The following is a 115343-nucleotide window of genomic DNA, read 5'->3' on the forward strand; positions in this document are numbered from 1 at the left end:
GCCACTGCATCAAAGTCAGACCCGATTATCCCTGCGCTGTGGGTACCCTCGGTCACCACTACGCCGGGATTGATTGAGTTCACACGAATTTTTCTCGGCCCGAGTTCGCGCGCGAGCACGCCGGTGATCGCGTCGACCGCGCCTTTCGTGCCGCTATAGACGGCACTTGCCGGCGGCGTAATGCGGCTCGCGACCGAACTGACATTGATGATGCTCGCTCCCTCGCCGAGATGACGCACGGCGGCCTGCGTGGTGAGCAGCACGCCTAATACGTTGGTATTGAACTGTTTATGAAAGTGCTCTTCGGTAATCTCTTCGATAGGCGAGAACTCGTAGACTCCCGAATTGTTGACGAGGACGTCGAGGCGCCCAAACGTTTCGATGGCCGCGTTGACGATGCCTTGCGCGTCCGCTGCCTTCGAAACATCGCCGCCGACGGCGACCGCCTTGCCGTTGGCCGCCGTAATCGCCGCAACAACGGCATCGGCGCCCGCCTTGCTGCTTGCATAGTTGACGACCACCGAAGCGCCCTCTGCTGCGAGCGCCTTGGCGATAGCGGCTCCGATACCCTTGGACGCGCCCGTGACGACCGCCACCTTACCTGCGAGCTTGCTCATGATCATTTCCTTGAAGAGATTGGGCAATGTGCAAAACGGCTGGCTTGTTCTGGGGCCAGTCGGCTTGCGCTGGTGCAAATATAGGCATCTCTTCAGCCGCGATAAAGCGGTGTAAAACGAATTGTTTGGCGGGATTGGTGCGAACAATTGAACGAAGCGCCGCTACTGTCGTGTGCTGTACCGCACGCGCAACATCGTCGAACGCTTCTTCAGCCGCATTAAACCTACTCGCTCACTTTTAGCAGCACCGCATCGTTGCGATACAGATCGGGAAACATTCGCTTCAGTTCGCTCACCTTCGGCAAATCGTTTATCACGATGTACGGGTAGTCGGGATGGCGCACGAGGAAATTCTGGTGGTAGGCTTCCGCCGGATAGAACCCTTTGAAGTTCTCCACCCGCGTGACGATCGGCCCTGAAAACACATGCGCCCTGTCCAGTTGCGCGATGTAGGACTGTGCGACGCTACGCTGCTCGGGATTGACCGGGAAAATTGCCGAGCGATATTGCGTACCGTGATCGGGTCCCTGGTAGTCCAGCTCGGTGGGATCATGCGCAACCGAGAAGAAAATCTGCAACAACCGTCCGTAGGTGATCTGAGTCGGGTCGTAAGTGATCTGCACCGACTCCGCGTGTCCCGTATCGCCTTCGCTGACGGTTTCGTATTGTGCAGTGGCGGCCGCACCGCCCGTGTAGCCCGCGGCGACCTGCTTCACACCCCGCACGTGTTCGAATACACCCTGAACACCCCAGAAGCAGCCCCCCGCGAACACGGCGGTTTCGCTATGCGTCGCGCCGACTTTTTCGTCCTGGGCAGGCGGTGGAATCCTGATCGCTGCTTCAGCCGAATTCGCAATGCGCTGCGCGGCGAAGACGCTCGCCGCAATGGCGACGCAACCGGCGAGCCTGGCAAAGGCCGAACGCTTGCTCGGGGGCGCCTGGCGAGTCGAGGTCGTGAGCATGATGTCAGTCCTGCAAAGAGTGGTTGATTTGCGCCGCCCGGCCCAGACTAGCCGAACGTAAATGCGTACGCTTGCACGCCGGGATCCAGAAACTCGATCGAGAACGTGTGATCCGCGACATCGCCGGTTTGTCGAACGAGCTGGTAAAGACGCTGTTCGGTCACGGTGCCGCTGCCGTCGGCGGCGACGTCGGTACCGTGCGCGGCGCCGGGCGCAGCGCCATCCACGCTCACACGGAAGCGAACCGGCTTACCGTCCTTACCCGGACCCAGCACGAGGTGTAGATCGCGTGCATGAAAACGATAGACGATGCGCCCGGACGCGGCCGCGAGCGTTGCGTGTTCGGCGCCCACCTTCCATGCGCCGGCCAGCCCCCAGTCGTTGACGGCGGGCCGCGACGGCGCCGCATAGGTGTGCACCTTGTCCTGCGCCTCACCGCCGGGCGACGCAAAATTCTCCGCGCGTTCGTAGCCGATATAGGTTTCCGGCGACTGCACATCGGCGTTGTCGGCCGCTGCCTCCACGCCTTGCGCGCTCGTGCCGGCGATGCCGAGTGCGACCTTCAACGCGCTTGCCTGGCCCGCTTCGGCCAACAACTGCTGAATCACCTTTTCCGATTCCGCATAGTCCCCTTCGCCAAAATGGTGATGGCGAATCCGCCCTTTCGCGTCGACGAAATAGTGCGCCGGCCAGTACTGATTGTTCAGCGCGCGCCAGATCGCGTAGTTGTTGTCAATGGCGACGGGATAGTCGACGCCGAGATCGCGGGTGGCCTTTTTCACGTTGTCGATATTGCGCTCGAAGGCGAATTCCGGCGCGTGCACGCCAATCACGACGAGTCCCTGATCCTTGTATTTCTGCGCCCACGCCTTGACGTACGGCAGCGAACGCAGGCAGTTGATGCACGAGTACGTCCAGAAGTCGATCAGAACGACCTTGCCGCGCAGGTCCTGAACCGTCAGCGGCGGCGAATTCAGCCATTGGACGGCGCCGTTCAGCGGCGGCAACACGCCTTCGACGGGCAACCGGGCCGCGCCGGCTGGCGTGCCCTGCGCGGCGCGCATCATCGCGCCGGAGTCGACGGAGGCGCTTGCATTGGCGGCGGGGTTGGCGGCCATCACGGCATCATTGCCCGCTGCGTTGGCTGGCGCGTTGGCTGGCGCGTTGGCCGGCGCATGGGTCTTGTTACCTGCCGCCACCGGATTGGCCGGCGTCGCACCGGGCGAAAGCTTATCCACCAGTTTCTGTTCGATGCCGCCGGTAGCGACCGTCGATACACTCGCCAGCACGCCCGTGTCGAGGCCGAACGCAATCGCCACCACGCCGCCCAGCATCGCCGCACCGATCCCGCGGCGGATCCATTCGCCTGCACCGAGAGAGCGCTTCATCGCCGTGAACAACCGCCCGCCGATCAGCAGCGCGAGCGCGAGCGACGTCGCGGCACCGGCCGCATAGGCCAGCAGCAGCAGCGTCGTGCCGACGCTCGCGCCCCGCAACGCCGCGCCGGTCAGCACCAGGCCGAGAATCGGACCGGCGCACGGTGCCCACAGCAGGCCGGTCGCAATGCCCAATAGAAATGACGAACCTGCGCGAACCTGCTGGCCGTCGCCCTGGGCGAAGTTCGACAGGCGATTGCCGGCGCTCACCAGCGGACGCATCAGATGATCCGCGAAGCGTGGCAGCAACAGCGTCAATCCGAAGACGGCGAGCAACGCGATCGCGAGCCAGCGGCCATATTGGTTAGCCTGGGTGACCCAGCCGCCGCCCACCGCGGCCAAGGTCGCGACGAGGGCGAACGTCAGCGCCATGCCCGCGAGCAACGGCAGCCCGCTGCGCACAAATGGCTGATCGGCGCGCGCGAAAACAAACGGCAGCACCGGCAGGATGCACGGACTGAGAATCGTGAGGGCGCCGCCGAGATAGGCGAGAACGATGAGCAGCATGTCGGTTCCGGGCGTGGATGCCGGTCGTTGGGTTGTGGATGAAAGAAAGGCGGGTTGAGGGCGCGAGCTCAGGCGGCCGCGGGCGTGAAAATCATCGCCACGCCGTTCATGCAATAGCGCAGCCCCGTCGGTGCCGGACCGTCGTCGAACACGTGACCGAGATGGCCGCCACAGCGCCGGCAGTGGACCTCGGTGCGCGACATGCCGAACGAACTGTCCTCACGCGTCGCCACGGCATGCTCGAGCGGCGCCCAGAAGCTCGGCCAGCCGGTGTGGCTGTCAAACTTCGTGCGCGACGCGAAAAGATCGAGCCGGCAGCCCGCGCAGCCGAACACGCCGGCGCGATGCTCGTCGTTCAGCGGGCTGCTGTAAGGCCGCTCCGTGCCTTCCTGACGCAGCACCGCATACTGTGACGGCGTCAGCAACTGGCGCCATTGCGCGTCCGTGTGCACGACTTCGAAACTGCCGGCCGGCTTGCCAGCCTCCGCCGGTGCGGCAGCCCGCGGGCGCCAATGGCTGACTGCCGCCAGCGCCGCCACGGCCGCCCCGCCTGAAAACAGGAAGCGCCTTCTGCTTTGCATGATCGGCTCCTTGATGCGAATCTGCGGAAAGTGGCCACATCCTAGAGCGCCTGGGATGTCGAAGTCCTCACGAAAAGTTAAATTAAATGTGATAACTCGCCGTCCGGAAATTTTGCACAATGGCGCAATGGGCCGCTTTTGCCGGCGCCCATTCTTTCCAATGCTCCGAACCACGCCCTCGCCCGCGTCTAAAGCCCTCCATGGACCACCCCAAGCGCATCCTGATCGTCGAAGACGACTTCGACATCGCCAACGTGCTGAGTCTTCATCTGCGCGACGAGCGCTACGAAGTCGTGCACAGCGCCGACGGCAACGAAGGGCTGCGCCTGCTGGAGCAAGGCGGCTGGGACGCGCTGATCCTCGATTTGATGCTGCCCGGCGTCGATGGTCTGGAAATCTGCCGGCGCGCCCGCGCGATGACGCGCTATACGCCGATCATCATCACCAGCGCGCGTTCGAGCGAAGTGCACCGGATTCTCGGCCTCGAACTCGGCGCTGACGACTACCTTGCCAAGCCGTTCTCGGTCCTCGAACTGGTTGCACGCGTCAAGGCGTTGCTGCGGCGCGTCGAAGCCGTGGCGAAAGACTCGCGAATCGACGCGGGCAGTCTGCACGTCGCCGGCCTGACGATCGATCCGCTGACCCGCGAGGCGACCGTCGACGGCAAGCCCATCGAACTGACGCCGCGTGAATTCGACCTGCTCTATCACTTCGCGCAGCATCCCGGCAAAGTGTTCTCGCGAATGGACCTGCTCAACGCCGTGTGGGGCTATCAGCACGAGGGCTATGAACACACCGTCAACACCCATATCAACCGGCTGCGCGCGAAGATCGAGGCCGATCCAGCCGAGCCCGAGCGCATCCTGACGGTCTGGGGGCGCGGCTATAAGCTGGCCGTGCCGGGCGACTCGCCGGCGCCCGGCGGCATACCTCTGGACGCGCCGTGAATCTGACCCTGACCCAGCGGCTCTCGCTCGTTTTTTCCGCCCTGTTGCTGGCGTGCTGCGGCGCGTCGGCATGGCTGCAGATCCGTTCAAGCGACCTGCACGATAAGGAAGTCGTGCAAAGCCTGTCGCGGAGCCTCGCCGACCATATCGCGCACCGCACCACCCTGATGGACGCGAACGGCCTGCGGCCCGACGCGGTGCGCCAACTGTTCGGCCAGTTGATGAGGGTGAATCCGAGCGTCGAGGTGTACCTGCTGGACAATCAAGGGCGTATCAAGGGCGACGACGCCCCCGCGGGCCACGTCAAGCGCGCGCAGGTGGATCTCGCGCCGATCCGGCAATTCATCGCTGGCGATGCGTTGCCGATCCTCGGCGACGACCCGCGCAGCCTCGACGGGAAAAAGGTGTTCAGTGCCGCACCGCTGCAGCTGAACGGCCAGCCACCATCGGGCTATGTCTATGTCGTCCTGCTCGGCGAGGCGCACGATGCGCTCGCCGCGCGCGTGGCCGCCAGCTCCGTTCTGCGCACCACGCTGTGGTCGATGGCGCTGGTCGCGCTGCTCGGTCTGCTTGCGGGCTTGACGGCATTTGGTCTGATCACGCGGCCTCTACGCCGCCTCACCGAAGCCATGCGCCGCTTCGACGCCGACGGCGCGCCGGACACTCAGCCGGCCGTGCCGCGCTCGGCGCCGCCCGGACAGCGCGACGAAATCGCCGTGCTCGAAGCCACGTTCGCACAGATGGCGAACCGCATCGGCGACCAGTGGCGTGCGCTGACGAGACAGGACCAGCAACGGCGCGAGCTGATCGCCAATATTTCGCACGATCTGCGCACGCCGCTCACCTCTTTGCACGGCTACCTCGAGACACTGTCGCTCAAGGCCGACACGCTCAGCGAAACGGAGCGCAAACGCTATCTGGCGATCGCGCTGGCACAAAGCGTCAAAGTGGGGCGGCTCGCGCAGGTGCTATTCGAACTGGCCCGGCTCGAACACGGCAACGTGCAACCCGCGCTCGAGCCATTCTCGCTGGCCGATCTGGTTCAGGACGTTTTCCAGAAATTCGAACTGCCGGCCGAGGCACGGCACATCCGGCTGCGGGCGGGCATTCCCCCTCGCCTGCCGACCGTCCGCGCCGATCTGGGGATGATCGAGCGCGTGCTGACGAACCTGCTCGACAACGCGATTCGCCACGTCCCCGCCGACGGCGAGATCAACGTCGATCTCGCGCACCAGGACGGCAAGGTGTCGGTCACGGTCAGCGACACCGGTCCCGGCATTCCGGCGGAGCAGCGCGAAGGCCTGTTCGAACGCCCGTTCAGCTCAGGCGGCACGCATCGCGGCGGCGGACTCGGACTGCTGATCGTGCAGCGTATGCTGCAATTGCATCACAGCCAGATACGCCTGCTCGAGGGTGCGGGCCCCGGCACGACTTTCTGCTTCGATCTGCCGACAACCGAGAAGTCGACGGCCTCCAGCATCCCGCTCTGACTGAACGGTGCGCGGTCCGGCGACAACCGCGGCGACACGCCACCTTCAGCTTTGCCGTTGCGCGACATCCGGCGTGAAGCGGCAACCCAGTCGATAGCGCGAACCCGGATGCACGAAGCGCGCGTACGTCACGGCGACGCCATTCGTCCAGGTGCGGCGCACGAGGGTCAGGCAGGGTTCGCTGGCGAGCACTTGCAGCAGGTCCGCTTCGGGGTGAGTCGGCAGTGCTGCGTCGACAACGTGTTCGATGTCGTGCACCGGCACAGCCGCGTACAGGTACTCGGACGGCCGGATCGTCGAAAAGTCCTGCGTGATGAAGTCGGGCGCCACGGCCGGGTTCACGTATCGGTCTTCGAGTTGCACCGGCAAGCCGTTTTCCCGATGCACGCAGATCACATGAAACACCGACGCGCCCGGCGGCAGGCCGAGCGCATTCGACACGACGAGCGGCGCCGTCTCGCGCTGCGCGAGCAACGTCTCGTACGTGTACTCGTGACCGCGGGCGCGGATTTCGTCGCCGATGTGCGCGATCATCAGGAGCGTCGATTGCGGCTTGGCCGCGGCGACGAACGTGCCGACGCCCGACGTCCGTGTCAGCCAGCCTTCGCGGGTGAGCTCACGCAGCGCGCGGTTGATGGTCATGCGCGACATGCCGAGCGACGTGACCAGATCGAGCTCCGACGGAATGCGGTCGCCGGGCTGCCACGTGCCCGCTTCGATCGTCTCGCGGATGTACGCTTTCACCTGCTCGTAACGGGCAAGCGGTGCCTCGGCTGGGGTGCTTGCGCGCCCCAGCCTGCGCTTGTGAGGCGCCGCCAGCGTCGAGAGGAACGATCGGGTGCCGGTCATGCCGGTTCTCCGTCGGCGCCGCGGCTCCAGAACGCGTTGCGGTCCAAATAGTTCTGCAGGAACTGGCGCAGCCGCGGATGCTGCGCGTCGTGAAAGACTGCGTGCGGCTTGCCTTGCACCGCAATGCGACCTTGATCGATAAACACGACTTTGTCTGCGACCTGCGCGGCGAACCCCATTTCGTGCGTGACGACGGCCATCGTCATCCCGTCGCGGGCTAGCTGCTTCATCACCTGCAGCACTTCGCCGACGAGTTCCGGGTCGAGGGCCGAGGTCGGCTCGTCGAACAGCATGATGTGCGGTTCCATCGCGAGCGCGCGTGCGATGGCCACGCGTTGTTGCTGGCCGCCCGAAAGCCTCGCCGGGCGCGCATCGCCCTTGTCGGAGAGCCCGACCGTGTCCAGCATCGCGTTCGCACGCCGGCGCGCTTCGTCGCGCGGCAGTCGACGCACGCGCAGGAGCGCTTCCATCACGTTTTCGAGCGCGCTCAAATGCGGCCACAGATTGAACTGCTGGAACACCATTCCGATGTTGCGCCGCACGCGATTGATCTCGCGCTGAGAAGCGCGCACGCGCTGCCCGTTGCGCTGCGCGTAGCCGAGCAGTTGGCCCTCGATCAGGACTTCGCCTTCGTCATACGTTTCGAGCGCGGCGAGACAGCGCAGCAGCGTGCTCTTGCCCGAGCCCGACGGGCCGATGATGCAGACCACCTCGGATTTCCCGATCTCCAGATCGACGCCGCGCAGCACCTCGACATCACCGAAGCGTTTGCGCAGCTCGCGCACCTCGACCAACGCGCTTGGGCGTGGTGACGCGCTCGCAGCGCCGGAAGGAGAAGAAGAAACGAGGTCGGTCATCGCGTTCATCGCGGCTCCCTTGGGGATCACGCCATCATGCGCGCCAGCCGCGCTTCCGCCCAAAGTCCCGCGCGCGACGCCAGTTCGACGAGCGCGAGATAGCAAAGGCAGAGCGCCAGCAGCGTTTCGACGAAGGCGAACGTCGCCGAGCCGATGCCGGTCAGCACGAAGGTCAGTTCGGGCACCGTGACAATCGACAGCACCGCGGTTTCCTTGCTGAGCACGATCGCGAGATTCGCGAGCGCGGGTACGATCAGCACCAGCATCTGCGGCAACTGGATGCGCAACACCGCCTGCCAGCGCGTGAGGCCCAGGCACGCCGCCGCTTCGAGATGGCCGGGCGGCACCGAGTTGAAGCCGGAACGGAACGCTTCGGCGAAATACGCGCTGCCGTACAGGCCCAGTCCGAGCACGCCGGCGGTCAGCGGTTCGAGCGTGATGCCGAACGACGGCCCCCCGTAGTACAGCAAGAAGAGTTGCACAAGGAATGGCGTGCCGCGCAGCACTTCGATATACACCCGCAACGTGCCGCGCACCCAGCGTCCGCCGAACAGTTGCAGCAGCGCGATCGCAAAGCCGAGCAGCATGCCGATCGCGACGCCGGCGACCCACGTGCCAAGCGTCGTCGCGAGTCCGGCGCCGATTGCCGGCAGGTTGTGCGTGATGACAGTCGGATCGAACTGTTGCATCTCGATGTCCTCAGGCGTGCCGCAAACGGAACTCGAACGCGTGCGCGACGAGCGCGAGCGAACCGCAGATGACGAAATAGATGAGGCCCGCAGCCAGATACGCTTCGAGCGGATGGAACGTGCTCGCCGCGATATTTTGCGCAGTGCGCGTCAATTCGGCCACGCCCACGACCGAAATCAGCGACGACGCCTTGATCAGCAACACCATCTCGTTGACGAGCGAAGGCAGCGTGAGCCTGAACGCCTGCGGCACCTGAATGCGCCGCAGGGTATCGAGCGGGCCCAATCCGAGCATGCGCGCGGCTTCGAGCTGTCCTGGCGGAATCGCGAGGAACCCGCCGCGCAGGATCTCCGCGATATACGACGCCGAACACAGCGATACGGCGCTGAGCGCGGCAACGAGCGGCGGCACGTTGATGCCGGCGAACGGCAGCAAGTAATACACGAGCAACAACTGCACGAGCATCGGCACGCCGCGGAAGAAGAACACATAGGCGCCGCCGAAAAGCCGCGCGAACCGATGCGCGGACAAGCGCGCGGCGCACACGCCGACCGCGACGAAGAAGCCGATGAACAGACCGGCGAGCGAAATCGACACGGTCGCGATCGACGCGCCCAGCAGCAGCGGCAGGCCCTGAACGAAGACGGTCATGCTGAACATGTCGATGGTATCCGCGGTGCCGGGCGAGCAAGACGGTTGAGCGAGCCGGATGCGCGAAGCGGCGCGCCGGCGAGGCGCGCCGCTCGGACATCAGTAGTTCGGCGTAGGCAGCGTCGCCGGAACCTCCATCGCGACGCCGAACCATTTTTTCTGCAGCGCCGCCAACCGGCCGTCCTTGTTCAACTTCACGAGCGCGGCATTGAACGCATCGGCGAGCGGCTGGCTGTCTGCGTCCTTGCGCATGCAGTACGCGAAGTACACCTTCGCGCCGAAAGGCGGCTGGACGACCGCGAAGGTTTCGGGCCGCTGCTTCGCGACATAGGCGATGTTCGTCATCGAATTTGCAACCGCGACGATGCGGCCAGCGGCAAGGTCGGCGTATGCCTGATTGTTGTCTACGTACTCGCGGATTTCTGGTGGCTTCGGCAGCGTGGCCGCGTAGGACTTCAGCTGGTCGAGTTGCGCGGAGCCCTTGCCCGCACCGACTGCCTTCCCGGCGATGTCGGACGACTGCTTGATGCTGCCGTCGTTCGCGCGCTTGAGCAGCGCGTCGGTCGCATCGGCGACGGGCAGCGTATACGTGTAGCGTTCCATGCGCGCCTTCGTCACGGTAAGCGGGCCGCCGACCATGTCGAACTTGCCCGCTTCGAGGCCCGGCAACACGCTCGGCCACGGCAGATCGATGAAGCGCACTTTCACGCCCAGTTCCTTGCCGACTTCGGCGAACAGGTCCTTGTTGAAACCGGCCTGCTGGCCGTTCTCAAGAAAATCGAACGGCGCAAACTGCATCTCGGTGCCGACCACCAGCTCGCCTGCTTTTTTCACTTTCGCGAGTTGGTCTTCCGCATGCGCGCCCACGCTCGCCGCGCACAACGTCAACATCATCACACAACTTTTCCAGCCTGCAGGGAAGTTCATAAGTCTCTCCGGGTGGCAAAGCGGATGTCGCGCGGGTTCGGTCGAACAAGCCGGCGCAATGCATGCGACGCAGTATATACCGCAGTTTTCAGGTCAAAAACATATTCGGATTCACTTAGGGAAAGCTCCTGTATCTAGCTGTCAAACGCCGCTGCGGCCGCTGCGATGCAACTTGCGAAGCGGGTTTTGGCGGTATATACCGCTACGGAAGCACAGCACGTGCAGCGCGTTTCGCGCAATTTGTCAGTTCAACGCAGCGCTTCTTTGAGGAGCGGTTCGATGGGATTTGATGACGCTTCGGCCTCCCGTGCGGACGCCGTTATTCCGGTGATCGATTTCGCCGGCGTGAGGTCCGGCGATGCTGCCGCGCTCGCACGCACCGGCCGCGAGATTTACGCCGCGTGTACGACGATCGGCTTCTTCTACATCGTGAATCATGGTGTGCCACAGGGCGTCATCGACGCAGCCGCGGCGGCGGCACGCGGCTTCTTTGCCTTCCCCGTGGAGACCAAACGGCGCGCGGCGGTGAACGCGCGGCATCGCGGTTTCAATTCGCTCGGCGACGCGACGATGTATCAGGCGAAACGGCCGGATTACAAGGAGTTCTTCAGCATCGGGCTCGAGTTGCCCGAAGACGATCCGGACGTGGTCGCAAGGCAGGCGCTACGCGGGCCGAACAACTGGCCGGACTTCATGCCGTCGCTGCGCCCCGCGCTGTACACGTATTACGAAGCGATCGGCGCATGCGGTGCCGACCTGCTGCGCGCGGTTGCATCGGGTCTCGGCATCGACGAGCACTTCTTCGCGTCGCGCTACACGAAGCGCATGCAACGTACGCAGATGGTGTATTACCCGCCGCAACCGCCGCAGTCGGACGAAGATCAGTTTGGCGTTGCACCGCATACCGACTACGGTTGCATCACGCTGTTGTGGCAGGACGACGTCGGTGGCCTGCAGGTGCGCGAGATCGCGCATGGTACGTGGATCGATGCGCCGCCGATCCCGGGCAGCTTTGTCGTCAACGTCGGCGATCTCTTGTCGCGCTGGACCAACGAGCGCTTTCGCTCGACGCTGCATCGCGTGATCAATGCGTCCGGACGCGAGCGCTATTCAATCGCGTCATTCTACGATCCGACCTACGGCGCAATCGTCGATCCGCGCGAACTCGGTACGCCGCAAGCCGAGGTTCGCTACGAGCCCGTTGCGGCGGGCGACTATATCCTCGGGCGCATCAATGATTCGATGGGGTATCGGAAGAAGCACGCGGCGCAACAGAAGGAACGCGCATGAGCGACACTGACGAAACGCCGGCAGCGACAGTGGCGACTCTCTCCGCGCTGCGTGAAACGCTGGGCGACGACGCGGTACGCGTCGGGGAGCAGATCGGCGAACGATCGATGACCGACTACACGCGTCACGATCCGGCGCGTCCCGCTGCGCTGCTGTTGCCGCGCACGACCGAGCAGGTGTCGCGTGCGCTCGCAATCTGCGATGCGGCACGCCAGCCGGTGGTGCCGCAGGGCGGCATGACCGGACTCGCCGGCGGCGCCATCGCACGCGCGACCGAGATCGCGCTATCGCTCGACCGGCTCGCCGGCATCGAGGAAATCGACCCCGCCGCCGCCACCATGACCGTGTGCGCCGGCACGACCTTGCAAAGCGCGCAGGAAGCGGCGCAGGAAGCGGGCTTCGAGCTCGCGCTCGATCTCGGCGCGCGCGGCTCCTGCCAGATCGGCGGCACCCTCGCGACGAACGCAGGCGGCAATCGGGTGATTCAGTCGGGCACAGCGCGCGATCAGGTGCTCGGACTCGAGGTGGTGCTCGCGAACGGCACCGTGCTGAGTTCGATGAACAAGATGGTGAAGAACAACACCGGCTATGACCTGAAGCAACTGTTCATCGGCTCGGAAGGCACGTTGGGCGTGATCACGCGGGCCGTGTTGCGGCTGCATCCGCGCCGGGCGGCGCGGCATACGGCGCTCGTCGCGCTCGACAGTTACGACGCGGCCGTGAGGCTGTTGCGCATGCTGACCGGGCGCTTCGGCAACGACATCGGCGCGTTCGAGATCATGTGGCCGGACTTCTTTGATTTTGGCGTGTCGCTGACCGCGAATGGCCGCTCGCCGTTCTCGACGGCGCAGCCGTTGTATGCGCTGGTCGAGCACGCGGGCTTCGACGCCGGCGACAGCGGCGAGCGTTTCGCTTCGGTACTCGGCGACGCGCTCGACACGCAGGCGATTCGCGATGCCATCGTCGCGCAGACCGTCGCCGATGCGCGGGCGCTGTGGGCGATTCGCGAAACCACCGCGGAATTTCCTTCACAGATGGATCCGATCAACTTCGACATAAGCGTGCCGATCGGCGACATCGGCCACTTCGTCGATGCGTGCCGCACCGCGCTCGACCAGCGCTGGCCCGGCAACCGGTCTTACTTTTTCGGACACGTCGGTGATTCGAATCTGCACGTAACGGTGGACGGGCGTTCGGTGCCAGGGGTGCCGCATCATGACGTGTATGCGTTCGTCTACGGCATGCTCGCGCCATATCGTGGCTCGATATCGGCGGAGCATGGCATTGGACTACTGAAGCGCGAATTCATGCCCATATCGCGTTCGCCTGAAGAGCTGGCCGCCATGCGGTCAATCAAGCGCGCGCTCGATCCTAACGGCATTCTCAATCCCGGCAAGGTCATCTGATTCGCAAAGCCGAGGTCGAGAGCAGGTTGGAACGACGTCTCTGTCTTCGGCCCGTATCATTGCAGCCGTCTGTCGTCGCGCCCTACGGGATTAGCCAAACGTTGAGTGGCACAAGCTTCACCCAAGCTTTTGATCTAACACCGACGGCGGTGTCACAACCTCTTTAGATTCCGGTCGCTGCGCGCTGCTCTCGCCGACTCGAGGCGCCATGACGACCAGAGCAAGCGCCGAAATCAGAGCCGGCACAGCGAGCAAACTGAATACAGAACCGAACTGCCAGCCGAGCCCCATCAGCGCCGCTCCGACCAGTGCGCCCGCCACGCCACCGATCCGGCCGATTCCGAGCATCCACGCCACGCCGGTCGCTCTTGCACGCGTCGGATAGAAACTCGCGGCGAGCGCCGACATCGACGTAACAGCGCTTGTGACGACCGTGCCGGTCAGGAAAATCAGCGTGCCCAGCAAGATCTGATGAGCGACGCCGCGTCCGACCAGCAGAACCAGCCCCGCGACGAGCACATAGGTGAAGGCGATCACGCGGTTGCCGTTGACCCGGTCCATGACCCAACCCACGCACAGATTACCCAGCACGCCGCCTAGCGGAAACAGCGGCGCGGCGCGATCCGTTTGAGAATCCGCGCGACGCGCTCATCCGACCGCCTGCGTGCCACCATGAACTGCACCGATTCCGGCAGCAGCAGAACCAGCAACGCGGTCAAGACAATCGGTCCCACGCCGCCCGCCATCAGCACGCTTGGCCAGCCGAAATGCGGAATCAGCCACGCCGATGCGGCGCCACCAACGGCCAGCCCGCATGAAAAGCCGCAGAACATCGCATTCACCGCAACCGCGGACCGGTAGCAAGCGCGCCGATCCGGACTGATCAGCAGGATGGAGCGTGATGGGCATCTGTCGGGTGCGGCGGACGGCCGGGACCGCCGTTCCCGGCTGATTACGATGACCGAGTCAGGCCGCCGGCTGTGGGTTCAGCAAGCGACGCCGAAGATCCATAAGTACTACGAGCAGGTGTTGGAAGAGTTTTCCGTCGACGATGTCACTCATACGCTGCACTATCTGCTCAAGCTGCTCGACAGCATGAAGCGGTTGGACGACGCGGCCCAGGCCACAGATGCAGGCGACGGCGAAGAAGCGTAACGCCGCTGCGGGCGATCGTCCGTAGATCAGCAAGGATGCCCCCTTTGCCGCGCGCTGCACTGCGCGCGCGAACCGTCACCGAGGCGACACGAGCGGAGCGGCCGGTGCGCCTCAGCCCTTAGGTCGAAACGTAATCAGAAAGCTCGTCGGCGTAGTGCCGTCGACATCCGCTGGCATCGGATCGGTTTTTTCCACGGCGCTGAGCGCCGCGCGGTCCCATTGTGGATTGCCGCTCGAGCGTCGGAGCGTGGCGCTCAGCAACGCTCCAGTGGGAGCGCACGTAACGGCGATAACAGCAGACGGATCGCCCTCGATAGCGAACGGCGCCTGGACATTGGCGCGCACGCGCCTAACCACCTTATCCGCATAGCGAAGCGATGCGGTGGCGGCTTTGTCCGTCCGCGGTAGGCCGCTCTGCAACGATGAGCTGCCTGCAATGGTTTGCAAGAAGGCCAGCCGCGCTGCGCGTTCTCCATCAGTCGAACTGTCCGGCGGCGATTCGCTGTGCCTCACCACGGCGAGGTGCGTGCGGTGCGTCGCGGCGAAGTGCGCGGCAAACGGGCCCCCGCCCCGCGCGTGCCGCAGCTTCAAGCGGTTTACGGCCTGCGTCGCGATATTCGTCGCTTCGTTGCTGGCTGCAAGCCGAGCAGCTTGGGTCGCGACGTGTGACATCGACGGTGGAGGCGCGATGCGCGGGCGCGGCGAGGCAATCGGCAACGACGCTAGCCGACCGGTCACCACGGTATTCGATGCCGCAGCCGTGCCTTGCGGTCCGTGCACGCCGGACAACACGAGCGCCGCCAGCACCGCGTGGAGTGCCACAGCCAGTGCAAAAGCGCACCAGATGCCGCGCTCGCGTGGTGGCCAGAGGCGCAAACCCGATTTCGTGCCCATTGCGAATTGACGCCGACCCGCGTACCCGACAGCGGTCGCAAACCGGCGTCCCGATTGCTACTGATACCAGTTTAGACCTGTTCCCAGGGCGAATCACCGTCCGACGCCGCGGCGATTTGGTCGCTCCGGCCGTACTTATTCCGCAAACAGATCCGGACCAAACACCTCGTAATGAATGCGCGCTTCATGAATGCCGAGTTCCTTTAGCGCGTCGTGCTGCATGCGCATAAAGGGGATTGGACCGCAGAGGTAGTAATCGGCGTCGGGCAACAGGATCGAACTCTTGATCAGGTTGACGTCGACGAAGCCAGGATGATCGTAGTCACGGCCCTGCGTATCCTGGGGTAGCGGCTCGTCGTAAAACACCACCAGACGGAAATTGGCATTCGCCGCAGCTGCCTCGCGCAGTCGGTCACGCATGGCGTGCACCCCGCTGTTGCGAGCACCGTGCACGAATACCACCTGCCTGCGCGAATCCCGGATTGCCTTCTTGAGCATGCTGATCATCGGCGTGAGCCCCACGCCGCCGCTGATCAGCACGAGCGGCGTTCTGGCGTTCACATCGATATGGAAAGTTCCATATGGCGCGGCCAGTCTGACCTCGTCGCCGACATCGACGTGATCGTGCAGGAGGCAGGAGACATAGCCTGGCGTGTGTGTACCGCCGCTCTCGCGTTTGACCGAGATGCGGTAGCTGCGTCCGTTCGGCAGATCCGAGAGGCTGTACTGCCGAATCTGCTGCAGACCCAGAGCCGGCACGTTCACCGCAATGCTGACGTATTGTCCAGGTTCGAAGTTCGCGACAGGTCCGCCATCGGCCGGTTCAAGAACGAAGGACATGATGACATTGCTTTCCGGCCGCTTCTCCCGAACGACGAACGTGCGCCAGCCGGTCCAGCCGCCGAGCCTCTCCGCGGAACCTTCATACAACTCGCTTTCCATGCCCATCAGGAGATCTGCGAGGTTGCTGTAGGCCTGAGCCCAGGCGGAAATAATGTCTTCCGTCGCCGCGGTCCCGAGCACGTCCTTGATCGCACCAAGCAGGTGCTCGCCGACGATCGGATAGTGCTCCGGCCGCACGCCTAGGCTCGCATGCTTGTTGGCAATGTTCTTCAGCACGGACGTCAGGCTTGCGGCGTCCTCGATATTCTCCGCGTACGCGTAGACCGCACGCGCCAGCGCCTGCTGTTGCTGCCCCTGTTCCTGATGCGACATGTTGAAAACATTCTTCAGTTCAGGATGGGTCTCGAACAGGCGTTCGTAGAAGCGCTGGACGATCGCGTAGCCATATTCGGCCAGAACGGGCGCGGTGGCCTTCACGATGTCCTTCGTCCGCTGCGTCAGCATGGCCTGGCTCCTTTGCAAGGATGGGAAGCGTCCCAACTCTCTCAAGTCTATACAGCGACAGGAGTGACGCCAGGTTTTCGCGATAGGGACGAAGGGACGAGCCAGGTTATATATGAGCAGGACTATTTACATAATCAGCGGATAGAATTGTTTGACAGCGGTTCGCACAACGCCATCGTCCTTCACCCGCCCCTTCCTGATCATGTGCATCTTTGTGAACGCGTCCCTATTGCGCCGGCAAAAGCGCAATCTAAATTGACCGGAACAGCGGACTCTTCGCCAGCGCCTCGGCTCCATCCGCACTGGTGAGAAATTTCTCCGTATAGATGTCGCGCTCGAACAATTGCCCGTGCATCAACGTCCTGATGGCCGCTTCGATCATCACCGGCGGGCCGCAAAGGTACGCCTTGTTACCGCGGAAGTTGCCGTCGAAGTGCGTCTTCGCCGCTTCGTGCACGTAGCCGCGATAGCCGTCCCATTCAGAATCCTCCTGTTCGTCGGACAGCGCCGGCACGTAAGTGAAATTCGCGTGCCGGTCGGCAAGCTGAAGAAACAACTCGTGGTAGTAAAGTTCGGCTCGATTGCGCGCACCGTAGACGAGTGTGACCGGCCGTTCGTCGCGTTGCTCGAGTAAATCGATCAGCATCGACTTCGGACTGGACAGCCCGGAGCCGCCCGCGATCAGGAGCACGGGCTGCGGGTCCGACTTGCGCACGAAGAACCGTCCATACGGACCGCTCAGACGAAGCGCGTCGCCCGATTTCAGCTCCTCGTGCAAGTAGCCGGTTCCCTTCCCGCCGGGCACGCGCCGCACGTTCAACTCGATCAGCGTGCGCGACGTCGGCTCGCCGGCAAGCGAGAATGCGCGTGGCATGTCCTCGCCCGGGATGTACACGTTCACGTACTGGCCGGCCTGAAACTCGATACCGTCGCCCTCCAGTTCGACGAAGATGCCCTTGATGGTCGGCGTCAGGTCGGTGATCTCCTTCACGCGGCCCGTGTAGTCGCGAACCGGAAAATGACGCGCATCGACGTCTTCGTCAATGTCCGCCTCGATCGTGACGTCCGACTGTACCGTCGCGCAGCACGCGAGGCACTTGCGCTCGTCGCGCTCGAAGTCCATCAGCGCAAACGGCGACGCCTGCCCGTGTTCGATTTCTCCATCCCGCACCTGCACCTTGCACGTCGCGCACAGGCCGTGACAGCACGCGTGCGGCAACCACACACCCGCGCGCATGCAGGCGTCGAGGATCGTCTGGTCATCGCCGATTTCGATCGTTTGCCCGATCGGCTCGATGGTCAGTTGATAGCTCATTGCAGCTCCTCCTTCTCCTTGTTCCTGATCGCGGTCGCGGCAGCGCCTAACTGCACGATCCGCCGATGCCGGTCAGGCCCGGCGTGCGAAAACGGATGACCGCCTTGTGCCCGAGGCCGTTGTCGCGCAACGTCTTGTCGAAGTCGGGCGTGAAGGCTTGCCCCGAACGGAACCATTCGGCCTGCCGAAGATCGACCTTTTGCCAGTCCGGATGGATCGAATACATCGCCGGGAGCAGTTCGCTGGCGAGCACGTTGAATGGCGTCGTCGGTGCGACCGGAATGCAATGCGGCGCGCAGAACATCAGGTGATCCTCCCAGCCGACGAACAGCAACTGGTTGCCGTGGAAATTCTCCTCCCGGTCCTTGATCTCGCCCGCATAGCCTGCTTTCAGTGCAATAACTGACATCTCTCGTCTCCTCGGAATGGGTTCACGCGGCGTTTTCGACGGCGTCGATTTCCGGCGCTTCCTCGCCGCCGTGGCTCGGCTTGCCAGTCCAGCGCAGCCAGTTCTTTCGATCCGGCGAGTCCTCGAATTCGTGTCCGTCCTCGCCCACGTTGATGTGGTAATAGCGCAGCACTTCACGCACCGGGTCGAAGTCCGGCGCAGTCGGATCGACGCCTTCCTCGAAGCAGTTGCCCTGATAGATCTGCTGCACCGGCATCCAAGCCTGCACGTATTTCTCGGGCTCGTTGTCGAAGATGTCCTTGCAGCCGTCAGAACAGAAGTGAAACTTGTTGCCGAGATAGTTGCTTTCCCGATAGCAGATCTTCGTCGGATCGTCGGGCTCGGTGAACGCCATCGGAATTTGGCAAACTTGGCAGAGCATCGGCAGCGAGTTGTTGTAGAAGCGCTTGCCCGCCTGCTGCTGCTCGCGCCAGTATTCGAGGCGCGGACGGTATACCCGGTCGAACGTCTTCGGATATTTTTCGCTGAGCCACCGCATCTCGTCGTCGGACGGAATCCAGGTATGAAGCGCGGCCGCGTGCGTGTAGTTGTAAAAGATGCCCCACGCCTCGTGCGAGATACGGTCCTTTTCCTTCATCGCGACTTCGTGATGCTTCGGCATACGGATGCCGTAGCGTTCGAGGTCATGGAACAGCGCGCCGCCGTTCTTCTCGAAGTAGGTTTCCCACGCTTCCTGCCACGACATGATCCGCTTGGGCAACATGTAGTCCATCATCATCGCGACGAGCGTGAGAAGCCGATACCCGCGCCAGAACCACTTATCGACCCACTTCTGGATGATCGGCACATTGCCCGGGTCCTGTTCGAGCAGGAACTTGACGACTTCGAGCCCGAGCGTCATGTGGCGCGATTCGTCGGATTGCGCGGAAAAGCCGAACGTGACCGTCGCCATATCGCCGTTGAACGCCGCTCCCGACATGAATGGCATGAACAGCAGATTGGTGAGCACGTATTCGAACGAAAACGAAATCGCGGTCACGAATTCGAATGGCCCTGCGCTCATCGCGTCTTCGAAGTAAGACTTCGGCACCGACAGATACCAAACGCGGTCGTGCATGTGCTTGAAGTCGTGAAAGCCGTTGAAGAACTTGTTGTAGTGGCTAATGGTGTGAACCTGCGTCTGCGCGTGACGCAGTTCGTCGATTGCCTGCATCTGGCACGCGATGCGCGCGCCCGCGCCGCGAAAATTCCGGCCGGCCAATGCGAAGCCGCGGTGCGCCGCGTATTCGAGCGGGCTCACGCCGGTCAGAAAGAGCTTCAGCGCGTTGATGTAGCGCGGATCGGTGACGTTGAACTGGCCGTTGTTCTGCTGAAACGCGTCGATGATCGCGTAGAGCTTGCGCTCCTTTTCGCCCTGATACTTCCAGTACGCGTCCATCGTCAGGCGGAACGGGTCTTCCCACTTGTCCCAGTCGTGGACCTTGACGCCTTCGAACGTGTCATACGGAAAAACCTTGTCCATCGGCTGGTATGTGGTGTCCCATCCGAGTCCGCGCGTGAGCAACGCATAGTTTTCCTTGATGCTCAGTGTCTTCGGCGCTGCGTGCTTGTTGCTCATGTTTGTCTCCGGTAGCCGTTCAGGCTTTCCATTCGAGGATGAATTCGTCGTCGGTCTCGTCGATGTTGCCGCTGAGCGAGATCAGATTCAGTTGCAGCTCGCGCAGGTCGAAGTCGCGTCCGATGCGCGCTTCGATCGAATCGCGCTTGACCACCAGCCGTCCGACCGCATCGATCTTGACCATCGCGGGAAACACGTTGACAACCGCATGCGGATTGTCGGCCTCGATCGCCTCGATGATCGGGCGCGAGTCGTCGTTCGTCTGAAAGGCGATAAATACGGCATCAGTCACGGTCGACCTCCGCTTCTTGCGGTACGCCTTGCTTGGTCAGTCGTGTGTCGAACGCCTGCGCGATCTCGTTCAACGCGTCCTGCGCGTCGTCACCGAGGCCCGCCGCCGCGAACGGTCTCAGCGCATCGAGCACGTCTGCCCGCCACTTCGCGATCCATCCCCCGATCAGCCTCGCGTTTTCCGGCGACTCGCTCGCGGCCGTCTTGAGCGTCGCATCGACCCATCGATTCGATTCGTCGAACCACGTGCTGGCGAATTCGTTGAGCATTCCGAGGCCGGGGCCATACCGGCGCGACAGGCGTGCGTCGATGTGCCGGTACACAAGCGGATACAGCAGGCCGTCGAGCGCAACGTTCTGCGCGACGTACGTCTCGAACCAGTCCCTCACGACCATCGTGTTCTCGACGACGCGCCGCAAGCCCTGCCACATCGGGTTATGCAGCCAGCGCTCCTTGCCGTCGACCAGCGACGTGCCCTGATTGCCGTCGAGCACGAGGCCGATTCGGGACAGGTATTGCGCGATGCCGAGCCGGTCCATGCTGTGGAACATCGTCGCCTGCGTGATTGCCGTCCCCCAGCCATAGCCCGTCACGAAACAGTTATTCGTATTGGCCGCCCACTCGACGTGCCTGAGCGGCACCATCAGCGCGGCGATATGCGCCTTCGCGTCGTCGGGCAGATCGGACAGCAGCCGCCGCTTGCTGACGAACTCGAAGTTCTTCTCCATCGCTTCCTGCTGTTTCGCGCGCGCGATCGTGTATGCCCCGTAGTAATACTGGCGCGGATCTTTGAACGCGTACCAATCGTTCATGACGATCGCGGTGCGGCGCTTGTCGTAGATGTCGAACTCGGGCTCCCATAGCGGGCGATAGTGAAAGTTGACCTCGGGCTGCAGCTCCAGCGTCGCCTCCTGATAACGCGACGCGGGTTTGTCGGCGCCGAGGCGTCGCGCGACGTGAGAAAACGTCTGGCGCACCTGCTGCACCGCCGAGGTTTTGATATCGATCTGCATGAGTCACTCCTCCTGTTATCTATCGATCATTCGAATAAGCCGGGCTGTCCGTAGCGCCACTTCGACTGGTCTATATCGAGTACCTCGCCTTCGTCGCGGGTCAGATAGATCACGCGATTGGCGACGCAAAACGCCTGGTAGTCGCGCAGCGACATCACGAGCTCGACGTTCAGCCCAGGGTCGCCGATCGAGAAGTCGAACTCGACGAAGCCGTCATCGCGTCGATGCCGGAAGCGGACATAGCGTCGAGTCACATCGAAGTCTTGCGGCGTGCGTGCATTCGCATTCAATGGCATCGCTGTCTCCTGTCTTATGTTTGTGCCGGATCGTTCGTTTGCTCGAATGATCCGGCGCGGCCGGTTCACGATTTCATTCAGATCCGGCGAGGCGAGGCCAATAAGGCAACTTGCGTGCCACGCTGCGCCTCTTTGCGTGAGAACATCTTGTGCGCCGCGCGCCAGACCGGCGTCCGGCATGGCTCGCGTGCGGTTCGCTCGTTCCACCGACGGCGAACAAACTCGCGCCCGTGCGTCGACGGTGCCTCGGAGTGACTTGATGAAATGCTCGAATACCGCCTGTTTCAGTGGGGTTTCGCTTGATCAAATCCGTCTCAGGGAACACACCACTAGCCGGCACGGCGGGAATTGACCTGCGGGCGCCGGCATTGCGCGGCCGGCACACATGGCCTATCGTTTCGACTCGTAACAGCAAATCCGTTGGAGACGAAGCACATGGCAAGCCGCGAGAAAGCGCCAGCGAAGACGGATGACGGAATGTCGATGGTCGCGCCAAAAGGCGCGCGCGTGGACAGCCTTCGCTATCCGGACATCGCGGACCTGATGTCGAGGCTGCATTTCTCGCCAGACGATGGACGCATCTGGCTGGACGATCAGCGCATGTTGCTGGTCCATACCGGCGCGGTGGGGACCATGCGACGCGAGTTGATCGAAAGCCTTGGAATCGACGCCGCACGGGGCTTGCTGACGCGCATGGGCTACGCGTCGGGTGCGCGCGATGCGGAACTGGCCCGCAAGGTTCGCCCCGATAGCAGCATCACCGAAATGTTCGCCGTCGGCCCCCAGTTGCACATGCTCGAAGGCATGACCGCGGTGGAGCCGGTTCGCCTCGAAATCGACGTCGAGCACGGCAAGTACTATGGCGAATTCATCTGGAAGAACTGCGCGGAGGACGAAGAGCACATCCGTATCTACGGCATCGGCGCGGAGCCGGTCTGCTGGACGCAGCTAGGTTACGCGGCGGGCTATACGAGCGTATTCATGGGACGCCCGGTTCTCTATCGCGAGGTCGAGTGCCGCGCGCTCGGGCAATCGCAGTGCCGCATCGTCGGCAAGCCTGTCGAGGAATGGGGCGAGGAAGCCGCCGACGATCTGCGCTTTATGCAGGCGCAGACCTTCACGCAAGGCTTATCCGCCGCGAGAGCGCGTGGCGATCGCGCGGCGACGTCGCTCGGCGGCGAGCCTCCGCCCGGCGCATTCGGCGACGAGAACATGGTCGGCGTATCGCCTGGCTTCAATGCGGTCTGTCACATGATCCGGCGCGTCGCGAGCACGCGTGCGACGGTGCTGTTTCTCGGCGAGAGCGGCGTGGGCAAGGAAGTGTGCGCGCGCACCCTGCACCGGGTCAGCGCGTGTAGCGACGGTCCATTCGTTGCCGTCAACTGCGCGGCGATCCCTGAGGCGCTTGTCGAGTCGGAACTCTTCGGCGTCGAAAAAGGCGGCTTCACCGATGCGACGCAAAGTCGTCCGGGCCGTTTCGAGCGCGCGAACGGCGGCACGCTGTTCCTCGATGAAATCGGCATTTTGAGCATGACCGCGCAGGGCAAGCTGCTGCGCGCGTTGCAGGAAGGCGAAATCGAGCGCGTCGGCGACACGCAGACACGGCGCGTCAACGTGCGGGTGATTGCCGCGACCAATCTCGACCTGAAGGACGAGATTCGCGCCGGCCGCTTCAGGGAGGATCTCTACTTTCGCCTGAACGTGTTCCCGATTCGCGTGCCGTCGCTGCGCGAGCGCCGTGAGGACCTGCCGATTCTGCTCAACCATATACTGCGCAAGTACCGCGAGCGCCACGGGCGCAACGTCACCGGCTTTACCGGCCGCGCGCTCGACGCGATGCTGAACTACGGCTGGCCGGGCAATATCCGCGAGATGGAGAACATCGTCGAGCGCGGCGTGATCCTCGCGCCGGAGAGCGGCGCAATCGATATCAGTCATCTGTTCATCAGCGGTGAGACCATCGACGCGGAATTGTTCAGTATTGCAGACGACGGTTCGTTGACGGCGTCGCGGTCGCTGCTCGCGCAGGCGGGGAATACCGGCGACCGCGAGGTTGAGCGCGTGACGCGCAAGGTGAACAGCCTGCTGCTCGGCATCGGCGGCGACGTCGAACCCACGTCGCTCGACGACATCGAGACCGCACTCTTGAAGAGCGCCGTGCAGCGAGCCGACGGCAATCTCTCCGCGGCGGCGCGCACGCTCGGCATCACACGGCCGCAACTCGTGTATCGGCTGAAAAGCCGCGGGCTTCGAGTCTAGCTCTCCTGCTTTGGGATCGCGACGGCGTACACCGGCGATCCGCGCCGCGCGTCGAACGAGTCGAACGAGTCGAACGAGTCGAACGAGTCGACGAAATCATCGAATGAGAATCGCCTGCCCACTTATTTGATGGATCATTTCGGTTATCCGTCAACACCCTGAGCGCCGCGCGCCAGCACACGCAGATCCCGAGCCGGATCGGCAAGCGCGCCGCCTGCGTCGAGCCCGAACAACACGCATGGCGGCTGCTCCAGCGTGCCGCGCACGATCCACTCTGCGGCGCCAGGATCGCCCGCAACCTGAATGTTGAGCCCGCACGGGTCGGTCCAGAACCACGGCGCATGCGTCGCGCCAAGCGCGATGCGCAGCATCGCATGTACCACCGCCACCGCCTGGTTGTTCGCGCGTACGCGGCATCGCTCACGAGCAGTGCGATCTGTGCACGGCCGCTGGAAGGCGAGTCGCCGCATGTCGAGTTACTGATGGTGTCGCGCGCCGAGCCTCATTCCGCTGAACTCGACGGGCTGCTCGTGCTCGTGCGTGAGCACATCGCGTCGATTTGAAACAACGCACGAACGCGTTCAGCGCTCCTGCTTCTCCAGCGCGCCGACCATCTCTGCCGCCGCGCGCTGCAACTCCGGAACGAAGCGGCGCGTGGCTTCGGCGGGGCTGATCGCCTGCTCGAGGTAGATCACGTTGAGGCTCGCGAGCACGCGCCCGCCCGTTTCGATCGCGACGGCCAGCGCACCGATCTTGCGCTGCTCGGCCCAGTCGCCGTGGTTGGAGCCGAAGCCGTCCTTGCGTGTCTGGCGCACGAGGTTGCGGACATAAGCATCGTCGCGCGCCAGCTTGAGTTGCTGTTCGCCGCCCGCGCCCGAGCGCAGCACTTCGAGAATGTCCTCGCGCTCCGCTTCGGGGCACATCGCGAAATACACGCGGCCAGCCGCAGTCAGCAGCATCGGCAGGCGCCTGCCCACCATCGCGCGATGAAACGACAGCGGGCTGAACCGGTGCGTCGTCTCGCGGATGATCATCGCATCGCCGTCCGGTGTCGTCAGATCGGAAGGCCATACCACACGCTGCATCAGTTGCCCCATGATCGGCGGCGCGACGGTGGCGATGCGCTCATCGTCGGTGAAGCCCTCGCTGAGCGCGCGCACGTCGAGGGTAAGCCGGAACGAGTCGTCGGACGCGCTGCGGCGCACGAATCTTTCGTCCGCGAGCGTTTCCAGCAAGCGCCGGACGGTGGTCCGATGCAGGCCAGTCGCCTCGCTCAGCTGCTGGCTCGTCGCGCGGCCGTTCTCCATGGCGTTGAGCGCCCGCAGGACTTGCAGACCGCGCGCCAAACCTCGCACGCTCGCGTAATTTCCCATGGAATAAATCCTTTTAATTCAATACCGTGCATTCTATGCACATTTCCCAGAAATGGTTGAGGGGGCATCGGCCGGCACTTAGACTCCTTTCAAAATCACAGAGTCAACGGAGACGCCCCATGACTTGCCGACCCTCTTGTCAGCCTCGGCTGATCCGCGCCCTCGCACGCAGGCGCGCAGCGCCGGCCCGCTTCGTACCGCTGCCGCCCCGCCCCGACGCCTGATTCACGCGCGGCCGCACCAGGCCGCTTTCGATCGCCCACCGCAGCACAAACAGCACGCGCATCGCGTGGGGGTGCGCTCGCGCCTTGCAAGAAGGAGACACATGAACAGCATTGCCGAACAGACGGCGCAAATCGACCGTCGAGAAACCTTGTCCACAGACGTTGCGATCATTGGCGCCGGCCCCGTCGGGCTGATGATCGCCAATATCCTCGGCTTGCAGGGCGTGCGCGTCAAAGTGGTCGAAAAGCTCGATCAGCTGATCGACTACCCGCGCGCAATCGGCCTCGACGACGAAGCGCTGCGCGTGTTCCAGGCAGTCGGCCTTGCCGACGCCCTCGTGCCGCACACGACCCCCGATCACTGGATGCGCTTCGTCACGAAGGACGGCCATTGCTTCGCGTCCATCGAGCCGCGCACCGACGAGTTCGGCTGGCCGCGCCGCAATGCGTTCATCCAGCCGCTCGCCGATCGCGTGCTCTTTGAAGGGCTCAAGCGCTTCGAACATGTCGAGGTCCTGTTCGGCCATGGCGTTGAAGCGTTCGAGCAGGACGCCGGCGGCGTCAGCATCCAGACTCGCACCGAAAGCGGCGCCTCACGCACGATCCGCGCCGCCTACCTGGTCGGCGCCGATGGCGGCAACAGCTTCGTGCGCCGGGCGCTGAACGTGCCGTTCGAGGGCCGCACGAAACCGAATCAGTGGATCGTCGTCGACGTGCGCAACGATCCGATCGGCTCACCCCACATCTACATGCATTGCGACCATGAGCGGCCGTATGTGTCGGCGGCGCTGCCGCACGGGATCCGCCGCTTCGAGTTCATGGTGATGCCGGGCGAAACCGAGGAGGCGTTGTCGAAGCCGGAGAACATGGCCGCGCTGATTCGCAAGGTCGTCGCGGACCCGGAGAAGGTCGACTACATCCGAACGCGCGTCTATACGCACAATGCGCGGCTCGCGTCGACTTTCCGCATCGATCGCGTCCTCCTCGCCGGCGATGCCGCGCACATCATGCCGGTGTGGCAGGGCCAGGGCTACAACAGCGGCATCCGGGACGCCAACAATCTCGGCTGGAAGCTCGCGACGGTCGCCAAGGGACTGGCCGAGCAACGCCTGCTGGATACCTACACGGTCGAGCGCCGAGCCCATGCGCGCTCGATGATCCACTTGTCCGAGGTCGCGGGCGACATTTTCGCGCCGGCCACGCGTTTCGGCGCGCGCTTGCGCGATGCGTTCGTGCGCTCCTTCAATGTGTTGCCCTCGGTGAAGCGCTATTTCGTCGAGATGCGCTTCAAGCCGATGCCCCGCTATGAAGAGGGCGTCGTGCTGCTCCCGCCGCCACGCAAGACCGGCGGCTGGCTCGTCCGCGTGCTCGAACGCTCGGGCAATTCGCCGCTCGGACGCCTGCTCGGCCTGATGAGCGAGAAGCGTGACTCGTTCCTCGGTCAACTTGCGTATGGACGCGATCCGCTCGCCAGCTCGCCAGTCGGGCGCCTCTTCATCCAGCCGCGCGTGCGTACGAGCGACGGCCGCCTCGCCCTGCTCGACGACGCCATCGGCAACGGCTTCGCGGTGCTCGGCTGGGGCACGGATCCGACCTTCGGCCTCACGCCGCAGGCTCGCGCGCTCTGCGAAAAAACCGGTGTGCGCTTCGTGATCGCGAAGCCCGACGTTCAACTCAGTCATGCCGACGACGTGCCCGAGGGCGTGATCGCGGTCGGCGATGCGACAGGCCGCCTCAAGGACTGGTTCAGCCGTCTGCCGGAAGCGGTCGTGCTGCTGCGCCCCGACCGCTTCGTCGCGGGCGTGTGCACGCCGCAGCAAGTGTCCGACGCACTCGTCGAGCTGGCCGGGAAGCTCGGCGTCGCCGATGCATTGCCGCGTGCAGGTGCCGCCCAGCCGTCGGCGTCGTCGCGAGCGGCGCGCGATCCCATCGCAGTCAAACAAGCCGTTGGAGCATAACGATGCCGATTCACCTGGAATGTCTCTCGCACACGCCCTTGCACGGCTATTTCGATCCCGCACCGGACGTCGTCGCCGAGGTCGGACGCGTGCAAGCCGCGGCACGCAGGCGCGTGCAGGCGTTCGACCCTGAGCTGATCGTCGTCTTCGCGCCCGATCATTTCAATGGCTTCTTCTATGAAGTGATGCCGCCGTTCTGCATCGGCGCGGCCGCCAGCGCGATCGGCGACTTCGAGAGCCTCGCGGGCACGCTGCCGGTGCCGGAGAGTCTCGCGAGAGAACTCGCCGAGAGTGTGATGGCCGCGGAGATCGATGTCTCGCTGTCGTACCGGATGCAGGTCGACCACGGTTGCGCAGACGCCCTCGAAGCCCTGACCGGCGGTCTCGACCGATACCCGGTCATCCCCATCTTCATCAACTCGGTCGCACCGCCCATGGCCACGCTGCGGCGCGCGCGCCTCTTGGGCGATGCAGCCGGCCGCTTCCTGTCCCGCACAGACAAGCGCGTGCTGGTGGTCGGCTCGGGCGGCATCTCGCACGAGCCGCCGGTGCCCGAGCTCATCGGCGCGACCAAGGAAGTCGCCGAGCGTCTGATCGCGGGGCGCAACCCGTCCGCGGAGTCACGCGCCGCGCGCCAGGCGCGCACAGTGGCCGCCGCAAAGGCCTTCACCGTGGGGGACAGCCACCTCCATCCGCTCAATCCCGAGTGGGACCGCGCGTTCCTCATGTGTCTCGCAGCGGGTGAACTGACCGCCGTCGACGGCATGACCAATGACGCGATCACGCGCGACGGAGGCAAGTCCGCACATGAAATCCGCACCTGGGTGGCGGCGTTCGCGGCCCTGGCCGCTTACGGGCCGTACCGTGCGTCGCTCGACTACTACCGCGCCATCCCCGAGTGGATCGCGGGCTTCGCCACCATGCATGCCGTGCCGAGCAACGCACTGGCCGCGGCAGCCTGACTCGACCAAGGAGGACTGCATGTCCGATCCCAAGATCTTGAACTCAATTGCCGCACGCCTGCGCGAGGCCGAGGCATCGCGCCAGACCATCGCGCCGGTGCGCGGCGAAATCGCGGCGGGCGGCGCTTCGCCGGGCGGCAGTCCGCTCGACGACATGGCGACCGCCTATGCGGTCCAACAGGCCAACGTCGATGCGCGTGTCGCACAAGGCGAGCGGATCGTCGGCCGGAAGATCGGCCTGACGTCCCTTGCGGTGCAGAAGCAACTCGGCGTCGCTCAGCCGGACTTCGGCGCGCTGTTCGCGAACATGGCGTATGGCGACAGCCAGCCGATGCCCCTGTCGCGCCTGATCCAGCCGAAAGTCGAGGCGGAGATCGCGCTCGTGCTGGAACGGGACCTCACATACGAGAAGCACACCTTCGCCGACATCCTGCGCTCGACGGCTTACGCGCTGGCCGCGATCGAGGTCGTCGACAGCCGCATTCAGAACTGGGACATCCGATTCGTCGACACGGTCGCCGACAACGCGTCGAGCGCCCTCTTCGTGCTCGGCAGCCGTCCCGTGCCGCTCTCCGGCATCGACCTCACCGCCTGCGCGATGACGCTGTCGCGCGACGGCGAAGTGCTGTCGCGCGGCAACGGTGCGGCATGCCTGGGCAATCCGTTGAACGCGGCGGTCTGGCTCGCGGACCGGATGGCGCAACTGGGCACGCCGCTACGCGCCGGCGACATCGTCCTGACCGGTGCGCTCGGCCCGATGGTGGCCGTCACCGAGCCCGGCACATTCACCACTCAGATCGAAGGACTCGGCAGCGTCCGCGCGACGTTCGCCGCTTAACGAGGGCAATTACATGGCTTCCAAAAAACTCAAGGCTGCGATCATCGGCTCCGGCAACATCGGCACGGATCTGATGATCAAGATCATGCGCAACAGCAAGCCTCTGGAGATGGCCGCGATGGTCGGCATCGATCCGGCGTCCGACGGACTCGCGCGCGCCGCGCGCCTCGGCGTCGCGACGACGCACGAAGGCGTCGAAGGGCTCGCGCGCCTGCCGGTGTTCGACGAGATCGACTTCGTGTTCGACGCGACGTCGGCCGGCGCGCACGTGAAGAACGATGCGCTGCTGCGCAAGCTCAAGCCCGGCCTGCGCATGATCGACCTGACGCCGGCTGCGATCGGCCCATATTGCGTGCCGGTCGTCAACCTCGATACGCAGCTCGACGCACCGAACGTCAACATGGTCACCTGCGGCGGCCAGGCCACCATCCCGATCGTCGCGGCCGTCTCACGCGTCGCGAAGGTCCACTACGCGGAGATCGTCGCGTCGATCAGCAGCAAGTCGGCCGGCCCGGGCACCCGCGCGAACATCGACGAGTTCACCGAAACCACCACGAAGGCCATCGAAGCCGTCGGCGGCGCGGCAAAGGGCAAGGCAATCATCATCCTGAACCCTGCCGAGCCGCCCGTCATGATGCGTGACACCGTCTACACGCTGTCCGAGCTCGCGAACCAGGAAAAGATCGCGGCCTCCATCGACGAGACGGTGCGCGCGGTCAACGCGTACGTTCCCGGGTACCGCCTGAAGCAAACCGTGCAGTTCGACGAGATTCCGGCCAGCGCACCGCTGAACGTGCCGGGCATCGGCCGTGTGAGCGGACTGAAAACCTCGGTGTTCGTCGAAGTGGAAGGCGCCGCCCACTACCTGCCTGCCTACGCGGGCAACCTCGACATCATGACTTCCGCTGCGCTCGCGACGGCCGAGCGGATGGCGCAATCGCTGCTGAGCACTCAAGGAGTCCACGCATGAGCACCGCGACGAGCAAGAAACTCTATATCTCCGACGTGACGCTGCGCGACGGCAGCCACGCGATCCGCCATCAATACTCGATTGCGAACGTGCAGGACATCGCACGCGCACTCGAGCTCGCGAAAGTCGACAGCATCGAAGTCGCGCACGGCGACGGCCTGCAAGGCTCCAGTTTCAACTACGGCTTCGGCGCGCACAGCGATCTCGAATGGATCGAGGCGGTCGCCGACGTCGTGAAGCACGCGAAGATCGCGACGCTGCTGTTGCCCGGCATCGGCACGATCCACGACCTGAAGGCGGCTTATGACGCCGGCGCGCGCGTAGTCCGGGTTGCCACGCACTGCACCGAGGCGGATATCTCGAAGCAGCACATCGAGTACGCGCGCACGCTCGGCATGGACACCGTCGGCTTCCTGATGATGAGTCACATGACTACGCCCGAGAACCTCGCCGGCGAAGCGAAGAAGATGGAGAGCTACGGAGCAACCTGCATCTATGTTGTCGATTCGGGCGGCGCGCTGACGATGAGCGACGTGCGCGACCGCTTTCGCGCGGTCAAGGCGGTGCTCAAGCCCGAGACGCAAACCGGCATTCATGCGCACCACAACCTGTCGCTCGGCGTCGCGAATTCGATTGTCGCCGTCGAGGAGGGCTGTGACCGGATCGACGCCTCGCTCGCGGGCATGGGCGCGGGCGCGGGCAACGCACCGCTCGAGGTGTTCATCGCGGCAGCCGCGCGCCTCGGCTGGAACCACGGCACCGACCTGCACACGCTGATGGACGCGGCCGACGATCTCGTGCGGCCGATCCAGGACCGACCCGTGCGCGTAGACCGCGAGACGCTCGCGCTTGGTTATGCGGGAGTCTATTCAAGCTTCCTGCGCCATTCCGAGGTCGCGGCGAAGAAGTACGGCCTGAAGACGGTGGACATCCTCATCGAATTGGGCAAGCGCCGCATGGTGGGCGGCCAGGAAGACATGATCGTCGACGTCGCGCTCGACCTGAAGAAACGTTCGCTCGAGGCGCAGCAGTGAGATAGAGAGCAGGCGCCGCGCATCGCTGCGCCGCTTTCGACCTGAAGGACCGCCTGACACAGCCGTCACCAAGAGCGGCTCTCATCCCTAAACCTGGAGACATCCATGGAACACGTCAAGGTCCACGAGCACCGCCGCGATTGGCCTCCTGCCGGGCGCCGCAGGGCAATTCCTCGCGCTTGGCCAAAGCGCGTCGATGCTTGTGACGGCCAGCATTCCATTGATCGTCGTGGCGGCGCTCGCGGCCCTGACCGTCGTGGGTTCATTCTCGCCGCATCGGGAACCTGGCGCTGCGCTGCCAGGCGAACGCGGCGCCTGACAGGCGTGCGCGGACGCTCCCGCCGCGACGGATTTTCAGCCAAATTTCTTATTTCAATTCAGCCCAGCAAGGAAGGTCATCATGAATGCCAATGCAACAGTGCAAGCCATCACGGAAGCGTCGACGAGCCGGTTCGTCACCGTGAAGGACGGCGACACCGAGTTCCGGATTCACTACAACGACGCCGGCTCGGGCGCCGAGACCGTCGTCATGCTGCACGGCTCGGGCCCCGGCGCGAGCGGCTGGGCCAACTTCAACCGCAACGTCGAGCCGCTGGTTGCGGGCGGCTATCGCGTGCTGCTCGTGGATTGCCCGGGCTGGAGCAAGAGCGATCCGGTCGTCAACACCGGCTCGCGCTCGGAGCTGAACTCCCGCGTGCTCAAGGCCGTGCTCGATGCCCTCGACATCGAGCGCGTTCACGTGATCGGCAATTCGATGGGCGGGCATAGCGCGGTCGCGTTCGCGCTCGCCAATCCCCAGCGCGTCGGCAAGCTCGTGCTGATGGGCGGCGGCACGGGCGGGCCGAGCCAGTTCGTGCCGATGCCTACCGAAGGCATCAAGCTGCTGAACGGCCTGTACCGCGAGCCGACGATCGAGAACCTGAAGCGGATGATGAATGTGTTCGTCTACGACGCCAGCTCGCTGACCGACGACCTGATGCAGGCTCGCCTCGACAACATGCTGACGCGGCGCGACCACCTCGAGAACTTCGTGACGAGCCTGGAGGCAAATCCGAAGCAGTTCACCGACTACGGACCGCGTCTCGCCGAGGTCGCAGCGCCCACGCTCGTGATCTGGGGCCGCGACGATCGCTTCGTGCCGATGGACATCGGCCTGCGCCTGATCGCCGGCATGCAGAACGCGCAGATGCACATCTTCAACCGCTGCGGCCACTGGGCGCAGTGGGAACACGCCGATGCATTCAATCGGATGGTCATCGACTTTCTCGAGCACTGACCGGCGGCTGCCCGGATTGGGCACTGCCGGCGGCAGTGTCCATGAGAACAGGCCGAAGTTCCTGATCCGGACACTGTCCGCCGCCGATGCAAGGCAATGTCCGGAACGACAGCCTCACTGGCCGACCGGCCGCACGGTCAAATGGCAGATTACCGAGGTCACGCCTGGCACGCCGTTAGCCGCCTGCATCGCCAGCGCGACCTGCGACTGCTCGGGCACCCACCCTTGCAGCGTGACCGCGCCATTGCTTGCGCGAACCGCAATGCCGGACGCGTTGAGCCCCTTCGTATGGATCAGCGCTTGTCGAACTTTCTTTTGCAGCTCTCGATTTGCTGCCCGCATCGCCTTGGCGCTGGAAGACGACGTTGCGGCGGGCGTCATCTCCGACGCGCTACCGTTTTGCGCGATTGCGCTGCAGGTCGTCAGTGCAAGAAGGGCGCAACCCACCCAGCGTGCTGCGTGAAATGGCTTCATTCGTTGTTCTCCTCGAGTAATGGAAAAGAAACACCAACTGCTTGTGGAAAATGATGATTGGGCCTAGCAGCGAGTTCACGCATATCGAACGAGCGGCCGCCGCCGGCGAACCGGTCAGATCGTCATGCCTCCGTCGACCGACAATGTCGCACCTGTCACGTACGCGGCCTTTGCGGACAGCAACCACACCACCGCATCTGCCACTTCGTGTGGCTGGCCGATCCGGCGCATCGGAATCAAGTCGTCGAGTAAATGAACATCGCCGTTGGTCGAACGCATGTAATTGGGCGTCTCTGTCGCCCCGGGACAGACGGCGTTGACGCGAATGTTCCGCTCTGCGTATTCCTTGGCTACTGCGCAGGTCAGTCCGACGACCGCATGCTTGCTCGCGACGTAATGCGCAATGCCGTTCATGCCGCGCAACCCGAAGATCGACGCATTGTTGACGATTGCCCCACCGCCACTGCGCAGCATCGCCTCGACCTGATATTTGACGCCGTAATACACCCCTTTGAAATTCAGGTCGATGACCCATTCCGATTCCTCGACCGGGGTCTGGTCAATGGGTTTGAAGTCCGCATGACCGCCGGCATTGTTGAACGCGAAATCGAGGCGCCCGAAGCGGGACTCGATGAAGGACACGAGCGCCTGATTGTCATCGCGGCGTGAGACGTCGGCCACGCGGATATCCGCGCGTCCGCCTGCGTTCACAATTTCGTCGCGCACTGCAACGAGCTTGTCCTCCCCGCGTCCAGCGAGGACGACATGCGCCCCTTCGCGCGCCAGCGCGAGGGCCGCCGCGCGTCCCATTCCCGATCCGCCTCCTGTCACGAGTCCGACTTTCTCTTTCATTGTCATCCGTTACTCCATGAAGCCCGTTGCCGAGCGTCAGCCACGCTGCGTGTCCGACACTTCCGAGTTGCTCTCTCCACTCATCGGCAAGTCGCGCCGCAATACCACCGGGGCGCCGCCGTGGATCTTCTTGTTCACCCACGCCGACAAGGCGGAGTCCATATAGTCGGCGTGGCCCGGGAACCAGTCTGTCAATGCCTTGGCAAGGCGTTTGACATCGTGAAGACCCACTTTCCCGACGGCCGCCAGCGAATTGACCTGCTGCACGGCATCGATCACGCGCTGATGCTCATCGAGATGGCAGTCAGTCGCCGGAAAGTCAGTCCTCTCCATCCAGATTCTTTCGATCTCGAAGTGAGAAAGCAGATGTCTCTCCACCGCCTCAAGGCAACCCAGCGCCGTATGCTGGGTACACTGCGCTAGCGCCGACACCACCTCGACAAACTCCTGATGCGCCTCATCCATCTGCGCATGGCCGAGCAGCATCGCATCGGTCCATTCCAGACTTTCGGTCTGGTGGACGACCCTTGCGGGCCGGCCATCCAGAACGTCACGTTGATGAATCATCTGCCCCACTCCTGTATCAAATCATCGGGCCGCGAGTTCTCTTACTTCGCAGCGCCGATCAATACCGCCACCATCACCGCGGGCACGTCGCCGCGATTTCGCCACGCATGTCGGGTTCCGTTCTGGACCACGATGTCGCCAGCCTCCAGATGGCGAGTCTCCCCGTCGTCCAGTTCGAGCCACAACTCGCCCGAGAGGATGATGTCGTAGTCGATCGTCTCGGTGCGGTGCTTGCCCGAACCATCGGGTTCGAAGGTCTCCGCCAACCCCGGCAGATGCACCGCATACTCCTGTCCGGCTGCCGCGGGATCGAAGTTCGGCGACTCGAAGACGCTGTCGGGCGGAAACTGGACGACGATCAAGCGCGTGCCGTGCGGATCGGGCACGACCGACTGGATGCTGACGACCGGGTCCTTGCCATCGTGCGGCAGCAGCGGAACGCCCTGTGCCGTGGCCCACACAAGTACGGTCTGGAATCCGGGCACCGATACGTAATCGTGCGTGTTGGCGACCGGACCATCAGAGAGGAATACGGCTTTACCGTTTTCCTCTCCGGTCACAATACGTCTTGCCATGATCTTTTCCTCGCTTGGTTGCTTGCTCTCATTGCACGACAACGACATTGACGAAGCCGCCTGCCCGCTTTTCTGCTTCAGCCAGTGCTTCGTTCGCCTGCTCCAGGCGGTAGCGGTGATGCTCGAACACGCTTAGGTCAAGCGTACCGGCCGCAGCCATCTCCACGAGATCCTGCCCCTCGGCGACCGAGAACCACAGCGAACCGAGCACACTGACCTGCGCGCACATCAGTTCGTGCAGGTTGAGCGGCAGCGGATCTGACATCGCGCCGATTTCCACCAGCCTGCCTCCGCGCTTGAGCGCCTTGATGCCATCGAGCGTCACCTGATGCGAAGCCCCGGGACCGATCGCGTCGATGACGGCGTCCACGCCCAATCCGCCGGTTTCCGCGTGCGCCCAGTCGGCTAACGATCCCGTGCCGTAAGAGAACGTGCGGATTCGTTGCGGATCGAGCGCGCGCACGCGCGCGAGCAGCGCTTCATTACGGGCGACGCAAAGGATTCGGGTTGCGCCCATTGCGCGAGCAATCTGTACTGCCCCCAATCCGAGCGTTCCCGTTGCGCCGCTGATGAGCACGCTCCTGCCCGCACCAACGCCCGCCTTGCGAAGTCCGGAATACGCTGTGCCCAGGTAGCCGAAACGCGCCGCCTGCTCGAAGCTCACCTGATCCGGCAGTTTGACGAGGCCGTCGGCCGGCGCGGTGGCGAATTCACTGAAGCCGCCATAGGGGTACTGCCGATAGATCTGCTTGGATTGCGGGCCGAATCCGAAGTAACCCTGAAACGTGAACGCCACACAATTAATGGGTTCCCCGGTCCGGCAGGCGTGACACGAGCCGCACGACCGGCCAGGATTGATATAGACCCGGTCGCCGGGAGCGATGCCCGAAACCGCGCTCCCGACTTCGGCGACGACGCCCGCGGCATCGAGCCCGTAGATCGCCGGCAAATCGGGAACCGTCAGATACGCACGTTCACCGTAATTGCTCATCACGTTGCGCAGATTCGGTACGACGCCCGCGGCCTTGACGTCAACCAGCACATCGGTCGGCCGAAGCAGTTCCGGACGTGCGATCGTGTCGATCTGAAAGCGCCCGCCCGGCTCATGAACACGCATCACCCGCATGTTTTTCGTTAGATTCATGGTTGTCTCTCCTGTTTTGGACTTCTAAAAAATCTCAGAACACATGCTCGATGCCGATATCCGCAGCGGTCTGCCGACCGCCGGAAGCCGGCCCGGGTACCAGCGAGATCCAGGCCGGCCCGCCGGAACCCTGCTGGAACGCCAGGCCCGCGTAGATGCTCGTGCGCTTGGACAGCGAATACATCAGCGACAACGTCTCCTGGCTCGCCTTCTGGTTCATCAACGTTTCGTTTCCCTTCATGTACTCGTACGCGAGATTCGCGTGAAAGAACGGCGAGAACGTCCACGTCAAATCGCCCTCATAGACCCCGACGCGCGCACCATTCTGGGTGTTCTGCGTGCTCGTATACATCGCCGCAAGCTCGGCGGGGCCGACCACATAGGAGGCGCCTAGCCCCAAGTTCCTGATGCCGGCGTTGCCGTTGTTCAGTTGCGGATATTTGACGTAGGTGTAGGCACCGTTCAGCGCCAGTGCGCCCAGGTGATAGTTGATCCCGTAGCTCTGCGCGCTATCCTGGCCGAACGCCCCGGACTGGCCTCCGAAGCTGTACTGGGCTCCGAATGACAGGCCGGCAAGCGTTGGACTGACGTATTTGACAGAATTCGGAATCGGCGCTCCAAGGGTCCGGTCGAAATCGAACGAGTTGTTGCCCGGCGGCCCATTGGGCACGTTCAACCCCGTGAACGAACCCTGTCTCAGGTTGAGCGAACTGACAAACGGAAACGCCGGCCCCCAGTGATCGACGACCAGCGAATAGAACATGAAGTCGATCTGATTGCCCATCGTCAACGTGCCAAACCTGTCGTCCCTCAGCCCCACGTACGTCTCATGACCAAAGAGCCCATTGACCGACTGACCATTGTTCAGACTGAACATTCCCTCGAGCTTGAATATCGCCTTCATTCCGCCGCCCAGATCCTCGCTGCCGCGCAGCCCGAACAGGTTCGGCGCCGCCGCATCCGGGTCTGCCAGCCAAGTGCTGTGACCGCCCACGTTCGACACGTACATGACGCCGGTATCGATAATCCCGTAGAGTTCGACGCTGCTCTGCGCATGGGCCAGCCCGGACATCGACAATGCACTTAGTAGTGCCAATTTCAATTTCTTCACCACGATTCCCTCATATCACCTTAACGAAGTCTTCCTGTTCGATCGATTTGTCTCAACCCGCTCGTTCTAGCGCGGTGATTCGATTTCTATCGAACCCGATGTCCGTGTCACGCCCCCGTCGCCGCGAGCGACCGTTTCCCATAAGCCGAGATGGCGAGGTACGCCGCAACCGAAACCGCAAACGTCGACGGCGCCGAAAATGAACGAATCGGTTCTGCAGCACCCATCACGGAGATCCCCATAGCGACGCCGGCAAACCACGCGATCAGTCCGCCGAAGTTGAAGGTCGGTACGGTGCTCAAGGTCGAATCGACGGCGTCGTCGGCAACCGACTCCGATCTGTCAGACAGGATGTGGGCCAGCGCGACCGCCACCCATGCAACGACGAACACCCCCTAATAGGCCAATGCGACAAGCAGCTTCGAGAAAATCCCGGAGAGCATCAGGCCGTAAACAACGATGCCGACTAGTATCGTCCACACGAACTTCGGAAAATTCAGGCCCAACGTCCGCTGGAAGAATGCATGAGTGTTGATCGTCGCAAGGTAGTAGTTCGCGGTATTGATCCGGGTCTGGGTCACCACAAGGAACCCGAGTCCCCAGAGCCCCATCAGTTTGAGGAGCGCAAGCACGACAGACACCTCCGAGGGCGCCCCATCGCCTGGGATCGTGCTGACCAGATAGATCCCGATAACCCCGTTGACCACGAAAGTCATTGCCCAGAACGGCAGGCCGAAATTGAACGCCCCGTGATAGCGCACGTCCTCCTTCTTGCCGAACCGAGCGAAGTCGAAGGCCGCCATCATGAAGACCCAGACGCCCATGTAGTAGACAAAGCAGTCCCACCACCCGGTCGGCGACGCCATGCCCTTCGGCGGACCGAAATGGAGCCATGCGGGGCTATACCCATAGGTGGCGGTCGTGATCACCACGGCGGCGATCAATCCAATGACATAGAACGGCAGCAGCACCCCGTTCAGTTTGTCGAGCCAGTTCTGCACGCTGCCGAAGACAAGCGGAACGCTGTACAGGACGACCAACAGTGCCGCCACGGGATATGAGATCGCGAGAAACAGGGTGTTCAGGGCGACCGCGATCACCGAGCTTTCGAACACTGCGTAGTAGATGACCGTAGCAGCCAGAATCAGCGTCGCCAGTGCTGCCCCGGCATTCCCAAAGAGCACGCGCGAGAAGAGCGAAATCGAAAGACCGGTCTTGATCGCATAACGGGTCAGGACGAAGTTCACAGCCGAATAGACAAGCACCGACAGAATCATGCCAATGACGGCATTGGCGGTGCCGTAATACAGCGCCAGCGTGGCACCAATGATCAGGTAAACCATCGCACTGCAAAGCCCCCACCACGCCATCGTGAGGGCGAACTTCGGCATGCGCGCGTTTTCTGGAATCCGCGCCGTTGAAAGGTCTGCTTCCTCTGTAAATACTGGTTCGATCGCTCCAGGCATGACTGTCCCCTGACGTAGTATGAAATTCCGCACTCTCGTACGATTAGCCCTACTAAGGTAATACCCTAGCCACTCCAACTTGATTTCGTGCGTTCGCGATCCGCGAACGCTCCCCCTGGTCGGTCCTGCTGCGCTTGCGTACGTCGCGAAACAGTTCGCCAAGCGCGCTGCATTTGCGCCGCAGACAAGGGAAAACCCCAACCAGACGTACATCCATATCCCGCCCAGGCGGCCGCCAATGTCGCCGGAGCCAGATCCAGCGGGCCTAGGCGAGCGATTGCCTGACGACAATCAATCAACCATCGCGCGACTAGTTAGCGAAGATTGATTGAAAATTAATTGACTGTCAATTTGTGATTTCGTAGTCTTCGTTCACAGCGTCGGGTCAGAGACCCTCGACCAACCCGGTCGAGCTTGATCTGGCTGTACAGAAAATGCGTTCGTGAGGTCTACGCGGAGCGCACACCCGTCCACCCAATGAGGAGCAACCTATGAGCGACACGCCAATCGTCCGCAGGCGGAGCAGCGCCGCCAGACTGAACGACATCAGCGACGCGCGCGTCAACGATGCGAAGGTTCAAAGCCAGTACCAGCCGTACAAGGATGCGGCGTGGGGTTTCGTCAACCACTGGTATCCGGCGCTGTTCAGCAACGAATTGCCTGAAGATTCAGTCGAAGGTATCCAGATCTGCGGCATTCCCATCGTGCTGCGCCGGGTCGACGGCAAGGTCTATGCGCTGAAGGATCAGTGCGTTCACCGTGGGGTCCGCATGTCCGCCAAGCCGATGTGCCTCACGAAGGACACCATCAGCTGCTGGTACCACGGCTTCACGTTCGAACTCGAAACCGGCAAGCTCGCCACCATTGCGGGCAACCCCGACGACAAGCTCATCGGGACAACCGGCGTGACGACTTATCCTGTTGAGGAAATCGCCGGCATGATCTTCGTGTTCGTGCGCGAAGACGACTACCCGGACGAGGACGTGCCCCCGCTCGCGCATGACCTGCCGATCCGCTTCCCCGATAACAACGAGCGCTTCCCGCATCCGCTGTGGCCGTCGGCGCCGAGCCTGCTGGACAAGGACGTGGTCGCGTACGGCATGCACCGTACCGGCTACGCGAACTGGCGCATCGCCTGCGAAAACGGGTTCGACAACGCGCACATTCTTGTTCACAAGGACAACGCGATCATTCATGCCAAGGATTGGGTGCTGCCGCTCGGCATCGTGCCGACTTCGGACGACTGCATTGCGCCTGTCGAGGATGAAAACGGGCCGAAGGGTCTCGTGCAGTGGCTCTTCACCGAGAAGTGGAATCCGATTCTCGAGAATCCGAAGGTCGACCTGAAGGTCGAAAACATCAATTCCCGCCCCTATCGCACGTCGGTCTTCCTGCCGGGTGTGCTCATGGTCGAGAACTGGCCGGAAGAGCACGTGGTTCAGTTCGAGTGGTACGTGCCGATCACCGACGACACCTACGAGTACTGGGAAGTGCTGGCGAAAGTCTGCAAAACCGACAAGGAACGCAAGGACTACCAATACCGCTACGAGTACCTGTTCAAACCCCTGTGTCTGCATGGCTTCAACAATTGCGACCTGTACGCGCGCGAGGCGATGCAGGACTTCTATGCCGACGGCACGGGCTGGGATAACGAACAACTGGTCGCAACGGACGTCTCGCCGATCACATGGCGCAAGATCGCGTCGCGCTGGAACCGGGGCATCGCGAAGCCCGGCCGCGGCGTCGATGGTGCGATCAAGGCGTCGAGCATCCGCATGAAGAAGACGGCAGAAGGCAAGCAGCCCGCCTACTTCGTCGACAAGATCGAAGAAGAGCAGTAATCAACGCAGCACTGGAGGTATCCGTATGTCTTCCGTTAGAAATGTCATCTTGAGCTTTAGCAACGGGATAGCGACATCGGTTGCCGTGCAGCAGGGCGAGAGCGTGCTGGATGCCGCTCTCGCCGCCGGCCTTCCGGTCCTCCACCAGTGCCGCTCGGGCTCGTGCTCGAGCTGCACGGCCAAATTGGTGGAGGGCCGCGCCGGGACGCGTGCCGGCGCCAGCTCGACGCTGCTGCGCAGCGAATTCGAAGCTGGCGACCGCCTGCTGTGCCTGACCGAACCCGAAACCGACTGCACCTTCGCGCTGAATTACGCAAGCGACGCCGCCACGGCACAGGCCGTCACGGCTCATGCGTTCGTCGACAGCGTGGAAATGGTGGCGTCCAACGTTGTCCGCGTCACGCTTGAACTGGCCGAAGGTGCGTGGCTCGATTTCAAGCCGGGCCAGTTCCTCCAGGTGCGGGTGCCCGGCACTGACGTGACGCGCAGCTACTCGCCGTCGAGCACCGCGGCCGACCTGCCGAAAATCGAGCTGCTCGTGCGCATTCTCGAAGACGGTGTCATGTCGACGTGGCTCCAGGAGCGGGCAAAACCAGACGACGTGCTCGAAATCGAGGGGCCGTTCGGCCGCTTCTTCCTGCGCGAGAAGGTGCCCGCGCCACACATCATGGTCGCGGGCGGGACCGGTCTCGCACCCATCCTGTCGATGATCGACACGATCCGCCGAAAGCCGGGGCGCAAGCCGCCAATCCTGCTCAGCTTCGGCTGTGCGACGCCCGACCAGCTGTTCTGTCTTGACGACATCGAGCTGCGCAAGCACTGGGTGTCGGGTCTCGCGACGCGCATCTCGGTCGACCGCGGGGCAAGCGGGGATCTGCTGAGCGGCAACCCGGTCGACGCCATCCGCGAGGATGACGTGACCCACGGGGAAACCGTCGCGTATCTATGCGGTCCGCCGCGGATGATCGAAGCAGCGACACACAAGCTTAAGCACCTTGGGCTGCGCCCGGAAAACATTTACGCCGAACAGTTTGCGCCGTCGAATTGATCACGCACTGAAGCAGAATCTGGAGGTAGCACCCGTGGTCTCCACCACACCTTTGCCATTTTCCCCCGAGCAGCAGACTTGGTACGAGCAGGGCTGCGCGAAACTCGATTCGCAGCGCCTTCAGAAGCTGCTGTTTGATTTGACGGATATCCACAGTCCGACCGGTGCCGCACGTGAGGCCAGCCAGTTCATGGCCGGCTATCTGGCGAGCACGGGCCTGAACGCCAGCTATCGCCCGATGAATGATCGGACCGGCAACGTCGTCGCCGAAAAGCGAGGTAGCGGAGGCGGCGCATCGCTGATGCTGTACTCGCCGATCGACACGCATCTCGAAGGCGACGAAAGCGATCAGCCATGGGTCGGGCCACCTGATTACGCCGACCTTCAGCCGAAAGCCCGCATGGACGGTGACTGGATCTATGGCCTCGGCGCATCCAATCCCAAAGGCATGATCGCGACGCTCACGGAAGTCGCGACCGCCCTGATCGAAGCGGACGTCCCTCTCGTCGGCGATCTGATCGTCGCGATGGCCGATGGCGGGATGCCCGTCGATTTGGCCGCCCGCGACCATGCGGGCATGTCCGCCGGTGTCACCCATCTATTGAGCCGCGGCGTGGCGCCAGATTTCGCGATCGTCATGAAGCCGTGGAATTGGGTCTACAACGAAGAGCCCGGGATGGGCTGGTTCAAGCTGAAGGTCAAGGGAACCCTTGGATACGCAGGCGTGCCACGCGGCACAACCGGCTTTCGCAGCTCGGTCGTGCCGGCGGCACATGTCATTCTCGAACTCGAGCAATGGCTGATCGATTACGCTGAGCGAAACACGTCGGGTGTCATCAAGCCGCACGGCTGGATCTCGGGCGTGCGCGCAGGCTGGCCGGAGCGGCCGGCGTTTCCGTCCGCCGTCACGGAGATTTTCTTCGATGTCCGGATCAATCCGCGCACCAGTCCCGGCGACGTGAAGGCCCAGTTTGCACAGTTCGTCGCCGAGTTGCAAAAGCGCCACCCCGATTTCGATCTCGACTGGGAGATGTACGGTTCGGTCCCGGGCGGCACCACGGCGCCATCCAACTGGATCGTCCAGTCGGTACGGCGCGGCTGGGAACATATCGAACAGCGCCCTCACCCCACGCCCGAGTTTCTGGGCGGCCAGACCGATGGGGCCGCATTGCGCCGCTTCGGCATCCCCACTGCGCGGATCGGCTGGCCGTGGCCCGCCGAAGGTTCGCCCGAACCGCTGGCGGAAGGCCTCGGCGGCATGGGCGCGACTTACATTCCCGACCTGATGCCATGCGCGCGGAAGATCATGTATGCCGTCATTGACACCCTCACCCGCAAAAGAGCGGACCTGGGGCTTTGAGCGCACAGTTGACCCCGGAGGCAACCTGACGATGTCGAATGCAGACCTGCATTACCTTGAAGCCGGCGCGCTTGCCCGGCTGATTCGCGCGCGCGCGCTCTCACCGGTCGAGATAACGACTACGCTCCTCGACCGGATTGCGAATCTCGACCCATCGCTTCACAGCTATGCGCTAGTGATGCCCGAGGACGCATTGGCTCAGGCGAAGGAAGCCGAGCGCCGATTGCTTGCCGGCGACCCGGTTGGCCCACTGCACGGCGTCCCGCTCGCAGTCAAAGACCTGTTTTGGGTGGCGGGCTCGCCGACCGCAGCCGGCACGACGATTCACCGGAACTTCGTGCCGACCGAAGACGCGACCGCCGTTTCGCGGCTTCGGGAGGCCGGTGCAATCGTGCTTGGGAAACTTCAGCTGACGGAGGGTGCATTTGCGACCCATCATCCGGAGATCCCAGCGCCCGTCAATCCGTGGCACCCGGACCATTGGTCCGGAGCGTCGTCGAGCGGTTCCGGTGTCGCTACTGCAGCCGGCCTTTGCTACGCGTCGCTCGGGACCGACACGGGCGGGTCCATCCGCTTCCCCGCGGCTGCAAATGGCCTGACAGGCATCAAGCCCACCTGGGGGCGAGTCAGCCGCCACGGCGTGGTCGAACTCGGCGCGAGCCTGGATCACGCCGGCCCGATCGCCCGCAGCGCCGCCGATGCGACGCTGCTTCTCAGCGTCATTGCAGGCCACGATCCGCGGGACCCGACTTCGCTCCCGGAGCCGCGCCTGGACCTGCCCGAGGCCGGCCACGATCTGCGGGGCCTCAAGATCGGAATCGACTACGCATGGAACAGTCTGGGCACTGACGAGGTCATTGTGCGTGCGCTAGAACACGTCGTTGATACGGTCAGGGACCTCGGTGGCGAGATGCGACCGATTCGCTTTCCCCCCGTACGAACGCTGGTCGACGAATGGCAGGTCAACTGCGGTGTCGAAGTCGCCGTGGCCCATGCGGAGACTTATCCGCGGCTTGCTTCGGAATACGGTCCTGCATTGAGCCGCCTGATCGAGATCGGCCGTGAAACCAGTGGAATGCGCTATCAGGAAGTGTTGCTCAATCGCGCAGCATTTCGTGGAAAAGTGGACAAGCTGATGAGCGAGGTCGATCTGTTCATCGCCCCCGTTCAGCCGTTCGCCGCGCCTACCCATGAACAACTCGCCGCGCTCGCGCAAGATCCGGAACTCAACGCGCGCTTGATCCAGTTCACGGCGCCGTTCAACTCGAGCGGCCATCCGTCCATCACGCTACCTTGCGGCTTCACGCCCGGCGGATTGCCCATCGGTTTTCAGTTCGTCGCGCGGCGCGGTGGAGAATCGCTTTTGTGCCGGGCAGGCATGGCATTTCAGCACGCCACAAAATGGCATTGCGCTCATCCGGTGCTCTGAGCCCATTCCAGGTGCCCCGTTGGAGGACTTTCGCCCACGTTAGAAGCTGCGTGTCAGCCCTCCGACGGCTTTCTTGTCTTGCGGGGCGTTTTCGCTTTCGGCGGGAGTTCGTCGGTTTGCGGCGTGATCGTTGCGGAATCTCGCGCAGCCTCCTCATATATCCCGGTCAAAAGCGACATGAAACGTGCGCCCTTTTCGAATTTTTCCTCGACGTCGCTAATTTCCTCCAGGCGCTTTACCAATATTTCCTGTCTGACTTTGTAATATTCATCCGTCAGCTTCACGCCCAATTCGCTTGCGGCATACGAGTATGTCTTGTTATTTTTGTCCCCCTGCTTCTCGATCAGCCCAGCGGCCTCCAGCTTTCTTAGACTGTATTGAATATTGGGGATATCGTCGCGATTCATCAACCGGGCAATCGTGGCACTGTTCTTCGGGCGGTCCTGCATGCGGATCACGTGCAGGATGACATGCTCCTGGTACTTGATATCCACATCCGCAGCAATCGTGATCATGCCCGTCGTAAGAACAAAACGCGAAAACGATTCATAAAAGCGGATCAGCGACCACTCAAACTCTGTTGCTTTGTATTCCATATCCGATTTTGCGAGATGCCATCCACGGTAGAATTTCGGCTCCATTCCCTAACTCGCGTTCCAAGATTAACAGTTGCACATTAGGCACACCTCAAACGCCGGACTCCCGTGCGGCTCGTATCAGCGTTTGCAGGATTTTCACCCACACGCGATCATCGTGCCCCACCACAGCAGCGATTCGACGTGCACATCCTTCACCGGCGGACGACCGGCCAGGCGCAAGCATCGTCACGATCGCTGTTGGTGAGTTTCCTGATCGGGATCAAGGCGCACAATCCAGCGATCCTACATCGATTTTCCATTGATCTGAAATAAATAGTGTATCAATCCTGTTTTCGCGCAATGGCCTGAAGAACCGAATCGCCGTCGTGTGTGAGGCGGGGACACATTCCGCGCAGCCGCGCCTTCAATTTCGATCCATAATGATTTGGCTCGATGACCGCCAGATTCGGTTCACTCGGCACGAAAGCGACGGAGATGGGCATGCGCTTTGAAGCTTTTTCCTTTGGTTCGATCCGTATTGACGGTGTCACCTACGAGCACGACGTGGTGATCGACCGCGGGCAGGTTCGCAAACGCAAGAAAAAGCCGTCCAAGGCGTTCCGCGCTGCCTTCGGCCACACACCGCTATCGATGGCAGAGGCCATACCTTGGGAATGCCGGCGCTTGGTGATCGGGACCGGCACCGGGGCGTTGCCCGTGATGGAAGAAGTGAAGCACGAGGCCGAGCTTCGACACGTCAAACTCGTTATTCTGCCGACCGCGGAGGCGATCGCCCGGCTGAAGAAGCATGCTGGCAAGACCAACGCAATTCTGCATGTCACGTGCTAGCGTCGACTCCTTGCTCCGGCGTGCCGCTCTCGCCAGGCCTGAACGCTCTCCCCCTGCGACACGGGAATCCTTCGTATCTGCAGGACTGGCACAATCGAGGTGATCTTCGTGCCGCCCAGGAATCGTCATGCCCGACGCCGCCCCGCCTACTCCGCGTATCGGTCCCCTGTTCGCCCTGTTGCCCTTCCTGCGCCCTTATTCGGGACGCTGGGCGCTTGCCTTCGTGGCGCTGGTGACGGCGGCGGGTGCGACCCTGGCGTTGCCGGTAACGTTCAAATATCTGATCGACCGGGGCTTCGCCGGCGGCAACCGGGCGTACATCGATCTCTATTTCGTGGCGCTATTCGCCGTTTCGCTGGTACTGGCCGGGGCCACGGCGCTGCGCTTCTACCTGGTGTCGTGGCTGGGCGAGCGGGTCACCGCTGACTTGCGGCAAGTGGTCTACGAGCACGTGCTGGGGATGAGTCCGCAGTTCTTCGAGACCACGCAGACCGGGGAGGTGCTGTCGCGACTCACCACCGACACCACGCTGATTCAGACGGTGGTCGGCACGAGCCTGTCGATGGGGTTGCGCAACTTTTTCCTTCTCGTTGGCGGCGTGGCGATGCTGTCAGTGACGAGCCCACTGCTGTCCGGCTACATCATGGCCACGCTGCTAGTGGTGGTTGTGCCGATCGTGACGTTCGGGCGGCGCGTGCGGCGGCTCTCGCGTGCCAGCCAGGACAAGGTGGCGAATGCGAGCGCGCTGGCTGGCGAGGTGCTCAACGCGATGTCGACCGTGCAGTCGTTTGCGCAGGAGTCCTATGAGGCACGGCGATTCGGCAGTGCGGTGGAAGCGGCATTCGCGACGGCGCTCGCGCGCGTTCGGGCCCGCGCCTGGCTCACCGCGGTGGTCATCGTGCTGGTGTTTGCCGCGATCGTGTTCGTGTTGTGGCTCGGGGCACAGTCGGTACTTGCCGGGCGCATGACGGCCGGCCAACTATCCCAGTTCATCCTGTACGCCGTGATCACCGCTGGGGCCGTGGGCGCGGTCGCCGAAGTCTGGGGAGATTTGCAGCGTGCCGCCGGCGCCACTGAGCGGCTGCTGCAACTGCTGGCGGCGCGCTCGCCTGTGGCGCAGTCAGGGAGCGCCGCCACGTTGCCGGCACGTGGCGAGGGCATCCGCTTTGACAACGTCAGCTTTTCGTATCCTTCCCGCCCCGGCATCGCCGCGCTCTCCGACCTCTCGCTGCACATCGGCCCAGGCGATCATGTCGCCTTGGTTGGACCATCCGGAGCCGGCAAGAGCACCTTGTTCCAATTGTTGCTGCGCTTTTACGACCCGCAGGCCGGCAGCATCCTGATCAACGGCGTGCCGACGCGACATGTGCCGCTTGCCGAGTTGCGCCGGATCATAGGCGTGGTCCTGCAGGATTCAGTGATCTTTTCGGGCAGCGTGCTCGACAACATCCGCTATGGCACGCCCGAAGCCACATTCCCGCAAGTGCAGCGGGCGGCGGCAATGGCGGCTGCGGACGCGTTTATCGAAGAGCTGCCGCAAGGCTATGACACGTTTCTCGGCGAGCGCGGGGTGCGACTCTCGGGCGGACAGCGCCAGCGCATCGCCATCGCCCGCGCGATCGTGAAGAATCCGCCCATCCTCCTGCTCGACGAGGCTACCAGCGCGCTCGATGCCGCCAGCGAACGGCTGGTGCAACGGGCGCTGGATAACGCCGCGCATAACCGCACCACGCTGGTCATCGCGCATCGTCTTGCAACCGTGCAGCGAGCCGACCGCATCGTCGTGATGGAACGCGGTCGTATCGTCGCGCAGGGCCGACATGGTGAACTCCTGAAGACCTCCCCGCTTTATGCGCAGCTTGCCGCCCTGCAGTTCGACGGGCATACGGGGCCGAAGGCGCAGTGTGGTGCGGTGCCGGATAACGTCGACCCTGCCTAAGTTGTGGTTTCCGGGACGCACACCGTCAACTCGGCGCGTCAACGGGACCTGCGGACCGCCGCCGGCCTGACTGCACGATCACGCGCGGACTTGCGGCAGCCGCACCTCCGGACAAGCGGCTTCGTCCAGCCGCGGTGTGCTCACCGGCGCGGCAGGCACCCCCGTGTCGAACGCGTCGAGCTCCAGCAGCAGGTCGTTTATCGCGCAAAGCTGCGCTTTCGTAAGCGACGGTACATCCCGGAGCTGCTGGACGCGTTTGCGCCAGTATGAGGAAGGAAGAATCGGGCCTGCAAGGTCCCCGAGTAACGACACCCGCATCATGCGGGCAACATGGGTGATATCTTGATCAATCAGCTGCTTCATAGGGTCCCCGTCGATGCTGTTCTCTTTTTTTGCAGCGGTCCAGGCGCATTCATTCGACAAATACTTTAGCTCCGATGCGCTGCGGCAAGCCCATTCGGCGCGACGCTCCCGCTCAGTCGAAATCGCGCGTTTCGAGTTCGACTGACTGGCCGCCATTTTGCTCGAGCACGCGCCGCGCGACGTCTTCGATTCTCTTGCGATTAGCCTCGAATGCTTTGATCAGGTCGTGCGAAGACGTTCCCGTATTACCGAAATGGTCGTTCAACGCGTCCATGGAGATGCTGCACCATACTTCCTTGCCCTGAACGCTCGCTTCGAACGCAACGCGCGCGGCCGCCACCGCGTGGCGCCGGCCCGTAAATTCGATCGACATTTCACTTCTCCATGCTTGCGGAAAACGTAGCGCTCCGTTTCCGTTGCGCTGTTCCTGTCCGGAATGGCGGCAACGCGCGAGACACGCGCCGCGCGACGCCTTTCGCCTCAGGGCACGCCGCCATTGTGCAGCAAGCCGCACTCAAATGGCGGAGCATCGAGCCGTTCACCCATGATTTTTATTTCAGATCCAGCAAGAATTCCAAGTCCCAGCACCGCCATCGGAACATCATGAACGGCTACGCGTGCTAGCCGCCGCCAACAGACGATCGACCATCCGATCATGCTGCCGCAGCGCCTCAATATACGTCGCGGACGGGATCGTCACGCTTTGCTCGCGACCTTCGATGATGCTCGTGGAATAAGGTGATTTCGATCCATCCGAGCTGGCTGTCCCCTCGAATCGAGTCAGCACGCTAGTGCCCAGGCTCTCGAATTCCGTCAGTCGAAGAACCGTGTCGTTATCTGCCATCCATTGAGACCACGCCTCCGGATCAAAAACTTCAACCATGCGGCGACATTCGCCCAGAATGAAATATCGTGTGGACATGCAAGTCCCTCTCGCTGAGCGAACGGTGGGTATCGACATTTCCCCGGTCTAATCAGGACTTTGGCCAACCAACGCCGACGTACCGGACCATGCCGCCTGCACTTCTGCTATCAGTGCTGCCGAGCGTCCTTCGTAACGCGGCGAAAAGTGGAACGGCACAACCGCCCGGGCTCCGATGCGGCGCGCGATCAGACCTGCCTGGCGGGCCGTCAGGTGGTTCTTGCGCAGACCATGCGCCTTGTCCTCGTCAAGAAATACGCTCTCGATAAAAAGCAGGTCCACATCGTGCATCAACTGCGACAGGGTCTCTACGTTCGATTCCGTGTAGCGCAGGTCTGTTACGTAGCCAATGCGCTGCCCAGGAATAACGGCGAGGATCAGGTGACGTAGCTCGCCCACCTGTCGAATCATGGCGTGCTCGCCATCCCGATCGCGCCACAGCACCTGAATCGGCGCATCGTCAGGCGCGCCAGTCAGCACCGCGTGTTTCAGTTCGCGCAGCCACGCACCCGCCGACACCCCCAGTGTCGCGAGCCGATCCTTCGCGACTGCGATGCGGGCCTTCTCTTCGATCAGGTACGCAACGCAGGGGATGTCATGATCGACAAAGCGGCCACGCACGCGAAAGGTCGCTTCGTTATGCACCACGTCGTCAGATCGTTCGAAGGACGCGCCGGCTTCGCGGGCAAACTGTCTTCGACTTGAAAAGAGTGCGCGCCGCCCGCCACCGCCCACGCCGATTTCGCGAGCGTCGATCACCAACTCGACCTCGTAACGATGCACAACGTTCCAGGTATAGGCGCGCAGCTTGTGTTCGATTTGTTCAAGGAAGTTGGGGCCGCCAAACATGACGATGCCAGCCTTGCGCCCGAGTATCACGCGCAAGAGGTGATCGAAGCCGCAAAAATGGTCCAAGTGCGCATGGGTAACAAACACATGTGACAAACGCATCAGTTGGCGGGGCAGCAGCCTGCTGATATCGCCAAGATCGAAAAGGAGCGCGCGCCGTTCGTCGCGAAAGTCCACATACAGACCTGGGTCGCCGAATGCGTCGTTGACAAGCCAGGGTTCGAATAGGACGTGCATGGATTAGTCATCCTGCCGGTGGCGCCGACGTGAATCACGCGGCCGGCTCCGTGCCCGGCGCCGGCATCTGCTCAGCATCGAAGGGCCCGGCGCTTTCGTCTGCCCCCGTCTTCTCGCTTGCGGTCTTGAGCCGTTGCGCTCCAGGCAAGTCGCAATAGCGCTGCCGGAAGCCGCGCCGTTTCGACTTTGCAGCATACATCGCAGCATCCGCATTGAGAAGCAGGTCGCGCGCAGAGGTGCCGTCCTGCGGAAGGCGCAGATGTCACTATCCTAAGGGGTGCTTCGCAGTAGCCGGTGGTCCCCCGCGGAGAGCATCGTGCCTCGACAGCCAGCCGCCTGGCAGCGGCACGCGTAGGATCGGGTGATCGCAGCGGTCCGGCGGCCGTCGACCTGCAGCTGATAGTCGATGAAAAGCTCCGCGCCCTTCCTGACGGGACGCGTTGTCCTGATGAATACCCGTTCGCCGACCTGTTCAGCCTCGCAGTTCGGTGCGCAGCTGTGATTGAGCCATCGAGCAGAATTCCCTCCCCGAGCACCGTCTATTACCCTCCCGTCATCCAGGCCGAAGAAAAAGGTGTGGCCCTCTTCACCGCCTGAAAGTGCGTAAGCCCGTTGCGCCTTCTTCCACGAGACGAGCTCGCCTTTGTATTCGAGAATCAACGTGCCGGCCCGGATATTGGCAAGCGCGAAGACGCCTCGGCCGTGAACGGGGGAATGGCAAACGACGATACGACGCATGACTGTGTGGTGTGAGAGAAGCGGCAATCACCCGATGGATTCACGGATGAGCGCTGCTTCGTTATGATAGGGACGTTACAAAAACGCCGGCACGTCCATGACCGTTTTTTCTATCCGTGAGCGAAAGAAGAGCAAGCCCGTGCGCGGTGCGCTTGCCCGATATCAGGATCGTATTGTTGAAGTGCTCGGAGAAGCGCGCGGTCAGCGCGTGATGATCCGTTCGATCCACGCGGACGGTGTCGAACGCTGCACCGCGGTGAAGTGGATGAATCTGATACCACTGGATAGCCAACTGTTCTAGCCGAATGAACGTCCCTCAATCCGTGCAAACGCAATGGCTCCCGGCAAAGCCTATTGATTGACCGCGTCCTTGAACGCCTTGCCGGCGGTGAACTTCACGGTCTTTGCCGCCGGGATGGTGATCTCCTGACCCGTCGCCGGATTTCGGCCGGTCCGTTCCGCCCGCGCGCCGGTCGAAAAGGAGCCGAAGCCGATCAGCTGCACAGTGTCCCCTTTCGTAGCGGCGGCGATGATCGCGCCGATGACCGCATCGATCGCCTCATTGGTTGCTGCCTTGCTCTCGCCGGTCGCCGCGGCGACCGCATCCACCAGTTCCTGCTTGTTCATTGCCGATCCTTTGTTGTGTCTGGGCCTCTACCGTACCGGATCACCCCGCTCTCGCGCAACAGCCGGCTGCCTTCCACCCCGCATTCGTGTATGGGCCGTCATCGGGCCGTGCCGTGTCAGCGCGTCTTCATGTAAGCGGCGTACAGGCCGGCATGCAGATCGCGCAACGCCTTGCGGCGCTCGACGAGATCATGATGACGGCCCTGACGCTCAAGGCTCAGGATCTGCCGAAGCAACGACGCCGCCCGCTCGGCGTCGACGTGACGCGACAGTTGTGCCTCGCGCAAGCGGTCCGCCAGTGCCGGCTTCACCGTGAGGAGCCACGCCGGAAACCACGCGAAATCAGTCGTCTCGCCCGTCCCGACGAATTCCGTGTCGAACTGCCTGCGCAACGCGTCCAGCGACACGTCCCCGAGACGGGACAGCAGCGCCACGCAGCGAACGGGTGCAAGCCACGCCAGTTCCGCGAGCAGCGGCCACACGACGTCGAGGCCATCGGCGCAATAGCACGCCTCGGTCATCCACGCAAGCGGCGCCGGGATGCGACGCCACGACGCGATCCGCTCGACCGCCTGCTTCGCCGCGTCCCAGTCACCCGCCTGCAGCCACATTGGGGTTGCGTGATGGTCGCTGTAGTCGGCGTCAAATGGCAGGGCGGCGGCTCGCTGCGCGAGCGCTCGCCAGCACGGCACCAGCCATGCCCTGGCAGCCTGCTCGCCGAACAGGCGTCGGGCCGCCGGCGCAATCTCATCCGCCAGCACCCGGCGGGCTTCGGCGAGCGCAGGATGGTCAACGAAGCGCGCGCTCGGCGCGTCCTCGAGCGCGGTGACGAGTACCGAGAGCATCGGCACGGTGTCGTCGGCGGGATACTCGTGCGCCAGCCGCTCCCAGGCCTGGCGGGCATCGACGGCATGGCGCCGTTGCAAGGCGTCGAGCACATCGTTGCGGAGCATGACATCACGGCTATCGGCGAACAGGTCAAGTTGCATCGCGGCAGGCCTCAGAAGAGCTGATCATTCAAGTCAGCAAGGTTAGCCGATATGAACGCTCCCGCCGCAAACTTCGGTAGCCCCTTACCCCACCTTCGCCTCGCGACAATTCACCCGCTCGCGGGCCACGCTTGTCACCCCGAACCGCCAGTTGGCACACAAACGCGCATCCACCTCGCGGACCGGCTGAAAGCGCTGCTCGGGCTGGGGTCTAGCGCGTTTGCCCGTACTGGCAACGCGAACAGCTCAACCTTTTCCCCACCTCGCCGATATACCGCTCGAACGCAGCGTCGAGTTGGACAGACGCGACAAGGAAGGCAGCCGCAGAAACCATCACTCGGTCCCCATGTCAAGCCCATCAGGTCGTCAACGCTGCGAGCGTAGGCCAAACCGCAATCCCCGAATTCAGGTGCCTCAGGAGGGCACGCTTCACGATCATGAAACGAATCTATTCCACGTTCCTCGCCGCACTGCTGATCGCTACGCTTGCGCCGGAGTGCCAGGCACAGTACGCCACCGACTGGGTGGCGAACACGTTTGGGACCAACGCCACCCGCGTGGGTAGCGTCGCGCGCTCCATGTGGATAGCGCCCGAGGGCGTCATCTACACGGCTTCCATGTGGGACGAAAACGAAGGCGGTGTCGCGATATACCAGAACGGCCAAAGCCTAGGGTCCATAGGAGGTCACAGCGAATTTCAGGGCGGCGCCATTACGGGTAATGCAACTTCGATCTTCGCCGCTCTGCAATTCAATACCGCTTACGGCAGCGGCACGGTGGGGCGGTACAACCGAACCACTCAAACTCGCGACTTTCTCATCTCGATCAGCGCAACAACGACTGAGCAGCGGGCTGATGTCATCACGGGGCTCGCGACGTCGGGCCCGCTCCTCTATGCGAGCGACTTTCCTGGAAATCGCGTCCGCGTCTACACCACCGACGGCGTCTGGCGGCAGGATATCGCCGTCTCAGGCCCTGGCGCGCTCGCGGTGGACAGCGCAGGAAACATTTGGGTTGCGCAGAAAAGTGCGGGCGCGATCCTCGAATTCAATCCGGCCGGCGTGCTCGTGAATACCATCCAGATGTCCGTCGCCTCTCGACCGTCCTCGCTGTATTTCGACTCGTCGACCGGGCGTCTCATGATCGGCGACGAGGGCCCCGACATGAACATCAAGATCTATAACATCTTGGGCATTCCATTTCTGGTCGGTACCTTTGGCATTCAGGGGGGATATCTCGATACGACAATGGGGATCAAGGGCCAGGTCGGCGATAAGCGTTTTACCCGCGTCACCGGCATCGGCAAAGACGCCGCCGGCAACCTGTACGTGCTCAACAACCCGTGGGGCGGAAGCTGGGACCTCGGCCGCGACGGCGGCACCGACATTCACGCCTACGACAGTTTTGGCCACCTGCAATGGAAGCTTCAGTCTCTCAACTTCGAAGGGGGCGCCGCTCCGGACCCGAGCACTGACGGCGCATACTTCTATGGAGGCACCAATATCTACACCGGCTCCGCTGGGGGAACCTTCGTAGCGAACACGGTCGATCCGATCGACTATCCATCCGATCCACGCATCAACATCAACGATCGCTCACGGGATGAGCACTTCGGTCAACTTGCCACCGTCGGCGCCAACCGGATCCTCGTGGCGTCCGGCCAGAATCCCGATACCTTCTACTTCTTCCACTTCAATGCTGCGAATGGTTACATCGCAATACCGGACGCCACGCTTCCAGGTACGGCGTTCAATACGACCGCACCGGTCAGGGACGGATTCAGCCTAGACAGCAAAGGGGACGTCTGGGCCGGTTTGGACAAGACGAATGCCATCTGGCACTACCCGCTGAACGGCTTCGATGCCAACGGCCATCCGAGTTGGGGAGCAGGAATTGCAACGCCCATTCCGGGCACGATCACGCCATTGACGCGGATCATCTACCTGCCGGAAAGCGACACGATGATCCTGGCACAGGGCGTTGCCGGGAGCACCGACTGGACGTCGATCGGAACGCGGATCGAGGTGTATCACGGCTGGCTCGCAGGCAACACGACCGTTCCTAATCCGGTGATCAACCTCACCAGCGCCAATCCCAAGTCGATCGCGGCGGCCGGCAACTATCTCTTCGTCGGATACGTACACACGGTGCCCAACATCGATGCCTTCAATCTGACCACGGGCAGCCTGGACACCACGTTGATCAACAGCACCCCCAACACCGTGTACGTCGGCAATGACGTGGATTCGATGTACGGCCTTAGATCGTACCGCCGGTCGACCGGGGAGTACGTGATCACGAAGGACAACTACAACGGGACCAGCGTCATCGTTTATCGCTGGACACCCTGATCTAGAGCTTGACGGTTTGCCTAACGAAGCGTAGCCTTCGTCGCTGAAGTCTTCAAGAAGCGCGATTGCTGCTCATCATTCACCGCAGAGTGCGGTATTCGTTGTCCTTTCCCTCCTTGATTCTTTATCGTGCGTCCAAATCGGGGCGCATACATTCGTTTACTTTCAGGGGATCTTCATGGATACCGGTACCGTTAAGTGGTTTAACGACAGCAAGGGTTTTGGCTTTATCACGCCCGACAAAGGCGGCGATGACCTGTTCGCGCACTTCTCAGAAATTCGCAGCGATGGCTTCAAGACCCTCGCTGAAAATCAAAAAGTCAGCTATGAGACGAAGAAGGGCCCCAAGGGCCTGCAAGCCTCGAACATCACCCCGCTGTAATCTGCCGCTGTAATCTGCATCATCTGCCGGTCCCGCGTGCGGGGCCGGCAGTTTAGCCCTTCAAGCATCATGCGCCTCTGCTGCAGGTGCAGCCATTCCCGCCGCGAGTTCACGACGGCGACCGCCCCGCATCCAGACGACCAGCGCCGATATGCGCGAACGGACACCGCAAGGAAGACAAGGCGCGGTGTCGCGACATCGGCGACGCGCGGTCAGACGCTCCGTTCATCGCGATCTCGCCAACGACGCCTCAAGAGGACACCGCATGACCAAGGGTCAATGAGACGCGCGTGCCCAAGGGCGCTCTCCTGACGAAGGCCGGCTGCAAAGAGGAGACTGACGTGGCAGAAGACTTGCTCGAACTCTATCGCAGTTCCAACGCCGACAGCTGGTTCCTGCGCCGCGGCGATAACGGAGTGCCCGTCGTCCGTCATGTGCCCAACGCGGCGTCGGGGGGAGTCGTGTCTGAACTCCCAGTCAGCCAGTTCCTGACATCGAACCGGTTCGGGCCGGAGCACGAGGCCTTGCTCGATCTCGTCGCTCAACTGATCCCTCGTGGCAAATCCGCCAGTTCTTCCTGCGGGGTTGGGCGATCGCCTCCTGCACGACAAGAGAGCGGGCCAGATTCCGGGCGCAAGATGGCCGCGGATGCGCTGCTCCTCACCGCCACACGCGTCTGTACGTTCGCACAGCAACGCCAGCTGACGAATGCGAGCGGCTTCTTTTTCGAGCGCGACGAGCGGCTCTATCTCGTCACCAGTCGCCATGTCCTTATCGACGAGCCGAGTCGCCATTTTCCCGACCGGCTGGAGATTGAATTTCATGTCGACATCGAGAACCTCGGCGCATCCAAATGGTTCTCGATACCTTTATACGCCGCGGGGCGCGCTCTTTGGCACCAGGGTTCGGATACTGGGGGCGATATCGATGTGGGTGTCGTCGAGATCACTAGAGACGCCTTGCCACCAGGCGCGACCTTTTGCGTATTTGGTCCTGAGCACCTGCCCCGCCCGAGCGACGTGATGCCGATCGGTGCGTCGTTGCTGATCGTCGGATTTCCGCTAGGCTTTCACGACTCGCTGCATCACCTGCCCGTCGTTCGGCAAGGTGTGCTGGCGTCGGCATTCGGCCTGCGCTTTCAGGGCAAAGGATGTTTTATCACGGATGCGCGAACCCACCGTGGGACCAGCGGCGCGCCTGTCGTGATGAGCGCCGCAGCGAGTGAGGGAACACCCTGTAATCTGCCGTGGACGCTTTTGGGCGTCCATTCGTCAAGCATCGATATGGGCAGCAGAGATCTCCACGTCGACGAATCGCTCGGGCTCAATAGCGCATGGTATGCCGACATTCTGATGACCTTGACCGAGAGTTAGACCGCCCTCCCGCATCAGATCTTCAACCGAAGCGGGCGTCGAGCCATTCCTGCGCCCAGTTTTTCGCATAGGCAATGGCATCGTCACGCACGTCGAAGCCGGCGAGGTCGCCACTCAGATGAATGTCGAACTCGCTGCCGTCCGCACGACGGGTACTGATTCTTGCGTGTGCCATGAATTCTCCGTCGGCCCTGCGCGGCGTTGGGTCGATGCGGAATCTGGTTGAATTGAACTGCATATGCTTTCCTCGTTCAGTTGCCGCGCGACGCGTTGCCGTCGCGGAATGTTTCGTTGCTGACAGCCATGTCAGGCCTTCAGGAGCGCCATGATCTGGCCCGCCTCCTGGTCGGATTCGCAGCTTGGCATCCCGAATTCGCGCGCGGACCGGCGTAGCGCGATGAGTAAATCAGCATTCCTGATCGAGGAAAGTCGTGTCTTGCGGACATGTATCGATCAGACGCTCCGCATACGCGGTTGATGCTCGACGCGCATCGCCCGCGTTCTGGAAAGGCCTGTCTGCGGGGAGCCTGAAAACACGGCTGCGAGAGACGCCCGTCGCGCCCTGAGGCTCCTGGATGCGCACGGCAGCGTCAAATCCATCGTCGTAGTTATGTCCGTAGCCGGGCTCGGTTGCCCGGTGGGGGTAGACCAGCGGATAAACTTCCAGCCCCCGGTAGAGACGGAATCCAGTTGTCATGGCATGACCCTCGCGCTGCGCTTAGGCGGCAAAATGGGGGAAGTAGGTGAGAAACCGTATCGGCGGTGCTCACACGATCGGCCGCGTTGCGCGGTCTTCAATGAGAGGCCCGATCACGTTCAGGGGGGACACGCCAGGAGAGGCGCTGGAATCGGTCGCGAGTCAGTCAGCAAATTGATGCTACGCCCTTTGCCGATTTTGTACAGCGAATGTTCTGCCCGAATCTCGCGTCGAATACGTCGCAGGATATCGAAGCTGTGCCTATCAGACCGGCGTGTGCGACCCGCCACCGCTACCTCGCGCGGCGCTGTCCGATTTAACTCGCCGACGCGTTCCGCAAGAGGCGCAAATGTGACCTGTTATCGAGCAGGATCACTTGCGGCTACGAGCGGCAGAGATACCGCGATTCGTCCCAAGGACGGCCACGCGGAATGACGGAGGCTGACCGACGCGCAAAGCCGGTTTTCGAGCGTTCGACCGACGGCTGAAATTCGCCGCGCCCATGTGCATGAGCGATCCGGCGGCCGCCAGCGATCTATTCGCGCAGCTGTTTCAACGACGACGAAATGCCGGCCGGTTCGTCGCACCAGCGCTCCGCTCGTCCTTGTGGCGAAAATTGATTCGCCCCTTGGTCAGGTCGTAGACGGAAAGCTCGAGTGTTACGCGGTCGCCTGCGAGGATGCGGATATGATTCTTGCGAATGCGGCCGGACGCGTAGGCGCCGACCACCACGCCATTGTCGAGCGTGACACGGTAGCGGCTGTCCGGCAGGACTTCGTCCACGATACCGTCGAGTTCGAGTAGCTCTTCTTTTGCCATTCAAGGTCCTGATCAATTGGCGCATCGTCGTTCATCGCGAGCGCATGGGAAAGGGAGTTGCGAGCGTTGCAGCATCGAACGCACGCACGGATTGCTGGAAACAGCGCAATTGAGGCAATGCCCGCGTTTCCCGCATTCAGCCACCGCTCAGGTGCTCTCGCACTGAGTCGCGCATTCAGCGTTGTCCTGTTGGTTCCCGCGAGCCGCTGCGTCACGGACAAAGCAGGTGTCTCCGGCCGGAGGACAGTCTCTGTGGCCCGCCGCGCTGGTCAGCGGATCAAACCTGGTGGAGCGATTGATGGAAACACGCTGACCCTGCGTTGGAGTCAGGTGCGCGGAGAAACCCGCGACTTTCGCGGTGGCGAGGCCGTAGAGCCTTGACGGTTTGCGGGCACACCGCTTGGGCAAGCCGCCATTATGCGCCTGTTCTGGCCGGATGACTACTGGCGGATCAATCTGCCGATGACTCGGAATGCGCCGGCTTCGGGCAGATATAGCGTGTATAGTCGGATATGCCTTTCGAATGCGTTGGTGGACGACCTCTGAACCCGTTTGTCCCACAGGCCCGGATTGGCAGCCCTCCTCGTTCGCAGTGAACGTTCAGCGAGCCACGTCGCAGGCAGCCCGAGCAGGTGGCTTTAGCACAGGATCTCGTACACAGGCAGAGCCGCCCATGCAAAACGACCACGATGCCATTCCGTACTACCTCGTCTTGCGCACCGGCTGGCCACCTTATGTTTTGAATGCCCACCGCCTCGTGCTCCGCCGCGAGGCGAGCTCCCTTTTGCGGGCATTCGCGAGAACCCGGGGAACGTCCGCATGTATCGAGGACGAAACGTGGAATGACTTTTCCAGCTTGGAAGCCATTTCGGTCGTTGAGCGCCGGGAAACGCGGTTCTACGCGCTCATTCATGGGAACGAGACCGAGCACCAGTTGAGGTTGCTGACAACCCTCTGACGTTGCGTCCGTGTCCGGGGCTTGCCAGCCCCCGGGTTGCAGTCCACGAACCTCCCGTCAAGAGGCGCTTTGATTCATCAACTCAACGGGGCGTCTCGTATATCGGTTGATCCCGTATCGCGGATTTACCTGATTTCGCCAATCTCGACGTAGCAGTGCGGCCGGACGGGCGGCTCCGATTCATTTGTATAATTCGGCGTCCGTCTTCAGGCCACTTCCATGCTTAGCTTCGCGCTTGGTTTTCTCGTTTCGCTGCTGATCACGCTGTTGATCGTGCGCTACGCGCATCTGCACGAAAAGTTCTCGACCGATACCGATCTCGCCGGCGTGCAGAAATTCCACGCCCGGCCGGTGCCGCGCGTGGGAGGGGTCGGCATCCTGGCCGGGCTCGTCGTCGGCGCGGTAGAGTTGCACCCAAACTATCCAGCCGTGTCCAGCGGCATTCTCGGGCTCATCGCTTGCGGCATTCCGGCTTTCGCGTCGGGCCTCATCGAGGACCTGACGAAGCGTGTTTCGCCTCTTGCACGCCTCGTCTGCACGATGGGCGCCGCCGCCCTCGCCTATTTCGCGCTCCATATCGCCGTCACCCGCATCAGCGTGCCGCCGCTCGATTTTCTGCTGTCATACGCGGTCATTTCGTGCGCCGTGACAGTGCTCGCCGTGGCCGCGCTTGCGAACGCGATCAACATCATCGACGGCTTCAACGGCCTCGCCTCGATGGTCGCGTTCATGATGTTCGCGTCGCTCGCCTACGTGGCATTCCAGGTCCACGACCCGATCGTGCTATCCGCGTCGTTCATCATGATGGGCGCCGTGATGGGCTTTTTCATCTGGAACTTCCCGGCCGGCCTGATCTTTCTCGGCGACGGCGGGGCTTACTTCATCGGCTTCATGCTCGCCGAGCTGTCGATTCTGCTCGTGATGCGGCATCGCGACGTGTCCGCGTGGTATCCGGTGCTGCTCTTCATGTACCCGATCTTCGAGACCTGCTTTTCGATCTACCGGAAGAAGTTCATCCGCGGGATGTCGCCGGGGATTCCGGACGGCGTGCATCTGCACATGCTCGTCTATAAGCGGCTGATGCGCTGGGCGGTGGGGGTGCGCACCGCGCACGAGCTCACACGGCGCAACTCGATGACGTCGCCGTATCTGTGGCTGCTCTGCCTGATCGCGGTGATTCCGGCGACGCTGTTCTGGCGGCACACGGTGCACCTCTTCGGCTTCGTCGTGGTGTTTGCCGTGACGTATGTGTGGCTCTACGTCAGCATCGTGCGGTTCAAGTCGCCGCGGTGGCTCGTGTTTCGCAAAGGCCATCACCATCGGCCGTAGCGGTTCGCGGCTGCCTCGCGCTACGCAGGCCTTATTCCAGACAAGGGCCGGAGCACGGACCCGGCTTTAGCGGTGGTGCGCCATGAGGCCAAGCAACGTCGACGTGTTCAGTTCGACCGAAAAGCGGCTGCGCACGTCAGCTTGGCCGCAATCGGCCATCAGGCGCATCGTCTCCGGATGCGTCAGCGCGTGTTCGATGGACTCGGCCCATTTCGGCACGTCGGCTGGCGGCACAAGCATGCCGGTCTCCAGATGGGACACGGTCTCGGGAATGCCGTCGACGTCGCTTGCGATCACCGGGACGCCCAGTCCGAGCGCTTCGATTTGCGCCATGCCGAGCGGCTCGGCCAAAGACGGCATCAACAACAAGTCCGCCCGCTTCAGCAACGGAGCAACGGGACGAACCTCGCCGACCCAAACCGACGACCCTAGGCCCAAAACGCCGATCTGCGCTCGAATCTCCGCCTCCATGGGGCCGCTGCCCGCAGCGACGTATCGCAGGTTCGGCAGATGCCGGCGCGCCATCGCTATCGCCTCCAAAGCCACGTGATGGCCCTTCTCCCTGCGGAACATGCCCACCTGAACCAGCAGCGGACCCTCCCCGGCATCGATCCATCGCTGCAGCTCGGTGGGCAGCGGGCAATCCAGTTCGGCATCCAGGCCGCCAAAATCGACACCCGGATAGACAGTCCTGACGCGGTGAGGCGCGATGCGTTGGTTCGTCAGGATCTGCCGGCGCAGGTGCTCGCTCGGCACCACCGTTGCGTCGACAAAATGGTTGTACGTCCACGAGGAGGCTCGCCCGGGGTGGTAGGTGCGCGAGCGGATCAACCGCGGCCGGCGCTGCAGCGTTCGCGCGGCGATCGACAGATTGTTGGTGTCGTGTCCGCTGTGGCAAACGCACGCCACCGGCCGCCTCGACTTGAGAAAGTTATGCAGTCCGAACAGCGTGGCGGGGTTCACGCTATTGCGAAACGGCAACGACAACGTCTCGACGGAGGCCTTTTGGGCCGCAAGCGCAATCAGGCTATCGGGGCGGCATGCAAGGATGCTTTCCATTCCCGATGCACGCAACGCCTGAATCTGCTGGAGAAGCTGCCATTCCTGGCCGCCCATGTTGCGCGAGCTCTCGGTAAAGAGCACGAGTCCGCGCTGGCTGGCGGCGTCACGTCGAAATTCGGCCGCGCGATGGGGCAATGGTGATCGCTTCATGCGTCTAGTTTTAGTTCGTTAGCGTGCGGCCGCCGATGGCACGCTCTGCAACACCGGCGCCACCGTGGATTGATATTCCGGCACCCAGCGCCGCAGATCGCGGCGCACTTCGTCGTCGGACAAGACGCGATGCTGCAGCAGCCACGGCAGCAGTTCGTCGAGCAGGTGGTTCGGCACCTCGCGAGCCCGCGCGATGCGCAGCTTCGGATGCGGCGTGCGGGTGGTCGTTTCATCATCGGCGAGCAGCTCTTCGTAGAGCTTCTCGCCCGGACGGAGCCCCGTGAACACGATACGAATCTGTTCCTCGGTGTAGCCGTAGAGGCGAATCAGGTCGCGTGCCAGATCGACGATCCGCACCGGACGGCCCATGTCGAGAATGAAGATCTCGCCGCCGTGCCCCATGCTCGATGCCTGAAGCACCAGTTGCGACGCCTCGGGGATCGTCATGAAGAAGCGCGTGATTTCCGGATGCGTGACCGTGACGGGGCCGCCCTTGCCGATTTGCTGCTGGAACTTCGGGATCACGCTGCCCGCGCTGCCGAGCACGTTGCCGAAGCGCACGGTTTCGAACTGCGTATGTCCGCTGGTCTGCTGCAAAGCCTGGCAGGCCATTTCCGCCAAGCGCTTGCTCGCGCCCATCACGTTGGTGGGGTTGACGGCCTTGTCGGTGGAAATCAGCACGAAGTGCTTGACGTTGTGCCGGATCGCCGCGCGCGCAACACGATAAGTGCCGAGCACGTTATTGCGTACCGCCTGCCACGCATTGAGTTCCTCCATCAGCGGCACGTGCTTGTAGGCCGCCGCATGGAAGACAATGTGCGGCACATAGCGCGACATCGCTTGATCGAGCAGCAGAGAGTCTTTCGTGTCGCCGATGATCGGGACTACCGACAAATCGGGGAAGCGGTCCTGCAGTTCCTCGGTGAGCCGGTACATCGCAAATTCGGAAAGGTCGTAGGCCACCAGTTGCGCCGGCGCGAACCGCAGGATCTGACGGCACAACTCCGAGCCGATCGAACCACCGGCACCCGTCACCATCACGACGCGGCCGCGCAACAGCGCTTCGACGTGCGGCATGTCGATCTTGACGGGATCGCGCCCGAGCAGGTCTTCGAGGTCGATCTGGCGCACGCGGGACAGGAACGCCTGGCCTTGCGTGAGCGTGGTGAGCGCGGGCAGCACCATCGCGTGCACGCCGGCGCGCACGCACAGAGTGGCGACGCGCCGCTGCGCCTCCACCGAGGCCGACGGAATCGCGATGATCGCGTGTTCGGCGCGCAGCGCCGTGGCCCAGCGCGAGAGATCGCTGATCGGGCCGAGCACTTTGTGGCCGTAGATTTCGCGGCGTTGTTTGGCGGGGTCGTCGTCGAGGAGACCGACCAGGCGCCATTCGCCGGAACGGGCGAGTTCGCGGGCGAGGCTTGCACCGGCGTTGCCGGCGCCGAGGACGATCACGGGCTTGCCTTGGCCGACGAGGCCGCCGTACAGGTAGAACTCTTTCGTTGCGCGATAGAGCGCGCGTGCGCCGCCCATGACGAGGAACAGCAGGATCGGGGAAACGATCAGGACCGAACGCGGGACGACGGGCAGCGGCTGCACCATCACGGCGGCGACCATGACCACCACCCCGCCCGCGAGGACCGACTTGGAAATGCGCATCAAATCGGGGAGGCTCGCGAAGACCCACATGCCGCGATACAAGCCGAAAACGCGGAACATCAGGCCGTAAAGCGGCAGCACCCAGATCAGCGCGTACAGCGCGCCATGCCAGAAATCGTCCGGAATGGCGCCATTGAATCGAATTAGATAAGCGACGAGCCATGTGCCCAATACGGCACATAGATCGAAAAGGAAAGCACTGAACGACAGCCACGAGGCTTTGTGTCGAAGCATCGGCGTCACACCTCAGGTTGTTCAGAAACTGTTATTTGAAAACGACGCCAGCGAAGATCGATTGCGGCGCCGATCAGCACGAGTATGACAACCCATACCGCTACGAGACCCCATTGAAAGGCTTCGGAACGGTTCAGCGCCCACAAAGCAAGCATTATGCCCGTGAGCATCACGACATACCAGCATTGCGCAGTTCGCGCGTGCCCCATACCGGAGCGAACCATCCGTTGATAGTAATGCTCCCGATGCGCTTGCCAAAATTTTTCTCCGCGGGCGAGACGCCGCACGAGGGTGACCGACGCGTCGCCGATGAAGGGCGCAAACGCCATCGCAGGAAACCAGATCGGCCATGCACCGGCGCGCCAGCCCCAATAGCCGAGGGCTCCCGCAAGAAACCCCAAAGGGATCGAGCCGGCATCCCCGAGAAAAATCCGGGCCGGGTGGTAGTTGAAGAACAGAAAGCCTGCCGCAGCCCCGACCACGGCTGCACAGGCCAGAGCCAATTCGGGGGCAGGATGCGTGCTCGTCAACGCGGCCAGCGCATAGCCGCCGAACCCGAACAACGCCATGCCGCCAGCCAGACCGTCGGCGCCGTCCATGAAGTTGTAAAGATTGACCAGCCACAACATCAGAAAGGCAATGCAGACAAGCGCCCACCAGGGCGTTGCCGCCGGGTAGGCCGCGATCAATACGACGACCGCGGCAAAATGCGCGGCAAAGCGAACTCGCGCCGGCAAGCCTCGCCGGTCGTCGATTTGCGAAACGGCGGCAAGAAAGAGCGCACACGCGGCCACCAGCCACAGCCCGGGCGCGGCCAAGGCGATCGCCGCGATGCATACCGGAACAATGCCCCATCCGCCCACCCGCGGCGTCGGGCGCACGTGCAGCGAGCGATCGTTCGGGATATCGGTGGCGAGACGCCAGGCCAGTCCCGTTGTCAAAAGCACCCCGAGAATCGCGGCACAGGCAAGCGCCGCGACCACGGCAAGGAGAAGAACGGCAGGCCAGGCATGTAGCCAGTTGTCGTAGTTAGGCATGGATGAAGTTGACTCGAAGCGTCGAAAGGTACCAACGCGCTGCCGCGGCCAGCACCGCGATCACGACGTAGAAGAGGACTTCATAGACGAGGCTCCATTCGACGCCGACCGGATAAGGAATCGTGCCCAAAGGGAGCAGGCTCAACGCCTTCAGGTGCGAGGGATCGAAGCGCTGGACGCCGAAGACCGCGAGCCTTCCAAGGGACACGACGCATGGGGCATGCCACCAATAAGAGCGCATGTTGGATGACGCGGTCAGGATACCAGCAGCTCCAGGCTCATCGCGATATGCGCGGTGCGGAGGCGCAGCGCTGACGCGCGCGGCCCCCCACATGAAGCGAATCGCGTCACACAGTCACACCGAACACCTTGCTCCAAATCCCGAGGTTGACGATACGCCACAGCGTGAAGTCAACCGGGCCACGGCCTTCCAGCGCGTCATTGACCCGGCGGCGCGTGCCCTCGACGTTCAACAGAGTGGGGAAACGACGCAGCGTCTCCTCCATCCCGTCGACGATTGCGCCGCGCAGCGGCCCGCGGAACCATTCCTCCTCCGGTGTCGTGAAGCCGAGCTTGTCGCGCCGATCGCAAATCATGTCCGGCATGATGCCGCGCATCGCGCGGCGCAGAACCGACTTGGTCTCGCTGCCGCGCATCTTATGCTCGCTGCCCAAGCCGATCGTGAACTCGACTAGTCGATGATCGAGAAACGGCACACGCGCCTCGATGCTGTGCGCCATGCTGTTGCGATCTTCGTATTTGAGCAGCATCGGCAGGTTGGTCGCCTGAACCATCGCCTGACACAGGCCGCCGATGTCCGTGACGGGCGGCAGGCCGTCTTGGTCGAGCGCCGTCTGAAACGCTCCCTTGAGCGGCTTGAGCGTTGCGAACGCTTCCGAATCCAGCCAGTTGGGCCCGCTGCCGGTGACGGTCGCGGCTTGCCGCAACAGCCAGCCGCGCACCCGATACGGCAGGCGCGGCCCGAACAAAGCGCGCAACTGCTCCTTGATCGGGACCCCGAAGTCGCGCTGGCGCTCGCGCAGCGTGGACAGCAGTTCGCCGTAGCGCCGCTGGTCGAGCAGCATGTTCATGTAGTACGAGTAGCCGCCGTGGTAACCCGCGAGCTGCTCGTCGGCACCCTGCCCGTCGAGCATGACGGTAACGCCATGCGCGCGCGCCTCGCTGAATACGCTCCACTGCGCGAAGATACTCGTGCTGCCGTAGGGCTCGTCCTGGTGCCAGGTGATCTTCTCGGCGAGCTTGAATGCATCCTCGTAGCGCGGGTAGATGTAATACGGACGGCTACCCCATTTCTCGACGACCGCCTCCATGAACGGGCGCTCGTCGACGCGCTTTTCCGCATAGCACGCGCTGACCGTATGCATGTGGCCGCCGCCAGGCTCGCTCCCGAGACGCCGCGACGCGAGGCTCACGATCGCCGAGCTGTCGAGGCCGCCTGACAGACACGAACCGACGGGCACGTCCGAACGAAGGTGCAGGCCGACCGACGTGTCGAGCAGTTCGCGGAAACACTCCGCCGCTGTGTTCGCATCGTGCACGATGCTGCCGGGCTCGGGCAGCCGATACCAGCGCTGCGGCGCAATGGGCCGGCCGGGCACGAAGGTCTCCAGGTCGAGCGTGAGCTTCTCGCCGCCGCGCAGCTGGAACACGTCGGCGAACAGCGTCTCGTTGGTGTGGTCGGTCATGCCGGTCGACACGAAGTCGAACAGGCGGGCGACATTGCCGCGCCGCGAGAGAGCCGGCACCTCGAGCAACTGCTTGATTTCCGACCCGAAGGCGAGACCCGCCTTCGTCGATGCGTAGTACAGCGGCTTGATGCCGAACCGGTCGCGCGCGAGGAACAGCTTGCGCGTGGCGCGATCGAGGATCGCGAACGCGAACATGCCGACGAAGCGATCGAGGCACGCCTCGCCCCACTCGGCGTAGGCGGCGACGAGCACCTCGCTGTCCGAGTGGCTGTGGAACACGACGCCCTTGGCTTCGAGTTCGACGCGCAGCTCTCGGTAGTTGTAGATCTCACCGTTGAAGACAAGCCAGTAGCGCTCGTCGGCGAACGGCATCGGCTGCAAGCCGGCGGAGCTCGTATCGATGATCGCGAGGCGGTTATGTCCGAGCGTGATCGGGTGACCTCCGATCTCGAACACCTTCAAGCCGTGGCCGTCGGGCCCGCGGTGCGCGATAACGTCGAGATACTTCTCATCCGGCGCGAGGCCGACCGAAATCCAGATTCCGCACATGGTTTATTTCGCCAACACGGCGCCGTTTTTCGCCAAGGCCTCATCGTAGAGGGCCAGCATTCTGTCGGACTCGTTGCCCCAGCACAGCTGCGGCGCAGCCGCGATGGCTGCGCGCTTCATCCGATCGATCACTTCGCGTGTCAACCCATTGACCGCGGAGGCAATGGTCTCCTTCTCCAAGCCTTCGAATACCACACCATGCTTGTACTGATGACAGAGTTGCGTCATTTCGCGCAAGTCGCTGACACAGAGCGCCAAGCCTGCCATCGTGTACTCGAAGAACTTGTTCGGCAAAACGAATTCGTTCTGCAGCGAATGCCCTTTGAGCGCAAAAAATCCCACGTCGAACTCGCGCGCTTTCGCCACCAGATCGATCATCGGCACGGGGGGCAGCATCGTTACGCGCGACTCGAGTTTCATGTCTCGAATCTGGTTACGCAGGCTTTCCAGGTAGGCTTCGTCGCCCGGCCCACGAATGAAGAACGAGTATTCCTCACGCCATAGCGGCACGCTCGCGATCGCCTCTTCCAGGCCTCGGCCCGGTGCGACGATGCCGTGGTACAGCAGGCGGATCTTGTCGCCGGTGGGCCGGAAGCGCGATTCGGAGAATTGGGGCGCGTTGCGGATGACTTCCGGCTTCGTCGGCAGCCGGTACAGCTCTTCGAGTGCATCAGAGATGCCTGACGAGACTGCCGAGATCACCTTCGCGTTGGCGATGTAGCGCTTTTCGACGTAGCGAGCGATGGGGCGGTAGATCAGGCGCCATTGCCAGCGTTGCGCGAATTCGGTAGTGGCGAATTCGTGTGAATCGTAGACGTAGATCCCGCCGCTCTCCGCCGCCAGGCGCGCCGCGATCGGTAGCGCAGTCCAGTCGTTGGCAAGGTACAGGTCAGCTTTGACGCCGGCGCCGGCCTCGTTCAGCTGCTTGATGTTCGGCCAGGACCAGTAGATAGATTCAGCGTATTCGGGCTTGAGGTAGAGCTTGAAGAACATCGCGGGGCGCGCGCCGAGACGACGACGGATGCTCACAAGGCGGCCCCACGTACGCTCCCCGACAAAGCGTTGCAGGAGTCGCTCGAATGTTCGCTTTCCACTTCGACAGGTAGCCCCGGGCACGGCGTCGGACTTCACACGAACCGGCCACCGGCAACTGGGATCGTCGGTGCCGGGCACGCCGACCGCAATCACGTCCCACCCGGCATCGAACAAAGAGTCGCATTGCCTGCGGACACGCGGATCGTTAGGGACATCTGATGCCGCGATCACGCATGCAGTGGGTTTTCGGTCCATCGATCGGGTTATTTTGCAAGAATCCAGTTTAAAACATGGAATGGCAAACGCAAGACGCTCCGGCCGGAGCGTCTTGTTACGCCGTGTCGCGTGCGGCACCTAGCAAAGTACAGGAATCCAACGATTCCTTTCGACTGAAATTGAAGGCGGATGTGAAAAAAGCGAGCAGCATGCTACCACACGCCCGTATCGCGCGACGCGACACTCCTCTAACCTATTCTACGCTCAGCGCCCGCATCACCACCGCGCGGGCGCCCTTGAGCACCACTTGGCGCACAGGCCGCGGGAGCAGCCTCCACAACGCCCGCGCGGACCTCCATGCAAAGCTGCGGGCACGCTCCGGCACCAGCGGCGACGGTTCGAACACCAGAGGCGCTACCGGCGCGAAAAGGGTCGAAACGCCATGAATGCGCCGTTGCGCGGTGCCCGTTTTCGCCAGCGCCATGATCGACGCATAGAATGGAACCGCCACGACGTTCCAGTTGTAATGCGTGGCAAAATGCGCGCGCGCATTTTCGCCAAGACGCCGACGCAACGCGACGTCGGCCGTCAAAGTGTTAACACAACGCACGATGTCGGCGGTGTTCGTGAAATCGGCGACGACGCCGCAGTCACCCTCGCGCAGAACCTGCTCCACGAAATGCAGCCGATTACTCAACACGGGAACGCCCGCCGCCATGTATTGCGACAGCTTATTAGGCCCGCAATGACGATTGTTGATGCTCTTCGGCTCGTACGGAATAATTCCGACATCCGCGAATGACGCGGCAAGCACAAGGTCCGCTTCGTCGACCGCGTCGGGGAAAAAGATTCGCTTTCCCAGCAATTTGAGCTGCTTGGCTCGGGCCTTCAGCGTGTCCTTGTAGGGACGATCAGGCCCGCGGAGGTACAACTTGGCGCGCGCATCCGCGTGCTGCCAAGCATCGATCAACAGCTCGAAGCCCCGGCCGATTGCGAAGTTTCCTTGCACCAGAAAAGCGACCTCACCCTCGGCAAGATCAAAGCGGAACTCGCGGGTATCGCGTTCGCCGGGATCACGTCGGTCCACCGCCGCACGTGGCTCGCAATTCGGGACGGAGCCGAATTTCGTGCCGTATAAACTCGACATATAGTCCGCCAGACCTGGCGTGACAGTCACGGCGTCGTCGACTTGTGGCAGAAGCCGTCGTTCAAGGTTTAGCCAGCACTCGAACTCGGCGGCCGTGGCCGCATCATCCGAATCCGGCCAGAATTCATGGGCGTCATACATGACCGGCAAGCCAAATCGCTGCTTCAAGAGCACAGCTGCCAAAAGCGTTTCGAGGTCGCACGCGATAATCGCATCGATCCCCTTCACGCACGCCCCAATGTTCGCAAGCGGTGCCGCCGTATTTAGAAAATACTGGGCGACCGATTGCGCGATGAGGATACGTTGTGGCTCGGAGATGCCCAAAATCCTCGGCATCTGTTTCGGGCTCATCGAGGCCATCCATGCCAAAGACAGGGCCGCGCTCTCGCCGGTGGCATCGGTGCCACCGTCTAGAACGAGACTGCTCAACGCGACCGTGTGGTTGGTCGCCCTGGCGACCACGATGGTATATCCGGTCTGTGCGTCGCCGGCAACAGACACGTCGCCACTCGGATCATCCTGAACTCCCAGGACGTGAATCACCATGCCGGCCGGCGCATTGCGCTGTATCCAATCGATACGGGGATCGCGATCGGGATGATGTGCACAAAGCAGCAGTACGTTGACGCAATCGTCGCGCAGCGGCGCCAACGCGACTGCAGGTTTCGCCCACGATTTCTTTTCGATCTGACCTTCCAGCACTTTGTCAAAGGCCGCGACGAAAGTCTCCATCCAATACGTGGGCGCCACAATAATGTCGCGATATGCAGCCTCAACGATGGTTTCGCGTCCGGTGTCGTCGCGGAGAATTCGAACGACGTCTTCGGCGTTTGAAAAATCGCGCTTCAGTTCAACGAAATGTTTGCCGGGAACCAGGATGTTCGAATACTTCCCTTCGAACATGATCTGCAACGTTTTCGTTGCCGCGGCCTCGAAGTGCCGAGGCGAAATCTGATTGTAATAGACGTTACCCTCAAACCCCTTGAGATGATCAAGGAGCCGCTCAGGATATTCCGGGCTGTCCTCGTCGACCCGCGATGACGCCTTGAACGCCTCAATGGCCCGCTTGACGTCGCCGTCCAAGTCGAAAATCGAGGCGCCTGACTCGACACCCAGAACGCCCTTGCATCGGCACAGGAAACGCAGCCAATCATCGCCGGAAAACCGGTCCTCCCACCGACTCGAGATGTCACAACGCAAGGACATGCCTTGCGTTGCGGCCAGGAAGTCCCTTCCGATTGTTTGCTTCTCGTAGCACAACCGACCGAATTCCAGTGGCTGGAGCGAGCCGCGATACCCCACGTCGATGTCACGTTCGGCTCCAAATCGCTCGAGCAGACCATCCCGCAAATCCGGCGTCACGTACCCTGTGAGCATTTGCGTGAATTCGAGGTCGCCGACCACTTCCCGCGGGTACACCTTTTGCCGTTCGCTCTCGGGCAGGCAGGTGAAGACGACGTCGAACTTATTCTCGCCGAGGTATGCCGCCGTGCCACGTGCCTTGTAATTCTCGTCCTGCTTGAAAATTACTTTGACCCCACCGTAGTTTTTAAACCGTACAGCGAGATTGGCATCCAGTTCGCGCAGGTTGTCGACGTTATACGCTAGTGAGTTGTGCAGCACGACCCCTGTATACGCAGCCAGGTCGAAAGAGGCCGGCAAGCGGAACGGATGCTCGCATCCCGCGAAGTTGTATACGTCGACCTCGAACTTCGAGAGACGCTGCAGAAAGGAAATATTCTGCGGTACGGTAGCAATCCCACGATGATCAAAGTAGCAGAGAAGAAGCAACCGCTCGGGCCGGCCCTTCTGAAAAGACTGGGTCAATTGTGGAAATATGGACAAGCCCGCCATTTCACATTCCTAACAACAATATAGATGCACTGATATTCCGCCTCGCACGGCAGACACTGGAAACCGCGCGCAATCAGAGGTGCTGCATCATGTACGCGTGAGACTCGATGCACTGCTTGATCAGCGCTTGGTTTTCGCGGGTCCAGGCGATGGTTCGCTTCAAGCCCTCATTCAAACCCACTTGCGCCACGAAGCCGATCTCACGCTTCGCCTTCTCGGTTGCGCCAAAACGCTTGCCCGAGCGGTCCCAATCGCGCGCCGGACGCAGGTCGACGGGCGTGGGATTGCTCGTCAGTTCGTTGATCGTCTCCGCCAGCGTGCGGATGTTCGTTTCAACACCCGATGCCAGGTTGTAAACCTCACCCGGCGTGCCCGCCTGCGCACAACGCATCAAACCACGCGCCATGTCCTCGACAAAGATGAAATCGCGGCTAGCATTGCCGCCGTTGTCGAGCGGCAGCGCTTCGTGTTGCAGTGACTTCCAGATGAACGTCGGCGTCACGTTGCGCCACACCGTATGCTGCGTACCGCGCCAGCGGCCCGCACCGAGAATCTCACGCGGCCCATAGACGTTCTGGAAGCGCGCCTTCACAAACGGCAGCTTGTAGCGCATGAAGTAGAAGTTGCCGTAGAACTCGCCGATCAGCTTGGAGATCGAGTACGGGCTGTCGTGGTACATCGATATCGGCGCGTCTTCCGGCGTGGCCGATGCTTCGTCGAAGGTCTTCTCTGCAACCGCACAGCCAGCGGCGGCATAGACCACCTTCTGCAGGTTCTCGAAGTCTTTCAGCCGATCGAACAGCTTCAACGTCGTGATCGTGTTGTTGTCGTGGTCGGCAATCGGATCGGCGATCGACGACTGGTTGCCGTGATAGCACGCCAGATGGAACACGAAGTCGAGGTCGCGCGGCAACTTCTCGAGCACGCGGTCATCGGCGATCGACCCGAGGACGAAGTTCACGGCCGGATGGTTCGGCACATTGGCCAGGTTCGACGACATCAGGTTGTCGACGATCATCAACTCACGCGGCTCGTGTGCGAGCAGCGCGTGGCAGAGGTTCGAGCCGACGAAGCCCGCACCGCCGACGACGAGGATCTTCGATCCCTTGAAGTTCAGTTCACTCATGTTTGAAGTCCTGATGCGATCAACGACTGGTCGGTTGCGCGGCCAGGTGACTGAAGATGTCCGTTACGCCGTGCCGGTCGTACCAAGCCAGTTGACGCCGGATAGTCTGTTCGAAATCGTGCTTCGCACGCCAGCCGAGCGTCGAGGTTGTCGCGCTCGCATCGAGCACGACCGCTGGCACGTCGTCCGCGCCGGGCGGCACGATCGGCGGCGTCTCAACGTCGTGCAGTTGCAGATGGTCCGCGACGATGTCGAAGATCTCCTTGATCGTGTGCCCTTCGCCAGTCGATACGTTGTACACGCCCGGGGTCACGTTCTCGCCGAGGAGCAGGTCCATCAGTGCCAGGAAATCCTCCATGTCGAGGAAGTCGCGCACCGTGTCGCTGCAAAAGCACTTCTGCCCCGCCTTGAGGCGCTTGTAGAAAGTCGGGATCGGCCCGATCGCGAGACGCGGACCGGTCACGTTGGCAAGCCGCAGCGACACCACCGGAACCTGCGCCATGCGCATGAACTGCTCGCCGGCAGTCTTCGAAATGCCATAGCTCGTGAACGGCGCAACCGGCGCATCGACAGGGATCGGCACAGTTGACGGACGGCCGTAGCACAGCGCCGTCTGGAAGTTGATCACGCGCCGGACGCCGTGCGCCTCAGCCGCACGCACGACGTTGATGCTGCCGGTCACGTTGGAGGCAGCATCTTCGAGCCAGTTAGCCGGGTCCTTGTACGCGGCGGCGCTGTGTACGACGATCTCCGGCTTGAACTCGGCGACCAGGCGGTCGACGAGCGCGGCGTCGACCACACTGCCCTCCACGACCTTCAAGCCGGCGACCGCAGGCAACACCTCGCGCTTGCCGGTTGCGAAGTTGTCGAGCACGAGAATCTCGTGCCCCGCCGGAATCCAATGCTCGATCAGATTGGAGCCGAGACAGCCGGCGCCGCCGGTGATGAAGATCCGCATGCCTGTCCCCTTACTTGCTTTCCGTGTGCTTCAGGTGCGTATAGCCGCCGTAGGTGCCGAACTCGCGGAAGTACGCAACCGCGGAACTGGCGATTTCGGACAGCGGCGTGAACTCGAGCTTGCCGAAGTCCGCGTACGTACGCGACGGATCGAGAAGTATCGAGGGTGCATCGTCCGGACCCAGTTCACGCACGTCCGGCTGCGGGTACTCAGGCAGACCCATCGCGGTCACGACGGCGTCGTAGAGTTCCTGGATCGCGACGTCGCCGCCCGACGAGAAATGGTAGGCGCCATGGCCCACACCATCGATCGCGCGAATCACGCAGCGCGCGAGGTCCTTGACGAACACGAAGTCGCGACGCGCTTTGGTGACGAAGCACTTCTTGCCTTGCGTCAGGCGGTCGAAGAAGATCGGCAACGGGCCGCTCACGTTGCGCGGGCCGATGACGTTGGCGAGGCGGAACGACACATAGTCGACGCCGGAAATCTCGAGATAGTCTTCCGTGACGGTCTTCGAGATCGCATACGAGCTGTTGGCCGGCAGCTTCGGGTGATCGAGGCGGATCGGCTGCTGCAGCGGCTTGACGCCATAGCAGAGGGCCGTCTGGAAGTAGATGAAGCGGCCGACGCCGTGAGCCTTGGCGGCATTGATCAGGTTCGAGCCGCCGACGCAGTTCGTCAGCGTATCGTTGTACCAGTCTTCCGGATCTTTGTACGAAGCCGCCGTGTGAACGATGGCGTCCGGCTTGAAGTCGCCGATCACGCGGTCGATCAGCGCCTTGTCGGCGATCGTGTCGATGATCACTTCGAGGTTCGGATGATCGCTGAGATGCTCGCGACGGCCCGTTGCGAGATTGTCGATGGCAACCACCTGGTCGCCGCGCTCGAGGAGCAGCTCGATGATGTGCGAACCGATTTGCCCACAACCACCAGTCACAAATACTTTCATTTCCGTCTTTCCCGTTTTCAAAGATTCATTCGACGACACGGCGGTCGCCACCAAATCGGTTCAATCCACGAACTGGCGATGCCACAGCTCGAGGCTCAACAACGCCCACAAATTACGGCTGTACACGTTCTTTCCGTCGATCAGGGAGTCCACATCGATCGGCCGCGACAGATAGGGACGCGTGCGCGCGGCAGAGCTATTCAAAATGTCGCTGACAAAGTCGCGCGCCGGGCCCTTGCGTCCGAGCCAGACCTGAAGCGGCACCGGAAAGCCCATCTTGTCCTTGCGCTCGCGGATCTCGCGCGGCAGCCGGTCGGCGAACGCGACGCGCAACAGGCGCTTGAGTTCGCCGTCGGCGAATTTTACGTTTGCAGGGATCGTCGCGGCAAACTCGACCAGGCGATGATCGAGGAACGGCACGCGAGCTTCGAGGCCGTGGGCCATGCTCATCCGGTCTTCAACCTGCAGCAGCGCAGGCAGAAGCGTCTTGAAGTCGAAGTGCGTCATGGAATCGAAATACGACTCCTTGCCCACGTTCTCGCCCCAGTAGATCTCGCGGAATTCCTCGAGCGCTGCCATGGGGTGGAACAACTCAGCATTGAGCAGATCGCCGAACGTATTGGCGCGGTTGATCAAGCGGAAATAACGCGCATCGCGCTCTTCCCAGATGCCCGACGACCAGAATTCCTGCAGCAGCGGCTTGTATTGGCGCAGCGTTTGCAGATTCGGGATGATCGATTCGTACGTGACGACGTACTTGCCGCTGTGAATCGTGCCGTCGAGCGCGCCCTTGATGCATTGCTCGAAGTACGCAATGAGGTAGCGTGCGTAACCGCCGAAGATCTCGTCGCCGCCCTGCCCGCCCAGGACCACCTTCACGTGCTGACTGGCGAGCTTCGACACCATGTACTGCGGAAACGCGCCAGGCCCCGCCGTCGGCTGATCGAGATGGAAAATGACGCGCTCGATGTTGTCGACGAAATCCTGCTCGGTGATGTCGACTTCATGCAAATGGATGTCCCGGTCGCGCGCAACTGCCCGCGCATATCGCGACTCGTCGAAGGCCTCGCTCAGCGAGAATTTCCCCGTGAAGCCCTGAAACCGCTGATCTTCCTGGTATCCCCGCGCCGCCGACGCGATCAGGCTCGAATCGACGCCGCCGCTGATATACGCACCGACTTCCACGTCGCTGCGCATGTGATACGCAACGGAATCGTCGAACAGCCCTTGCAGTTGCTCGACGAAATATTTGTCGGTGTGGTCCCAATCGAGGTGGTAGTACACCTCCCAGTAGCGCCGCAGACGAGGCGCTTCGCCGGGTTTGACGTAGCCGCAGTGTGCCGGCAACAGCTGGCGCACGCCTGCCAGCAGCGTCTTTTCGCCGAGGCAGAACTGCAACGAGAAGTACTCGTTCAACGCAACCGTGTCGATGTCGCGATTCGGTAGCGCGTGTACCAGCCCCTTGATCTCGGAGGAAAAGTGGAATTCGCCGCCGTCGAAGCTGTAGTAGAAGGGCTTGATCCCGAAACGGTCGCGAGCGATGAAGAGTTCCTGACGGCGCACATCCCAGATCGCGAATGCAAACATGCCGCGCAAATGATCGACGCAGTCGGCACCCCAACGCTCGTAGGCGCGCAGGATGACTTCGGTATCGGAGTGCGACGTGAAGTTCTCGGCGCCCAACTCCTCGCGCAATTCGAGATAGTTGTAGATTTCGCCGTTGTAGGTGATGACGTTGCCCGCCTCTGAGCGCATCGGTTGCGCAGCAGCAGTAGACAGGTCGATGATGCTCAGACGAACGTGCGCCAGGCCGACATTTCCGTCCGAAGTACGCCAAGCGCCTTCGCCATCAGGCCCGCGATGACGGACGGCCTCGATGCCGCGCTGCAATCGAACATCTGCCTCGCGCGCATTGCCTCGAGACGCCAAGAACCCAAAAATTCCACACATCCGTGGTGTTCCTTTGTGTTGGACAAGATACTGGCACCGCCGTCTTGTGCGCCGGCGACGGGCAATGGCCTCTCATAAAGCGTGCCCGTCGTTGCCAATCCGTGATCGAGAGAGCCGTGACAACAAGGCGGCCAAGCATCACGTTGGCGAGGTACAACTCGCCCATTTAGCCAAACGCGACATATTACACGCGTTTACCTCCACAAAATCAGCCCCACAGCAACAATACGAGCGATGCACGCAGTCGCGCAGGCAGCAATCGCCAAAGGGGTCGAAACAATGTGACGAACGTGCGTACCCGCATCGCACGAAGGAGCGCCCGCCCGGGGAGCGAACGCATCCCTCCCATCAGAACACACACGCGTGCCATGCTGTGCCCCAAGCGTCCCGTTAGCGATATGTCCATGTCAGGCGGTACACTGGGCACGAGACGACTGCGCGCGCGCGAGGCGGGCAGCGTCCGAACGCTGTCCGCGACCGCCTGCACCACGCACTTGAGCCAGCTACCCTCCTGCGTTGCGCTAGTCAGATTGGCGAATGCCCAGGCACGGCGCAGGTGATCGTCAAATGCATCGAGCGAACTCGCGACCGTGACGCCGGCAGCCTTCCCCAGCGCCGCCGACACAATGACCGGTACGGCATTTGTGCCCCGCTCCCCAAGGCGCGCGGCGGCAACCGCGCACGGATCGTCGGATGCGGCGCACGGCAACAGGATGGCGGTGGCGTCGTTCAACATCGACGCAACAACAGCGTCGTCCAGCGCACCGTGGTCGCGCACATTGTGGTGGGTGCGCAGATTTACCCAATCAGCATCGCAGCGCTCACTGTTGCCAGCGATATGGAAGTCCCACCACGGTAGGCGATGACAAAGGGCGTGCAGCGTGGACGGGTCGAGTGGAACACCCAGGCTGGCATCACTCAGCGCGACTGGGCGTGACAGCGTCGCCTGTGTGTCAATCGCCTCGTTTGCCACCACGGCAACGGAAACCGCCTTACCGTATTCAAGGCGCGCCCGAGCGGCCGTCGCTTCGTCATCGACGACAATCAAATCCGCACAGTCGATGGGCCGTTCCTGTGCGCGCTCGACGAATATTTCTTCGTCGCCGAGATGCATGACTCGCAGTGCGTTCGGCCAGATAGTGGACAGTGCATCGCCACGTTCTCCAAACCACAAAAGCGGTCGACGCACGCCGCGTTGGCAGAGAAACTCAGCGAGCGCCTCGGCGTCGCCAGCTTCTAGCGGAAGCGGCGCCGTATAGTGTTCGATCCCTACCGGAATGGCGTCGTTTGGCCACTTCGCGTTGGGCGGCTGCACCACGACGACTGGCAGCACCAATCGCAAACGCATCGCATCACGGTGTAGCCTATGCGTGTTGTCCAACCCATTGCCGAGGATGACGACAGACTGGAAGGAGTCGATTAGCGACGAGACCGCATCAGACCGAAGGTGCTGTTCCATTGCCGATCCGCCTCCATCAGCAGGTACCAAATGCATCCAGTTGGAATCGGACACGACCTGCGCCGCGGTGGCCGGGACGACGCTGGACAGACTTGCGCAACACTACAGCACCGCTTCGAAATGGCCTTTCACGCGGCGAAACGCGCGCAATCCCAAGTAGAACAACACCGTCGTCAACACCGCAAGGTAGGCCAGGCTCATGGCTTTGGGGCTTTGATGATGGACCAACGGCTGTCGATACCCGTCTACCAAGATGTAGAAAGGATTGAACTCCGACACCTTGCGGATGAGGTGCGGCATCGATTCGATCGGGTAAAAGATCGGCGTCGAGAACAGCAGCATCGTCAACGCGCTCGGAATCACGAACGTAATATCCCGAACAAACACGTTCAGCGCCGACAGCCACATGCCAACAGCCGCGACGAAATAAAATTGCAGCACTACAACAAGCGGCACCCAAATGATGTGCCAGGTCGGCACGTTCCCGTCGAAGATCATCAGGATGACGAGGAATACGACGCTGACGCAAAGCGGCACGATGCTGGTCGCCACTGCCGCAATGGGAAGCACCTCTGACTTGAATGCCAAGTTCTTGATGATGTTCGAGGCGGATACCACGGACATCGCCGAACTCGAAATCGCCTCGGACGCGGCGACCCATGGACCGTAGCCGCTGATCAGCCAGATGACATAAGCGAGTGTCGTGTTTGCTCCTGGCAGCCTCGACTTGTAGACGAAGCCAAACACAAAGGTGAACAATCCCAGCATCAGCAGCGGATTGAGCACCGCCCACACACGACCGAGATTCGAACCGAGGTATTTGTCGCGGAGATTGACGACGAAGAAGTTGAACGTTAGCGAAACGTCCCGTTTGTTGAAACCAAACATGGCGTCGATCCAGAATCAGGCAATTGACCGCGCGCGTACCCGAGATGGATACAACAGCATCGGTTTCCCCCCGGTGGGGGGATTCAGCGTGTAAATCTCAAAAATTTTACACGAACTCGTTTTCGTTTCCCCTTGGTGGCAAACACTGGCGTCGAAGCGATACACACCCTGGCCAAGTACGATCGAGGCCATTCCGAGGGCCAGACGTATCTTCCCGTCCCTGCAGTAGGCATATGCAGCGACGGTGCGCTCGAGCATGAGCGTGCCATCAAGTCGCGTGATCGAACAACATACCTGGGTAGTGTCGTTACAGTCGGCGACAGCGAACTGCATCCGGATCGAGGCGGGTTGTCCTGCCATCAGCAAGGCGCGGTCCGTATCGTCATCGTGCGTGGTGTGCAGCAGGTCCACCTGCCAGCCCGGATCAACCGAGAAGTTATGCAGTTCTCGTTTGAATCGCTCGAGCAACCGCGCCTCGTCCTCCCCTCGCACGGCATCGAGGTAGGCCTTGGTCACAACTTCCGGCGGCCCGTCCATCACGACCCTGCCCTGATCGATCCATAGGCATCGATCGCACATGTCGTTGATCGTCTTCACCGAATGCGACACGAGGATCACGATCTTGCCGGCATTGCAGATCTCTTGAATCTTCGCCGAGGCCTTTTTGCCAAACCGTTCGTCTCCGGCGGAAAGCGCCTCGTCGATGATGAGAATCTCGGGTTCAATGTAAGAAATCATCGCGAACGACAATCGCGATTTCATCCCGGTCGAGTAAGTTCTAACGGGCAGGTCGATGAATTCGCCCAACTCGGCAAAGTCGACGATCTGGTCGACGACGGCATCGATTTCGGCGCGGCTCTTGCCCTGTATCTCGCCGTCGATATAGATGTTTTCACGGCCAGTTGCGTGTTCGCGCAGCCCGACACCGAGCGTCATGATGGCTGTCACCTTGCCCTGGATATCGATGGTGCCCGAGGTCGGCTCGGAAAGCCCTGCGATCATGTGCAGTAACGTGGATTTGCCGGCACCGTTGCGTCCTATGATGCCGACCCGCTCGCCGTGCGCGATGTGCAAATTGACGTGATCGACCGCGATCTTCTGTCCGACGGTCGATGTCGGCTCGCTATCGCTGCCGCCGACCAGCATGCGTTCAAGCATCTCGCCAGACTCGGAGCGCGCGAGCGGATACGCCTTGGTCAGATCCTTCAGGTTGATGTACATGTCCATGACGCTGCAGTTACCAAGTTTTCGCATCGACGGCGAGATTCACGGCTGCAGCGGCGGGCTCGCCGTCCACCTCCAGTTTCCATCCGTTTCCCGTTGTCCAGCCTCGCACGTCGAACGCCTCGGCGGGGCCGCCAGGCGTCTTCTGATGCCGATTGAGCGCGACGTTCAACGAATATGTTCCCGGCGCCAGCGGCAAACTGTCGATTTCGAGCACGACCTCGTGCCGTCCAGCCACATCGGCCACAAAAATATTGCTATCGATCAACACCACTTCCCAACCGATACCGACGCGCATCATTTCGATCGAATAGGCGAACGCCACGTCGGCGGGTTCGTCAACCTCAATCTCGAAACACAACGCCGCATCACGTCCCGAAGTCGCGCGGTACGACGTCGCGTTACTGTCTGTGAAGCGCGCAACGCGTGCGCTTGGCGACGGCAGGTCCAGATACCGAACAACCACGCCGTCGCTCGGTCCGGAGTCGACTATGTGCCCACGCTTGAGAATATGTGACTGCTCGCACAGACGCAGAGTCGAAATCCAGTCGTGTGTGACCAGGACGCCAGAGGCGCCGTTGAGCAATAGCTTGCGCATCCGTGCCCAGCACTTGGCCTGGAAATGCTCGTCGCCCACCGACAACAACTCGTCGATCAGGAACACGTCGTACTCGATGGCCGTTGCAGTCGCGAAGTACAGGCGTGCCCCCATCCCTGTGGAATAGGTCCGGATGCGTCGGTCGAAATCGGCCCCAAGCTCCGAAAATGTCTCGACGTCGTGCAACAGCGCGTCGTGCCTCGCGCGCTGCACACCCATTAGCGTGAAATATCGGCGGGCATACTCCCGCCCGGTCAGGTGTGGATTGTTGCCGGTGCCGCCCAATTCAAACAGGCCGCAGACGGAGCCCTCGACCGAAATCGTTCCCGTTGTCGGCTGGTAGACCCCGCCCAACACGCGCAACAGCGTGCTCTTGCCGGCACCGTTATGTCCGAGGATGCCGACAATTTTGCCCTTGGGAACTGACAGCGAGACGTCGTTCAATGCAGTAAAGGATTTGCCAATCGTCGGCAGCCCCACCATCAGGCGCCAGACGTTGCCTTCACGCTGCAGCGGGAACGTCTTGCCGACACTGCGGCATGCCAACGCGATGGCATCACCCTGCTTTTCCGTCATGGTGCTTCGGCCCTCAATTCGGCATTGCCACGCAGCAAGCTTTGGTAAATTCGATCGAAGTGAACAGCTCCGGCATCCGACGAATGCCACTTCACGGCGAATTCTCGGCTGCGGCGACCGATCTCGGCCCGTTTCTCAGGATGGTCCAGAAGATCCTTGAGCACCTCATAGATCGTCTCCGGCGTTGCGCTGACGACAGGCAATTCGTCAACATATTCAGGGATCTCTTCTCGCATGCTCTCAAGCCATTCCGGCCGGAGGAAGCTCACGAACGGCTTACCCAGCATCAATGCTTCGCGGCCATTCGCGCCGAAGAAACCGTAGGTCAACATGTCGAGGACAATATCGGCTTGCGCTTGGTAGAAGCGGATTTCCTTGTTCGGTACATTCGTATACGAGAGCAGTTCGATCGGATACCCCTCCTGCTTCAACCGCTCGATCACGGGCAAGTAGATATGTGTCGATTTGAGGTTGACGCCGTTCTCATCGGTGCGCGATCCCTGGTTGCCGACCGCATGATAGAGCTTGATCGTGCCAGGCGGGAAACTGAGACGAAATTTCTCCGGGATCTCGAGGTCAGGCCGCCACCAGTCCGTATCGAGGCAAAAGAAACCTGGCGCCTCGTGGACTCTCGGATCCAGATTGTAATCGGCACGGTTCCCGCCGAGTGTGCACTGGTAGTCCGCTATCGCGTTACGGAACTTGCCCCAGGCAAGGCTGGCTTCATCGCTGCAAACATCAGGACGATTGCGCCACGGGCAAATCGCACAGACGGAGCGAGGTCCCCACTTGCTGAATGCAGTTTTAGACACCCCGTCATGGCAACCAGTGTGAGAATAGATAATCTTCTTGCCCAACTTGCGCAGAAGTTCTATTTCAAAGTGCATGCCAAATCGATCCCGGAAATACAACTGCAACGGGAAGCCAAATGCAATTCCACCCATGTTTGAAAAATGGAACACATCATACGTCAGGAGCCATTGCAAATAGAGCGCCAAATGACCACGCACGTCGTCGCCGGCGCAAAACCTAAAATCCTCACCGTGGTAGTACATCTGCGAAGATTCGTTGACATCCCAATTAAGCACATCGGCCTTCCAGCCAAGCTTCCGAAGCGATCGCGAGAGATACCAGTTGTGGTAATACGATTGGCCAGCATACAGAATCGCCTTGTGTGGAAAAAATCTCACTCGCAAGCGAAATAGCGGTCCGATGATCCAATCAATCAGAAATCGGTGGTGGCGCCCAAAAAAATCACTCTCAAAAAAATCTAGCAACATCGCAACCCACGTTTTCCTCGACGCCAAAAGTGTCATTTTTATCAATTTGGCCCAGCTCTCAATGATGCTCGCCCACGTCGAGCATTTTTCGTACACCGTCAACACCGCAGTGCATCAACGCGTCGATCGTCGACAATCCCGGGTGAAACGTCGCACTCTTGCCCTGCTCATACACCGGATGCTTGAAATTCTGATATATCAGTTCGATGCCCGCGTCCCGAAACGCTTCGTCATCCTGGTAGCCTGACGCGCCGCCTCCACACAGATACGCACTGGCGCCGACTGCTTGACACATCCGAATCAGCAATGTTGTCGCGTTGCCTTCGACGTCGAGAGTTGATCCACGTCGCAGCTTCCCGATATTCAACTCAAGTAACGTGCAGACGCCCGTAATCGCGTTGATGTTGTATTCTGCAATGTTGTCGGTGTCGGACAGCACCAGCGGCTCAAGCTTCGGAAATACCTCGGTGAAATGTGGTGCCTTTGAATATTGCATTACGATCGAGCGGTGCAATTTTTCTCTCCACCCCAATTCCCGCGGGCTGAATTGTGAATCGCTGATCAGACGCGTTCCGTGGAACTTTCGGTCGACCGATGCCGTCGCCCAATATGTTCCATTATTGGACAGAAGTTGCACGCGGTTGATCCACGACCCCGCCGTCTTGGGAAACTGGACGTTATCCAACAACAAGAACACGTCAGCTTTTGCAAGCTTGTCGAAATAACCGAGCCAAGGAAAAAAATTTGGCTGGTGAATTGCACATATCGTGCGCCGACGGCCAGACATTTCGCTTCCCTTTTTCCCTAATTGAGTGATGGTTGGTCGGCAGGCCCCCGCCCGTCCAATCAAGCATCAACTTCCGACGTTTTTGCGCCCAAATGCAGCGAGCTGCGTCTCATACAGGTTCCGCACGGCATTCGCGCGACCCTCTATGCAACGCTTCACGCGCTCGTGCGGACTCAGTGGCGCGTCTGTCCACCATTCGGGGTGGGTCAGCACCTGCAGCCGAGCCGGGCTCGCGAGGATAACATCCTCGAGACGCCGGTGCCGCCAGTACCCGTTCGAATCGGAACAATAGTCGATTTCTTGCCTGAAACACGCGGCATACGTATTGACCATACCGGCATAGTGCAATTGGTCGTGGCCAAGCGATCGCGCGTCCGGATTGTGAAACGAGAACGCGTCGACCGGCACGTCGAAATGGTTTGACAGCCACTCGGCTTCGACGCGCAATTGCGACAGGAACGTTTCCTCAGAGACTTCACCGTGATACTCACAGTCGAAGTGCAATCCGATTTCGTGCCCCATGCGCACGATGTCTCGAATACGGTCGCTGATTTCGCGTTCGAAAAGATTGTAGAAGTGCGAGTGCATCCACAGAAAATAGGTCGCTCGCACGCCCTCTTCCTGTTCGATCACCGCCAGTCGGCGCGCCGCATGAACCGACATATCGATATCATGGCGCCAAAGGACGAACGGCTGCTCGTGCTGCGCAAGATCATCTGTATAGCCCCGAAAGGCGTAGCGATCACGCGCGAGCCGTATCAAACGCCGGTAATTCTCTCGCGTGAAATCTGTGTAGTCGGTTTGGGCCGATCCGCTCATGCTCTGTACTCGGCTTCAAAAACGTCAGCCCATCCAAGCGTTGGGATCGAAACACCGGCCTCGCGCAATTTCGTGACGATCGCACTGTGGAAGCTCCGCGTTGCAATAAGCAGGCTTGAGGGCGCGTGCGCAACCAGACTGGAGAAATCCTCAATGGGCACAGGAATGCCAGGAAAGTACTGTCCAGTCAAACGGGGATTATCGTCAAAGAAGCGCAGACGAGAAATCACTGACGGGTCCAGGTTGGACATCAAGTTCATCAAGCGGCCCGGAACATAAAGTCCGACTTCGCCCTCGGCGTCGCTGAACACACCGGCCATGCGCGCGGCGACTGCACCGGCGCGCTCACGAAACTGCCGAAACAGGGTCGCGTCAGGACGGCCGCCATCGGGCTCGATGTGATGGCTTGCCCGGCAGCGTCCATACAGACTGCCGCCAAATCCTGAATTGAATGTCTCCGCGGCGAAGCCGGCCCGTCGCAGGACGCGGGACAGCGTGTATGCCGTGAAGTAGCTCCAGTGTTCGTGCAACAGGCACGATATGTCGCCGTTCAGCAGGTAGGGCTCGCAATCGGGGACAGCAAGATACGCCCCACCGCCATTCCCAAGCTGCGCTGCCACCTGCTGCATGAACTGCACGGGAGCGACGATATGTTCGAGCACGCCGTACGCGATGATGACGTCGAATTTCGAGCTCACGTCCGGATGCGGGAAGAACCCCTGCACGACAGGCACGCCATTGCGGCGCGCGCCATCCTGACCGTGGTCGCCGGGCTCGATTCCCATTACCTCAGCACCCAACTCGCGCAAGCGCGACAACAGATACCCGGTACCGCAGCCGATCTCGAGGACCCGCTTGCCGGCAAAAGAACCCTCGCTGCGCTGCAGAAATGCGAGGAAATCATCCGCGTATTGCCGGCCGATCCCGTCGGCTTCCATCATTCCGGAGATTTCCGAGCCATGCAGGTATCCCGCACTCAATGCCTGATCGACTTCCGGATTCCAGCGCTGACGCACCAGCCCGTCGGCCGGTTCGAATTCCAGTTCGAACGGCAGCGTATCCGGCAACCCTTGCGCCGCATTGGTCGGCGAAGGCTGGCATTTGTAGAAGAACGGCAGATCACCGACCACCCAAGATTCGACCTGACTCATTGATCAGCCCCTTGGCTCCGTTCGAACAAATTCTCGGGCATCAGCACCTCGGCCAGGCCGCGCACGACGCGTCCGGAGCGATACGGGAAACGCGGCGAAACCGCTTCACCCAGCACATGTTTGCGAATCAGCACATCCGGTTCGTTATAGCCGACCATCGCACGCAACGAGGTCGTACCCGAGAAACGCGGATTGATCTCAAACACATAGACCTTGCCGTTTGCGTAACGGCACTGGATGTTGACCGCACCGCGGCAACCGAGCGTCGTCGCCAGCCGTTCGCATGCGGCCGTGACTTCGGGGAACGGCCCCACCTCGCCCTGCGACACCCCGCTGCTGATGGCCAGGATGTCGCCAAAGGCCGGGTTCCCGGTCCGATTCTTCACTCGGATACGGTTGCTCAGACCAGACAGGATCATCCGGCGCACCGCGATCGAGTTCAGCAGCTTGCCGTCCATGTCGCACAGGACCCCGACCGTGTATTCCGAATTGGTGTCGCCGACATACTCCTGCACGATATACGCACCGATCGTCTGGAACAGGCACGTACCCAAAAATTGCAGTTCCGCACGGTCTTGCGCGAGAAAGATATTGTTCGAGCCGCCGCCGCCCACGGACGGCTTGAGCACCGCCGGGAAGAAATCCACGCGGTCGAGGTCCGAGAGTTGTTCGATCGCAATCGTCCTCGGCACGTCAAAGCCGTTGTCGAGCAGCCACGTCGATGTCGCGGCCTTGTCCATGCACAGGTCGATCACGTTCGCCGGATTGATCGGCAGGAAGATGCCTTGAGCGACAATCCGGTCGCGTTGCGCACTCATCGCCTTAAGTTCAGGCTCGCTGCCGTGAAACAAGGCCTTGACGTCATGTTTGGCACAGATCTTCAGGACCTCATCGATATAGCGAGGGTCCGTCGCGGGCGGCAACAGGTAGGGCACGTCGACTTCCGCCAGGCCCATGCTGTACGGATTCATGTCGCCACCGATCACATAGTAAGGTGCGCTCGCCAGACGAAGCGCCTTCAAGATCTGCTCGCCGTGACCGCCACCACCGACGCCGGTCACCATGACTGCAATTTTTTCCATGTCTACTCTTTGTCTGTTTGATGGCCGCGTGACCACACGCTGTAGATAGAAGGGTGCAAATTCGGATAGTGCTGCTGCAGTTGTGTCCGGTCCACGCTCAGACGAACCACCTCGATCGTGCCTTCAGTCACGTCGAAAACTGCGAACGAAGGCCGCCCAACGTCCCGGGGCAGACCGCACGAACCGGTATTGCAGACTTGCACATCTCCGCTGTTTCGAACGAATGCGTGGTGGGTATGTCCCATGAACACCGCATCGAATGGCAACGCCGCGAAACGCGACAGATCGGAGTTGGGGTACACATACTCGGTCAACGGTTGCCATGGCGAACCGTGGACCATCAAAACCCGTTTCGTACCGATCACTTCGCTTGCGTACGGCAGCCAACCCTGCATGTGCTGCAGCAACGAGGCCGGTACCAACTCGCGCTGCGCGCCCAACCGGTAAACCTCGTCCTTGACCTCCGGCAACGGCAGCAGCCCGAGCAGCATCGCCTCGTGATTGCCCATCAGACAATCGGCGTGGACATCGCGCAACCGCTGCGCGCAGGCGAGGCCATCCGGAAAGTAGCCGAAGACGTCCCCGAGGCAGACGATCCGATCGCATTGCCTCGTCGCGATCTCTGCCAGACAGGCTTCCAGCATCGGCAGGTTGCCGTGAATGTCAGAGATGATCGCGAGCCGCATGCCCGTCCTCTCGCAATTGTCTTGCCCACTCATCCACGCCCGTTTCGAGCGCGATCACCGGGCGCCATCCAAGCTGCTGCTCAGCGAGGCTCAAGTCGAAACGCGCGCGCAGGCCGTCCTGAGGATCGTCCCGACCGGTGCCGCAAACCTCGGCACGGCCGTTGGACACGACGCGACTTACCAGCATCGCAAGGTCGCGCATCATGATGGGCCTTCCACCCGAAGCATTGAATACGCCGTTCACGTCGCGACGCGACACTGCACGCACGATCAGGTCTGCAAGATCATCGACGTGCAGGAAGTCTTGTTCACGTGTTCCGGTGCCGAAAAAGCCGAGCGTCTGACCCGCGATTGCTCGCTCGATGAAAAGTCGCAAGACAGTGCGGGTGCGCTGGTCGGTGCCGTAGGGAGCGCAAATGCGCAGTATGGCATGCGATGCGACGCGCTCGACAATCTCCTGCTCGGCCCAAACCTTCCCTTCGATGTAGCCGCCGTACGGAGCCAAGTCGTGCCCCTCGCGGACCGGCGCATCCTCCTGCAATGGCCCATAGACTGCCGTCCCGGAACAATAGATCAACCGGACAGCGTGGGTCGCACAGAAGTTGATGACCGTTTCATCGATCGAGCGATTGATCTGCGCTGCATGTTGCGATTCGACCCCGTCAAATGACTTGGGCAGCGCGGCAGCACAGTGCACGAGCGCCGACAACGGCAATAACGCACGCAATTGGTCAATTGCGCTCGTAGCGCTCAAATCAATCGCGACCGACTTCCCTGCCGCTGCAGAGTCCGCGCTCGGCAGACGCAGCACGTCGACAACCTCAAAACCGTGCCGACTCAGTGCCGCCGACGCATGAGCGCCGACCAATCCCGCCGCTCCGGTGACGACAACGCGCTCCATTATGAAACCGCCTTCGCATATTGACCGGTGCCGTGCTCAAGGAACTGTTCGAGCCACGACTCGACGTTCAGCAACGACCAGATCAGCAAGCGCCGGTTCTTTTCGCCCGACAAATGCTCGCCGACCAGCTTGCGTACGCAGTCCGGATCCATGATCTCGTAGATTCTGGCATCGTCGCGGAGCAGCTTGCGCTTCACGAAGTCGATACTCTCACCCTTGAACCAGCTCGCATCCGGCGCGGAAAAGCCTTGCTTGGCCGCCTTGACCACGTCATCCGGAATGTGGCGCTGCATGACGTCGCGCAGGATCTGCTTGCCGTCGTGCGTGCGTTCGAAGTAGATCTGGCTCTTGTTACCCGGATCGTTTTCGTTGAGCTTGACGACATCCGCGAGGTTGTTCAACTTCAAGCGAACGGGACAGCGCATCGCGAAATCGACCAGATCGTTATCGAGGAACGGCACACGCGACTCGAGTCCGTGCGCCATGCTCAGTTTGTCTTCAACCACCAGCAGGCCATGCAGGAATGTCTTCGCCTCGAAATACAGCGAGTGGTTGATGTAATCCTCGGGCGAATAGAGCTGATCGGCGTGATGCTTGAAGACACCCGCGAAGATATCGCGCGTCCAGACATGCTCGACGTCACTCCAAATTGGGGCAAAGACGCCCCGCAACTCGGAGTTCGGAATCAGCCGCTGCCAGAACTCGTAATACTTGTCCACGTAGTGCGAAAAGTCGTCGTTCACGACAGCGCGATAGTACCGCCACGGATAGCCGCCAAACAGCTCGTCGCCGGCCGCGCCCGACAGGACGACCTTGACGAACTTGGACGCCAGCTTCGCCGCGTAGAAATTTGGATAGCTTTGCCCCACACGCGGCTCTTCAAGATGCCACGCAAGGCGCGGCAGCACGCGCTCCATGTCGCCGGCCTTCAGCACCATCTCGTAGTGTTCGGTACGAAAATGGTACGACATGTACTCGGCCTTGCTGCGTTCGTCGAACGCCAACTCGATACCCGACGCAGAATTCAGGTCGAAGCCGCAAGTAAAAGTCTTGATGTAGGGGTACGACTGCGCGGCGATCGCGGTGATCGACCCCGAATCCATCCCACCGCTCAGGTAGCTGCCGAGTTCTACGTCGGTCACCAGTTGACGATTCACCGCCTGGCGAAACAGCCGATCGAGCTCCTCCCGGTATTCCTCGTCCCGCAGCGGCCGGTCCGGTTCGCGAAAGTCAAAGTCCCAGTACTGCGTGAGCCGCAAGGACGGCCGCGCTGCGCCAAGATCGAGCACGCCGTAATGGCCGGCGGGCAAGATACTGATATCCTCGAGCAGCGTGCCGCTCGAAAAAATGTTCTGAAACGTGAAGTACTCGAGCAACGCAGACTTATCGAGCACGCGACGGAACATCGGTTGTGCGAGGATGGCCTTCTGCTCGGATCCGAAGGCAAACGTACCGCCTTGCATAGCATAGTAGAGCGGCTTCACGCCATAGCGGTCGCGGGCCAGCGTAAGCGTTCGGGCATGGCGATCCCACAACGCGAACGCGAACATCCCGTTGAACCGCGCCAGCGCCTTTTCCACTCCCCACGTGACGACCGCAGCCAGCAGGACCTCGGTATCACTGTGCGAGCGAAAGCGGACGCCGTGCTTTTCCAGTTCGGCGCGCAGTTCCCGATAGTTGTACAGCTCGCCGTTGTAGGTCACGACGTACCGCCCGTCCGCCCACACCATCGGCTGATGGCCGCCCGGCGACAGATCGATGATCGCGAGCCGCCGGTGACCCACGCCGACGTTGCCCTCGACCCAATGGCCTTCGCCGTCGGGCCCGCGATGCGCGATGGCGTCCGTCATGCCCTTCAGTACGTCCAGGGACACGGCTTCGCCGTCAAGATGGATCAAGCCTGTAATGCCACACATACTGTCAAGGGAGCGCGCGACGAACGAGCGCGTCTGTGGCGCCGCCGTACCGACTGGCGCGTTGATGGGGAATGCTGTGCCTGCCCCACGACAGGCGCAGCGCGATCAACGACTCAAACCGAGAATCGCGTCGACGACATACTGGTAGTCGTCCGCCGACATCCGGTTGTGCAAGGGAATCGCCATCGTCAGGTCGTTACAGTCGCGCGCTGCCGGGAAGTCCTCCGGACGATAGCCGAAGCGATCGCTGTAGTAGTTCAGCATGTGGACCGCATGCGTGCCAGGGCGCGTGGCAATACCCATCGCTTGCAGACGCTGCATGATCTCGTTGCGCGGCAGCGGTGCGCGCTGCGGATCGACCCAGGTCACATAGGACTGCCAGCCATGGCGTGCGCCGACCGGTGCTTGCGGCAATCGCAACCATTCAATGCCCGACAGCGCCTCGCGGTAAAACTCGGCCCAACGCGCGCGTTCATCGATGAACGCGTCGAGCTTACCGAGCTGCACGACGCCGACGGCGCCTTGCAGGTCAGTCATCCGGTAGTTGTACCCCAACAGATCGAAATCGGGCAGCAACCAGGGCCGCGGACCATGGTGGCGCTGCTCTTCCGAAATGGTCGCGCCATGATTGCGCATCTGGTTCATACGCTCGGCCAGCTCTGCATCCTGCGTCGTCACCATCCCGCCCTCGCCGGTCGTGACCGACTTGCGCGGATGGAACGAGAACACGCCGACCGTGCCCAGACTGCCGGCCGGGCGGCCTGCCCAAGCCGCGCCTGCGGCACAGGCGGCATCTTCCACGATGGCCACCGAATCGGGCAGGACGGCTCGCAAAGCGTCGATATCGGCGCACAGCCCGAACAGATGGACGGCGATCACCGCACGCGTGCGCGGCGTCACTTTTGCCGCAACCGCCGGAATGTCGAGATTGAAGTTCTCGCGACTCACGTCGACAAATACCGGCGTGGCGCCGCAATACAGGACCGCATTGGCGGTAGCGACCCAGGTGAACGCGGGAACGATCACTTCGTCGCCCGGGCCGATACCGAGCCCTGCCAGCGCAAGATGCAAGCCCGTCGTGCACGACGTGACAGCGAGCGCGTGCGCCACTTGATGACGCTCGGCGAACATTTTCTCGAATGCCGCAACTTTCGGCCCTTGCGTGAGCCAGCCGCTCATCAACGGCTCACGAACGGCCTGCCACTCTTCCTCGCCCGTGCTCGGCAGCGAGATCGCAATGTTGCGCACCGGTTTGCCGACGCTCACTCGTCGCCCCCGTTTTGCTTGCGCCACTCGATCAGCTTCTGCAAGCCTTCACGCAGGTCATACTTGAACGTGAAATCCAGATCGCGTGCTGCCTTCTTCGGACAGCCGATCCGGTTCTGCACGAGGCGGCGCGCGTCGTCCTCGCTATACGGGCGATACTGGACCTTGAGCGGCGATTCGCGCAACTCGAGGATCGTGTCGCACAGTTCCTTGATCGACGTTTGGACGCCGGTGCCGACGTTGTAGAACTCGTCGGTCACGTCGGCCTCCAGCGCCAGCACGTTGCAGCGCGCGACGTCTTCGACGTAGATGAAGTCGTAAGCCTGCGTGCCGTCGCCATTGATGACCGGCGACTCGTTGGCGTCGATCTTGTTCAGCATGATCGGAATCACGCCGGTGTAGGCTGCCGTCTGGTCCTGATGCGGGCCATAGACGTTCATGTACCGCATACCGACGTAGCTCAGGCCGTAACGATCGTGGAACGCATGGCACATCGCTTCGCCTGCGATCTTGCTCGCGCCATAGAAATTCCGGTTGTTGAACGGGTGTTCCTCGGTCATCGGCACTTCGACTGCATCACCGTAGACCGACGCCGACGACGAATACACGAGACGCTTGATGTTGTTCTTCACGCACGCTTCGAGCACGTTGAACGTGCCCTCGATGTTCACGTGGAACGCCGTGCGCGGGAAATCCTTGCAGTGGAGTAGCCACATGGCTGCGAGGTGAATCACACCGTCCATGCCCTGCATCGCATCGTTCAGCAAATCCACATCGCGGATATCGCCGCCGTTCGGGTACAGGCGACAGCGGGGATCCTTCAGGTACTCGGCAATATTGCTCTGTTTGCCGCGCGCGAAGTTGTCGTAAATCACGACCTCGGCGACATCGTGCTTCAGCAGTTCGGCAACGACAAAGCTGCCGATGAACCCGGCGCCGCCGACCACGAGAATTTTTGACCCTGCGAGCTTCATGAGGTACGCGCCCTGGCATTTTCAAGATGAAACCGCGATTTTAGCAGAGTTGGCCTTGGCGCCGAACAGCTAATCCGCCTGCGGCCGAGAATCCGTCCCTATATCTAACCACGGCCGTAGAGCCTGCAGCGCGGTTCCAACGGGGTCCGGGTCTCCTTACTGATTCCAGCATTTCACGCTCCCGTTCAGACGCGGCTGGCCCGGTCGACGCCTGCGACGCTCGCTGGCATGTCGTGCATCAAGCGCTTAGAATGCGGCCTTGGCTCAGCCTTTATTTCCCAGGATCTCGGTAAAACATGCTTCGCGGCACAAAAGTAGTGCTTACGGAAATCCGTCCCGACGACAAGGACGCACTGTTCCGCTGGATCAACGATTCCGAAACGGTGCGCCTCAACGCACCGTACCGTCCGGTCGACTGGACAAGTCACATCGCTTGGTGCGATGGATTAGGCTCCAGCACCTCCCGAGTGATATTCGCCGTTCGCGAACAAGAAACCTCAGAAATCATCGGCACGGTCCAACTTATCGACATTCATCCTGTCCATCGGTCAGCCGAGCTGGTAATCCGGATCGGCGACGAAAGCAATCGTGGCAAGGGCCTCGGCACAGAGGCCGTGAGACTTGCAATCGCCTTTGCTTTCGGGGATCTGAACCTGGTTCGTGTATGGCTGCGCGTTTTTTCGAACAACGGTCGCGCCATCAAGGCCTACCAGAATGCCGGCATGAGCCAGGAAGGTACGTTGAGAAAGGCAGCGTATATCAACGGGGAATGGCTCGACCAAACCATTCTGGCTGTCGTTCGCTAATTCGCCCGGTGGGCCCGGATTGTTTGATTTGGGACTGACGCGGCTATGCGGCATCGAGGACGGCATTCGCCACGCGTGAGGCACGAACCTGTGAGTCCGCGGCACGCGGGGCTGCCCGTAAGCCAGGACTCTTATCGCTTGCGGGCGATGATCGAATAACCGGCCAACTCTTCGTGGTCGGCCCGCTCGATTTCGAGATTAGCATCCGAACACCAGCGCTCAATTTCGTCGAACGTGTGACGGTGCGCGTTCTTGGGTGCGTACCAGTCGAAGTTCACGTGTTGCATCTCGTCGAAGGACCACTCCGGGCGGTAGTACGCCTTGAAGATGTGCCAGTAGAAGAGGCGCTGAAGATTGATCTTGCCGGCCGGGATGCCCAGCACCTCGATCGGCTCGGTAATATCGACTTCAACATTGAGCTCGCCGAGCTGAATGCCGAGCTTCGTGAGTGGGACGAGTGCATCCCAGGCATCGTTGGGCGAGAGCCCCGAGATTTGTTCGCGGATGTAGTCGTCCGTGAATTCGCGAATCGGACCCTTCTTGCGATAGATATACGCGAGCAGCCGTCCGCCCGACTTCAAATGTCGGGCGACGCGCTTGAACGCATGCTCGGTGTTGTCGGTATGGTGAAGGACGCCCTCCGCCAGGATGACATCAAAGTGTTCCTCAGGCAGGTCAAGGTTCGTCATGTCGCCTTGCACGAACGTTCCCTTGAGTCCGCGTTCGGCAAAGCGTTGTTCGGCGACCTTGTACGCGTCGGAAATGTCCACCCCGCAATAGTCGGCTGAAGTCAGCCGCGACCCGAGAAGTTCAAGCGCCGTATAGCCAGCACCGCAACCAACGTCGAGGATCTTGGGGGTAGTCCCGTAATCAGACCACCACGCTGCTCCTTCGACATCGCCATAGTGGCGCAGGTAAAAGTCCTTCATCGCCACCCGCATTGCCTCGGACTCGTAAGTCTCCCGCTTGCCCCATTTGTAGCCAAAAACCTGGGATGTTTGACTTTGATCTTCAGAAATCATACTGATGAACTCCAAATTGCTGTTGTCGATTGCCGGGGGGATTCTAGCCTCCCAGTCTATCCACCAAACGCCAACGTCTGTTGGGCCTACCCCAACAACGCCGCCGCTGCAGTCCTGACGAAACCGTGATCCCGATACCCCTTGGCAAACATCTGCCAAGTCCGTTTCCATAGGCCTTGAAATTCGAGTTCGGCGAAATTGTCGAGCACCACCCTCGCCTGCGGAGCGAGCCCTCCGCTAAAGCGGGCAGACATCGCACGCGCCTGCGCATACCGACGCCTCACTCTCTCCCGCGCTCTGGCGTGCGTCGCCCACCGTCGCATCGACCACGCACCGCCCGCGCCGACTACATTGGCAGCATGCTGTCGATAAAGAACAGTCGCCTCGTCGACAAACACGACCGATCCAAAGCAGGCAGCGACCAGTACAAACCACCAATCATGAAGCGGTGCTTCTGCCGGCACCGGCAACGCCATATCGACCAGTGCCCGATTGCAAAGCATCGTGCAGCCCGTTGCGATATTGCGCACCAGCAGTCTTTCCAGCTTCGCGCCAGCGACGGGATCGAGCCTCATGTGCCTGACAAACGACGGAGCAATCTCGTTGAGCGCATCGTCCACCACTCGCAGATCGGTGTGGACCACTACCGGCACGCCAGCACCAAGCTGCCGTTCGCTATCGACCATCCGGTCCATCGCGAGCTCGAGCTTTTGCGGCAGCCAGACGTCGTCCTGATCGGCAAACGCGACATACGCCGCACCGCACACGCTCGCCGCCGCGGTAAAATTGCCGGCGGCGCCAAGACGCCCTTTGCCGTCCTTCACGACTTCTACCTTGCCGGGAAAGCGCCGAGCGAATGCCTCCACGATTGCACACGTACCGTCCGAGGAACCATCATCCCGCGCCACGAGCCGCCAATCCGCATAGGTCTGCGTCGCTATCGACTCCAGCATGGCGGCCAAGTACCGCTCGCCATTCCACGTGGCGAGCGCGATATCGATGGTTGCGCGCGTCACGATACGCTCTCCTGCCCCTCCAATGCCTTACGTCGATGTGTGCGTACGACATCGGCCAGCAAGTCCGCATAACGCTTGCCCTGCTCCTGGCGCTCATAGGCACTGATCCGGGTCGCACGTCGCGCCAGGGGATCCAAGGCCCCTTCCCTCACAAGACTTCTCAACACCACGCCGATCGCACCGGGATCATCGGGTGCAACGACCCACCCTGCTCCCGTATCACGAACGATGGCCTCCGCTTCCGTCCCGGCAGTCAACGCCAGAATCGGCTTGCCCGCGCCCAAATATTCGAACAGCTTCCCCGTCGCAATACTGCGCTGCCCGACAGCAGTCACGAGCAGCAACACGTCGGCATGACGCTGCAGCGCAAGCGATTCATCTCGCGACACCAGGCCATGCATCAAAACAACCCCTTGGTCGACAAACGGCTGCAGCGACTTCACTTCCTGCTTTGTGTACTCACCGAAAAAATGGAAGAGAAGCCGGCGATCGCCACCCTCGGCGCCAAGCCCGCGTAGCGCTTCAAGCATCGCGTCGATATGCGTGCCTGCACGCGACCGTCCCAAACGACCGGTGTGGACGACGTTGATGCGGTCATGCCTGAAGGCGGCCGGACGCGGCATCGTCTTGCCGCGAAGTTCGTCGGGATCGAAACCATTGGCAATGGTTTCCACCCGAGCGGCCTGGCGCTCCCGATAGTAGTTCGAGATCGGTTCAGAAACCGTCACAACCGCCGCCGCATTTTCGATGATCTGTTCGTCGAGACTTTGAACAAAACGCCCGATACGGGGCAGCTTCAACAAATTCGGATCGAGCGGCTCGAAGACCAAGCCATCACGAAAGTCGACAACCAACGGAATGCCGAAGCGCCGGCTGATAGTCAGCGCAACCTCAATCGTTTCCGTTGGCGGATACGTCGCAACGATGACATCGGGTCGCTGCGCACGCACAAGGCGTTCAGCATTGCGAATGGCATTTCGCCGCCACAGCGTGTAGCGGAAGCCCGTCGCGCCGAAGTATCGCGTGGCCCGCTGCAGGACTCGGTAGAACAGAAAAACCGGCAGCGGCATGCCGTGTCGAGTGATATCGAACGCGCGCACGACGCCATCCGAGCGTTCGGACTCGGCCACTCCAAATTTGCCCCGATGCGTGAGCAAAGTAACGTCCACGCCATATCGAGGCAGGTATTTCTTCAGCGCCGCAATACGCTGCACGCCGCCGTTGTTTTCCGGGAAATAGTGGTAGGCAATGAGCAGCGCATTGATCCTGCCCCCGGCCGAGCCCGCGTCGTTGCCCACTCGCAGTGCCGTCTCAGATTCGTCTTTCATAGGACGCATCAAACCCTGACGTCAAAGCGTTGCAACCAATCGCCGAAGCTGACAAGCCGCCAGGCCGTGAAGCTGAACGGCGTCTGCCCGGCGATCATGCTCTCGAGCAACGACCGCGCGGCGGACGTAATGATCCCGCCGGACACGTCGATCGCGGTTTCCATGGCTCGACGGAACTGGTCCGGCGCCTGCTCTCGCAGCCAGACTTCCTCGGGCGTGACGAAGCCCATCTTGTCCATCCGCATGCGCACGCTTTCGGGCAGGATTCCTTGCATGGCTTCGCGCATGACTCGCTTGGTGACGCCGCGCGACAGCTTGTACTCGTCGGGCAGTCCCAACGCGAATTCCACAAACCGATAGTCGAGAAACGGCAGCCGCGCCTCGACGCCATGCGCCATGGAATTGCGATCTTCCCAGTGCAGGAGCATGGGCAGATTAGAGCGCACAAGTTGCTCGATCGACATCGCGCGCACCGATTCGTGCGCACGTCCATCCCCGAACGGATTGCCCGGGACGGCGCCAAGCCGATCCATGGACAGCCACGACGGTACATTGTGAATCGCACCCGACGTGCGCCGGGCCAGATCCCTTACCGACCGCGGCAGAATCGACTTGCCGATCTGCTTCGCCGCAAAGATGCCGTTGTACCCGTGGTGCGGTCCCGCGGCACGCACTTCTCGAATGAGCTCGAGCCACCGAGTGGACCGGAACAGCGACGCGAAACGCGGCGCAAAGAAGCTGTGGTAGCCGGCGAGCTGTTCATCGGCGCCCTGGCCGTCGAGCATCACCTTGATGCCTTGTTCGCGGGCCAGACCGAAGACGTTCCACTGAGCAAAGATACTCGTCGAGCCGAACGGCTCGTCCTGATGCCAGGTGATCGCCGAGAGCGCGGAAAACAAGTCCTCGAGAGCGGGATAGGTCCGATGGGACAGCACCCCCGTTTCAGCTACGACCGTGTCGATATGCCGGCTCTCGTCGTATTTGCCGATCGTCGAGCAGGCCGAAAACGTGTGCTGCTGATACGCCGCACCGTCCCGCTCCAATTGACGCTTCATCAAGCAGACGATCGAAGACGAGTCCAGGCCGCCCGACAAGCAGGATCCGACGGGCACGTCAGCACGCAGCCGCAAACGTACGGAATCCTCGAGCAGCCCGCGAAGACGATCCGACGCATGCGCAAAGTCGCCGTCGAAGGGCGCCGCGCTCAAGCGATACCATTGCGTCAGCGCAATCATCCGCTCGGACGTGGCCGAACCATTGGATTCGCGCGCGGCTTGTGCCAGGTCCAGCAAAGCGTAGTGCCCCGGGAGCACCTGATAGACGCCATCGAACAGCGTCTCGTGCGTGTGATCGGTGACGCCCCAATTCAGATAGTCATAAGCGCGCTGCCCATTCACGCGCGCGGACCAGCCGGGCAAATCGACGAACTGCTTGATCTCGGAGCCGAACGCGAACATGCCGTCGGCCCTGCGCCAGTAATAAAGCGGCTTGACGCCGAAACGGTCACGGGCGAGAAACAGCGTTCGATCGCGCCGGTCGTAGAGCGCGAACGCCCACATGCCGTTGAAGCGCTCGAGGCATTCGCGGCCCCAAAAGTCGTACGCCGCAAGGATCACTTCCGTATCGGAATGCGAAACGAACCGATACCCTTCCCTTTCCAGCTCCGCTCGCAACTCGATGTGGTTGTAGATCTCGCCGTTGTAGGTAATGACGTATCGCTCGGCGAACTCCATCGGCTGATGCCCGGCGGCCGACAGGTCGACAATCGACAGCCGCCGATGACCCAACGCCACCATCTCATCGCAGTAGACGCCTTCTCCGTCCGGCCCGCGATGGGCGATGCGGTCCATCATCTTCGTGATAAATGCACGCCTTACGTCAAGCGTTGCACCGACCAGGCCTGCAATTCCACACATATATGTCGTTATCCAGGTCGAGCAGATGTCACATCGAAGCGGGGACCGCGGTCCGCGAAGGGACACTCTTCAACGGCGAGGCCGGTTGATATTCGGGCACCCAGCGGCGCAAATCGCGTCGCACTTCGTCGTCGGTCGGCACGCGGCGCTGCATCAGCCAAGGCAGCAATTCTTCGAGCAGGTGATCCGACACTTCGCGCGCTTGCGCGATCCGCAGTTTGGGATGGGGCGTGCGTGTCGTCGTTTCGTCGTCGGCGAGCAATTCTTCGTAGAGCTTCTCGCCCGGTCGCAATTCCGTAAACTCGATCCGGATCTGATCCTCGTTCAAGCCGCACAGCCGAATCAAATCGCGTGCCAAATCGACGATCTTGACCGGCTCTCCCATGTCGAGAATAAAGATTTCTCCGCCGCGCCCCATGCTCGACGCCTGCAGCACCAGCTGCGATGCTTCGGGAATCGTCATGAAAAAACGGGTGATCTCGGGGTGCGTCACCGTCACCGGGCCCCCCTTCGCAATCTGCTGCTGGAACTTCGGGATCACACTTCCCGCGCTGCCGAGCACATTGCCGAAGCGCACGGTCTCGAACTGCGTGCGCTCACTCGTCTGCTGCAGCGATTGGCACACCATCTCGGCCAACCGCTTGCTCGCCCCCATGACGTTGGTCGGGTTCACGGCCTTATCGGTCGAAATCAGCACGAAGTGCCGCACTCCATAGCGGATCGCCGCGCGGGCAACCCGATAGGTGCCGAGCACGTTGTTGCGCGCAGCTTGCCACGCATTGAGCTGCTCCATGAGCGGAACGTGCTTGTAGGCGGCGGCGTGAAACACGATATGCGGCGTGTAGCGCGAGAACACCTGATCGAGCAGCAAGGAGTCTTTAGCGTCGCCGATCACGGGCACCACCGACACTTCGGGATGGCGCTCGTGCAACTCCTCGGTAAGCCGGTAAATGGCGTACTCGGACACGTCGAGCGCCACCAGTTGCGCCGGCGCGAAACGCAAGATCTGACGGCAGAGCTCCGAGCCGATCGAACCGCCTGCGCCCGTCACCATCACGACGCGGCCACGCAGAAGCGCGTCGACGTGCGGAGTATCGATCTTGACTGGATCGCGGCCGAGCAAATCTTCGACATCGATCTGCCGAACCTGCGAAAGGAACGCCTGACCTTGAGCCAGCGCCGTCAGGGCAGGCAGAACCATCGCCTTGACACCGGCACGCACGCACAACGTGGCCGCGCGGCGTTGTTGCTCGACCGACGCGGCAGGCATGGCGATGATCGCGTACTCGGTCTTGAGCGACGCGGCCAATTCCGGCAATTGGCTGATGGTGCCCCACACCTTGTGACCGTAAATCTCGCGACCTTGCTTGGCAGGATCATCATCCAACAGGCCGACGAGGCGCCATTCGCCCGAACGCGACAGTTCCCGGGCAAGCGTCGCGCCTGCATGTCCGGCACCGAGAACGATGACCGGCTTGCCCTGGCCGACGAGGCCGCCGTACCGATAGAACTCCTTGGCCGACCGGTAAAGCGCGCGCGTGCCTCCCATCATGAGGAACAGCATGAACGGCGAAACCAGCAAGACCGAGCGCGGCACAATCGGCGAGGGCTGGACCAGCACTGCAAGGACCGTGACGAGCACCGCGCCCGACATGATCGCCTTGGAAATACGCATGAGGTCAGGCAGGCTCGCAAACACCCACATGCCGCGATAGAGGCCGAAGATGCGAAACATAAGCGCATAAATCGGCAGAACCCAAAGCAGCGCCCTTAACGCGCCACCCCAGAATTCCATCGGCACGGCTGCATTGAAGCGAATCACATAGGCAATCAGCCACGCAGCCGTAACCGCGCAAATATCGAACAGGAAAGCACTGAGGGAGAGCCACGAGGCTTTATTGCGAAGCATCAGCATCAACCTCGGTTTGTCTCGAAAGAGTTGTTTGAAAAAAGCGCCACCGTCGATCGATTCCGGCACCAACCAGCATAAGCACGACAGCCCATGCCGCAACGGCGCTCCACTGAACAGCAACAGGCCGACTACGTGCCCAAACCGCAATTATGATGCCGGCCAGCATAACTGCATACTAAAATAGTGCCGTACCAGCATGGCCTACGCCAAGGCGCACCATGCGCCGATAATAGTGTTCGCGGTGGGCTTGCCAAAACTTTTCGCCGCGAAGCAGGCGTTTGGCCAACGTGACAGAGGCGTCGCCAATGAAAGGGGCGAATACCATAGCGGGATACCAGATGGGCCAGGCGTGGCTACGCCACCCCCAGTAACCGAACGCGCCCACCAGAAAGCCGATTGAAATGGATCCGGCGTCGCCGAGAAAGACCTTGGCGGTGGCGAGCCGCCACGCGAGCCCGGTCTTCAGCAAAAGGCCCACGATCGCGGCACAGACCAAGGCCGCGCCCAAGGCGAAAAGCCCGGCGACATATGGCGAAGTATGCGCGTGAATCTGCATGGGTTGCGCGGAAATCCCGTTCCTAGTGGACCGACCGATACCAGCGAGCTGTCGCCGCCAGTCCGTCGTCCGTCGAGTACGGAGGCCGCCAGTCAAGCGTCGTGCCAAGACGTGATGCGTCCACTCTCAAATTGCCCGTCAGGCGCTCGACCTGCGCAGAACGACCGAGCAGTCGTCCGGCCAGGCGCAGCAAACGAGGCGACACCGGCAGCAGACGAGCACGCTTGTGAAGGTGCCGTCCGATGCGCTCGAGCAGTTCGGCAATCGTCAAAGCGTCATCATCGGCGATATGGAAGCATCCGTTCGCCGCTCGCGGGTCCGTCGCGCAACGCATCAGCCCATCGGCCAGATTGCCCACGTAAACAAGGCTGCGACGTGCACCGATCGCACCCAATGGCAGCGGCACGCCCCGCCACACTGCATTCACCAAGCTCAGGAAGTTGGCGCGCACTTCTGGTCCGTAGACAAGCGGGGGACGCACGATGACGACGTCCAGGCCGGACTCCTCACCGAAACGGCGCAGCGCTTCCTCGGCTGCCAGCTTGGAGCGGCCATACGCGTCCTCCGGTGCTGCAGGGTCCGTTTCGCGCAATGGCCGTCCCGAGTCGTTCTCGGCCACCGCCTTGATGCTGCTCACGTACACGAAACGCCTGACGCCGCGCCGGCGAGCCGCCTCGGCCACGCGCAACGTGCCGTCCACGTTGGCCGAGCGAAAAGCCGCCTCCGGATCGGGCGCTTCGTCCTTCATCACATGCACGCGCGCCGCAAGGTGGATCACGCAATCGGCCTCCGTCCCGTCCGGCCAGGCCTGCACCAGCCCGTCGAAATCCTTGCCCGAATGGACCCACTCCGACACGCCTGCAATGCAGCCGCCCGAACGCCGCACCAGCCCCGTCACCGAGTGGCCGTTCTCGAGCAACACTCGGCACAGTGCATGTCCGACAAATCCGTTGGCGCCCGTGACGACGATACGGCTCATAACCACTTCCAGCCGAACCGGTTGAAAAAGCGAAACGCCGAAGCCACGAACATCTTGATATGCGCCCTGCCTTTCTTTGCCGCCCCACCCCCATGATGGATCACGCGCACGGTCGGCACATACGCGATACGCGCCACTTCGTGGGTTCGCAGGCTCAAATCGTAGTCTTCGAAATACAGAAAATAGCGCGAATCGAAACCGTCGAGCTTTTTCAACACGTCCGTTCTGAACAGCATGAAACAGCCGCTGACGATAGGCGGGTCCCACACAATATCGCGCTCGTTAATCACGTTACGCATTTCGTAACGAGCGAGGCGATATTCGAATAATTTTCGAAGATTGCCAGGCAAAAATCCGCGGACAAACAAGTCCAGCAGCGTCGGATAGCGGCGGCACAGGTACTGGATACGACCGTCATCACCTCCGATGTGTGGCGTCAGCAAGCCCGCATCCGGGTGGCGGTCGATGAAGTCGAAGGCGCGAGCCAGCGACTCGCCATCGAGGTCGATGTCGGGATTCAATACCAGATGGTATCGACTGTCGGCCTGCGAGATGGCGATATTGTGGCCTCTCCCGTAACCGACATTGCCGTGTCCGCTTAGCCTGACGCAGGCAATGTCGTGACGGCGCAGCAACTCGACGCTCGTCGACAGATCCGGCATCCCGCCGTTGTCCACGAGGTAGACGCGCGCCGTCAATTCGCTTCGCCGCGCACGCGCCGTCGTGATCGCAACCTGCAAGCTCGAAAGCGTGCGCCGAAGCTCTTCGATGTCCGGCCGGTAGACCACGATGGACACGGAGAGATCTTCGAACGTGGGCTGCGACATGCTTTGAACGGTCTTTGGAAAGAGTTGGAAGCCTCCGGCCAGCATGGCTGGCCGGAGCGTAGCCCGCTTGAACCCGGTTAAACGAGCTGAGCGAGAATCTTCTCCGCCGCTCGCCCATCGCCATACACGGCAGGGCGGCCTGCCGGCATCGCAGCCTCATGCACGGCGGCCAGCAGCTTGTCCTTGTCGGCGCCGACCAGCACGTTCCAGCCCGAGCTGACGGTTTCCACCCATTCGGTCTCGTCGCGCATGGTCACGCAAGGAACGCCGTAAAAGAAGGCTTCCTTCTGAACACCGCCGGAATCGGTCAGGATCACCTTGGCCGACTGCTCGAGCCGAACCATGTCGAGGAACGAGAGCGGCTCGACGACTTGCACGTCGCCCAGAAGGTCAAGCAACCCTTGATTGGCGACGATCTGCCGGGTGCGCGGGTGCAGCGGCAGCACCACCGGAATATCTTTCGCGAGCTCGCCCAGCGCCGCCGCGATGCTGCGCATGCGCTTAGGATCGTCGGTGTTCTCTGCTCGATGGCAGGTGGCCAGCACGTAGCGGCCGTCGGTCACGCCCAGCTGAGCCGCGATCTTGCTTTGCTCGACCGCCACTTTTGCGTAATGGAGCGAGACGTCGTACATCACGTCGCCGACGTTGCTGACGCCGTTCACGATGCCCTCGTTCGCGAGGTTCCGAACCGCCGTTTCGGTCGGGCAGAACAACAGGCTCGAGACCCGATCCGCAACGATACGGTTCACTTCCTCGGGCATGCGCATGTTGAACGAGCGCAGGCCCGCTTCCACGTGCGCGACCGGAATATGCAATTTGACGGCCGCCAACGCCCCTGCGAGGGTGGAATTGGTATCGCCGTAAATCAGCACGACATCCGGACGGTCCGACAGCATCACACGCTCGATTCCCTCGAGCATGCGCCCCGTCATGACCCCGTGCGTGCCGCCCGAAATCTCGAGGTTGTGCGCCGGCTCGGGAATGCCGAGTTCGTCGAAGAACACCTGCGACATGTTGTTGTCGTAGTGCTGCCCCGTGTGCACCATGATTTCGGTCAGCTTGGACGCGTAGCCCTCTGCGAGCGCGCGCGACACCGCCGCAGCCTTGATGAACTGCGGACGCGCGCCGACGACGGTCAGGATTTTCTTCACTTGCCGACCACCGATTTGACGGCCGCGACGATCTTGTCCTGCGTCGCTTCGTCGAGGAACGGATGCATCGGCAGGCTCATGACGCGACGTCCGGCCGCGACCGAGTGAGGAAACGCCTCGACAGGCAGCCCGAGATCCGCGAAGGCCGGCTGCAGGTGCAGCGGGATCGGATAGTGAACCGCGGTCGGCACGCCGAGTTCCTTCAGGTGCGCCTGCACCGCGTCGCGCTTGTCGACCTCGATCGTGTATTGCGCATACACGCTCGTGTTGCCGGGTTGAATCTCGGGCGTGCGCACCACGTCCTTCAGCAATTCGTTGTAGCGCGCGCCGATGCGCTCGCGTGCGGCTACCTCGTCCGGGAACGTGTCGAACTTGCCCAGAAGAACTGCCGCTTGCAACGTATCGAGACGGCCGTTCACGCCGATGATCGGATGATGATAGCGGCGATCCTGTCCGTGAACGCGGATCTGCCGCATCTTCGCCGCAAGCTCGTCGTCGTTCGTGAAGCATGCGCCACCGTCGCCGTAGCAGCCGAGCGGCTTCGACGGGAAGAAGCTCGTGCAGCCGATCTCCGACAAGCCAGCCGAACGGCGTCCGCGATAGCCGGCACCGAAGCTCTGCGCAGCGTCTTCGATCACGGGAATGCCATGACGGCCGGCAATCTCGTTGATGCGGTCCATATCGGCGCATTGGCCATACAGGCTGACCGGCATGATCGCCTTCGTGCGCGGCGTGATCGCCTGCTCGATCAATGCGGGATCGATATTCCACGTGACCGGGTCGATATCGACGAAAACCGGCTTCGCGCCAAGAAGGGCAATCATCTCGCCGGTCGCGATGAACGTGAACGGGGTCGTGATGACTTCATCGCCGGCCTTGACGCCGAGCGCCATCAACGCAATCAAGAGCGCCTTTGTGCCGTCGGCCACGCCGATGCAGTGCTTCACGCCGACATAGGCCGCAAGCTTCTGCTCGAGTTCGGCAACCTCCGGGCCCATGATGAACTGGCCATGCGCCAGGACGGCCGCCATGCGCGCGTCAATTTTTGATTTCAGTTGCGCGTACTGCGTCTTCAGATCGATGAATTCCATGTCGTGTCCGTGCGAATGACAGTCAGAGGGGGGCGCACTCGGCCTCGGTGATTCGGTAGCGGCTTGCGCATGCCGGGCACGTGTGCTCGCCTGCCGCGGCCGGCAGGCGTTCGCCGCAGCGGCACATCCATCCGATCCGGCGCGCGGGCGTGCCGACCATTAAGGAATACGGCGCCACGTCCCGGGTCACGACGGCGCCGGCGCCGATGAACGCGTGCTCGCCGATCTCATGGCCGCACACCACGGTGGCGTTGGCGCCGATGGTCGCGCCGCGGCGCACGAGCGTGCGGCGGTACTCGTTCTTGCGATTGACCGCGCTGCGCGGGTTCATCACGTTCGTGAACACCATCGACGGACCGCAAAATACGTCGTCTTCCAGCGTCACCGCGTCGTAAATCGAGACGTTGTTTTGCACCTTGACGTTGTCGCCGATCACGACGTCGTTTGCGACAAACACGTTCTGGCCGAAAGAGCAGCCGCGGCCGATCTTGGCGCCGCCGGAGACATGCACCCAGTGCCAAATCCGGGTGCCTTCCCCGATCTGAGCGCCTTCGTCAACGATCGCGCTCGGGTGTGCTGTAAAACTCATGGGCAGGTCCGCCGATCAATAGTCGAGAGGGAGCGACACGCGGGAACCATCGCGAGCCGACCGATAAGCGGCGATCAGCGTCTCAAGCGACTTCAGGCCTTCGCGACCGTCCGTCTCCGGGGTCGCCTCGCCGCGAAACACCTTGATCACGTTGTCGTAGTAGAGCGGATGACCGAAGCCGTAGACGGACGTGGTCTCGTAGCTAGCCTGCTTGACGTGTTCGTCTTCGGGGCGCTTGTCCGCGAATTCCCAGTGCTGGATGTCGTTGACAGCCACGCCGCCCACGCGCACGGTGCCGCGCTCGCCGAGAATCGTGATCGAACCTTCGAGGTTCTTCGGATAGGTCAACATCGTGACGTTCATCGAGCCGATCGCACCAGAGCGCCACTTCACCGCGATCACACCGGTGTCTTCGACTTCGATGTCCCGCTCGAGCGTACTCGTTATCGCCTGCACGCTTTCGATCGGCCCGATCAGCCAGTCGAGCAAATCGACATAATGGCTCGCCTGGTTCATGAACGCGCCGCCGTCGAACTCCCACGTGCCGCGCCATGCGGCGGAGTCGTAATAGCTCTGCGGCCGGGTCCAGAACACGTTCACGTTGACCATGTAGATGCGGCCGAATCGCTTCTCGGTCACCGCCTTCTTCAGCAACTGCAGCGTCGCATTGCGGCGGTTCTGCTTGACCACGAACAAGTATTTCCCGGCGCGGTCGCCTGCCTTGACCATCTCCACGCCATCGCTCCAGCGGGTGGCCATGGGCTTCTCAGTCATGACATTGAAACCGGCCTCGAAACACTCGATGGCCTGCCGCGGATGCAGCCCGGAAGGCGTGGTAAGCACGATGCAATCGGCTTGCGTGTTGTGCAGCAGCGCGCCGAGCGACGCATGGCCGCGCGCGCCGGTCTTCTCCTCTGCCGCCTTCAGCGCAGCCGGATCGACATCGCACACGTCGACGATTTCGGCCCGGTCGGCATGACGGGCAATTGCATCCATGTGGTTCTGGGCGATGCGGCCACAACCGACGATTGCAAAGCGGACTTTCCGGCCGGTGATGATGGGATGTTGAATCTGCATAATGATCAAGCACGCACGATGTTGGCGGAACGATCCTGATACTTGCCGCGGCTGTCCACGATCAGCTTCGCGTGCTTCTTGATGAGTTCATAGTCGAACCGCTCATGGTCCGTCGCGAGCAGCACGCAATCGAACGAGGCAATCGACTCCGGCGTAAGCGAGACGCTCGACAGATCGAAGCTGTGTTCGCGCATCTTCGGGAACACCGGGATATGCGGATCGCTGTACTGAACCGCGGCGCCGAGGTCGCGCAGCTTTTCCATGAGGATGACGGACGGCGATTCGCGCATGTCGTCGACGTTCTTCTTGTAGGCGATGCCGAGCACGAGAACCTTGCTGCCGTTGATCGAGCGCTTCGCGTCGTTCAACGCGCCGGCAACCTTGCCGACGACCCACTCCGGCATGCTGCTGTTGACTTCACCGGCCAACTCGATGAAGCGCGTGTGAACACCGTATTCGCGCGCCTTCCAGGTCAGGTAGAACGGATCGATCGGAATGCAGTGCCCGCCGAGGCCCGGCCCCGGATAGTACGGAACGAAGCCGAACGGCTTGGTCGCCGCGGCGCGGATCACCTCGAAAATATCGATATTCATCTTTTCGGCGACGATCTTGAGCTCGTTGACGAGACCGATATTGACCGCGCGGTGAATGTTCTCGAGCAGCTTGGTCATTTCCGCGGCGCGGGTCGAGGTGACCGGCACGACGCGATCGATCACGGCGCCGTACAGCGCAGCACCGACTTCCTGACACGCCGGCGTGTCGCCGCCGACCACCTTCGGAATCGTGCGCGTCGTGAAGTTCGGATTGCCCGGATCTTCGCGCTCTGGCGAAAAGACGAGGAAGATATCCTTGCCGACGGTAAAACCGCGCGATTCGATGCGCGGCTTCAACTCTTCATCCGTGGTGCCCGGATAAGTCGTGCTTTCGAGCGAGACGACCTGACCGGCGCGCAGGTAGGGCACGAGACTGTCGGTGGTGTCGAGAACGAACGACAAATCCGGCTCGCGGTATTTATTGAGGGGGGTCGGAACGCACAAAATGAGCGTGTCGGCTTCCGACGCGCGCGAGAAATCGGTCGTTGCTTCGAAATTGCGCTCGAGTGCCTCTTTCACGGCACCCGACGAAATGTGCTCGATATAGGAGCGCCCGGCGTTCAGCGCTTCGACTTTACTGGCATCGATATCGAAGCCCAGCACATGAAAACCGACCTCCGAGAAGCGCAGCATCAGAGGCAAACCAACATACCCAAGCCCTACGATACCAATCTTGGCGGATCGGTTTTGAATACGATCCAACAGGTCCTGTTTCATGCGAAAAGTTTCCTTTAATGCCCGTGTGGGACGAACGAGGAGTATTGCGCCAGCCGGAGCACGTATGTATCCAAGCTTCAGCGGGGGCCTGCCGTTGCAAACACAAAGCAGTGCCAAAGCCGACAATTGTAACAGCCCGCCTAAAGGCGGCTCAAGATGGCATCGGAATTGTGAAACAAATCACCAATTGTCACAAATTCGACATGCACAGCGACAGGGCGTCGCGCCAGTCCGGCGGATGAGCGGAGAATACCGACGTCAGTTTCGCGTTGGACAGCCGCGAATTGCGGGGACGTCTGGCGGGCGTAGGATAGTCGTCGGTTGAAATCGGCTTCACGGCCGGCCGCGCCTCGGCTTGCATCGAGGCAAAGATCGCCTCGGCGAAACCCGCCCATGACGTCGACCCGCCGGCCGTCAAGTGATAGACGCCGGCGTGCTGCGCCCACCAATGCGCATCGTCGAAATGCTCGAACAGCACCTGGGTTGCGATTTGCGCACTCATTGCGGCGATCGTTGCGGACCAGGTCGGCGCACCGACCTGATCGGCCACCACGCTCAACTCGGATCGATCCTGAGCAAGGCGCATCATCGTGCGAAGGAAATTGCGCCCGCGCGTGCCGTACACCCAGCTTGTCCGGAACACGAGATGCTTGCCGCCGACCTGCTCGATGGCGCGCTCGCCTTGCAGCTTGGTCATGCCGTAGACGTTCAGCGGATTCGTGGCATCGTCTTCGCCGTAGACGCCGTCCTTGCTGCCGTCGAAAACATAATCGGTCGAATAGTGAATCAACGCGGCGCCGATGCGCCGCGCCTCCTCGGCGAGCACGCCTGGCGCCTCGCCATTCACGCGCTGCGCCGTGCCGGCGTCCGATTCCGCCTGGTCGACTGCCGTGTAGGCTGCCGCGTTGAAAATGAGCTGGGGCTTGACCTCGCGCACGACGTGCGCCAACTTGTCGAAGTCGGAAAGATCGAATGTGCTCCGGTCAGCCGCGACGACACGGCCCAAGCCTTGCAGGCTGCGAAGCAACTCGAAGCCCACCTGCCCCGCCGTACCGGTTACAAAGATGGTCGGCTCACTGAATTCCGTCATGAATTAAGGCGCCACAGGCGCTTTTGCAGCCCGGCATCGAGATCTCAATGCCGTTCAGGCAAAGCGCGATTATAGAGCCGCGGGCCTGACGACCTAAGCGGGCTAACAAAATGATACAAACCGGAGAATCGCTTTAGCGTGAGGATTTTAGGGGCCCAAACGCGTGGAAATCCAAACGGAACGACCGGCCAAGCTTTTCACTCGTAAGTCTCGGCTTCGCGCAGACGCAGTCCTTCAGCATCCTTTTTTGCCAAATTCGGTTCGCCGCTGATAGGCCATTCGATACCGATATCCGAATCGTTCCAGAGCAGGGTGCGCTCGTATTCCGGAAACCAGTAATCGGTCGTCTTGTAAAGAAACTCCGCTGTTTCGGATATCACGACGAATCCGTGCGCGAACCCAGCCGGCACCCACAGCTGACGCTTGTTCTGCGCACTGAGGTGCACGCCGGCCCATTTGCCGAAGTTCGGCGAGCCACGCCGGATATCCACGGCCACATCGAACACCTCGCCCGCGACGACGCGCACGAGCTTGCCCTGCGCACGCTCGATCTGGTAATGCAGCCCACGGAGCACGCCTTTCGCCGAGAGCGAATGATTGTCCTGCACGAACTCGACGCCCTCGCCGACCGCTTCGGCAAATTCCTGCGCATTGAAGCTTTCGAAAAAGAAGCCTCGCGCGTCTGCAAACACCTCGGGCTCGATGATCTTGACTTCAGGCAGGGAGGTTGGGACAACTGTGATCTTCATGCGACGGGTTCCGAAAGTAGCTTGAGCAGATACTTGCCGTAGCCGTTCTTCGCAAGCGGCGTTGCCAGGCGTTCGAGTTGCACAGCGTCGATCCAGTTGCGGCGGAACGCGATCTCCTCGGGACACGCGACCACGAGCCCCTGACGCTTTTGCAGCGTCGCAATGAACGTGGCGGCGTCGATCAGCGAATCGTGCGTGCCCGTGTCGAGCCAGGCATAGCCGCGCCCCATGATCTCGACGTTCAGTTGCCCCGCTTCGAGGTAACGTGAATTGACGTCGGTGATCTCGAGCTCGCCGCGCGCGGAAGGCTTGATATCGGCGGCGATATCGCAAACTTGATTGTCGTAGAAATAAAGGCCGGTCACGGCGTAGTTCGAGCGCGGCTTGGCGGGCTTCTCTTCGATCGACAGCGCCTTCTTGCTCGTGTCGAATTCGACCACGCCGTAACGCTCGGGATCGTTCACGTGATACGCGAATACCGTTGCGCCGTGCACGCCCGCACTCGCGCGCTCAAGCTGCTTCGCGAGGTCATGGCCGTAGAAAATGTTGTCGCCAAGAATCAGCGTAGACTGGCCGCTGCCGATGAACTCGCGTCCGATGATGAACGCCTGTGCAAGCCCATCTGGCGACGGTTGCACCGCATACTGGATATTCATTCCCCACTTCGAGCCGTCGCCGAACATCGCCGCGAAACGCGGGGTGTCGTCCGGCGTCGAGATGATCAGCACGTCGCGAATGCCCGCTACCATCAGCGTCGAAAGCGGATAGTAGATCATCGGCTTGTCGTATACCGGTAGCAGTTGCTTCGACACCGCGTGCGTGATCGGGTACAGCCGCGTGCCGGATCCGCCAGCCAGAATGATGCCTTTACGCGCCATCTTGCTGTCCTTTATGCGCGTTGCGCATAGTTGGTCTCCACCCACTTCCGATATTCACCGGAATCCACCTCGTCCACCCACTCCTGATTCTCCAGATACCAGCGGACCGTCTTCGCCAGCCCCGTCTCGAAAGTCTCCGCCGGCTTCCAGCCGAGTTCGCGCTCGAGCTTGCGCGCATCGATCGCATAGCGGCGGTCGTGGCCGGGCCGGTCCGTCACGTAGGTGATCTGGTCGCGGTACGAGCCCTGCGCCTTCGGACGCGCTTCGTCCAGCAAGCCGCACAGCGTATTCACGACGTCGAGATTCTTCTTTTCGTTCCAGCCGCCGACGTTATACGTTTCCCCCGGCTTGCCGCGCGCCAGCACCTCGCGGATCGCGCTGCAATGGTCGCCCACGTAAAGCCAGTCGCGCACGTTCTGCCCGTCGCCATACACCGGAAGCGCCTTGCCCGCCAGCGCGTTCGCGATCATCAGCGGAATCAGCTTTTCCGGGAATTGGTACGGGCCGTAGTTGTTCGAGCAGTTCGTCGTCAGCGTCGGCAGGCCGTACGTATGCTGATAGGCGCGTACCAGGTGGTCCGAGCCGGCCTTCGTCGCCGAATACGGGCTGTTAGGAGCGTACGGCGTTGTTTCGGAGAATTGCGGATCGGTGGCGGACAAAGAGCCGAACACTTCGTCGGTCGAAACGTGTAGGAAACGGAACGCGGCCTTATCGGCGTCGCCCAGGGTGTTCCAATAGCTACGCGCGGATTCGAGCAGCGTGAACGTGCCGACCACGTTGGTCTGCACGAAATCAGCCGGGCCATGGATCGAGCGGTCAACGTGGCTTTCTGCCGCAAAATGCAGCACCGCGCGCGGCTTGTGTTCGGCGAAGAGTGAATCGAGAGCGGCCCGATCGCAGATATCGGTTCGTGCAAAGATATGCTTCGCGTTGCCCTGCAACGACTTGAGCGTACGCAAATTGCCCGCGTACGTGAGTTTGTCGATGTTCAGGACTGCTTCATCGGAAGCGCGCAGCCAATCAAGCACAAAGTTGGCGCCGATAAAGCCGGCGCCGCCCGTTACCAGGATCATGGGGTTCCCTTATGAGGTTCGCGGCAGGCGGTCAAAGAACTATAAGCCGGTCGCAACAAGCGGTAGGTGTGTTCAGGCACTTTAGGAAGCAGTAATTTTATCCGGCCGGCCACCGCTGGGCGCGCAGATTTTCAGAGACCGCAATTATAAAGCCGCGGGTAGTAAAAACTAGGCCGCCAACAACTCGAAACAGCTTGACAAAGCTTGCCGGTGAATTTAAGCAACCAAGAAAACCTTTTCATTTTTTTGCATTATTAGGCAAAATCTGTTGCCGAAATGCAGTATGAGTACTGAGTCGCACTCCGAACACGCTGCCCCGCGGCGCTGTACGCGCCCCACCCGACCATGACCGAACACACTCCCCAACCACTCGCCTTCGGTGACCTCCAAGGCTGCCGCACCCCGTTTCAGCGCTTGCTCAAGCAGTTGTCCCCCAGCGACGACACCCCGCTCTGGTTCGCCGGCGATTTGGTCAACCGCGGCCCGGAATCGCTCGCCACGCTGCGCGACGTCGTCGGGTTCGGCAAGCGTGTGGTCGCGGTGCTCGGCAACCATGATCTTCACCTCCTCGCAGCCTCCGCCGGCATTCGCCGCACCAAGAACAGCGATACGCTCGACGACATTCTCGCCGCCCCCGACGCCGCCGACCTGATCGAGTGGGTCCGTCAGCGTCCGTTCGCGCATTTCGAGAACGACATGCTCATGGTGCATGCGGGCGTTCTGCCGCAGTGGGACGTGTCGCTGACGCTCGAATTGGCCGACGAACTGCAGCGCGCGCTGCGCGCGCCGACGTGGACCGAAACGCTCAAGGACCTTTACGGGAATGAGCCTCGCCGATGGAGCCCCGATCTGAAGCGTGCAGACCGCATGCGCGTCGCGTTCAACGCATTCACCCGGATCCGGTTCTGCACGCCCGATGGCGCGATGGAGTTCGCAGCCAACGGCGGCCCCGATTCGGCACCGCAAGGCTACGTGCCGTGGTTCGATGCACCGGGGCGGCAGACCGAGCACGTCAACGTCGTGTTCGGACACTGGGCCGCACTCGGTCTATTGATGCGAGACAATTTGATCGGACTCGATTCGGGATGTGTGTGGGGCAATCGCCTGTCGGCGGTTCGTCTCGCCGCGAATCCTGCTGAGCGAACTGTTGCGCAAGTCGATTGCGCAGAATGCAATTAAGCTTATTTTTGTGAGGGTCTGGCTGGAGGAACGTCTTGGGCAATACCGCACTGTCGCCATCCGAGTTGCAGGCTAACACTGCATCGGCCCACGGGCGCACGCTCGAATCCCGCAGCGATGTCGCCGTATTGCCGAGCGATTGCGGCGGCGTCCTCTGGCTCACTGGCATGTCGGGTGCAGGCAAATCCACCATCGCGAACGGATTGAACGAACGCCTGCAGGCGCAGCGCTGCATGACAGTCGTCCTCGACGGCGACGCACTTCGTAAGGGCCTGAATGCGGACCTGGGCTTCAGCAACAACGATCGCCTCGAAAACGTCCGCCGCACCGCCGAAGTCGCCGCGCTGTTCAAGGCGGAGGGTTTCCTCGTCATCTGCTCGCTGATCTCACCCCTGATCGTCCACCGCAAGCTGGCTCGCGAGATCATCGGGGATCGCTTTTTCGAGGTTCATATCAGCAGCAGTCTCGCGTGCTGCGAGGCGCGCGATCCGAAAGGGCTGTACGCGCGCGCACGTCGAGGAGAAATCCCCGAGTTCACCGGGGTATCGTCGGCATATGAAGTGCCGCCGTCGCCGAATCTGACAATCGACACGGCCAGCGATGCCATCTCGACTTCCGTCAGCAAGCTCGAAGCGTTCGTCCGCGGCAATATTCGCTTCGCACGGTCGCCACGCTAATACAGCGACAGCGGCGCATTCGCATGCATCCGGTGATGCGTGCAGCTTCGCTCACTCTCCGATTGCCTACGAAGGCCTCGCGCCCTCAACTCAATGCCGCGAGCTGACCGCCTCGTCGGCCCCACCCACATCCATCGGCCGCTCGACGGGCGCAGTTCCGATCCGGACAGTATCCGCAAACGGCCGGCCGACAGCCGCTTGCATTTCTGCGAGCGCACTCCCCACCGACTCCTGCGCCTGCGCGGCCAATGAACGCCGGTCCGGTCCCGCCACGATTGGTGCGCCCACGTACAAGTGCGCCGTCAGCGGCCCGCCGCGAAGCACCGCATTCAGCGAATCGGCAAGCGACATGTCGCCGATATACGCGGGCGCCGTCGATTGCCGGCCCCGCGCATCCTCATACATCAGGCAAATCGGCTGCACCGGACACCCCGCCGACACCGCGGCCTGAAACATATTCGCGTGAAACGGCAGCAACGCGAGCCCGTCGGACGTGGTGCCTTCCGGAAACACGCACATCAGTTCGCCCGAGCTCAGCCGGTCCGCCAGCTCGTGCATGATCCGCTTCGCGTCGCTGCGTTTTTCGCGCTGAATGAACACGGTGCCAAGCTGGTGCGCAAGCCACCCCACCACGGGCCAATTGCGGATCTCGGCCTTCGAGACGAACGGCGTCGGTCGCCATGCGTTGATCACGTAAATATCGATCCACGACACATGATTGCCGACCACCAGCGCGCCGTGATCGAGCCGCGCTTCGTCGTTGTGCACGACGAGGCGCATGCCCGCGAGACGCAGCATCTTCAGCGACCACGTGCGGTTCATTTCGAGCTTCTGCTCGTAGGTCGCGTGCGGGAAGCGCGTCGCGACGGTCCACATGCCGTGCAGCAAATGCGTGACGAGCCTCAGCTTGCGAAGCGCAATATTCATCGTGACAGTCCGTGTGTGCGTCAGTGCTGTTCGAAGGCGAGGTGTCCGGCGACGATCGTCGCGCGCACCCGTGCCGGAAGTTCGTAGCCGAGAAACGGCGTGTTGTGCCCCTGGCTCTTCAGCGCGCGCGGCTCGACGCGCCAGTGCGCGCCCAGATCGAAGACGCACAGGTCCGCCGTGCCCCCCGCCTCGATGCGCCCGGCGGGCAGCTTCAGCACGTCGGCCGGGGCGTTGGTGATGCGGCTCAGCGCCTTTGCGAGCGGCACGCCCGCTTCGCTCGCCCACTTCACCGTCAGCGACAGCAGCAGTTCCAGGCCCGTCGCGCCCGGCGTCGCTTCGCCGAACGGCAGCAGCTTTTCGTCGTCGTCGACCGGGGTATGGTCCGAGCAGACCGCATCGATCGTGCCGTCGACGAGGCCCGCGCGAATCGCGTCGCGGTCGCGCTGGCCTCGCAACGGCGGGTCGAGCCGGAACTGCGCGTCGAAGTAGCCGATGTCGACGTCGATCAAGTGGATGTGATTCACGGCGACATCGCACGTCACGGGCAGCCCTTCGGCCTTCGCTTCGCGCACGAGCGCGATGCCCGCCGCCGACGAAAGATGCGACAGATGCACCCGTGCGCCCGTCACGCGCATCAATTCGAAAATCGTATGGAGTGCGATCGTTTCGGCCGACACCGGCACGCCCGACAAACCGAGCCGCGATGCCACGGCGCCGCTCGCCGCCACGCCGCCATTCGCCAAATACGCGTCCAGCGGGCGCAGCCATGCGGTATAGCCGTAGGTGCTCGCATATTGCAGCGCGCGCAGCAGCACTTGCGTATCGACGATCGGCAGGTCCGCTTGCGAGAAACCGATACAGCCGGATTCCGTCAGCGCGACCATCTCGGTGATGACCTGTCCTTTGAGCCCGACCGTCAGCGCACCGAGCGGGTACACGTGCGCCTGATTCAGATTGCGCGCGCGGAACTTCAGCATTTCGACGAGGCCCGGCTCGTCGAGCACGGGGTCGGTATCCGGCGGGCAGACGAGGCTCGTCACGCCGCCCGCGAGCGCGGCGGCCATTTCGGAGACGAGCGTCGCCTTGTGCTCGTAGCCCGGCTCGCGCAATCGTGCCGACAAGTCGACGAAACCCGGAGCCACATAGAGGCCCTTTGCGTCGATGGTCTTCGCCGCGTTGAAATCGGCCGGCGCCGCGCCGATCGCGACCACCTTGCCGGCGGCGATAAATACGTCCGCCTGTTGTTCGGTGCCGGACGCCGGATCGATCAGCGTGCCGCCTTCGATATGGATCTTCATGCGCTGCCTTTTTCCACGTTCCTGTCGCTTCAGTGCTGTTGAGTGCGGTGCGTTCAGTCGTTGTTGCCCGCGACGATGCCCATCACCGCCATGCGCACGGCAATGCCGAACGTCACCTGATTCAGAATTACCGATTGCGGGCCATCGGCCACCTGCGAATCGATCTCGACGCCGCGGTTCATCGGGCCCGGGTGCATGACGATCGCATCGGGCTTCGCGAGCGCGAGGCGCTCGGGCGTCAGGCCCCAACTCTTGAAGTACTCCTGCGCCGACGGCAAGAGCGCACCGCTCATCCGTTCGTTCTGCAGGCGCAGCATGATGATCACGTCGACGTCCTTCAG

Annotated in this window: 109 protein-coding genes and 4 pseudogenes (1 of these 113 cut by a window edge); 29 read left to right on the forward strand and 84 right to left on the reverse strand. The window is 61.9% G+C overall.

Annotated elements, in window-relative coordinates:
* The 4 genes from J3489_RS18400 to msrB all read right to left on the reverse strand — a co-directional run.
* The coding region (locus J3489_RS18400; protein ID WP_242540104.1) for an SDR family NAD(P)-dependent oxidoreductase at positions 1 to 617 on the reverse strand (617 nt) is incomplete at its 3' end.
* Between the two features lie 224 nt (positions 618 to 841).
* Positions 842 to 1579 (reverse strand): peptide-methionine (S)-S-oxide reductase MsrA, encoded by a 738-nt coding sequence (gene msrA / locus J3489_RS18410; RefSeq protein ID WP_207000363.1) that lies wholly within the window; start codon positions 1577 to 1579, stop codon positions 842 to 844.
* A 47-nt stretch (positions 1580 to 1626) separates the two neighbouring features.
* On the reverse strand, positions 1627 to 3522 hold the full coding sequence (locus tag J3489_RS18415) for a cytochrome c biogenesis protein DipZ (RefSeq protein ID WP_207000365.1): 1896 nt from the start codon (positions 3520 to 3522) through the stop codon (positions 1627 to 1629).
* A gap of 68 nt (positions 3523 to 3590) precedes the next feature.
* Positions 3591 to 4103, reverse strand: coding sequence for a peptide-methionine (R)-S-oxide reductase MsrB (msrB, locus tag J3489_RS18420; RefSeq protein WP_207000367.1), 513 nt, complete (start codon positions 4101 to 4103; stop codon positions 3591 to 3593).
* Positions 4104 to 4303: 200 nt separating this feature from the next.
* On the opposite strand from msrB, the gene J3489_RS18425 reads away from it, so the two are divergent.
* Complete coding sequence (locus tag J3489_RS18425; RefSeq protein ID WP_207000368.1) at positions 4304 to 5050, forward strand: response regulator transcription factor; 747 nt, start codon at positions 4304 to 4306, stop codon at positions 5048 to 5050.
* A complete protein-coding gene (locus tag J3489_RS18430) occupies positions 5047 to 6540 on the forward strand; it encodes a sensor histidine kinase (RefSeq protein ID WP_207000370.1) in 1494 nt (497 codons plus the stop codon). The genes J3489_RS18425 and J3489_RS18430 overlap by 4 nt, the downstream gene beginning before the upstream one ends.
* Before the next feature lie 45 nt (positions 6541 to 6585).
* Here the strand turns inward: J3489_RS18430 and hutC are convergent, their stop codons facing one another.
* From hutC to J3489_RS18455, 5 genes are all read right to left on the reverse strand, one after another.
* Complete coding sequence (gene hutC, locus J3489_RS18435; RefSeq protein ID WP_207000372.1) at positions 6586 to 7389, reverse strand: histidine utilization transcriptional repressor HutC; 804 nt, start codon at positions 7387 to 7389, stop codon at positions 6586 to 6588.
* A complete protein-coding gene (locus J3489_RS18440; RefSeq protein ID WP_207000373.1) occupies positions 7386 to 8255 on the reverse strand; it encodes an amino acid ABC transporter ATP-binding protein in 870 nt (289 codons plus the stop codon). The genes hutC and J3489_RS18440 overlap by 4 nt, the downstream gene beginning before the upstream one ends.
* Positions 8256 to 8272: 17 nt before the next feature.
* Positions 8273 to 8935 carry an amino acid ABC transporter permease gene (locus tag J3489_RS18445; RefSeq protein ID WP_207000375.1) on the reverse strand — a complete coding sequence of 221 codons (663 nt, stop codon included), beginning with the start codon at positions 8933 to 8935 and terminating at the stop codon, positions 8273 to 8275.
* Positions 8936 to 8945: 10 nt separating this feature from the next.
* On the reverse strand, positions 8946 to 9596 hold the full coding sequence (locus J3489_RS18450; RefSeq protein ID WP_207000377.1) for an amino acid ABC transporter permease: 651 nt from the start codon (positions 9594 to 9596) through the stop codon (positions 8946 to 8948).
* A gap of 90 nt (positions 9597 to 9686) precedes the next feature.
* A complete protein-coding gene (locus J3489_RS18455) occupies positions 9687 to 10514 on the reverse strand; it encodes a transporter substrate-binding domain-containing protein (RefSeq protein WP_207000379.1) in 828 nt (275 codons plus the stop codon).
* Between the two features lie 279 nt (positions 10515 to 10793).
* On the opposite strand from J3489_RS18455, the gene J3489_RS18460 reads away from it, so the two are divergent.
* Both J3489_RS18460 and J3489_RS18465 read left to right on the forward strand, forming a co-directional pair.
* Positions 10794 to 11804 (forward strand): isopenicillin N synthase family dioxygenase, encoded by a 1011-nt coding sequence (locus tag J3489_RS18460; protein ID WP_207000382.1) that lies wholly within the window; start codon positions 10794 to 10796, stop codon positions 11802 to 11804.
* Complete coding sequence (locus J3489_RS18465) at positions 11801 to 13210, forward strand: FAD-binding oxidoreductase (protein WP_207000384.1); 1410 nt, start codon at positions 11801 to 11803, stop codon at positions 13208 to 13210. The genes J3489_RS18460 and J3489_RS18465 overlap by 4 nt, the downstream gene beginning before the upstream one ends.
* A 117-nt stretch (positions 13211 to 13327) precedes the next feature.
* Here the strand turns inward: J3489_RS18465 and J3489_RS18470 are convergent.
* Positions 13328 to 14061: pseudogene (locus tag J3489_RS18470) on the reverse strand (MFS transporter); the annotation flags it as partial.
* A gap of 106 nt (positions 14062 to 14167) precedes the next feature.
* Here J3489_RS18470 and J3489_RS18475 point away from each other — a divergent pair.
* On the forward strand, positions 14168 to 14365 hold the full coding sequence (locus J3489_RS18475) for a hypothetical protein (protein WP_374193462.1): 198 nt from the start codon (positions 14168 to 14170) through the stop codon (positions 14363 to 14365).
* A gap of 111 nt (positions 14366 to 14476) precedes the next feature.
* Here J3489_RS18475 and J3489_RS18480 read toward each other — a convergent pair whose 3' ends face one another.
* From J3489_RS18480 to J3489_RS18515, 8 genes are all read right to left on the reverse strand, one after another.
* Positions 14477 to 15259 carry an energy transducer TonB gene (locus J3489_RS18480; RefSeq protein ID WP_207000386.1) on the reverse strand — a complete coding sequence of 261 codons (783 nt, stop codon included), beginning with the start codon at positions 15257 to 15259 and terminating at the stop codon, positions 14477 to 14479.
* Between the two features lie 135 nt (positions 15260 to 15394).
* Positions 15395 to 16606: an NO-inducible flavohemoprotein gene (gene hmpA / locus J3489_RS18485; protein ID WP_207000388.1), complete on the reverse strand. Its 1212-nt coding sequence runs from the start codon at positions 16604 to 16606 to the stop codon at positions 15395 to 15397.
* A gap of 250 nt (positions 16607 to 16856) precedes the next feature.
* Positions 16857 to 17921, reverse strand: a complete 1065-nt coding sequence (locus J3489_RS18490; RefSeq protein WP_207000390.1) for an NADH:ubiquinone reductase (Na(+)-transporting) subunit F — start codon at positions 17919 to 17921, stop codon at positions 16857 to 16859.
* 46 nt (positions 17922 to 17967) lie between these two features.
* Positions 17968 to 18330 carry a phenol hydroxylase subunit P4 gene (locus tag J3489_RS18495; RefSeq protein WP_207000392.1) on the reverse strand — a complete coding sequence of 121 codons (363 nt, stop codon included), beginning with the start codon at positions 18328 to 18330 and terminating at the stop codon, positions 17968 to 17970.
* Positions 18331 to 18352: 22 nt separating this feature from the next.
* The gene (locus tag J3489_RS18500) at positions 18353 to 19948 is read right to left on the reverse strand and encodes an aromatic/alkene/methane monooxygenase hydroxylase/oxygenase subunit alpha (RefSeq protein ID WP_207000394.1); all 1596 of its coding nucleotides are present in this window, start codon (positions 19946 to 19948) and stop codon (positions 18353 to 18355) included.
* A gap of 19 nt (positions 19949 to 19967) precedes the next feature.
* Entirely contained in the window at positions 19968 to 20240 is a 273-nt protein-coding gene (locus tag J3489_RS18505) for an MmoB/DmpM family protein (protein ID WP_207000396.1), read from the reverse strand.
* Positions 20233 to 21252: an aromatic/alkene monooxygenase hydroxylase subunit beta gene (locus J3489_RS18510; protein WP_207000398.1), complete on the reverse strand. Its 1020-nt coding sequence runs from the start codon at positions 21250 to 21252 to the stop codon at positions 20233 to 20235. Before J3489_RS18510 ends, J3489_RS18505 begins: the two co-directional genes overlap by 8 nt.
* 26 nt (positions 21253 to 21278) lie before the next feature.
* Entirely contained in the window at positions 21279 to 21548 is a 270-nt protein-coding gene (locus J3489_RS18515) for a phenol hydroxylase subunit (RefSeq protein ID WP_207000400.1), read from the reverse strand.
* A 435-nt stretch (positions 21549 to 21983) separates the two neighbouring features.
* Between J3489_RS18515 and J3489_RS18520 the strand changes: the two genes are divergently transcribed.
* On the forward strand, positions 21984 to 23807 hold the full coding sequence (locus tag J3489_RS18520) for a sigma-54-dependent Fis family transcriptional regulator (protein WP_242540105.1): 1824 nt from the start codon (positions 21984 to 21986) through the stop codon (positions 23805 to 23807).
* 143 nt (positions 23808 to 23950) lie between these two features.
* On the opposite strand, the gene J3489_RS18525 is transcribed toward J3489_RS18520, so the two are convergent.
* Positions 23951 to 24190, reverse strand: coding sequence for an oxidoreductase C-terminal domain-containing protein (locus tag J3489_RS18525; RefSeq protein ID WP_309491389.1), 240 nt, complete (start codon positions 24188 to 24190; stop codon positions 23951 to 23953).
* Here J3489_RS18525 and J3489_RS37690 point away from each other — a divergent pair.
* Entirely contained in the window at positions 24182 to 24370 is a 189-nt protein-coding gene (locus J3489_RS37690) for a hypothetical protein (protein WP_242540106.1), read from the forward strand. The genes J3489_RS18525 and J3489_RS37690 overlap by 9 nt on opposite strands.
* 18 nt (positions 24371 to 24388) lie before the next feature.
* On the opposite strand, the gene J3489_RS18530 is transcribed toward J3489_RS37690, so the two are convergent.
* Positions 24389 to 25180, reverse strand: coding sequence for a DNA-binding transcriptional regulator (locus J3489_RS18530; RefSeq protein ID WP_207000404.1), 792 nt, complete (start codon positions 25178 to 25180; stop codon positions 24389 to 24391).
* A gap of 325 nt (positions 25181 to 25505) precedes the next feature.
* On the opposite strand from J3489_RS18530, the gene J3489_RS18535 reads away from it, so the two are divergent.
* From J3489_RS18535 to J3489_RS18560, 6 genes are all read left to right on the forward strand, one after another.
* The gene (locus J3489_RS18535; protein WP_207000407.1) at positions 25506 to 27362 is read left to right on the forward strand and encodes a bifunctional 3-(3-hydroxy-phenyl)propionate/3-hydroxycinnamic acid hydroxylase; all 1857 of its coding nucleotides are present in this window, start codon (positions 25506 to 25508) and stop codon (positions 27360 to 27362) included.
* A 2-nt stretch (positions 27363 to 27364) separates the two neighbouring features.
* Positions 27365 to 28324 (forward strand): 3-carboxyethylcatechol 2,3-dioxygenase, encoded by a 960-nt coding sequence (locus J3489_RS18540; RefSeq protein ID WP_207000409.1) that lies wholly within the window; start codon positions 27365 to 27367, stop codon positions 28322 to 28324.
* Between the two features lie 19 nt (positions 28325 to 28343).
* Positions 28344 to 29162: a 2-keto-4-pentenoate hydratase gene (gene mhpD / locus J3489_RS18545; RefSeq protein ID WP_207000410.1), complete on the forward strand. Its 819-nt coding sequence runs from the start codon at positions 28344 to 28346 to the stop codon at positions 29160 to 29162.
* 13 nt (positions 29163 to 29175) lie between these two features.
* Entirely contained in the window at positions 29176 to 30132 is a 957-nt protein-coding gene (locus tag J3489_RS18550) for an acetaldehyde dehydrogenase (acetylating) (protein ID WP_207000412.1), read from the forward strand.
* The gene (gene dmpG / locus J3489_RS18555) at positions 30129 to 31166 is read left to right on the forward strand and encodes a 4-hydroxy-2-oxovalerate aldolase (RefSeq protein WP_207000414.1); all 1038 of its coding nucleotides are present in this window, start codon (positions 30129 to 30131) and stop codon (positions 31164 to 31166) included. Before J3489_RS18550 ends, dmpG begins: the two co-directional genes overlap by 4 nt.
* A gap of 400 nt (positions 31167 to 31566) precedes the next feature.
* Complete coding sequence (locus J3489_RS18560; RefSeq protein ID WP_207000417.1) at positions 31567 to 32442, forward strand: alpha/beta fold hydrolase; 876 nt, start codon at positions 31567 to 31569, stop codon at positions 32440 to 32442.
* A gap of 114 nt (positions 32443 to 32556) precedes the next feature.
* On the opposite strand, the gene J3489_RS18565 is transcribed toward J3489_RS18560, so the two are convergent.
* The 7 genes and pseudogenes from J3489_RS18565 to J3489_RS18595 all read right to left on the reverse strand — a co-directional run bounded on the left by J3489_RS18565 (position 32557) and on the right by J3489_RS18595 (position 38631).
* Positions 32557 to 32916: a BON domain-containing protein gene (locus J3489_RS18565; RefSeq protein ID WP_207000419.1), complete on the reverse strand. Its 360-nt coding sequence runs from the start codon at positions 32914 to 32916 to the stop codon at positions 32557 to 32559.
* A 114-nt stretch (positions 32917 to 33030) separates the two neighbouring features.
* Positions 33031 to 33774, reverse strand: a complete 744-nt coding sequence (locus J3489_RS18570) for an SDR family NAD(P)-dependent oxidoreductase (protein WP_207000421.1) — start codon at positions 33772 to 33774, stop codon at positions 33031 to 33033.
* Positions 33775 to 33804: 30 nt separating this feature from the next.
* Positions 33805 to 34335, reverse strand: coding sequence for a bacteriohemerythrin (locus J3489_RS18575; protein WP_242540107.1), 531 nt, complete (start codon positions 34333 to 34335; stop codon positions 33805 to 33807).
* Positions 34336 to 34376: 41 nt separating this feature from the next.
* Entirely contained in the window at positions 34377 to 34910 is a 534-nt protein-coding gene (locus J3489_RS18580) for a cupin domain-containing protein (RefSeq protein ID WP_207000422.1), read from the reverse strand.
* A 28-nt stretch (positions 34911 to 34938) separates the two neighbouring features.
* Positions 34939 to 36054 carry an alcohol dehydrogenase catalytic domain-containing protein gene (locus J3489_RS18585; protein WP_242540108.1) on the reverse strand — a complete coding sequence of 372 codons (1116 nt, stop codon included), beginning with the start codon at positions 36052 to 36054 and terminating at the stop codon, positions 34939 to 34941.
* Positions 36055 to 36088: 34 nt separating this feature from the next.
* Positions 36089 to 37165 carry a porin gene (locus tag J3489_RS18590; RefSeq protein ID WP_309491390.1) on the reverse strand — a complete coding sequence of 359 codons (1077 nt, stop codon included), beginning with the start codon at positions 37163 to 37165 and terminating at the stop codon, positions 36089 to 36091.
* A 107-nt stretch (positions 37166 to 37272) separates the two neighbouring features.
* A pseudogene (locus J3489_RS18595) lies at positions 37273 to 38631 on the reverse strand (purine-cytosine permease family protein).
* Between the two features lie 87 nt (positions 38632 to 38718).
* Between J3489_RS18595 and J3489_RS38870 the strand changes: the two are divergent.
* From J3489_RS38870 to J3489_RS18615, 5 genes are all read left to right on the forward strand, one after another.
* A complete protein-coding gene (locus J3489_RS38870; protein ID WP_374193463.1) occupies positions 38719 to 38916 on the forward strand; it encodes a hypothetical protein in 198 nt (65 codons plus the stop codon).
* Positions 38917 to 39122: 206 nt separating this feature from the next.
* Positions 39123 to 40472 carry an aromatic ring-hydroxylating dioxygenase subunit alpha gene (locus J3489_RS18600; RefSeq protein ID WP_207000425.1) on the forward strand — a complete coding sequence of 450 codons (1350 nt, stop codon included), beginning with the start codon at positions 39123 to 39125 and terminating at the stop codon, positions 40470 to 40472.
* A 25-nt stretch (positions 40473 to 40497) separates the two neighbouring features.
* Complete coding sequence (locus J3489_RS18605; protein ID WP_207000427.1) at positions 40498 to 41520, forward strand: ring-hydroxylating dioxygenase ferredoxin reductase family protein; 1023 nt, start codon at positions 40498 to 40500, stop codon at positions 41518 to 41520.
* A gap of 34 nt (positions 41521 to 41554) precedes the next feature.
* A complete protein-coding gene (locus tag J3489_RS18610) occupies positions 41555 to 42880 on the forward strand; it encodes a M20 family metallopeptidase (RefSeq protein ID WP_207000429.1) in 1326 nt (441 codons plus the stop codon).
* Positions 42881 to 42911: 31 nt separating this feature from the next.
* On the forward strand, positions 42912 to 44309 hold the full coding sequence (locus J3489_RS18615) for an amidase (RefSeq protein ID WP_207000430.1): 1398 nt from the start codon (positions 42912 to 42914) through the stop codon (positions 44307 to 44309).
* 53 nt (positions 44310 to 44362) lie between these two features.
* Here J3489_RS18615 and J3489_RS18620 read toward each other — a convergent pair whose 3' ends face one another.
* Positions 44363 to 44950, reverse strand: coding sequence for a winged helix DNA-binding protein (locus tag J3489_RS18620; RefSeq protein WP_207000432.1), 588 nt, complete (start codon positions 44948 to 44950; stop codon positions 44363 to 44365).
* A 390-nt stretch (positions 44951 to 45340) separates the two neighbouring features.
* Between J3489_RS18620 and J3489_RS18625 the strand changes: the two genes are divergently transcribed.
* Together J3489_RS18625 and J3489_RS18630 are read left to right on the forward strand one after the other, a co-directional pair.
* A complete protein-coding gene (locus tag J3489_RS18625; RefSeq protein WP_242540109.1) occupies positions 45341 to 45736 on the forward strand; it encodes an MTH938/NDUFAF3 family protein in 396 nt (131 codons plus the stop codon).
* 127 nt (positions 45737 to 45863) lie between these two features.
* Positions 45864 to 47675: an ABC transporter transmembrane domain-containing protein gene (locus tag J3489_RS18630; RefSeq protein WP_207000434.1), complete on the forward strand. Its 1812-nt coding sequence runs from the start codon at positions 45864 to 45866 to the stop codon at positions 47673 to 47675.
* Between the two features lie 78 nt (positions 47676 to 47753).
* Here J3489_RS18630 and J3489_RS18635 read toward each other — a convergent pair whose 3' ends face one another.
* The 6 genes from J3489_RS18635 to J3489_RS18660 form a co-directional block, all read right to left on the reverse strand.
* Positions 47754 to 48038, reverse strand: a complete 285-nt coding sequence (locus J3489_RS18635) for a hypothetical protein (RefSeq protein WP_207000435.1) — start codon at positions 48036 to 48038, stop codon at positions 47754 to 47756.
* A gap of 112 nt (positions 48039 to 48150) precedes the next feature.
* Positions 48151 to 48411 (reverse strand): DUF1488 family protein, encoded by a 261-nt coding sequence (locus J3489_RS18640; RefSeq protein ID WP_207000437.1) that lies wholly within the window; start codon positions 48409 to 48411, stop codon positions 48151 to 48153.
* A gap of 228 nt (positions 48412 to 48639) precedes the next feature.
* Complete coding sequence (locus J3489_RS18645; protein WP_207000439.1) at positions 48640 to 48960, reverse strand: hypothetical protein; 321 nt, start codon at positions 48958 to 48960, stop codon at positions 48640 to 48642.
* A 48-nt stretch (positions 48961 to 49008) separates the two neighbouring features.
* On the reverse strand, positions 49009 to 50046 hold the full coding sequence (locus tag J3489_RS18650) for a ribonuclease Z (protein ID WP_207000441.1): 1038 nt from the start codon (positions 50044 to 50046) through the stop codon (positions 49009 to 49011).
* Positions 50047 to 50080: 34 nt separating this feature from the next.
* Positions 50081 to 50245 (reverse strand): hypothetical protein, encoded by a 165-nt coding sequence (locus J3489_RS18655; protein ID WP_207000443.1) that lies wholly within the window; start codon positions 50243 to 50245, stop codon positions 50081 to 50083.
* Between the two features lie 71 nt (positions 50246 to 50316).
* The gene (locus J3489_RS18660; RefSeq protein ID WP_207000445.1) at positions 50317 to 50784 is read right to left on the reverse strand and encodes an SET domain-containing protein; all 468 of its coding nucleotides are present in this window, start codon (positions 50782 to 50784) and stop codon (positions 50317 to 50319) included.
* Between the two features lie 97 nt (positions 50785 to 50881).
* Between J3489_RS18660 and J3489_RS18665 the strand changes: the two genes are divergently transcribed.
* Positions 50882 to 51085 (forward strand): hypothetical protein, encoded by a 204-nt coding sequence (locus J3489_RS18665; protein WP_207000447.1) that lies wholly within the window; start codon positions 50882 to 50884, stop codon positions 51083 to 51085.
* 50 nt (positions 51086 to 51135) lie between these two features.
* Here the strand turns inward: J3489_RS18665 and J3489_RS18670 are convergent.
* Positions 51136 to 51414, reverse strand: a pseudogene (locus J3489_RS18670) (HU family DNA-binding protein); the annotation flags it as partial.
* Positions 51415 to 51527: 113 nt separating this feature from the next.
* Positions 51528 to 52400, reverse strand: a complete 873-nt coding sequence (locus J3489_RS18675) for a hypothetical protein (RefSeq protein WP_207000451.1) — start codon at positions 52398 to 52400, stop codon at positions 51528 to 51530.
* Between the two features lie 437 nt (positions 52401 to 52837).
* Here J3489_RS18675 and J3489_RS18680 point away from each other — a divergent pair, with 437 nt between their 5' ends.
* The 3 genes from J3489_RS18680 (at position 52838) to J3489_RS18690 (ending at position 56506) form a co-directional block, all read left to right on the forward strand.
* A complete protein-coding gene (locus J3489_RS18680; RefSeq protein ID WP_242540110.1) occupies positions 52838 to 54751 on the forward strand; it encodes an SMP-30/gluconolactonase/LRE family protein in 1914 nt (637 codons plus the stop codon).
* Positions 54752 to 54929: 178 nt separating this feature from the next.
* Positions 54930 to 55133, forward strand: a complete 204-nt coding sequence (locus J3489_RS18685) for a cold-shock protein (protein WP_207000453.1) — start codon at positions 54930 to 54932, stop codon at positions 55131 to 55133.
* A 341-nt stretch (positions 55134 to 55474) separates the two neighbouring features.
* The gene (locus tag J3489_RS18690) at positions 55475 to 56506 is read left to right on the forward strand and encodes a S1 family peptidase (protein WP_309491391.1); all 1032 of its coding nucleotides are present in this window, start codon (positions 55475 to 55477) and stop codon (positions 56504 to 56506) included.
* Between the two features lie 22 nt (positions 56507 to 56528).
* Here the strand turns inward: J3489_RS18690 and J3489_RS18695 are convergent, their stop codons facing one another.
* The 3 genes from J3489_RS18695 to infA all read right to left on the reverse strand — a co-directional run bounded on the left by J3489_RS18695 (position 56529) and on the right by infA (position 58022).
* Entirely contained in the window at positions 56529 to 56744 is a 216-nt protein-coding gene (locus J3489_RS18695; protein WP_207000456.1) for a hypothetical protein, read from the reverse strand.
* A 168-nt stretch (positions 56745 to 56912) separates the two neighbouring features.
* On the reverse strand, positions 56913 to 57203 hold the full coding sequence (locus J3489_RS18700) for a hypothetical protein (RefSeq protein WP_207000458.1): 291 nt from the start codon (positions 57201 to 57203) through the stop codon (positions 56913 to 56915).
* Between the two features lie 552 nt (positions 57204 to 57755).
* Positions 57756 to 58022 (reverse strand): translation initiation factor IF-1, encoded by a 267-nt coding sequence (gene infA / locus J3489_RS18705; RefSeq protein ID WP_207000460.1) that lies wholly within the window; start codon positions 58020 to 58022, stop codon positions 57756 to 57758.
* A gap of 673 nt (positions 58023 to 58695) precedes the next feature.
* Between infA and J3489_RS18710 the strand changes: the two genes are divergently transcribed.
* Together J3489_RS18710 and J3489_RS18715 are read left to right on the forward strand one after the other, a co-directional pair.
* Positions 58696 to 58980 (forward strand): hypothetical protein, encoded by a 285-nt coding sequence (locus J3489_RS18710; RefSeq protein WP_207000461.1) that lies wholly within the window; start codon positions 58696 to 58698, stop codon positions 58978 to 58980.
* 219 nt (positions 58981 to 59199) lie between these two features.
* A complete protein-coding gene (locus J3489_RS18715) occupies positions 59200 to 60309 on the forward strand; it encodes an MraY family glycosyltransferase (RefSeq protein ID WP_207000463.1) in 1110 nt (369 codons plus the stop codon).
* Between the two features lie 66 nt (positions 60310 to 60375).
* Here the strand turns inward: J3489_RS18715 and J3489_RS18720 are convergent, their stop codons facing one another.
* The 25 genes from J3489_RS18720 to J3489_RS18840 all read right to left on the reverse strand — a co-directional run bounded on the left by J3489_RS18720 (position 60376) and on the right by J3489_RS18840 (position 91551).
* Positions 60376 to 61521 carry a glycosyltransferase family 4 protein gene (locus tag J3489_RS18720; protein ID WP_207000465.1) on the reverse strand — a complete coding sequence of 382 codons (1146 nt, stop codon included), beginning with the start codon at positions 61519 to 61521 and terminating at the stop codon, positions 60376 to 60378.
* Positions 61522 to 61539: 18 nt separating this feature from the next.
* Positions 61540 to 63414 (reverse strand): polysaccharide biosynthesis protein, encoded by a 1875-nt coding sequence (locus J3489_RS18725; RefSeq protein ID WP_207000468.1) that lies wholly within the window; start codon positions 63412 to 63414, stop codon positions 61540 to 61542.
* A 5-nt stretch (positions 63415 to 63419) separates the two neighbouring features.
* Positions 63420 to 64451 (reverse strand): MraY family glycosyltransferase, encoded by a 1032-nt coding sequence (locus J3489_RS18730; RefSeq protein ID WP_207000470.1) that lies wholly within the window; start codon positions 64449 to 64451, stop codon positions 63420 to 63422.
* Complete coding sequence (locus J3489_RS18735) at positions 64444 to 64659, reverse strand: hypothetical protein (RefSeq protein WP_207000472.1); 216 nt, start codon at positions 64657 to 64659, stop codon at positions 64444 to 64446. Before J3489_RS18735 ends, J3489_RS18730 begins: the two co-directional genes overlap by 8 nt.
* A gap of 139 nt (positions 64660 to 64798) precedes the next feature.
* Positions 64799 to 66709, reverse strand: a complete 1911-nt coding sequence (asnB, locus tag J3489_RS18740) for an asparagine synthase (glutamine-hydrolyzing) (RefSeq protein WP_207000474.1) — start codon at positions 66707 to 66709, stop codon at positions 64799 to 64801.
* Between the two features lie 3 nt (positions 66710 to 66712).
* Entirely contained in the window at positions 66713 to 67882 is a 1170-nt protein-coding gene (locus J3489_RS18745) for a glycosyltransferase (protein ID WP_207000475.1), read from the reverse strand.
* 331 nt (positions 67883 to 68213) lie between these two features.
* Positions 68214 to 70961, reverse strand: coding sequence for a glycosyltransferase (locus J3489_RS18750; RefSeq protein ID WP_207000477.1), 2748 nt, complete (start codon positions 70959 to 70961; stop codon positions 68214 to 68216).
* Positions 70962 to 71034: 73 nt separating this feature from the next.
* Entirely contained in the window at positions 71035 to 72087 is a 1053-nt protein-coding gene (locus J3489_RS18755; RefSeq protein WP_207000479.1) for an NAD-dependent epimerase/dehydratase family protein, read from the reverse strand.
* A 19-nt stretch (positions 72088 to 72106) separates the two neighbouring features.
* Positions 72107 to 73045: an NAD-dependent epimerase/dehydratase family protein gene (locus J3489_RS18760; RefSeq protein ID WP_207000481.1), complete on the reverse strand. Its 939-nt coding sequence runs from the start codon at positions 73043 to 73045 to the stop codon at positions 72107 to 72109.
* 10 nt (positions 73046 to 73055) lie between these two features.
* Positions 73056 to 73994, reverse strand: a complete 939-nt coding sequence (locus tag J3489_RS18765) for an NAD-dependent epimerase/dehydratase family protein (protein ID WP_207000483.1) — start codon at positions 73992 to 73994, stop codon at positions 73056 to 73058.
* Between the two features lie 60 nt (positions 73995 to 74054).
* On the reverse strand, positions 74055 to 75944 hold the full coding sequence (gene asnB, locus J3489_RS18770; protein ID WP_207000485.1) for an asparagine synthase (glutamine-hydrolyzing): 1890 nt from the start codon (positions 75942 to 75944) through the stop codon (positions 74055 to 74057).
* Between the two features lie 208 nt (positions 75945 to 76152).
* Positions 76153 to 77457 carry a glycosyltransferase gene (locus J3489_RS18775; protein WP_207000487.1) on the reverse strand — a complete coding sequence of 435 codons (1305 nt, stop codon included), beginning with the start codon at positions 77455 to 77457 and terminating at the stop codon, positions 76153 to 76155.
* A 48-nt stretch (positions 77458 to 77505) separates the two neighbouring features.
* Positions 77506 to 78291 (reverse strand): ABC transporter permease, encoded by a 786-nt coding sequence (locus J3489_RS18780; protein WP_207000489.1) that lies wholly within the window; start codon positions 78289 to 78291, stop codon positions 77506 to 77508.
* 15 nt (positions 78292 to 78306) lie between these two features.
* Complete coding sequence (locus J3489_RS18785; protein WP_207000492.1) at positions 78307 to 79518, reverse strand: ABC transporter ATP-binding protein; 1212 nt, start codon at positions 79516 to 79518, stop codon at positions 78307 to 78309.
* Positions 79519 to 79528: 10 nt separating this feature from the next.
* On the reverse strand, positions 79529 to 80689 hold the full coding sequence (locus tag J3489_RS18790) for an ABC transporter ATP-binding protein (RefSeq protein WP_207000493.1): 1161 nt from the start codon (positions 80687 to 80689) through the stop codon (positions 79529 to 79531).
* Positions 80686 to 81969, reverse strand: coding sequence for a glycosyltransferase (locus tag J3489_RS18795; protein WP_207000496.1), 1284 nt, complete (start codon positions 81967 to 81969; stop codon positions 80686 to 80688). The genes J3489_RS18790 and J3489_RS18795 overlap by 4 nt, the downstream gene beginning before the upstream one ends.
* A gap of 58 nt (positions 81970 to 82027) precedes the next feature.
* The gene (locus J3489_RS18800; protein ID WP_207000498.1) at positions 82028 to 82756 is read right to left on the reverse strand and encodes a WbqC family protein; all 729 of its coding nucleotides are present in this window, start codon (positions 82754 to 82756) and stop codon (positions 82028 to 82030) included.
* Between the two features lie 66 nt (positions 82757 to 82822).
* Positions 82823 to 83575, reverse strand: a complete 753-nt coding sequence (locus J3489_RS18805; protein WP_207000499.1) for a polysaccharide deacetylase family protein — start codon at positions 83573 to 83575, stop codon at positions 82823 to 82825.
* Positions 83572 to 84726: a class I SAM-dependent methyltransferase gene (locus J3489_RS18810; protein WP_207000500.1), complete on the reverse strand. Its 1155-nt coding sequence runs from the start codon at positions 84724 to 84726 to the stop codon at positions 83572 to 83574. The genes J3489_RS18805 and J3489_RS18810 overlap by 4 nt, the downstream gene beginning before the upstream one ends.
* Positions 84723 to 85808, reverse strand: coding sequence for an ATP-grasp domain-containing protein (locus tag J3489_RS18815; protein WP_207000501.1), 1086 nt, complete (start codon positions 85806 to 85808; stop codon positions 84723 to 84725). Before J3489_RS18815 ends, J3489_RS18810 begins: the two co-directional genes overlap by 4 nt.
* Before the next feature lie 2 nt (positions 85809 to 85810).
* Positions 85811 to 86494 (reverse strand): metallophosphoesterase family protein, encoded by a 684-nt coding sequence (locus J3489_RS18820; RefSeq protein WP_207000502.1) that lies wholly within the window; start codon positions 86492 to 86494, stop codon positions 85811 to 85813.
* Positions 86472 to 87395: an NAD-dependent epimerase/dehydratase family protein gene (locus J3489_RS18825; RefSeq protein ID WP_242540111.1), complete on the reverse strand. Its 924-nt coding sequence runs from the start codon at positions 87393 to 87395 to the stop codon at positions 86472 to 86474. Before J3489_RS18825 ends, J3489_RS18820 begins: the two co-directional genes overlap by 23 nt.
* Positions 87395 to 89311, reverse strand: coding sequence for an asparagine synthase (glutamine-hydrolyzing) (gene asnB, locus J3489_RS18830; protein WP_242540112.1), 1917 nt, complete (start codon positions 89309 to 89311; stop codon positions 87395 to 87397). Before asnB (J3489_RS18830) ends, J3489_RS18825 begins: the two co-directional genes overlap by 1 nt.
* A 105-nt stretch (positions 89312 to 89416) precedes the next feature.
* On the reverse strand, positions 89417 to 90577 hold the full coding sequence (locus J3489_RS18835) for a DegT/DnrJ/EryC1/StrS family aminotransferase (RefSeq protein ID WP_207000504.1): 1161 nt from the start codon (positions 90575 to 90577) through the stop codon (positions 89417 to 89419).
* A complete protein-coding gene (locus tag J3489_RS18840) occupies positions 90574 to 91551 on the reverse strand; it encodes an NAD-dependent epimerase/dehydratase family protein (protein ID WP_207000507.1) in 978 nt (325 codons plus the stop codon). Before J3489_RS18840 ends, J3489_RS18835 begins: the two co-directional genes overlap by 4 nt.
* A 296-nt stretch (positions 91552 to 91847) precedes the next feature.
* Between J3489_RS18840 and J3489_RS18845 the strand changes: the two genes are divergently transcribed.
* Positions 91848 to 92357, forward strand: coding sequence for a GNAT family N-acetyltransferase (locus tag J3489_RS18845; RefSeq protein ID WP_207000509.1), 510 nt, complete (start codon positions 91848 to 91850; stop codon positions 92355 to 92357).
* 131 nt (positions 92358 to 92488) lie between these two features.
* On the opposite strand, the gene J3489_RS18850 is transcribed toward J3489_RS18845, so the two are convergent.
* From J3489_RS18850 to rfbB, 17 genes and pseudogenes are all read right to left on the reverse strand, one after another.
* On the reverse strand, positions 92489 to 93379 hold the full coding sequence (locus J3489_RS18850) for a class I SAM-dependent methyltransferase (protein WP_207000511.1): 891 nt from the start codon (positions 93377 to 93379) through the stop codon (positions 92489 to 92491).
* An 86-nt stretch (positions 93380 to 93465) separates the two neighbouring features.
* On the reverse strand, positions 93466 to 94395 hold the full coding sequence (locus J3489_RS18855) for a glycosyltransferase family 2 protein (protein WP_207000513.1): 930 nt from the start codon (positions 94393 to 94395) through the stop codon (positions 93466 to 93468).
* A complete protein-coding gene (locus tag J3489_RS18860) occupies positions 94392 to 95723 on the reverse strand; it encodes a glycosyltransferase family 4 protein (protein ID WP_207000515.1) in 1332 nt (443 codons plus the stop codon). Before J3489_RS18860 ends, J3489_RS18855 begins: the two co-directional genes overlap by 4 nt.
* 8 nt (positions 95724 to 95731) lie before the next feature.
* Complete coding sequence (gene asnB, locus J3489_RS18865) at positions 95732 to 97639, reverse strand: asparagine synthase (glutamine-hydrolyzing) (RefSeq protein ID WP_207000516.1); 1908 nt, start codon at positions 97637 to 97639, stop codon at positions 95732 to 95734.
* A 28-nt stretch (positions 97640 to 97667) separates the two neighbouring features.
* Complete coding sequence (locus J3489_RS18870; RefSeq protein WP_207000518.1) at positions 97668 to 99548, reverse strand: polysaccharide biosynthesis protein; 1881 nt, start codon at positions 99546 to 99548, stop codon at positions 97668 to 97670.
* Positions 99535 to 100062 (reverse strand): annotated as a pseudogene (locus tag J3489_RS18875) (MraY family glycosyltransferase); the annotation flags it as partial. The pseudogene J3489_RS18875 and the gene J3489_RS18870, both read right to left, overlap by 14 nt.
* A gap of 67 nt (positions 100063 to 100129) precedes the next feature.
* A complete protein-coding gene (locus J3489_RS18880) occupies positions 100130 to 101086 on the reverse strand; it encodes a UDP-glucose 4-epimerase family protein (protein WP_207000520.1) in 957 nt (318 codons plus the stop codon).
* A complete protein-coding gene (locus J3489_RS18885) occupies positions 101083 to 101913 on the reverse strand; it encodes a glycosyltransferase family 2 protein (protein ID WP_242540127.1) in 831 nt (276 codons plus the stop codon). Before J3489_RS18885 ends, J3489_RS18880 begins: the two co-directional genes overlap by 4 nt.
* A 77-nt stretch (positions 101914 to 101990) precedes the next feature.
* The gene (gene wecB / locus J3489_RS18890) at positions 101991 to 103064 is read right to left on the reverse strand and encodes a non-hydrolyzing UDP-N-acetylglucosamine 2-epimerase (RefSeq protein WP_207000522.1); all 1074 of its coding nucleotides are present in this window, start codon (positions 103062 to 103064) and stop codon (positions 101991 to 101993) included.
* Entirely contained in the window at positions 103061 to 104155 is a 1095-nt protein-coding gene (locus J3489_RS18895; protein WP_207000523.1) for a DegT/DnrJ/EryC1/StrS family aminotransferase, read from the reverse strand. Before J3489_RS18895 ends, wecB begins: the two co-directional genes overlap by 4 nt.
* A 22-nt stretch (positions 104156 to 104177) precedes the next feature.
* Positions 104178 to 104744, reverse strand: a complete 567-nt coding sequence (locus J3489_RS18900; RefSeq protein WP_207000524.1) for an acyltransferase — start codon at positions 104742 to 104744, stop codon at positions 104178 to 104180.
* 15 nt (positions 104745 to 104759) lie between these two features.
* A complete protein-coding gene (locus tag J3489_RS18905; RefSeq protein ID WP_207000525.1) occupies positions 104760 to 105821 on the reverse strand; it encodes a Gfo/Idh/MocA family protein in 1062 nt (353 codons plus the stop codon).
* Positions 105822 to 105826: 5 nt separating this feature from the next.
* On the reverse strand, positions 105827 to 107131 hold the full coding sequence (locus J3489_RS18910; RefSeq protein WP_207000526.1) for a nucleotide sugar dehydrogenase: 1305 nt from the start codon (positions 107129 to 107131) through the stop codon (positions 105827 to 105829).
* Between the two features lie 190 nt (positions 107132 to 107321).
* On the reverse strand, positions 107322 to 108221 hold the full coding sequence (rfbD, locus tag J3489_RS18915; RefSeq protein WP_207000527.1) for a dTDP-4-dehydrorhamnose reductase: 900 nt from the start codon (positions 108219 to 108221) through the stop codon (positions 107322 to 107324).
* A 197-nt stretch (positions 108222 to 108418) separates the two neighbouring features.
* Positions 108419 to 108970 (reverse strand): dTDP-4-dehydrorhamnose 3,5-epimerase, encoded by a 552-nt coding sequence (rfbC, locus tag J3489_RS18920; protein WP_207000528.1) that lies wholly within the window; start codon positions 108968 to 108970, stop codon positions 108419 to 108421.
* Entirely contained in the window at positions 108967 to 109848 is an 882-nt protein-coding gene (gene rfbA, locus J3489_RS18925; protein WP_207000530.1) for a glucose-1-phosphate thymidylyltransferase RfbA, read from the reverse strand. Before rfbA ends, rfbC begins: the two co-directional genes overlap by 4 nt.
* Before the next feature lie 11 nt (positions 109849 to 109859).
* On the reverse strand, positions 109860 to 110921 hold the full coding sequence (gene rfbB / locus J3489_RS18930; RefSeq protein WP_207000532.1) for a dTDP-glucose 4,6-dehydratase: 1062 nt from the start codon (positions 110919 to 110921) through the stop codon (positions 109860 to 109862).
* A 345-nt stretch (positions 110922 to 111266) separates the two neighbouring features.
* Between rfbB and J3489_RS18935 the strand changes: the two genes are divergently transcribed.
* Complete coding sequence (locus J3489_RS18935; protein ID WP_207000534.1) at positions 111267 to 112100, forward strand: symmetrical bis(5'-nucleosyl)-tetraphosphatase; 834 nt, start codon at positions 111267 to 111269, stop codon at positions 112098 to 112100.
* Between the two features lie 35 nt (positions 112101 to 112135).
* Positions 112136 to 112777 (forward strand): adenylyl-sulfate kinase, encoded by a 642-nt coding sequence (gene cysC, locus J3489_RS18940; RefSeq protein WP_242540113.1) that lies wholly within the window; start codon positions 112136 to 112138, stop codon positions 112775 to 112777.
* Between the two features lie 90 nt (positions 112778 to 112867).
* Here cysC and J3489_RS18945 read toward each other — a convergent pair whose 3' ends face one another.
* The 3 genes in view from J3489_RS18945 to J3489_RS18955 are tightly spaced (at most 53 nt apart) and all read right to left on the reverse strand, a layout consistent with a single transcriptional unit that may run on beyond the window.
* A complete protein-coding gene (locus J3489_RS18945; protein ID WP_207000536.1) occupies positions 112868 to 113704 on the reverse strand; it encodes a lysophospholipid acyltransferase family protein in 837 nt (278 codons plus the stop codon).
* Between the two features lie 20 nt (positions 113705 to 113724).
* Positions 113725 to 115002, reverse strand: coding sequence for a dihydroorotase (locus J3489_RS18950; protein WP_207000538.1), 1278 nt, complete (start codon positions 115000 to 115002; stop codon positions 113725 to 113727).
* A gap of 53 nt (positions 115003 to 115055) precedes the next feature.
* Positions 115056 to 115343, reverse strand: partial view of an aspartate carbamoyltransferase catalytic subunit gene (locus J3489_RS18955; RefSeq protein WP_207000540.1) — the 3' end only. It continues 744 nt past the right edge of the window; the window shows 288 of its 1032 coding nt (coding positions 745-1032); the start codon falls outside the window, past its right edge; it ends in the stop codon at positions 115056 to 115058.

Origin of the sequence: Trinickia mobilis (genome assembly GCF_017315705.1) — a bacterium.
Classification (GTDB): Bacteria; Pseudomonadota; Gammaproteobacteria; order Burkholderiales; family Burkholderiaceae; genus Trinickia_A; species Trinickia_A mobilis.

Bases quoted from the DNA above. Each gene is read 5' to 3' on its own strand.
- msrA (WP_207000363.1), bottom strand. From the start codon at position 1,579: ATGCTCACGACCTCGACTCGCCAGGCGCCCCCGAGCAAGCGTTCGGCC.
- J3489_RS18415 (WP_207000365.1), bottom strand. From the start codon at position 3,522: ATGCTGCTCATCGTTCTCGCCTATCTCGGCGGCGCCCTCACGATTCTC.
- msrB (WP_207000367.1), bottom strand. From the start codon at position 4,103: ATGCAAAGCAGAAGGCGCTTCCTGTTTTCAGGCGGGGCGGCCGTGGCG.
- J3489_RS18425 (WP_207000368.1), top strand. From the start codon at position 4,304: ATGGACCACCCCAAGCGCATCCTGATCGTCGAAGACGACTTCGACATC.
- hutC (WP_207000372.1), bottom strand. From the start codon at position 7,389: ATGACCGGCACCCGATCGTTCCTCTCGACGCTGGCGGCGCCTCACAAG.
- J3489_RS18440 (WP_207000373.1), bottom strand. From the start codon at position 8,255: ATGAACGCGATGACCGACCTCGTTTCTTCTTCTCCTTCCGGCGCTGCG.
- J3489_RS18445 (WP_207000375.1), bottom strand. From the start codon at position 8,935: ATGCAACAGTTCGATCCGACTGTCATCACGCACAACCTGCCGGCAATC.
- J3489_RS18450 (WP_207000377.1), bottom strand. From the start codon at position 9,596: ATGTTCAGCATGACCGTCTTCGTTCAGGGCCTGCCGCTGCTGCTGGGC.
- J3489_RS18455 (WP_207000379.1), bottom strand. From the start codon at position 10,514: ATGAACTTCCCTGCAGGCTGGAAAAGTTGTGTGATGATGTTGACGTTG.
- J3489_RS18460 (WP_207000382.1), top strand. From the start codon at position 10,794: ATGGGATTTGATGACGCTTCGGCCTCCCGTGCGGACGCCGTTATTCCG.
- J3489_RS18465 (WP_207000384.1), top strand. From the start codon at position 11,801: ATGAGCGACACTGACGAAACGCCGGCAGCGACAGTGGCGACTCTCTCC.
- J3489_RS18475 (WP_374193462.1), top strand. From the start codon at position 14,168: ATGACCGAGTCAGGCCGCCGGCTGTGGGTTCAGCAAGCGACGCCGAAG.
- J3489_RS18480 (WP_207000386.1), bottom strand. From the start codon at position 15,259: ATGGGCACGAAATCGGGTTTGCGCCTCTGGCCACCACGCGAGCGCGGC.
- hmpA (WP_207000388.1), bottom strand. From the start codon at position 16,606: ATGCTGACGCAGCGGACGAAGGACATCGTGAAGGCCACCGCGCCCGTT.
- J3489_RS18490 (WP_207000390.1), bottom strand. From the start codon at position 17,921: ATGAGCTATCAACTGACCATCGAGCCGATCGGGCAAACGATCGAAATC.
- J3489_RS18495 (WP_207000392.1), bottom strand. From the start codon at position 18,330: ATGTCAGTTATTGCACTGAAAGCAGGCTATGCGGGCGAGATCAAGGAC.
- J3489_RS18500 (WP_207000394.1), bottom strand. From the start codon at position 19,948: ATGAGCAACAAGCACGCAGCGCCGAAGACACTGAGCATCAAGGAAAAC.
- J3489_RS18510 (WP_207000398.1), bottom strand. From the start codon at position 21,252: ATGCAGATCGATATCAAAACCTCGGCGGTGCAGCAGGTGCGCCAGACG.
- J3489_RS18515 (WP_207000400.1), bottom strand. From the start codon at position 21,548: ATGCCATTGAATGCGAATGCACGCACGCCGCAAGACTTCGATGTGACT.
- J3489_RS18520 (WP_242540105.1), top strand. From the start codon at position 21,984: ATGGCAAGCCGCGAGAAAGCGCCAGCGAAGACGGATGACGGAATGTCG.
- J3489_RS37690 (WP_242540106.1), top strand. From the start codon at position 24,182: ATGTACCACCGCCACCGCCTGGTTGTTCGCGCGTACGCGGCATCGCTC.
- J3489_RS18530 (WP_207000404.1), bottom strand. From the start codon at position 25,180: ATGGGAAATTACGCGAGCGTGCGAGGTTTGGCGCGCGGTCTGCAAGTC.
- J3489_RS18535 (WP_207000407.1), top strand. From the start codon at position 25,506: ATGAACAGCATTGCCGAACAGACGGCGCAAATCGACCGTCGAGAAACC.
- J3489_RS18540 (WP_207000409.1), top strand. From the start codon at position 27,365: ATGCCGATTCACCTGGAATGTCTCTCGCACACGCCCTTGCACGGCTAT.
- mhpD (WP_207000410.1), top strand. From the start codon at position 28,344: ATGTCCGATCCCAAGATCTTGAACTCAATTGCCGCACGCCTGCGCGAG.
- J3489_RS18550 (WP_207000412.1), top strand. From the start codon at position 29,176: ATGGCTTCCAAAAAACTCAAGGCTGCGATCATCGGCTCCGGCAACATC.
- dmpG (WP_207000414.1), top strand. From the start codon at position 30,129: ATGAGCACCGCGACGAGCAAGAAACTCTATATCTCCGACGTGACGCTG.
- J3489_RS18560 (WP_207000417.1), top strand. From the start codon at position 31,567: ATGAATGCCAATGCAACAGTGCAAGCCATCACGGAAGCGTCGACGAGC.
- J3489_RS18565 (WP_207000419.1), bottom strand. From the start codon at position 32,916: ATGAAGCCATTTCACGCAGCACGCTGGGTGGGTTGCGCCCTTCTTGCA.
- J3489_RS18570 (WP_207000421.1), bottom strand. From the start codon at position 33,774: ATGACAATGAAAGAGAAAGTCGGACTCGTGACAGGAGGCGGATCGGGA.
- J3489_RS18575 (WP_242540107.1), bottom strand. From the start codon at position 34,335: ATGATTCATCAACGTGACGTTCTGGATGGCCGGCCCGCAAGGGTCGTC.
- J3489_RS18580 (WP_207000422.1), bottom strand. From the start codon at position 34,910: ATGGCAAGACGTATTGTGACCGGAGAGGAAAACGGTAAAGCCGTATTC.
- J3489_RS18585 (WP_242540108.1), bottom strand. From the start codon at position 36,054: ATGAATCTAACGAAAAACATGCGGGTGATGCGTGTTCATGAGCCGGGC.
- J3489_RS18600 (WP_207000425.1), top strand. From the start codon at position 39,123: ATGAGCGACACGCCAATCGTCCGCAGGCGGAGCAGCGCCGCCAGACTG.
- J3489_RS18605 (WP_207000427.1), top strand. From the start codon at position 40,498: ATGTCTTCCGTTAGAAATGTCATCTTGAGCTTTAGCAACGGGATAGCG.
- J3489_RS18615 (WP_207000430.1), top strand. From the start codon at position 42,912: ATGTCGAATGCAGACCTGCATTACCTTGAAGCCGGCGCGCTTGCCCGG.
- J3489_RS18620 (WP_207000432.1), bottom strand. From the start codon at position 44,950: ATGGAGCCGAAATTCTACCGTGGATGGCATCTCGCAAAATCGGATATG.
- J3489_RS18625 (WP_242540109.1), top strand. From the start codon at position 45,341: ATGACCGCCAGATTCGGTTCACTCGGCACGAAAGCGACGGAGATGGGC.
- J3489_RS18630 (WP_207000434.1), top strand. From the start codon at position 45,864: ATGCCCGACGCCGCCCCGCCTACTCCGCGTATCGGTCCCCTGTTCGCC.
- J3489_RS18635 (WP_207000435.1), bottom strand. From the start codon at position 48,038: ATGAAGCAGCTGATTGATCAAGATATCACCCATGTTGCCCGCATGATG.
- J3489_RS18640 (WP_207000437.1), bottom strand. From the start codon at position 48,411: ATGTCGATCGAATTTACGGGCCGGCGCCACGCGGTGGCGGCCGCGCGC.
- J3489_RS18645 (WP_207000439.1), bottom strand. From the start codon at position 48,960: ATGTCCACACGATATTTCATTCTGGGCGAATGTCGCCGCATGGTTGAA.
- J3489_RS18650 (WP_207000441.1), bottom strand. From the start codon at position 50,046: ATGCACGTCCTATTCGAACCCTGGCTTGTCAACGACGCATTCGGCGAC.
- J3489_RS18655 (WP_207000443.1), bottom strand. From the start codon at position 50,245: ATGTATGCTGCAAAGTCGAAACGGCGCGGCTTCCGGCAGCGCTATTGC.
- J3489_RS18660 (WP_207000445.1), bottom strand. From the start codon at position 50,784: ATGCGTCGTATCGTCGTTTGCCATTCCCCCGTTCACGGCCGAGGCGTC.
- J3489_RS18665 (WP_207000447.1), top strand. From the start codon at position 50,882: ATGACCGTTTTTTCTATCCGTGAGCGAAAGAAGAGCAAGCCCGTGCGC.
- J3489_RS18675 (WP_207000451.1), bottom strand. From the start codon at position 52,400: ATGCAACTTGACCTGTTCGCCGATAGCCGTGATGTCATGCTCCGCAAC.
- J3489_RS18680 (WP_242540110.1), top strand. From the start codon at position 52,838: ATGAAACGAATCTATTCCACGTTCCTCGCCGCACTGCTGATCGCTACG.
- J3489_RS18685 (WP_207000453.1), top strand. From the start codon at position 54,930: ATGGATACCGGTACCGTTAAGTGGTTTAACGACAGCAAGGGTTTTGGC.
- J3489_RS18695 (WP_207000456.1), bottom strand. From the start codon at position 56,744: ATGCAGTTCAATTCAACCAGATTCCGCATCGACCCAACGCCGCGCAGG.
- J3489_RS18700 (WP_207000458.1), bottom strand. From the start codon at position 57,203: ATGACAACTGGATTCCGTCTCTACCGGGGGCTGGAAGTTTATCCGCTG.
- infA (WP_207000460.1), bottom strand. From the start codon at position 58,022: ATGGCAAAAGAAGAGCTACTCGAACTCGACGGTATCGTGGACGAAGTC.
- J3489_RS18710 (WP_207000461.1), top strand. From the start codon at position 58,696: ATGCAAAACGACCACGATGCCATTCCGTACTACCTCGTCTTGCGCACC.
- J3489_RS18715 (WP_207000463.1), top strand. From the start codon at position 59,200: ATGCTTAGCTTCGCGCTTGGTTTTCTCGTTTCGCTGCTGATCACGCTG.
- J3489_RS18720 (WP_207000465.1), bottom strand. From the start codon at position 61,521: ATGAAGCGATCACCATTGCCCCATCGCGCGGCCGAATTTCGACGTGAC.
- J3489_RS18725 (WP_207000468.1), bottom strand. From the start codon at position 63,414: ATGCTTCGACACAAAGCCTCGTGGCTGTCGTTCAGTGCTTTCCTTTTC.
- J3489_RS18730 (WP_207000470.1), bottom strand. From the start codon at position 64,451: ATGCCTAACTACGACAACTGGCTACATGCCTGGCCTGCCGTTCTTCTC.
- asnB (WP_207000474.1), bottom strand. From the start codon at position 66,709: ATGTGCGGAATCTGGATTTCGGTCGGCCTCGCGCCGGATGAGAAGTAT.
- J3489_RS18750 (WP_207000477.1), bottom strand. From the start codon at position 70,961: ATGGCGGGCTTGTCCATATTTCCACAATTGACCCAGTCTTTTCAGAAG.
- J3489_RS18755 (WP_207000479.1), bottom strand. From the start codon at position 72,087: ATGAGTGAACTGAACTTCAAGGGATCGAAGATCCTCGTCGTCGGCGGT.
- J3489_RS18760 (WP_207000481.1), bottom strand. From the start codon at position 73,045: ATGCGGATCTTCATCACCGGCGGCGCCGGCTGTCTCGGCTCCAATCTG.
- J3489_RS18765 (WP_207000483.1), bottom strand. From the start codon at position 73,994: ATGAAAGTATTTGTGACTGGTGGTTGTGGGCAAATCGGTTCGCACATC.
- asnB (WP_207000485.1), bottom strand. From the start codon at position 75,944: ATGTGTGGAATTTTTGGGTTCTTGGCGTCTCGAGGCAATGCGCGCGAG.
- J3489_RS18780 (WP_207000489.1), bottom strand. From the start codon at position 78,291: ATGTTTGGTTTCAACAAACGGGACGTTTCGCTAACGTTCAACTTCTTC.
- J3489_RS18785 (WP_207000492.1), bottom strand. From the start codon at position 79,518: ATGGACATGTACATCAACCTGAAGGATCTGACCAAGGCGTATCCGCTC.
- J3489_RS18790 (WP_207000493.1), bottom strand. From the start codon at position 80,689: ATGACGGAAAAGCAGGGTGATGCCATCGCGTTGGCATGCCGCAGTGTC.
- J3489_RS18795 (WP_207000496.1), bottom strand. From the start codon at position 81,969: ATGTTGCTAGATTTTTTTGAGAGTGATTTTTTTGGGCGCCACCACCGA.
- J3489_RS18800 (WP_207000498.1), bottom strand. From the start codon at position 82,756: ATGTCTGGCCGTCGGCGCACGATATGTGCAATTCACCAGCCAAATTTT.
- J3489_RS18805 (WP_207000499.1), bottom strand. From the start codon at position 83,575: ATGAGCGGATCGGCCCAAACCGACTACACAGATTTCACGCGAGAGAAT.
- J3489_RS18810 (WP_207000500.1), bottom strand. From the start codon at position 84,726: ATGAGTCAGGTCGAATCTTGGGTGGTCGGTGATCTGCCGTTCTTCTAC.
- J3489_RS18815 (WP_207000501.1), bottom strand. From the start codon at position 85,808: ATGGAAAAAATTGCAGTCATGGTGACCGGCGTCGGTGGTGGCGGTCAC.
- J3489_RS18820 (WP_207000502.1), bottom strand. From the start codon at position 86,494: ATGCGGCTCGCGATCATCTCTGACATTCACGGCAACCTGCCGATGCTG.
- J3489_RS18825 (WP_242540111.1), bottom strand. From the start codon at position 87,395: ATGGAGCGCGTTGTCGTCACCGGAGCGGCGGGATTGGTCGGCGCTCAT.
- asnB (WP_242540112.1), bottom strand. From the start codon at position 89,311: ATGTGTGGCATTACAGGCTTGATCCATCTTGACGGCGAAGCCGTGTCC.
- J3489_RS18840 (WP_207000507.1), bottom strand. From the start codon at position 91,551: ATGAAGCTCGCAGGGTCAAAAATTCTCGTGGTCGGCGGCGCCGGGTTC.
- J3489_RS18845 (WP_207000509.1), top strand. From the start codon at position 91,848: ATGCTTCGCGGCACAAAAGTAGTGCTTACGGAAATCCGTCCCGACGAC.
- J3489_RS18850 (WP_207000511.1), bottom strand. From the start codon at position 93,379: ATGATTTCTGAAGATCAAAGTCAAACATCCCAGGTTTTTGGCTACAAA.
- J3489_RS18860 (WP_207000515.1), bottom strand. From the start codon at position 95,723: ATGAAAGACGAATCTGAGACGGCACTGCGAGTGGGCAACGACGCGGGC.
- asnB (WP_207000516.1), bottom strand. From the start codon at position 97,639: ATGTGTGGAATTGCAGGCCTGGTCGGTGCAACGCTTGACGTAAGGCGT.
- J3489_RS18870 (WP_207000518.1), bottom strand. From the start codon at position 99,548: ATGCTTCGCAATAAAGCCTCGTGGCTCTCCCTCAGTGCTTTCCTGTTC.
- J3489_RS18880 (WP_207000520.1), bottom strand. From the start codon at position 101,086: ATGAGCCGTATCGTCGTCACGGGCGCCAACGGATTTGTCGGACATGCA.
- J3489_RS18885 (WP_242540127.1), bottom strand. From the start codon at position 101,913: ATGTCGCAGCCCACGTTCGAAGATCTCTCCGTGTCCATCGTGGTCTAC.
- J3489_RS18895 (WP_207000523.1), bottom strand. From the start codon at position 104,155: ATGGAATTCATCGATCTGAAGACGCAGTACGCGCAACTGAAATCAAAA.
- J3489_RS18900 (WP_207000524.1), bottom strand. From the start codon at position 104,744: ATGAGTTTTACAGCACACCCGAGCGCGATCGTTGACGAAGGCGCTCAG.
- J3489_RS18905 (WP_207000525.1), bottom strand. From the start codon at position 105,821: ATGCAGATTCAACATCCCATCATCACCGGCCGGAAAGTCCGCTTTGCA.
- J3489_RS18910 (WP_207000526.1), bottom strand. From the start codon at position 107,131: ATGAAACAGGACCTGTTGGATCGTATTCAAAACCGATCCGCCAAGATT.
- rfbD (WP_207000527.1), bottom strand. From the start codon at position 108,221: ATGACGGAATTCAGTGAGCCGACCATCTTTGTAACCGGTACGGCGGGG.
- rfbC (WP_207000528.1), bottom strand. From the start codon at position 108,970: ATGAAGATCACAGTTGTCCCAACCTCCCTGCCTGAAGTCAAGATCATC.
- rfbA (WP_207000530.1), bottom strand. From the start codon at position 109,848: ATGGCGCGTAAAGGCATCATTCTGGCTGGCGGATCCGGCACGCGGCTG.
- rfbB (WP_207000532.1), bottom strand. From the start codon at position 110,921: ATGATCCTGGTAACGGGCGGCGCCGGCTTTATCGGCGCCAACTTTGTG.
- J3489_RS18935 (WP_207000534.1), top strand. From the start codon at position 111,267: ATGACCGAACACACTCCCCAACCACTCGCCTTCGGTGACCTCCAAGGC.
- J3489_RS18945 (WP_207000536.1), bottom strand. From the start codon at position 113,704: ATGAATATTGCGCTTCGCAAGCTGAGGCTCGTCACGCATTTGCTGCAC.
- J3489_RS18950 (WP_207000538.1), bottom strand. From the start codon at position 115,002: ATGAAGATCCATATCGAAGGCGGCACGCTGATCGATCCGGCGTCCGGC.